This is a genomic window from Paraburkholderia sp. USG1 (assembly GCF_031570135.1).
GTDB lineage: Bacteria > Pseudomonadota > Gammaproteobacteria > Burkholderiales > Burkholderiaceae > Paraburkholderia > Paraburkholderia dioscoreae.
The window spans coordinates 57,672-173,014 of record NZ_JAMWXW010000016.1 but is presented as its reverse complement, the minus strand read 5'-3'; the positions used below and the strand labels follow the sequence as shown (position 1 = coordinate 173,014).

The following is a 115,343-nucleotide window of genomic DNA, read 5'->3' as shown; positions in this document are numbered from 1 at the left end:
GGCGCGATCCATTTAACAGCCCTGAGAAAGAGGCTGAAGCCCTCACTCTGGCAACGGGGTGCGCAGGACTGCATCAATGCGCACTGCTACCGTTTCGCAATGACTTCGCTTTATCGATCGGAGGGATAGATGGCGCCGGACGTTATTGCCCTGCGTGCATCGAGGAGTCTCCCTTTCCTGATGCGTGGGGCCGGGTACTATGGGATATTGCCATAGTCGATGCCTGTCCAGTCCATGCCGTCGAGTTGATGTCCTGCTCGTGTCTCAACCCGACGGTGTACGGCGTTGCAAACGCACCGGATTTATTCGGGGTATGTCCGTGGTGCGGGTCGGTTTCATATGGATGTCACCAACGCCCTGCAAGACGGGCATCCGGAAACAAGGTCATAGTCGCCTCGCAGATGGCCGGGCTCGTCGCGGCGATATCGGGTGGCAAGAAGTTTGATCGTAGCGTCGCTGCCGAGGCCGTCTTGTGTCACCTCGCTGATGACTTCGGCAGCGTACTGGCCGCGTCACGGTTTTTTAGAATGGATGTAAATCAGTTATACCATCTGGGCCGCCGATCAAGGCTCTCCGTCGATTTGCTGATGACGATATGCGTGACAACAGGCGCGAGTCTGGTAGGTCTGCTTGACGGAATAATTGAGCGCGCTTATCAGCCATCTGACCTCGTCCCTCTGGCGCGCCGCAAGGCGACCCGCAATAGTGAGCTCGCTGCCGCCTGTCGACAGGCAGCGAACAAGATGCCCGGAATATCGGTATATGAACTCGCACGGACGTTGCGCGTCACTCCGCGGGAAATAGAGGTAGCAATCCCGGAACTGGCCGCAACGATGCGGGGAAAAAAAGAATTTGAGGAAGCCAGTAGGCGTCGCGCACGTAGGCAGTCGCTCGTGCAAACGCTGCACGAGATCAGGAGAGAAGTTGAGGCAACTGGCGGCGGGTTGACAGAGTGCATTGCGCGCTCAAAGACAGGGCGACACTTCAGGACGGGCACAGAAAGCAGGCGCATACTCGACCTTGTCATACGAGGTAGACTGTAGCCAACGGAGTTAGTACTTGTCCCTACACAACGCGCGTGTTTTTTGGGTACCTCAAAATTTGCTTTCGATAGGAATAAAGCATAAGTTCGCTACTGTTTGCAATAAAGCATAAGGGCCGCTTTGATGATCAACTTATGCCTTATTTGTCAGATTCCTCACGCACCGAAACCCCGCGTACACGTACTGATAATGCGGCTGAAACCAGTTTCGGAAAGCCGGCCGCAACATGCACTGCGCGGTGCGCGCCGAGCCGCCTTTGATCACATAATGCTGGCCGTCGAAAAAGTTGGCGGAATAGCCGGGATAGAATTCAAAGGCCTCGAAGCCGGGCAGCGCGTCGAACACCGTCGAAGTCCACTCCCAGCCATTGCCGAATTGACCTTCCACCCCGAATGCGCTGACGTTCTCCGGATACGCGTCCACCGGTTGCGGGTTCCAGCTCCGAAAATCGAAATTACCCGACGCAGCGTGCGGTGTGCCGTGTGCCGCACGTTGCCATTGCGCCTCGGTGGGTAACGCTTTGCCAGCCCAGCGCGCGTAGGCGCTGGCTTCGGCGTGACTCACGTAGGCGGGCCAGTCGAGCGGCAGCGGGACTTCGTCGAACATGGTGCGCAGCATCCATGCACTGCCTTCGCCGTTTTCGCTGCTTGCGCCGCGCCGCGACCAGCAGGCGGGATGCTCGATATGCTCGGCTTCCTTCCAGGCCCAATCCTTCTCCGACCACCACTTCGGCTCGCGATAGCCGCCTGCCTCGATAAACTCGCGAAACGCGCCGTTCGTCACCATGTAGCGATCCATCTCGAAGGCGGGCACGTCCACCTGTATCTCGCCGAACTCGTTGTCCCAACCGAAGCTGCCGCCGTCGCGCGACATGCCGAGTATAGTCGTGCCGGCCGGCACGCTGACCATCGACGACAACATGTCGCGTTGTCCGGTACGCGTCACGACGGGCTCGCGCAGTTCGGCGACTTTTTCCGCGAGAGGCAACTGATGGAGCATGTACGCCAGCGTCTCGGCATGCATTAACCGATGCTCGATTGCGACGTTCAGCAATTGCCCGGAGGCCTCGGCTTGTGCGCCGTCGCGGCCGAGTTGCGCGGCCTGTGTCAGCGCATCGAGTTCGCGGTCGATCTGCTCGCGGGCGCGCAACGCATAGCTGCGAACGGTGTCGAGCGACGGCCAGTCGCTGGGCTTGTCGGTCGGAAAACCGCCGTCGACAGGGTCGATACCGAACGCAAAAAGCCGATCGAGAGCCGGATCGAACGCTGGCAGGTCGCACATGCGCTGATCGAAAAGATTACGATCGAAAGCTTCCAGGTGACCGATGTAAAACACGATCCGGTGGCGCTCGCGGATCGGCCGTTCATACAGAAACTCGGGTTTGACGATGGAAAACAGCGCGTCGGTCACTTGACGCGCTTCGATCAGGCGCTGGACGAGCGGGTGATGCGGGGAGGGATCGCGATTCATTTCGCCGGGTCTCCTTGCGGGGGACGGGACTAAAGACTGTACCCGCTCGCAGGAGCCGTGCCAAGACGAAAACGCGTTAAAAACGATGGGCGGGCGGCGCCGGCGGCGCTCCCGCGGGCGACCTAGACTTGCCGCAGGCCTTCCAGATCGACGATCCGGATGTGCTTGCCCTGTGTGTCGATCAGGCCGCGCTTTTGAAATCTTGACAGGGTGCGGCTCACGGTCTCGAGCGTCATGCCGAGGTAGCTGCCCATGTCTTCGCGTGTCATGCGCAGATTGAATTCCGCCGATGAATACCCCCGTTGTGCATTGCGTTCCGACACATCGAGCAGGAATGCCGCGACTCGTTCGTCCGCCGAGAGCGAGCCGAGCACCATCATCTGCGCGGCCTCCCGGACGATCTGCTCGCCCAGCAGTTTATGCATGCGCTCCTGCATCGAACTGATTTCGCGGCACAGCGACTTGAGCGCGGTGTAGGGCACGATGCACACGGTGCTGTCTTCGAGAGCGACGGCGCTGCAGGCGTGCAGGTCATTGCTGATGCCGTCCAGGCCGAGCGCTTCGCCGGCGAGCCGCAGACCCGTGACCTGCTCGCGGCCGCCACGGTGCGCCATGACGGTTTTCATCGAACCGGAACGCACCGCGTAAATATTGTCGAAGCGGTCGCCGCTGCGATATAGCGCTTCGCCGCGCGGCACGGAGCGCGCGGAGCAAATGAGCGTTTCGAGCTTGCCCAGTTCGTCCGGCGAGAGGCCGTGAGGCATGCACAGCTGCCGCATGGCGCAACTCGAACAGCGGGCAGCGGTGCGCGTGCTTGCCCGTGACGCCGCCGTACGGCGGCCGCCGCGTGCCGGCAATGCATTTGCAGCGGATGTGGCGGATTCGGGAGTTCCGTCGGTGCGCGTAACAGCAGTAGGAGTGAGCATGTTCTGCAGCCAATGGTCAGGTAATGAGGGATTGTCCCACCGGCCACACCGCGCGCTTAGCGACAAAATGACGCGTCGAGCAGTTAGGTATCTTGATCGATATCGCTGGCGGTGATTCCGGGTGAACTGCTATTCATGGTGGGCAGGCCATGCCTGCTCACGTTTTTTGCAGAATGTCGCGCTTTACAGATCCGGCGCACGGGCAGCGAACACGCGGCGCGCACGGTGCGCCGGCGCGTTCAGTCCGCTTCGCCGGTCTTCGCTGCGGCGGATGGTACGAGGAGCACGGGCAAGCTCGCCTGCCGCACGCAGCGCTCGGCGACACTGCCGAGGATCAGACGCTGTACACCACGCCGTCCGTGCGTGCCCATGACCAGCAAGTCGGCTTTGAAATCGGCGGCGGCCTTGAGCACTACCGCTGAAACGTCGTCGAGCGACGATGCCTCGCCTATCGCGAGTTCGCCCTTCACGCCCTGGTCGAGCATGGCCTTGGCGAATTCAGCGCCGAGTTCCTTGCCTTCTTCGACGAGGCGGTTACGCAATACCGATGGGTCGTAGCCGGGCGCTTCGAAATAAAGCGGCGTGTTCTCGACGACATAGAACGGCTGCAGGACCGCGCCGTTGGATTTGGCGAGCGCAAGCGCCGCTTCGAATGCACGGCGCGAGGTATTGCTGCCGTCGACCGCTACAAGAATGCGTGTGTACATTTCGACTCCGCGTCTGAAGAAACTGGATGCCGCAGCCGTTTCGAATGGCCGGGCACACTTTATTGGCAATGCAAGCGCAAATGGTCGCTGAACAACATTTGCCCAACTTGGATGTAAATCAAGTTCCTGTCAAATTTCGCGGCAGAGCATCTTGCCCGATAAGCGCTGGGGAGCAAGCATGAGCGGCTTTGCTCCAATTCGGCACGCATATGTGTCATCAGACCAGTGCCGGATTTGCCTTGCAAGGAGCCTGCCCAGACAAGCAACTCCAGCCGCGCTGATGAATGAGCGCAAAACGACGGGCTTGCCCGACAAAATCTACGGCGACATCCTTAACTGCATTGTCGAAGGCGAGTACAAGGTAAGCGCCTGCCGACCGGGCATGCGCCGGCCGAACGTTTCGCGACCTCACGGCCGACGGTGCGCGAAGCGCGGACATTGCCGCGATCCAGCATGCGTGGGATCAGCTGGAGCGAATCATCGAAACCCAAGGCGGCGGCGCGCAGGACGATTTCATGTTCCACCTCGCGGCGGCGCGCGCGTCGAAGAACCCGTTTTTCATCACGGCCATGTCGTTTATCGAAGAGCAGATCCTGTTCAGCATGAACTTGTCGCGCAATCTTTCGCTGGTCAAGACGGTGGGGCGGCAGCGGCTCGTGCAACCGCAGAACGGCACGGCGCCGAAACCGCCCGCTCGCGGCAGCGAGCGGGCGGCGAAACAAAACGGCCAGGCGGCGGCTACGCAGCCGCGGCCATCGGTCCGAACAGCGCGGTGCGAGTCTTCGGGCTCACCGCGATATCCAGTGCCACGGCTCGCTCCACGCCGATCTGCAATGGTGACCCGAGCCGGCTGATCTCGATACCGGTCTTGCGTAGCAGCCGCTCGATCGGCGTGGTGGTCACCGTGACATAACGCGTGATGCCCATCTGGTCGGCGAACGTCACCAGTTCGTGAATGGCCTGCATCGTCAGGTCGGCGAAGCCGAACGACTGCTCCTCGCCGCCGGTCTCGATCGCGAACCGGCTCAATTCCCAGATGTGCCGCCCAACCGGCGCCGCCGCGCCGTGCAGCAATTGCGGGAAAGTGTCCTTCAGCATGTTCGGGCCTTCAGTCGGCATCAGGCGCCAACAGCCGCGCACTTGCCCACCGTCGGCCTGGATCAGCATGTAGTGCGGCCCGAGCGCGTCGTAGCCGTCGATCTCCATGCCGGCGATGGTCGGAATATCCCATCCGAGCCGCCCGTGGAAAACCCGGGCCCTCAGCCTGTACATCTCGTTAATGTCCGCGTTGTCGAATTCCTGACGCATTCCAATCCGGATTGCTGTTTGCATGACGTTCTCCTGAACGTGTTGGGGTACCCAATACGCAAGAAAACTTATGCATTTTGAATCGTTCCGCCACCTACCTACCTGGATAGGTGCGCATGCTTATCGGGTAAAGCAGAATTCGAGACAAGCACTGCCCTCAACCGACAGGACACGAAAATGGAACTTCTCGAAAATCATTGGCAACCGCAAACCGGCCTCCAGGGCCGCCCGGCGGAGCCCTCCACGGCAGTGGATCGCGTTCTGATCATTGCATACCGCAAAAAGAAAAAAGAGAGCCAGCGCCGCTTCTGGGCTCGCTTCGGCGTAACGCAGTCGCGTGGGAGCCGTTTCGAATCAGGTGCCGAAATCCCGGCGCCGGTCGCAATTCTGCTTGGCCTGTACTTCACCAAAACTGTTTCCGACGCCGATCTGGGCCGCGCCGAGCGAGTGCTCTACAGCCGCGACGCCGCCTTGCTCAACCCGGGTCAATAAGCCCGAGTTGCGTTGCAATCACGGCTGCCGCACGCCGCGAATTCACACCGAATTTCGTCCTGATGTTCTTCATGTGGAAGTTCACCACGGCTTCCGAACAGTTCAGGATGTGAGAGATTTCCCAGGTGGATTTGCCGCGTGCGGTCCATTTCAGGCATTCGCGCTCACGCGGCGTCAACTTGGGCAGCAAGGTCTGAGCGTGAGTATTCAAATGCCGCTGGCTGGTGTCGATTACCAGATCGCGCAGTAACACCAGATTCGGCAATGCCACGTTGATATGACGCCAGAACTCGTCACTGGGATTGCTGTCATTGACGAAGCACATCATGCCGGCTTCCTGGTTCGGCCCATGAATCGGCAATGTCACGCCGGCGCGCAATCCGTGGGCGCGCGCTTCCTCATACATGGATTGCTGGGATGCAGTGGTGAAAATGTCCGGCGACCAGATTAGCGGTGTGGCGCGCGTCGCGCAGTGCGAGACCGTCGGATCGATGTGAACCAGTCCCTGCTCGTCATAAGTACGGCGCCATATGGGCGAGTACGTGCTGCGCACATATGCGTCTTCGAGGCGGATGGTCGGGCGCGGCAGCATGGCGATCAACAGCTTGTCGAAACCCCATGTCTCGGCGAGGCCCGCGATTGCGCCGAACCATTCCGCTTCGTCGGCGGCGTCCAGCAGCGGTGCCATCTGCTCGATAAAATGTAGCGGCAATTTTTTACTCTCTCAGGCTCGCAAACATCCTGTTGCGGTTAATTGCGGTCGGCATTCCGTCCGGTGGTTTTCTGTCTGCACAATCTATCACTAAAAATTATTTCGCAAAGTCAGAAATGATTCTGACAAAACGGCTACGGCTGTGGCTTTGCGATGAATGGATTGTTCTTTTGCCTGGCTTTTCCGATCGGATTAACATTTGCCGGTCGCTGCTGCGGTAATTTTCTCGTCGCCGCTTTTCGATGCCGATGATTGGCAGAATTTTTGTGAAACCTTTCTAATTACCCGTCCTTGCCAAAATATCAGTCACAATTGCACTAATTGCCGAAATTGTCCGCTCGTGCCGTCAATTTACGGCACGAATGTTACCGGCAGACTCTATTGTCATACAAAAGCGGCACTGGGTAGCTTGTGATTCTTCGATCACGCGTTCCAGGCCACCTGAGCACCATGCGAAGATCGACCGGCGGCGCGGGTGCTGCTCGCGCTGGAGTAAGAATTCGCGCAAGCAAACCCATACTTTGAACCGCCAGCATGAACGAAAACTGCCTCCGTTATCCCGACCCCCGAATCCGTATGTTCGATCCGCGCTTCAAGCCGCTGATCCTGGCCTCCGCTTCCATCGAATGTCTGTATCAGGGCGCGCGCTGGTCCGAGGGGCCGGTCTGGTTCGGCGACGGTCGCTATCTGTTGTGGAGCGACATTCCGAACGACCGCGTGCTGCGGTGGGACGAACCGGGCGGCACGGTGTCGACGTTTCGCCAGTCGTCGAACAATGCGAATGGCCATACACGCGACCGCGAGGGGCGCCTCATCAGTTGCGAGCATCTGACGCGGCGCGTCACGCGTACCGAATACGATGGTTCGATCACCGTGCTGGCGGACCGTTATCGCGGCAAGCGCTTCAATTCGCCGAACGACGTGGTCGTGAAATCGGACGGTTCGATCTGGTTCAGCGACCCGACCTTCGGTATTGACGGCTTCTATGAAGGCGAGCGGCAGGAGTCCGAGCTGCCGGCATGCGTGTATCGGGTCGACGGCCAGAGCGGCGAAGTTACCGTCGTTGCCGACGACGTGCTGGGACCCAACGGCCTGGCGTTTTCGCCGGACGAGTCTGTTCTGTACATCGTCGAATCGCGTGGCGAGCCGCGCAAGATTCGTGCGTTCGATGTGGGCGGCAACGGCAATGGCGTCGCGCTGGCCAGCAACCGGGTGCTGATCGACGCTGGCCCGGGCACGCCTGACGGCTTTCGCGTCGACGTGCACGGCAATTTGTGGTGCGGCTGGGGCATGGGCACCGACGAGCTTGACGGCGTACGCGTCTTTACGGCGGAAGGCGAGCCGCTCGGCCACATCGCGTTGCCTGAACGCTGCGCGAATGTGTGCTTCGGCGGGCGGCATCGTAACCGGCTGTTTATGGCGGCAAGCCACGGGCTCTATTCGCTTTATGTGAACACACAAGGCGTGCGAGGCGGCTAGTTGCCTGACAAGCGGTCGTCTGAGTGCCTGCTCGGCTCCGGGTTTGCCCTTGAATGCAGCGGCATTTCCTGGTGCGCTCGACAAATGCGCTCTGGGTCCGCGCAAGATGCAGGATCTCGCACAAGGGTACGGTCTCGAAGTGGCGTATATGCCGGCCAGTCCGCTGCTCGAATACAACCCCCGCCAAGGGTCAACGACCCGCCGAAGGCACCCGCGCAATTACTGCAAGGGCGCAAGACACATCCGGAGAAGCTGAGCTACGCACGCCTGGCGAATGCCGGCGCGGGCCGCACGTTCCTGATGGGCTTGCCGTATGTGCCTGGTGACAAGGATCCGCAGGATCCGATTCACGAATGGGACAAGACGTGGGCCTTCCTCAAGCCGCTGAACGATTGCATTCCTTACTATCCAGGCGGCACTGCGGCGGTGATGAAAGAGCTCGACGAGGGTACGCATGACATGATCCTGACCGTGACATGCAGGGACATCCAACCCGCGTGAACTTGGTATCGTGCCGGCCGAATTTCGCGTGCAGGCGTTCGACATACAATTGCCGGAGAAGCGCGGCTTCGGCACGGTGTTTCAGAGCTCCGCACAGCTCCCGCCCATGAGCGTGCTCGATAACGTCGGCTTCGAGCTGAAAATGCGCGAGCACGTCCAGTGAAGGGCGCGAAAGATATCGCGGAGCAGATGTTGAGGAAGAGAAGGAAACGCGTGAAATAGCGCAGCCACCGCTGGTACGGCGTGAGCGATCTGCGCTCGTTCGGCCATCGCTCGCGCGCCGCGCCGGCATCGAGTCGACACTCGATCGCTGCGACGACATTTCGCGACACACGCCGGTGCTGGCGAACCTTGGTCCGACCGGCGCAGATCTGATGGAGGACTTTTTCCATGCGGGCGGTTTGCGGACCCTGCTCGCCGAACGGACTGAGTTGATTGACCGTTCGCAGAAAGCCGTCAACGGCCGCACGCTCGTTGAAAATCTCGAAGGCTCGGAGATTTTCAACGGCGAGGTGATTCGCCGGCACGACCAGCCGCTTCTGCCAAATAGCGGCCTCGCGGTGCTACACGGCCATATCGCGATGGTGCCGTGACCAGGCTCGGGCCGCCGAACCGCACCTGCTCGTGCATCCGGAGTCGCGGGTGCGCTGGAGATTCACTGGAGCCTGCCGAGAGCGTGATGCAACCGCCGCATCGCGTGAATCCTCGCCAATCAATAGCCCACGCGATACACCCGGCCAGTTTGCGCGCCTTCCACGCTGCGCAGATAGGCCATTGCCGCACGCTGTGCCGTCACCGGCTCGAAGCCGCGGAAGTAGGGCGCATAGGCGTCCATCGCTTCGGTGAGCACGGTCGGGCTCACCACGTTGATGCGAATGCCGCGCGGCAATTCAATTGCCGCGCCGCGCACGAAACCTTCCAGCGCCAGATTGACGGTGGTCGCGCTCGCGCCTTGCAGAATCGGCTCGTCGCCGATGATGCCGCTCGTCAGCGTGAACGAGCCGCCGTCGTTCACGTATTGCTGGGCGGCGAGCACGACGTTGATTTGTCCCATCAGTTTGTCGCGCAGGCCGACCCAGAACTGTTCGATGCTCATGTCGGGCAGCGGACCGAAATGTACCTTGCCGGTTGCGGTGACGACCCCGTCCACTTTGCCGATCTCGCGAAACAGCCGCTCGACGCTCGCGGGGTCGGTGCTGTCGACGTGATACTGGCCGCGTGTCGCGCCTACTTCGATTACTTCATGACGCGCCTTCAGCCCGGCGCTCACCGCCTGGCCCAGCGTGCCGGTGGCGCCGATCACGACGATTTTTTTCATCTGATGCTCCGTTGAGGGTTGACGTGCGCCCGATTGTGCCGGCACTCGTCAGAGGGAAAAAGTCTCGCCGACGCCCGAGTCTTGCAACCCTGAGTTTCTAATCAAAGTAAAAGCGCGCATCGTGAATCAAACGATACGCGCTTTGTCACGCACGGAATAATCGGGGGTCCGCATCGAAATTCAAACGCGGACCAAAACGCAGATGTGACGTGAATGTTCTATTTCAGCCGGCGTAATTCGATCAGCCGGGTGGGCCGCAGATGATTGAGGGCGTAATGAATTCGGCCGCGGTCCTGACGGCTGCCGACCGGCCGCGGATCGTCGAATTGATGGTCCGCCGAATACGCGCCCTGCGGTGCGATCATGCCTTTGTCGATCACCGTATAGCCCGGCTCGAGCGCGAGCAGCAGATGATTGCCGCCGACCCGGCTATCGAATCCGGCCATGCCGTCAAGCGCCTCGGGCACGCTGTTCGTGAGGGTCGCATTGCTCGTAGTGATCTCGTCCGGCGAGATCGGGCTGTGGCCCGCTATGCGCGCGGCTTCGAGATTCTTGCCGTCGGTGTCGACGGTACTGTCGTGCGTGCGGTCGTTGTGCAACTCCGTCGAACTCGGGCCGTGAGTGTCCGCTGGCTTGTTGATATCGCTGTTCATCATGCGTGCTCCTTTGACGGGGACATGGTGTGACGTGCAGCAAAACCTGTTCCGCCCCGCACAAACCCTGAGTCACTTTACGTCGCACCACGCTTTTGCCGCAGTGGCATGAGAGGGTATTCCGCTGGCGATTGCGTCCGGGATTCTTTTCGTTTTTTTAATGGACGCGTATTTTCTACAGAGTATGATCTTACTCCGACGAGCAAAGCGCGGTTGAATTGACGACACAGGGTACGGCTGTTTCTTCATGGTCGGCAGCCCGTTGCGCGCTACTCAAAACATTTCACGGGGCCGTCAGGGCGGGTGACACATGCACTTCGATGCTGCATTCACACATCGCGGCTATTTGTTAAATTGCGCGCCCGCGCGCGCGGTAGATGGTACCTGGCAACCTTATGTGGTCATCTCCCGTTCGAGCGACGGCGAACTGGTCGCCAACCGTTTCTTCCCCACCGACTTGCGCTTTCCTGAAGAAGCGGACGCCATCGCCCACGCGCGCGATTGGGCGGTGCGCTGGATCGACGCGAGCAGCGTAACCATCTGAGCGCCGTCTGCATGTGTCTGCATGTCATCGCCCGTATGACATGAGCTCGCGCTGCGCGAACCGCCGCAAAACGCGGTAATCTCTCGGCATAATCACTTCGAACCGTGCTCATCGCACGGCGCTGTCCTTTTATGCCTAACGTGCCTTCCCAGAACTGGGGCCTCGAACAGATCGTCGCGGACCTGCGCGCGTCGCGTGAACAGTTGCATCGCACGCGGCATCCGCTCGGGATTCGCGAACTGCCGTCGCGCGAAGCGGTAGTCAACATTGTTGCCGGCCTGCGCGCGGCGCTCTTTCCCACGCACTACGGCGCACCTGATCTGACTGACGAAACGGTCGATTACTACGTCGGCCACACGCTTGAAAGCACGTTGCGGTTGCTCGCCGAACAGATTCGCCGCGCCCTGCGCTTCCTGCCCGAGTTTGGCGAAACGCCGGATGCGGATCTGCAGGCGCGCGCATTCGAAGTCGCGCGTGAATTCGGCAAGCAATTGGCAGGCATTCGCGCGCTGCTGGTCAGCGACATTCAGGCGGCTTTCACCGGCGATCCGGCGGCGCAGCATATTACTGAAATTCTGCTCTGCTATCCGGGCGTGTGGGCGATGACTCACCATCGGCTCGCGCATGCGCTGCACCGGCTGGGCGTGCCGTTGCTGGCGCGTTTCATCAACGAGATCGCGCACTCGGCAACCGGCATTGATATCCACCCGGGTGCGACGATCGGGCCGAGCTTCTTCATCGACCACGGCACGGGTGTGGTGATCGGCGAGACCGCGATCATCGGCGAGCGCGTGCGGGTGTATCAGGCTGTCACGCTCGGCGCGAAGAGTTTCGCCGCGGATCTCGACGGTGCGCTGATCAAGGGCAACGCGCGCCATCCGATCGTCGAGGACGATGTGGTGATCTACGCCGGCGCGACGATTCTCGGGCGCGTGACGATCGGGCGCGGCTCGGTGATCGGCGGCAACGTGTGGCTCACGCATAGCGTGCCGCCGGGCAGCAGCGTGTCGCAAGGCAAGATTCGCGAAGGCGAGCGCACCGACGAAGGGCGGCAGTAATACGCGGCTCGTCGAAGCGCGGATCAACGGCGCGATCATGATCGACCCCGGCGAAGTCCACGGCGTGAAGCCCGCGAACTACGCGGCAGCACTGCTGTGGCGTTTATCCGCTTCTCAAATGCTGCAGCAGGGATACGCCATGCACGCCGTGCAACCAGACGTGCTGCCCGACAAACCATGCCGCCGCCCACGAAGCCGCCACCACGATCAGATCGCAGTGCCCGCTGTTCCAGAGATTCAACGAATGCCGGCCTGCAACCCAAGGCACGCCTAGCGGATTCGGCCAATCGGCGAGCAGATGCATCAGGCCGCCGCAGGCGAATCCGAACGCCGGCGCCGCGTAGACCGAATGCCCCAGCCAGTGATACGACGCCGCCAGCAACGCGAGCCATCCCACGCCCCAGTGCGTGAGCGTGCGATGCGTGATCCACAGCCGCCGCGCCCGCGACCACCACGCCACTTCGAGCCAGTCCGGCGCCGTACTCCCGGCCACGCCGGCGATGAAACTCGACAGCACGCCGAGATGAAACGAACCGCCGCCGCCGATGCGCGCGACAATCGCCGCCGCGATGACGCCCGCCGCAAAACCGGTTGCGTGATGTGCTTTGCTGGATGCCATCGACACTCGCGGCGAGAGCGCCGCATGAAAGACAAAGGGCGGCTATGTTCGCAGATGCGCGGATAAAAAAATAGCCGGCACGCGAGTCAAAAAAATCGCGTATCGGCCCAGCGCTCAAAATGCGCGCGTATGACGAAGCTCAGGTCGCGCAGCGTGCAATATCGAAGCGCATTTCCGGCTCCGGTGGATCGTCCGGTGCGTTCGCCGGGTGCATCACCTTGATGACCGAGCCGGCGTTCAAGGGCGTCAGCGTCACGAAATACGAGTTGTTCGAATCCGAGCCGACAGCGATCTCCGTCGCGCCGCCGACTCGCGACGTGCGCACGCGTGACAAACGGCTTTCGAGGCAATCGGCGATATAGGCAGGGGCGCGTTGCGAAGACACGTACATCATCGGCAGGGACGCATTGCGGGCGGGGCCGCTGGAAGAACCGCAGCCGGAGAGAGCAGCAAGCGCGGCAGCAGCGGGGGCAAGCAGGAGAAGTCTTTTCATGGTCCGGTCGTCGGCGTCCCCGGTCGTATGCGGGAACTTGGGGCGCGGGCGAAGCGCAACGCGATTCAGCGCGACGTCATGCTTCGCGACGAAGCCGCCGTTCAACCGCGACGACATGCTGGCATTGCGGCAAGGAAGGCAGCCGGGGCCAGTATACCCACCGGCTGTGTGCGCCGTCACTATCCGCGGGCGCCTGCATTGTGTCCAAACGTAAGGCCATGAAAAAACCCGCGGCGTGATCGTGTCACGCGCGGGTTGACTGCGGAGCGAATCGATACATTCGCTCCGCACGTGCCACCTGAGACGCTTAGAAGCGGTGACGCAGGCCGACTGCCGCCGCGATCTGATTGCCGGTCGACGAAGGCGCCAGCGTGTTGATCGCCGCGACGTTCGAGCCGAAGTTGCCGAGTTCGCCCGATGCATGCTGGTACACGCCTTCCACGTACACGTCGGTACGCTTGCTCAGCGAGTAGTCGCCTTGCAGCGAGACCGTATGCCACTTCGGATCGCCCGAACCGTTGGAACCTGACATCTTGCCGTCCGTGAAGGTGTACGATGCCGCGAGGCTCAGTGCTGGCGTCAGTGCATAGCGGCCGTTCACTTCGTAGTTGTCGAGATGCAGGTTGGTGCCTGCAACGCCAGGCAAGGTCGTGCCGCCGACGTCCACGCCGCTGATGCCGTCCAGTTGCGTGTGCGTGTAGACGAAGCCGACCGTTGCCGGGCCGTACGTATAGTTGATGCCCGCGCCGAACGTGCGTTGCAGATCGGCTGCGACTGCTGCGGTCCCGTCGCCTTGCGATACCGCGCCGCTCAGGTTCGAGCTGCCCGACTTGTTCAGTTGCAGGTAAGCCGCGGCAACGTTCAACGGACCGTTCTCATATGAAGCACCGACGCTCCATGCGCGATTGTTCGAGAAGTCGCCGGCCGAGTTGCTGAAGCCGTACAGGCCGCCGAACTTGAGGCCCGCGTAATTGGCGCTGGTGTACTTCACTGCGTTCTTGATCGAGAACGAATTGTCCAGATTGTCGTTATCGAGCGGGTGAGCCGCGAGGTTGTTGCCGTAACCCGCGCCTGCTGCGGACAGCGGTGCCAGGTAGTCGACCACGGAGTCGTATTGACGGCCGAGCGTCAGCGCGCCGTACTTGTCGCTCTGCAGACCGACGAAAGCCTGACGATTGAACATCGTGTTGCTTTCCGAGTACTTGCCGTTGTTCAGGTTGAAGCCGCTTTCCAACGTGAAGATGGCGTGCAGACCGCCGCCCAGATCTTCATTGCCGCGCAGACCGAAGTACGTGTCCGAGGCTACGCCGCTGCCTTGCTGCCAGTTGCTGTGGCCGCCCTGGTTGTTCGAGTACACGAGGCCGGCGTCCAGCGTACCGTACAACGTCACGCTGCTCTGCGCGTGGGCGGTGATGGCAACCGCGCCCAGGAGGCCTGCTGCGATGAGGGTTTTTTTCATGATTAGATAACTCCGAAACAGTGCGTAGAGAATCGCATCCCAGTGCTTACCGCCGATTCCGCCGGCTGCCTGACGATCCGGTGCGAAGTGTAGTCCCGTTATTCCTATCTTGAATTGCAAATGGCGCAACAATTAGTTTTCAAATTCGTAATGGCCATTCATTAATTGGATAAGTGCGGGTAAATAAAGAAAAAATCTGTGCGGCGATAAATTCATTCCGGCCTTGTCAATCCTTACGATGTTGCCTGACTGCGACGTCGCGTCGCAACCCGTTAGCAGCAAGGGTTGGCGTTATTTAGAGATACGCTGAGATTCACTCTATTTTTTGCAATGTACTCTTCCAGTTCATGCGGTCTATTCCGGCGAATGACAGTTCTACAATTCGTCTCGCCCCTTGACCAAGGGTGTCTTTTTCATCTTTATACGCGGCCCACGGGCCGCGTTTTTTTATGTTTTTTTAATTGGTCTATAAGTTCCCCGCGAATAGCGGCATTGATGATTTCAATGGTAATTGCGCCGCCGCGGCTTATCCGTTCGTCAGGGCGCCGCGTTCGCCGCGTGCGGGGCGGGTAGAATTGCGTGCTCGAGAGTGTTTCCGCCCCCCGCGAACGTGAGTGAACCTGCAATGACCGATACACCCCTTCCATCGTCCGACCCCGCTGAAGATTTCACGACGGAAGGCTCGTCCGAACCGGACGAAATCGTGCACGAGGCACGGCTGTGGCGCGACGACGGCTGGACCGCGCGCGTCATCAAGAATGAAGACGACGAAGGCTGGGCCGTCGAAATGATCAAGGACGGTGAAGCGGAACCCGCGCTCGTCGGACCGTGGACGATGGGTCGCAACAAGAAAGATCCGAAGCCGCTGGACACGTCCGCGTTCAACACGCTGGTGAAGACGGCGTCTGAAGTGCTGCGCCGTCATGAGCAGCAACTGCGCGCGCAACTGCATAAAGAAGTGCGAGTCGCGAGCGCAGATGGCAGCGACGAACTCGACATCACGCTCGACATCGTTCCCGACGAAGACGAGCCGTATGCCGTGCTGACCGCGCTCGACACATTCGGCGAACAGCTCGCGCAAGTGCAGGTGGCGCCCAATTTCAAGCTCAGCAAGGCGAGCGCTACGGCGTGGGTCGAGAACGAGTTTCGTCGGCCCGGTTAGACATCGCGTCTGCTTGCAGCAGGAGCGGGCCAGCGGGTTGCTAACTGAAGGCTGAGTAAAACATTACCAAAGCCTGTCAATATACTTTCACATTCACTTCATAGAATCCTCGCGTCATAGCGGCGCGAGCGTGAGCCATGTGTTTGGGTCCGAGCGCGTGCCGGCTGTGCGTTCACCCACGCTACCCAAACACTGGATCACGACAACATGGCTGAGCCGTTCGACCTTTCCCGCCGCAAGGCCCTGAAACTACTCGCGGGCGCACCGATGCTGCCGCTCGGCGGACTCGCCACGGCCTCGATGCTGACCGCTTGCGGCGGCAGCGACGATCTGGCGACGCCGGTAAAACCGGCCGCCAACTTCGTTTCCGCGGCGTTCGCCAGCATGGCGGCACCCAGCCTGGCCGATCCGGCAGCAATGGCGAAGACCACGGTCGGCTCGACCTTGACGGTGCAATTGAGCGACGGCAGCAGCCGCGCGTTCAAGCTGGCGTACCAGCCGTTCTTCGTGACTGGCGACAGCGTGCCCAACATCAAAGGCGGAACGATCCTCGCGGGCGGCTACTTCGACATCAACAACCAGCCGATCGTCGACAGGTCGGTGGCGGGCAAGGAGCGGCAGTTCTATTCGGATTGCCCGGACGGCAGCTCGCTGATTCGCCTGGACAATCCCGCGGTGAAGGGTCTCAAAGGCAACGCAGTGTTCGCCGTCGTGCAGTTCGAATACGCAACGCGCGATCAGAGTCTGACGTCGATGTACGGCCAACTGCCTTCGCCGATCGCCGTGCTGACACTCGACCAGGATCCGGCCACCGGCAAGCTCACGCTGGCGGGCTATTCGAATGTCGATACGTCGAAGGCGCATGGTTTGTGGATTACCTGCGGCGCGAGCCTGTCGCCGTGGAACACGCATCTGTCGAGCGAAGAGTACGAGCCGGACGCCACCACGATCGCCGGCAATAGCCAGTTCAAGGGCTTCAGCCGCAGCCTGTACGGCGACGAAACCACCGCGAACCCCTATCACTATGGCCATCTGCCGGAGGTGACGGTCAATCCGGACGGCACCGGAACGATCAGGAAGCACTACTGCCTCGGCCGTATCTCGCACGAGCTGATTCAGGTGATGCCGGACAAGCGCACCGTCCTGATGGGCGACGACGCGACCAACGGCGGCCTGTTCATGTTCATTGCGGATCGCGAAGCCGATCTGTCGTCGGGCACGCTGTACGTGGCGAAGTGGACACAGGTGTCCGCAAGCGGCGCGGGCGCGGCAACACTGTCGTGGATCAACCTGGGCCACGCGACCAGCGACGAAATCGAGACGCTCGCCGACCGGTTGCGCGCGAGCGACATCATGGACGTTTCGACCACGGATCCGCACGATCCGACCTACACGAAGATCAATTACAACGGCACGTTCAACTGGGTACGCGTCAAGTCCGGCATGACGCAGGCCGCGACCTTCCTCGAAACTCATCGCTATGCGGCGCTGGCCGGCGGCAGCATGGGTTTTACGAAGCTCGAAGGCACGACGGTCAATATCAAGGACAAGGTGCTGTATTCGGCCATGTCGCGGATCGAGAAGTCGATGGTGCGCGGCAATGCCGCTTCCACCGACGTGGCCGTCGACAAGACGATCAACGCCGGCGCGGTCTACGCGCTGAACATGAAGGGCGGTCAGCGCGACCGTAGCGGCGGCGCGATCAACAGCGAATGGGTGCCGGTGGACATGGCCGCGCCCGCGGCACTGGTCGGCGAGGACCTGTCGGCACCCGACGCGCTCGGCAACACGGCGAATCCGGAGCGCATTGCGAACCCGGACAACCTCAAGTTCTCGGAGAAGCTGCGCACGCTCTTTATCGGCGAGGACAGCGGCATGCACGTGAACAATTTCCTGTGGGCGTACAACGTCGATACGAAAACGCTCTCGCGGGTGCTCTCGTGCCCGGCGGGCGCCGAGTCGACCGGCCTGCATGCCGTCGACGAAATCAACGGCTGGACTTACGTGATGAGCAACTTCCAGCACGTCGGCGACTGGGAAAGTCCGTTGCACGACAAAATCAAATCGACGCTCGATCCGCTCGTGCGAGCGAACTATAAAGACCGCTTCGGGGCGACGGTGGGGTATCTGACGGCGGATCCGGCGGGGATCAAGCTGTAAGGGGCAGGCAGCGGCCGGGCTCGGCCCTGCATGCACGTGACCTCGTGTTTTGGACGGGGCGCCTCAATTCCGCTTGCAGAAAATCGCGGTAATCAGCGGCGCAACCCGATGCACGATCGCCGTGCTGCCAGAGCCGGCAATGGCTTTCTGCACCTTCGCCTCGCTGCCGACCACCACGACGCCATAGGCCGAACTGGCGACCGGCTCGCCATCGCCGACCCGGAACATCGGGTCGTCTTTTTCGTAACCGACCACCGCGAACACGTGAAAGCCGTATGCCGTCAAATCCGCGCCGGGCATGGGCGAGAAGGCGTTGATCGAGTTGCTCTCCACGCGCGTGGGCTTTGGATCGATCAATTGTTGCTGCGCGAGGTCGGCAATGAACTGATGACCGCTTTCATTGCAGGCGAGCGGCGCGTCGAGCGCGGCGGCGTAACTGGTGATTGGCAGTGCGGCGGCGCCAAGAGCAAGCAGAACAGTTAAAAAAAAGCGTTTCATAAGCGTGGACGGCGGCCCGACTCGTTGTAGTGTGTTCGCAACGGGCGGGCGCGAGATCGAGACCCGGAAAGACCTTGCGCATCGAAATGTTCCCGCGCGGCAGGCGCAACTGGTTGGCACTTTATCGCGATTCGGCAAATCTTGCTGTGCAGCCGACACCTATCGGCAACAAACGAAGCGAAAAGAAACGTGCCGGAAGAAAGCAATCTTTTTCGATCCCGTATATATTTCCGGGTTATGAATTCGCGACCCTCAACTCCAATTAACGTTCCGCCGCCCAGAACATGGGACGCGCGGCTCGCTCGCCGGCTCGTGACTCCGCTCGTGAACACGTGGGTCACGCCGAACCATCTGACCACGCTGCGCCTGCTGATCGGGCTGGCAGGCGCCCTGTGCCTTGCTCACGGCGAATTTGCCTGGGCCAATGCCGGCGCTTTTCTGATCGTGCTGTCGAATTTTGTCGACCATACGGACGGCGAGCTCGCGCGCATCGGCGGAAAGTCGAGCCGGATCGGTCATTTTTACGACCTCGCCTGCGACGCGCTCGTGACCGTGATGCTGTTCGTCGGCATGGGCATCGGTGTGGGCGCCGCGCACGTCGGCGGATTGAAAGTTGCGCCGGGCGTGCTCGGTGCCGTGGCCGGCGTGGCAATCGCGCTGATCTTCTTCCTGCGCATGCGCATCGAGGAAATGGCCGGCAAGGCGGGCACGAAGCAGGCGTCCGTCGGTGGCTTCGAAACCGAAGACGTGCTGTATCTGCTGCCCATCGTCACGCTGACGAGCGTCGTCATGCCCTTCGTCGTGGTCGCGTCGATCGGCGCGCCGCTATTCGCCGTCTGGGTGGTGATCGATCATTGGCGCGTGGCACGCCGCGCCGCCCGGCCTGCGCCCGATGCCGCCAAGGCCTCCGAAACCAGCCAGATTTGGGCCAGCGAATGAGTATGCACGCCGAAGACGACGTGATCGCGCCAGTTTCCGCAGCCGGCTCGCCCGCCGCCCCGCCCGCGCCGAATGCCGACCGCGCGATCGCGAGCCGCACGCGCGGGTTCGACAACCCGCGTCTGCGCAAGGATTTCGCCGAACAGGACGCGTTTCTTTATCTGGAAGACTTCCTCGCGCCCGAAGTCACGGCGCAGCTCGTCCACAGCGCGCGTTCGCTGCTCGAGGAAGTGAACCGCAACTATCTGCCGGGTCATAAGCAGGGCGGCAGCGTCAGCCGCCATACGATCGACCGCCTCGCGCCGTTCATCGCCGAGCTGTACCGCTCGAAGGAACTGATCGGCTGGCTGGAACAACTGAGCGGCGACAAGCTGCAGCTCTCGCCCGCCGACGATCCGCACGCGTACGCGCTGTACTATTACACGCGGCCGGGCGACCACATCGGCTGGCACTACGATACTTCGTACTATGACGGCCGCCGCTACACGCTGCTGCTCGGCGTGATCGACGAATCGTCGTGCCGGCTCGACTACGAACTGCACACGCGCAATCCCGATGTCGCGGATCAACCGGGCTCCGTGCAGATTCCGCCGGGCGGCCTCGTGTTCTTCGACGGCGACAAGCTGCGCCATCGCATCACGCCGGCCGGTGCGAGCGAAATGCGCGTGTCGCTCACTTTCGAGTATGTGACGGACCCCAACATGCGGCCGTGGCGTCGTTTCATCTCGAACATGAAGGACGCGATTGCGTACTTCGGCTTCCGCCAGGTGTTCCGTCAGATGACCCGGCGCGGGAAGGACCACGCATGAACCGCGCGGCCCTGATACTGCTGTCGATCGGGACGGCGCTGTTTGTCGGCCTGCTCGCGTGGCAGGGTTTCGGCTCGGTGGCTTCGACACTGCTTACGGCAGGCTGGGGACTCGCGCTCGTCGCCGCGTTCCACCTCGTGCCGCTCATGGTCGACGCCGGTGCGATCTCAGTACTGTTCCGGCACCGTCGTGACGGTGTGCATCACGATCTGTCGTTGCGCGACGCGCTGTTCTCGCGCTGGATCGGTGAATCCGTGAATAGTCTGTTGCCGGCCGGCCAGATCGGCGGGCCGGTGGTCATGGTGCGGCAATTGTCCCAGCGCGGCATGCGCCTGCGCGACGCCGCCGCCGCGATCACGGTCAGCACGACCGCGCAGGCGCTTGCGCAAATCGTCTTCGCACTGGGCGGCCTGCTGCTGTTCGGCGCTTACGCCGCGCACGGCGGGCTGCACGACCTGCAAACCGCCACGCTGATCGCCACCGGCGTGCTGGGCGCGATGATCGTCGGGTTTTACTATGCGCAGCGGCGCGGTCTGTTCGGCCGGTTGCTCGGCGTGGTCTCGAAGATGTTCGGCAAGCGCGACTGGTCTTCGTTGATGACGCGCGCCGAAGCCGTCGACGCCGCCGTGCAGGCCATGTACCGCGAACGCGGCCGCGTGGCGGCGAGCTTCGTGATGAGTCTTTTGGGCTGGATCATCGGCACGGTGGAGGTGTGGCTCGCGCTGCGCTTTCTCGGGCATCCGGTCGACTGGGTCGACGCACTGTTGCTCGAAAGTCTGGGGCAAGCCATTCGCGGTGCCGCGTTCATGATCCCGGGCTCGCTCGGCGTGCAGGAGGGCGGCTATCTGCTGCTCGCGCCACTGGTCGGTTTGCCGCCGGACGCCGCGTTGGCGTTGTCGCTCGCCAAGCGCGCGCGCGAAATCCTGCTAGGCTTGCCGGGTCTGCTGGTGTTGCACTTCAGCGAACGAAGCTGGCAACGGCGCCGTGCCTTGGGGCGCGTGCCGGCTGTCGATTAAACTCCGTATTTTTTCAAAGGACCGCGCATGCGTGCCATCATCCTCGCAGCGGGCCTCGGCCTGCGTCTCCAGCAACCGCCGCAAGCGCAGTTCCCGAAGTGTCTGTTGCAGTTCGACGGCATGAGCCTGCTCGAACGGCATTTGCAAATGCTTGAAAACGCCGGCGTGACCGACGTCGTGCTGGCGCTCGGCTTTCAGCCGGAATCGGTGCAGGCGGAACTGGAGCGCATCAACTGGCCGCATAAGGTGGAAACGGTGCTGAACACGCGTTACGACCTGGGCAGCGTGCTGACGGTGCACACGGTGGCCGAGGCGCTCACGCGCGGCGGCGACGTGCTGTTGATGGACGCCGACGTGCTCTACGACGAGCGCATTCTGAACGCGCTGGTGGCGGGCGAGACCGTCAACCGCCTGCTGATCGACCGTGATTTCGAAGCCGGCGACGAGCCGGTCAAGCTGTGTCTGAAAGATGATGTGCCGGTCGAACTGCGCAAGCAGCTTGCCGTCAATCTCGAGTACGACACCATTGGCGAATCGGTCGGGTTCTTCCGCTTCCGTCAGGAAACCGCGCAACGCTTCGCGGAGATCGTGGCCGGCTACGTGGATAGCGGCCGGGCCAGCATGCCGCACGAAGAAGCGGTGCGCGACCTGCTGCTGGAGCGCAGCCAGGTGTTTCATACCGCCGACGTGACCGGCGCGCCCTGGATCGAAATCGACTTCCCGAACGACGTGGCTCGCGCGAGCACCGAGATCCTGCCGCAGTTGCAGCCGCTGGTCAGCGCATCGCGCTAAGTCTTGCCGCAGCATCTTCGCTGACGTATCAGAGCCTGGGCCGGCTGAATGCCGGCCCAGGCTTTTTCCGCCTCTCCCCCGCAGCTTCGCGTGCCCTGCTGCTTCGTTGCACGTGCTCAATCAGCACGTACGCACACGTCTGAAATGACCTCGCGCCACAACATCTGTTGCCGATGCGATGCCATAATCGACGCTTTACGCCGACGGCCTTGCAGCCCGTCGTCCTGCCAATGCCTCTTGCTTTAGGCACTTTCATTGTTCCGCTGATCGTCGCGTGCGCCATGTTCATGGAAAACGTGGACGGCACGGTCATCGTGACGTCGCTGCCGGTTCTGGCGCGCGATCTCGGCCAGGATCCCATCACACTCAAGCTCGCTGTGACGGCCTATGTCATCGGCCTCGGCGTCTTCATTCCTATCTGCGGCTGGGTGGCTGACCGCTTCGGTTCGCGCACGGTGTTTCGCACGGCTATCGGCGTTTTCATGGCCGGCTCGCTGATGTGCGCGGCCTCCACGTCGCTCGGCACCTTCGTGGTTGCGCGCTTCGTGCAAGGCATTGGCGGCGCGATGATGGTGCCGGTGGGCCGCATCATCATTTTCCGTTCGGTGCCGAAATCCGACTTCATCCGCGCGGTCAACTATCTGACCGTGCCGGCCTTGCTCGGGCCCGTGGTCGGGCCGCCGCTGGGCGGTTTCATCACCACGTATCTGCATTGGCGTCTGATCTTCTTCGTCAACATTCCGATCGGCCTGCTGGGAATCTGGTTGGCGAACAAGCATATTGCCAATGTGCGCGAGGCGCATCCGGGCCGGCTCGACTGGACCGGCTTCGCGTTGTCTGCGAGTGGGGCGTCGCTATTCATGCTCGGGCTTTCGCTGGTGGGCGGCGAGTTGGTATCGAACACGGTGTCGGTCGGCATGTGCGTGGCCGGCGTGGTGTTACTGACGCTATACGTGCTGTACGCGAATCGTGTCGAATTGCCTGTGCTCGATCTGCGCTTGCTGCGCATTCCGAGTTTTCACGCGAGCGTGGTGGGCGGCTCGCTATTTCGTATCGGTCTCGGAGCCGTGCCGTTTCTGTTGCCGCTCGCGTTGCAGGAAGGCCTCGGCATGACGGCGTTCAAGTCGGGAGCGATCACCTGCGCGTCCGCGTTCGGCTCGATCTTCATGAAGGCGGCGGCGTCGCGTATTCTCGAGCGCTTCGGTTTCCGTACCGTGCTGATGTTCAACGCGGGTTGCGCGGGCCTCGCCATTGCCGTGTACGGTCTGTTCTTTCCCGGCACGCCGCACTGGCTGATCTGGTGTGTCGTGCTGTTCGGCGGCGTCTTTCCGTCGCTTCAGTTCACGTCGTTGAATACGCTCGCGTACGCGGACATTCCGAGTCGCGACGTCGGCCGTGCGACGAGCGTGGCGAGTGTGATCCAGCAGATTTCGCTGGGCCTCGGTGTGACGATCGCGGGCATCGTGCTGCAAATTTCGCATAACGTGCAGGGTCATTCCGCTATCGTGTTCTCGGACTTCTGGCCGGCTTTTCTCGTGGTCGGCCTGTTCTCGTTCATGTCGATTCCCGTCACCGCGCGGCTGCCGCACGGCGCCGGCGACGAGATTGCGCGCGGCAGCCGCGGCCGCGCGTGAAGCGCGCATGCTGCACTTCGCAGCGCGGCATGCGTCTTGCTGAACACGCCTGTCTCGGGTGTTTCGAGCGCGATTTCCGTGCCGCCGAACCGGCGTTTTTTGTGTGCCGCAACATGGACCCTACGACAAGTAGCGGCTTCGCAAGCGAGCGGTTCACGTGCTATAAGCCCATGACAGAGCCTGTAATTATCAGATGAAAGTCGTCCTGGGGGATTGGCAATGAAGTTGTTTCGCAACGCTAAATCGTCGGTCAGCGGATTCGCGCTGGTCGCACTCGTCTCTGTTTCAAGCGCTTTTCTCGAGGCCACGCCCGCACTCGCGAAGCCGCCCGCGAAAGCGCAGCCCGCGGTACTCACCGCTTCCGCGATCGCGGTGGCCGACAAATACAGCGCCGATGCCGCCGAGCAGATTTTCAAGGAAGGCGGCAACGCCGTCGACGCAGCCGTAGCCATTGCCTTCACGCTTGCCGTGACCTATCCGGAAGCGGGCAACATCGGCGGCGGCGGGTTCATGACGCTCTACGTGGACGGCAAACCGTATTTTCTCGACTACCGCGAGCGCGCGCCGCTGGCCGCAACCAGAAACATGTATCTCGACGACAAGGGCGAAGTCATTAAAGGCATGAGCCTGTTCGGCTACCGCGCGGTGGGCGTGCCGGGCACGGTCGACGGCATGTGGCAGGCGCAGCGCCGCTTCGGCAAGCTCAAGTGGAAGCAGGTGCTCGCACCGGCCATCCACTACGCACGCGACGGTTTCGAGGTCAGCCAGCAACTGCAGGAACGCCGCGACGATGCCGCGAAAGACTTCGCCGGCAAGACCAACTTCGATGCCTACTTCGGCAATCTGAAGCAGGGCGTCAATTTCAGGCAACCGGATCTTGCGGTTGTGCTGCAGCGCATTTCCGATCAAGGCGCCAAAGACTTCTATCAGGGCAAGACGGCCGATCTGATCGCCGCGTCCATGCGCGGTCACGGCCTCATCACCAAGGCCGATCTGCAGCAGTACAAAGCAGTCTGGCGTGAGCCGGTCGAGGCGGACTGGAACGGCTATCGCGTCTACACGGCGCCGCCGCCGAGCTCGGGTGGTATCGGTCTCGTGCAACTGCTGAAAATGAAGGCCGACCTTGCGCCCGACTTCAAGGACGTCACGCCGAATTCCGCGCAATACGTGCATTTGATCGCGGAGATAGAAAAGCGCGTGTTCGCCGATCGCGCGCAGTACCTCGGCGACCCCGACTTCTACAAGGTGCCGGTCGCCCAGTTGACCGACGACGCCTATATTGCCAGGCGCGCCGCCGAAGTGAATCCGAATGCGCCTTCGGACACGAAGAGCGTTCAGGCCGGCCTTGGCACGTCGATGCCGGAGAAAGCGGAAACCACGCATTTTTCGGTGATCGACAAGTGGGGCAACGCCGTGTCGAATACGTACACCATCAACGGCTATTTCGGTTCGGGCGTGGTGGCCGACCGTACGGGCATCGTGCTGAATGACGAGATGGACGACTTCTCCGCGAAGCCGGGCGTCGCGAATATGTTCGGCGTGGTGGGCAGCGATGCGAACTCGATCGAACCGAAGAAGCGACCGCTCTCCTCGATGAGCCCGACCATTCTGACGAAGGACGGCAAGGTATCGCTCGTGATCGGCACGCCGGGCGGCTCGCGCATCTTCACGTCGATCTTTCAGGTGATCAACAACGTCTACGACTACAACATGCCGCTGCCGCAGGCTGTCGCCGCGATGCGCTTCCATCATCAACTGTTGCCGCCGAACACGATTTTCTGGGAACCGTACAAGCCGATCGACGGCGAACTCGCCAGGCAGATCGAAGCCAAGGGCTACACGCTGAAGGGGCAGGATTTCAGCGGCGATATTCAGGCGATCAAGGTCAACGGCGACACGCCGGAGGCCGCAGCCGATCCGCGTGGCCGTGGTGTGACACGTGTGATCCAGTAAGCGTGTTTGTCGGGAGTCGGGCGGTGTTTCTCGTGTCGTCCCGGACCGCTGTCAACAGAAAACAGAAAGCCTCGCGTTCAACCGAACGCGAGGCTTTTTTCTGCTCCCGAAGCACGCCCATTGCCGTTACATCAGCTTGCCTGTTCGACCGGCGTCAGCGTCAATTCGAGCCGCTGCGCGCCGCGCAGTACCGTCACGTCGACGGGCTTGTCGATACGCGACGCGTCCAGCGTGCGTTGCAGACCGTCCACGTCCTGCACGGCCTGCGTATCGATCGCGATGATCGTATCGTCGGTACGCAAGCCGCCGAGCGCGGCCGGGCTGCCTTTGACGATCTCCATGACGCGCACGCCGCTTTGCGAGCTCAAGCCGAAATAGCGCTGCACGCGGCGCGACAGCGGCGTAGTGGTCCCCGCCACGCCGATATAGGCCCGCCGCACGCGGCCATGCGCGAAGAGCTGCATGATGACCCACTTGGCCGTGTCGATGGCCGTGGCAAAGCAGATGGCCTGCGCGCCCGGAATGATCGCGGTGTTCACGCCGATCACCTGGCCCGCCGAATTGATCAGCGGACCACCCGAATTGCCGGGATTGAGCGCGGCGTCGGTCTGGATCACGTCGTAGATCATGCGGCCCGAATTCGAACGCAGCGAGCGGCCGAGCGCCGAGACCACGCCTGTCGTCACGGTTTGCGCGAGGCCGAGCGGATTGCCGACCGCAATCGCGATCTGCCCGACGCGCAGCTTCGAGGACTCGCCGAGTTTGACGTGCGGCAACGGCTCGGGAGAGCCGATCCGCAAGACGGCCAGATCGCTGCCGGGATCGTCACCAACCAGATCGGCGTCGAATTTCGCGCCGTCGGCGAGCGTCACTTCGATATGGGTGGCGCCGTGCACGACGTGGCTATTGGTCAGCAGGTAGCCGTCGGGCGTGAACAGAAAGCCCGAGCCGGTGCCGCTGCGCGTGCCGCGTGCGTGGCCGGACGGGGCGCCGGGCAGTCGGCGTTCGACGGAAATGAAGGCGACGGCCTGCTGAACCCGTTCCAGCGCGCCGATCACGGTGCGGGAATAGGCGTCGAGCAAGGCGTCGTCGGCTAAAGGGTTGAGTATTTCGGGCCCGGGGGCGTCGGATGCGGCGCGCGACAGGTCATCGATGAAGCGTGGGCGGCTTCCCATGGCGATGCTCCGGATAAACGGAATCGCAGATGCGGGGCGTCGCTAAAGTTTTCAAGGGCCGTGGGCGGCGCGAGTTGCGGCGGCGCGGCCCGTGAGACACTTTCTGAAGCCCGTGCCCGCCCGGCCCGGCTCGAAGCGCCGCGTTCGACCGCGCGGCCTATACCCTGCTGGACAAGATGCCCGTCATGCCAAGGAGACAGCCGCCATGAACTCACCCGCCACGCCAGCCTCTGCGAACGGGCCCACCGAACCGCGCATCGAATCGATCAGCGCCATCACGCTTGCCACCCATGATATGCCGCGCGCCGTGCTGTTTTATGAAGCGCTCGGCTTCCCGATAAAGTTCGGCGGCCCGCAGGAGGCATTTACATCGTTTGCCTTCGGCGATTCGTATCTGAACCTGATCGTGGACGCGCGAGCGCCGGTCGCCTGGTGGGGCCGCGTGATCCTCTATGTATCCGACGTCGACGCGCTTTACCGCAAGGCGCTGGCGGCGGGGCTGAAGCCGTCGTTCGAGCCGTCCGACGCGCCGTGGGGCGAGCGCTATTTCCACATCACGGATCCGGACGGCCACGAAATCAGTTTCGCGAAACCGTTGCGGTAGTGCCGGGTGGCCGCCGGGTGGCCGCATAAACTCGCTATCATGAATGTCTAAAGGCGCAGACCGTGCCGGTAACACGGCTGACACCTGCCGCTTCGATAATCGAGCGCGTCCGCGTCGCGCTTCACGCCGTGCGCCTAACCATTTCCGTTGCCAGGAGAGTCCCAATGAAAGAGCAGGATCCGAGACCTGAAGCCGAATTGATGGCAGAGCGGCAGCGCCGTTTCGAAGAGGATCTGATCGACGCCTATGACGAAGAGCTCGAGATGGAGGTCGACGACCGCATCATCGACGGCGCGGAGGGTTTCACGCCTGAGCATCGCGAGGCTCGCAAGATGTACTTCCGCGAGCTGTTCCGGCTCCAGGGCGAACTCGTCAAGCTGCAGGACTGGATCGTGCAGACCGGCCACCGCCTCGTGGTCATTTTCGAGGGGCGCGATGCGGCCGGCAAGGGCGGCGCGATCAAACGCATCACGCAACGGCTCAATCCGCGGGTATGCCGCGTGGCGGCGCTGCCCGCGCCGAACAATCGCGAACGCACGCAATGGTATTTCCAGCGTTATGTGTCGCATTTGCCGGCTGGCGGCGAAATGGTGCTGTTCGATCGCAGCTGGTACAACCGCGCGGGCGTGGAGCGTGTGATGAATTTTTGCAGCGACGAAGAGTACGAAGAGTTCTTCCGCTCGGTGCCGGAATTCGAAAAAATGCTGGCGCGAAGCGGCGTGCAGATTCTCAAGTACTGGTTTTCGATTACCGACGAAGAACAGGAAATCCGCTTTCAGAACCGTATTCACGACCCGCTCAAGCAGTGGAAGCTGAGCCCGATGGATCTCGAAAGCCGGCGCCGCTGGGAAGCCTATACGCAGGCCAAGGAAGTGATGTTGCAGCGCTCGCATATTCCGGAAGCGCCGTGGTGGGTCGTGCAGGCGGTCGACAAGAAACGCGCGCGCCTGAACTGCATTCATCACATGCTGAGCCAGGTGCCGTATCACGAGATCGAGCACTCGCAGATCGAACTGCCCGCGCGCGTTTACCACGACGAATACAGCCGCCAGCCGGTGCCATCGTCGATGATCGTGCCAGAGGTGTATTGACTGGCTTGCGTGCGAGTCAGTGAAAAAAAGCGCGGCCGCAAACGAGCCGCGCTTTTTTTACGCCACGGCCGGTTCCGGAACCGGCCGTGGCGCGGATTCAGAACACTGCCCGGAATACCCAGTACAAACCGGCCGCCAGTGCGATGGAAGCCGGCAACGTCAGCACCCACGCGAGAATCAGGCTGCGCACGGTGCCCCATTGCAGGCCGGAGCCGTTGGCCGCCATCGCGCCCGCCACGCCCGACGAAAGCACGTGCGTCGTGGAGACCGGCAGGCCGTACATGTCGGCGGCGCCGATCGTCAGCATCGCCACCACTTCAGCCGATGCGCCCTGTCCGTATGTCAGATGCTGCTTGCCGATCTTTTCGCCGACCGTCACGACAATGCGCTTCCATCCCACCATCGTGCCGAGACCGAGCGCAATGGCCACCGCGACCTTGACCCACGTGGGAATGAACTTGGTGGCGTGATCCGTTTGCGCCTTGAAGTTGGCGATCGCCTTGCCGTCATCCTCCGAGAAAGCCGGTTGTTTGGCTTTCTCCATCAGGCGGATCGCTTCGGAGGCCACGTACATGTTGTTGCGCACGTTGTCGACGAGACCCTGCGGCACGGCAGCCATCGATCCCGACGTGCTCACCTGGCCGGCAATGATCTCGGTCAGTTGCTGCAAGGCCGGCAACGTGGCGGGCGTTAGCTGGTGAGTGCGGACATAGGCCTCGACGTCGGCGCGCGGATTGGCGGACGGTGCGGCGCCCTGGGTGTACTTGGCGAGCGTCGCCGAGGTTTGATGCGCGACCGCGAGGAAGGTCTGCGTTTCCGCCGGCGTCACCGCCTTGTTCAGCGCGTAAGCCGTGGGCACCGTGCCGATCAGGATCAGCATGATGAGGCCCATGCCTTTCTGGCCGTCGTTCGAGCCGTGCGCGAACGAGACGCCCGTGCAGGTCAGAATCAGCAGGCTGCGAATCCAGAAGGGCGGCGGCTCCTTGCCCTTCGGTTCGGCATACAGCGCGGGAATGCGCACCACGGCTTTCAGGATCAACAGCAGCAAGCCTGCCGCGAGAAAGCCCACCAGCGGCGAAAACAGCAACGACTTGCCGACGCCGAGCGCCTGATTCCAGTCCACGCCGCTCGTGCCATTGGCGCCGTGCAGCAGCTGATTCATCAAGCCGACGCCGATAATCGAGCCGATCAGCGTGTGCGAGCTCGACGACGGCAGTCCGAAATACCAGGTGCCGAGGTTCCAGATGATCGCGGCGATCAGCAACGCGAAGACCATCGCGAAACCGGCGCTGCTGCCTACCTGCAAGATCAGTTCGACGGGCAGCAACTGCAGGATGCCGAAGGCGACGGCGCCGCTCGACGTGAGCACGCCGAGAAAATTCCATCCGCCTGACCACACCACGGCCAGGTTCGGCGCAAGCGAATGCGTGTAGATGACGGTCGCGACCGCGTTCGCCGTATCGTGAAAGCCATTGACGAATTCGAAACCCAGCGCGATCAGCAGCGCAACACCGAGCAGCAGATAAGGCAGAGCCGAGCTTTCGCGGACCGGCTGTAAATCATCCAGTAAGTGCACGGCGCAATAAACGGCGCCGACCAGAATCACCGCGAGAAAGATGATGAGGCCGATATTGCGCCCCTTTCCGCTAGCAGTGCCTGATTGTGGATACGAAAGTTCCGGCATGGCGTGAGCCCCAAAGTTTGTCGCGGAGCTTCCGATCCTGCGGGGACTGTGTGTCGTAATGATGACAGGGGCGTGGCGCCGAGGTGCACGGCCATTGGCCGTGCACCGCTTCGGAACACGGTTTGCAAAATTGTCCGATCCGGATGCTCAGATGTCCGAAAAGAACGCCGAAAAGAACGCCGAAGCGCCGACGGTTACGTGGCCGAGATCACTTCGCCGCTCTCGCTGCCGCCCAGGCTGCGCTTGTAGGCTTGTGCGACCAGGGCTGCCGGCACCCCTTGCGCCGGATCGCGGCCCATCGACTCGAGCGTCTCTGCGACCCAGCCCGGGCTGACCACGTTCACGCGGGCTTTGCCGCGCAATTCGAGTGCCGCCGAGCGCGCGAACGCTTCGACGCCCGCGTTCACGATACTGACGGCCGCGCTGCCTTCCATTGGTTGTTGCGCGAGCACGCCGCTCGTCAGCGTGAAGCATGCGCCTTGCGACGCATGGGCCGCGCCGCACCGCACCAGATTGACCTGGCCCATCAACTTGTTGGCGAGACTGAACGAGAAATCTTCGTCGGAGAGCGAAGCGAGTGGGGCGAACTTGGCCGCGCCGGCGGCGCAGATCACCGCGTCGAACGTGCCGGCTTGCTGGTACATCGATTCGATGCTGGGCTTGTTCGACAGATCCACGTGCAGATCGGAACCTTTGCGGCTTGCGGTGACGATATCGTGTTCCGGCGCAAGCAGCTTCACGATTTCGCCGCCGAGCAAGCCCGTTGCGCCGACAATGAGTATTCGCATACAACCTCCTGACAGTAGTTTCGTTTGCTGACGGCGCCGACGTGGATCGCGATGCCGGTTCGCCGCAGGTCATCGTCGCATGTGTCAAAGATAGTCGCTGCACGGCGTGCTGGCCATGAATTGCGGAGCGCATACCCGTTAGGTCCTTTTTTTGCTAGGCTGTCAGGACGGTGTATCCAGGGATCTTCAATGAAACGTGAGAGCCGCAAAGCCGATAAATTGCCCGTCAACAGCGATCCATCCGCTGCTGCGCCTTCTGCGCAAACGGCTTTCGCATCCTATGCGGCGCCTCTCGTCGACGACGCGATCGAATACGCGAATGCGGTGCGCGAAGATGCGTCGCCGGAAGCGCTGCACAAACTGCGCGTCTCGCTGCGGCGTTTGCGTTCCCTGTGGTGGGCGTTCGAGCCGTTGCTGGATAAAGGCCAGAATACGCGTCAACGTGACCTTTATAAGTATCTGGCCACAGCTGCCGGCAAAACGCGCGACTGGGACATCCTGATCGAATTGCTGACGAAAGAAGGCAACGGCGCGCGCGACATGGTGCCGAAACTGCAGGATGCTCGCGTTGGCGCGCTGGCAACGAGCCGCGAAACGCTCTCGAACGCGGACGTCAAACACTTGCTACGCGAAGCCTTGACCAGTGCGTCCAAAGAGCTGAATACCGCCCATGAGCGCATGCCGCTGCGCAAGTTCGCCACTCGGCGTGTGGCGGCTTCGGAGCGTTCATTGAAGAAGCGGATGAAACGCGCGCGTCGTGCGAAGCGATCCAACTACGCGGCCTTTCACAATGTCAGGAAGGCGGGAAAGAAGCTGCGCTATCTGCTCGAGTTTTTCGAACCCGTCCTGAGCGGCGGGCGCAAACGTACCCTCAAACGTTTGAAACAGATCCAGAAACGATTCGGTACGCTGAACGACGTGGTCGCGAGCGAGATGTTGCTGCGGGACAATATTGCCCTGCTCGCTGGCGCTGGCGTCGGCGATACCGACGCGGCGCTCCAGGGGCTCAGGAAAGAGCGCAAACGGCGGATGCGCGCGGCGGCGGGACTGCTGCGCAAACTGTGATGCAGCGCGCGTCTCGTACGCATGCGCGAACCAAACGGCACAACTGGCATCCGAATAACAACATTGGCTGCGCATCCGCATAAGCGGGAGGCATGCGGATCAACTGCGAAGGAGGCGAAGCGCACGTGGTACATCAAACGCTTTCGCTGCGCCGGCGCTTGCACAAGAAATTACGCGGCTATGGCGCCGGCGTGTCGCGATACGTGGGCAACCAGCCGTTTTTTGTCGGCGTGGCCGGCACGCTGGTCGCGGTGTCGATGGCAGGCTTGACGCTGCTCACGCTCAGCAGCGGCCGGGCCGATGCGCTCGATCACGCGCGTGAGACGTCGGGAAACCTCGTCGCGATCATTTCCACGGAGCTCGAACGCAACGTGGAAATCTACGACCTGTCCTTGCAGGCAATGGCCGACGGGGCGAGCAACCCGGCCTCGTGGAAGTTGCCCGCCGACGTGCAGCGCGCGGTGCTGTTCGACCGCGCGACAACCGCGGCGTACCTGGGCGGTGCCTATGTGATCGACCGCGAGGGTCGGGTCGTCGCCTCGCAGAACAGCGACGTCAATACCGCGGTCAGCCTCGCGGACCGCGACTATTTCCTGGTCCATCAACGCAGCCCGGCCGTGGGCCTGTATTTCTCTCACCCGTTCCATTCGCGGCTGCGCGACGGCAAACTCTCCATCGGTCTCACGCGGCGCATCGACGAAATCGACGGTAGCTTCGACGGCGTTGCGCTGCTGGCTATTCGCATCGAATATTTTCAGCACCTGCTGGATCGGATCGATACGGGCCGGCTAGGATCGGTGTTCATCGTGATGGACGACGGCACCCTGCTGGCGCGTAAGCCGTTTTCCCCGCGCGATATCGGCTCGAGCATCGCGAAGTCGCCCACCTTCCAGATCATGGCCGCGCATAACGCGGGCACGTATGTGGCGAATTCGGCCGTGGACGGCGTGCGGCGCATGTACACCTACGCGCGCGTGCCGCGCACGCCGCTGATCGCCGTGGTCGCGCCTTCCGTGGACGAAGTACTGGCGCCGTGGCGGCACCGCAGCCGGATTACCGCCGCGCTGACGCTCACGTTCGGCGCGGTATTCGTGGTGATTTCGTGGCTGTTGTCGCTGGCGTTGCGCGACAAGCTGCGCGCGCAGGCGGCGCTGGTGCGTCTTGCCGCGACCGACCCGCTCACCGGACTCGGCAACCGCCGCGTGCTCGATACCCGGCTCGACGAAGAGTGGCGGCGCGCGCGGCGCAGTGGGCAACCGCTGTCGGCGTTGTTCATTGACATCGATCACTTCAAGCAATTCAACGACGCCCACGGCCATGCGAGCGGCGACGAGGCCCTGGTCGCGGTGGCCGAATGCATTTCGGCGGCGGTGCGCCGTTGGGTCGACGTGGTGGCGCGGTACGGCGGCGAGGAGTTCGCCGTGATCTTGCCGGACACCTCGGCCGAGGGCGCGCTCAAGGTGGCGGACAAGATTCGCCGCAAGGTGCAAGGGCAGGACGTCATCCACAGTGGCGGCGAGTCGGCTACGGTCACGGTGAGCGTGGGTTGCGCGACCTGTGTACCGGCCGGGGGCGCCAATGCGCTCGATTTGCTGGCCGCGGCAGATCGGCAGCTTTACGTCGCGAAGGCGGCCGGACGCAATCGCGTCAGTTCGGACACGTTGGCGGAGCGTCCCATGCCGCAGGACTCGCCGTCGTAGGTGGCGGCTCCGGCTGGAACGCGAATGGTGTGGTTCAGGTGCTTTGGCTGCTGCGCGGGGCGAAGCCGCGCAGCGTGATCGCCCCGCGCGCTTCGCCGCACGGTTGCGGCGCACGTTTGCCGGTGGTCAGTTCGTCGGCCGGTGCAAGCGGTTCGACCGGAAAGCCGCGCCGCTGCCAGGCATCGAGGCCACCCCGCAGCGCGCGAATTCTCGTATAGCCGTTGTGCCGCATGCGTTGCGTGATGTCGACCGCGGTCGCGCTGTCCGGGCAAATGCAATAGATCACCGTGTCGTGCGCCCGCAGGGCGCCGTCGATCTGCTCCGGCGAGTGCGGATCGAGCGCAAGCGCGCCCGGAATGCGGCGCGGTGCTTCGAGCGAAGGCGTTTGCGGGCGGGCGTCGAGCACCTTGGGCGGCGCGATGCGGCGCCGTCCACCGCCGCCGGCCTCGGCTGCTGCAACGGCGGCGGCATCCGCGAAACGGCGGCGCTCGCGGCGCCGTTGCTGCAAACGGAAGGCGAGATAAACCAGAGCGGCCGCCAGCAGAATGTCGATGACCGTGCCGCCCCGCGCTTTGACGAACTCGAGCAGCATATGCAACTGCCGCTCTGCGGCCGCGCCGCCAAGCAGCCAGAAGCTGCCCCATGCGAGGGCGCCGGCCAGATCCCAGACCGCGTAGATGCGGGCATCCACGGCGGTCGTGCCCATCAGCGGCGGGGTGATGAGCGCGAGTCCGGGAACGAACTTCGAGATCGACACGAGCGGCACGCCGAAGCGCTCGAATAGCGAGCGCGCCTTGTCTACTTTGGGATCGATGGCCGGCGAGAGCCGGCTCAACGCGGCGATCAGCTTGCGGCCGTACAGGCGGCCGGCTGTAAACCAGGCGCCGTCGCCGATCAGCGCGCCGAGCACGGCGGCGCCGAGGATCGGCCAGAAGGACAGCGTGCCGGCGGCGATCGCGGAGCCCGCGAAGAGCAGCATGGGCACTGCGGGGATCGGCACGCCGAGGCGCGTCAACAGGACGTTGAGGAACACGACCGCGCCGCCCCAGGTCGATACCGCCGAAGACGGAAATTCTACCAATTGAGGGACTCCTGTTTTTCCGGTTGAGCCGGCGTGCCTTGGGTTTCTACTTGGGGATGCAAAGTGTGTACCCGAGGCACTCCATTTCGGAGTTTTTTAGTCGTCCGCCATTCCGCTAGCTCAGGATACTCGATGGATTTGGCGCCGGGCCAGTGCTGACGGCGTCATCGTGCTTGCCGGCACCTTGCCCGCCGTATTGACCGCTGCCATGCTCGCGCCCGGCGAGCGTGTCTACGTATTGGAGACCGCCACCACGCCCGGATTGCCGACGATCGACAGAAACTCGCGACGCGTGGACGGATCCGTGCGGAACGTGCCGAGCATGCGCGAGGTGACCATCGTCACGCCCGCCTTGTGCACGCCGCGTGTCGACATGCATTGATGCGCGGCTTCGAGAATCACGCCGACGCCTGCGGGTTGCAGCACTTCGTTCAAAGTGTCGGCGATCTGCACCGTCATCTTTTCCTGGATCTGCAGGCGCTTGGCGAACGCATCGACGAGACGCGCCAGCTTGGAGATGCCGACCACGCGATGCTGCGGCAGATACGCAACGTGCGCCCGCCCGATGATCGGCACCATGTGATGTTCGCAATAACTTTCGAAGCGGATGTCTTTCAGCACGATCATCTCGTCGTAGCCGTCCACTTCGGAGAAGGTGCGGGCAAGGATCTCACGCGGGTCGACCTGGTAGCCCGCATAAAACTCCTCATACGAGCGCACCACGCGCGCCGGCGTGTCGATCAGGCCTTCGCGCGCCGGATCGTCGCCGGCCCAGCGCAGCAGCACGCGAACAGCTGCTTCGGCTTCCTCGCGGCTCGGACGTTCCGTTGCGGTTGTGGGTTTGGTTTTCTTTGCCTTGCTGCTGGTCATGCGTCGCTCCTCCGGGATCGCGCGTCGACCCTGTATGGAGCGCGCGGGTTCAATGAGTGCGGCCATTGTTCCATGTTTCGTGCCATGCCGGGTCGATGTCCCCTTTGGCTGTCAGGGCGCGCCGGATTGCGCGACGCTCATTTGGGCCACTCGTCCATTGCGTCGTTGAACAGTTCGGCGACCACGCCGCGCAGCCAACTCGTGCGCGGATCGTTATGAAACTTGCGATGCCAGTGCTGCCGCAGATCGAAATGCGGCAACGGCAGCGGCGGCTCGACCAGCGTGATCGACGCGTGCTCCGATACATACGCGAAGCCGATGGCGTGCGGCACAGTCGCAAGCAGATCGGTGCGCGCGAGGATGAACGGCAGGCTCATGAAGTGAGGCGTTTCGAGCACCGCGCGGCGCTTGATGCGTTTCTTCTCCAGATAGTGTTCGAGGACTTCCTGGCTGCGTCCTTCGGCGCGCACCACGGCATGCCCCGACGCCACATATTGTGCCAGCGTGAGCGGCGCCTTCGACAGCGGATGGCCCGTGCGCATCAGACAGATGAATCGATGCGTGAAAAGCCGTTGCTGGAAGAAGTTATTGCCCGACAGATCGGGGAAATAACCAACGGCGAGGTCGACATCGCCCGATTCGAGCCCACGCTCCACCTGCGAGGGCGAGAGCGTCACCGAGCGCAGATTCGCGAACGGCGCGCGTTCGGCGAAAAGTTGCAGAAGCCGCGGCAGAAACACGATCTCGCCGACGTCGGAAAGCGCAATCGAGAAAGTACGCGTGCTGGTGGCCGGGTTGAATTCCTGCACGTCGAGCATGCCTTTCTCGATGCGCAGCAGCGCGTCGCGCGCGGCGGGCAGGATGGCGAGCGCACGCGGCGTGGGTTCCATGCCTTTCGACGTGCGCACGAACAGCGGATCCTCGAAGTATTCGCGCAATTTTCCCAGCGCGGTGCTCACGCGGGGCTGGCTCACACCGAGTTGCTCGGCCGCGCGGCTGACATTGCGCGTGTCTTCCATCGCGACCAGGTAGGGGATCAGATTCAGATCCAGGTTTGTTTCAGACATGCGTGCATGACCTGTGAGGCGAGCTCAGGGTATCCGGTATGTGGATAGAGGTTAGCCGAATAATCGATCCTTGGCATAGTGCAATGGGCTCTCCACGAGCCTGCGATCCGGCGGCGAACCCGCACGGCGGGCGGCAAAACCTATGCTTAAGGGGAATCCCCTGCCTTGACAAGCGGCCCGGAGGGCAACCATAATCGCCTGAACGTTCGCTAAACGAATCCATGTTCATATAACGAACAAATTCAACGCGAGCCAACCGACGGCGCCAGCCCGCATCTCCACCCGGCGAGCCGCCAGCATTGGCCCGGAGACCGTTCCGCCCAGCGCTCTCCTCAACCCAGCCAGCCTGGCGGCACGCAGCGCCCCAAAAGGAAATTCGACATGATCAACAAGATTTTCGAGTCACTTCAATCGGCCGTCGCCGATGTGCACGACGGCGCGACCGTCATGATCGGCGGGTTCGGCACGGCCGGCATGCCGTCGGAGTTGATCGACGCGCTCATCGGACAGGGCGCGCGCGATCTGACCATCGTCAACAACAATGCCGGTAACGGCGACATCGGCCTCGCGGCGCTGCTCAAGGCCAAGCGCGTGCGCAAGATCATCTGCTCGTTTCCGCGCCAAACCGATTCATACGTATTCGACGCGTTGTATCGCGCCGGAGAGATCGAACTCGAACTGGTGCCGCAGGGCAATCTCGCGGAGCGCATCCGTGCGGCAGGCGCGGGTATCGGCGGCTTCTTCACGCCGACCGGCTATGGCACGAGGCTCGCCGAAGGCAAGGAAACCCGTCTGATCGACGGCAGGCACTATGTGCTGGAGTCGCCGCTGCATGCGGACTTCGCGCTGATCAAGGCGTATAAGGGCGATCGCTGGGGTAATCTCATTTATCGCAAGACGGCTCGCAATTTCGGGCCGATCATGGCAAGCGCGGCGAAAACCGCGATCGTGCAGGTGTCGGAAGTGGTGCCGCTCGGCGCGCTCGATCCCGAAGTGATCATCACGCCCGGCATTTTCGTGCAGCGCGTGATCGAAGTGCCGCAAGCGGCGCACCAAACCGCCGCCACCGCCACCGCAGCCTGAACCGGAGACCGACATGAAAAAACTGACCCGCGATGAAATGGCCCGGCGTGTTGCGCAGGACATTCCCGAAGGCGCCTACGTGAACCTCGGCATCGGCGTGCCGACGCTGGTGGCGAACCACCTTGCCGCCGACAAGGAAATCTTCCTGCACAGCGAAAACGGTTTGCTCGGCATGGGCCCGGCGCCCGCCAAAGGCGAGGAAGACGACGAACTGATCAACGCCGGCAAGCAGCACGTCACGCTCCTCACGGGCGGCGCCTATTTCCACCACGCCGATTCGTTCGCGATGATGCGCGGCGGCCATCTGGATTTTTGCGTGCTCGGCGCTTTCCAGGTATCGGCCGGGGGCGATCTGGCGAACTGGCACACCGGCGCGCCCGACGCGATTCCGGCAGTCGGTGGCGCGATGGATCTGGCCATCGGCGCGAAGCAGGTCTATGTCATGATGGAGCATCTGACCAAGCAGGGCGAGAGCAAGATCGCCGCCGAATGCACTTACCCGGTAACGGGCGTGGGTTGCGTCGACCGCATCTATACGGACCTTGCGATGATCGATGTCACCGATCAGGGCCTCGTGGTGCGCGAGATTTTCTCGGACATCGATTTCGATGCATTGCACAAGCTGACCGGCGTGCCGCTGATCGACGGCACGCAAGCGGCGCGCGCGGCCTGACGCGCGGCAGGCGCTTTCACTTTCGATACCTCAGGCTATCCACGTCATCATGCTCGACTCCAGCGCCCGTCTGACCGGCCTTCTTTGCGGCACGCAGCCAATGAACGACATCTGGGCGCCGCGTGCCACGCTGCAACGCATGCTCGACGTGGAAGCGGCGCTCGCGCGCGCTTCAGCCAGGCATGAAGTGATTCCGCATACGGCGGTGGCGGCGATCGAGGCCGCCTGCCAGGCCGATCAGCTCGATGCCGGCGCGCTCGCACGCGACGCCGCGCTCGGCGGCAATCTCGCGATTCCGCTCGTCAAGCAACTCACCGCGCGCGTCAAGGCGGCCGACGCCGAGGCGTCGAAATACGTGCACTGGGGCGCCACCAGCCAGGACATCATCGACACGGCGACGGTGCTGCAATTGCGCGACACCTTCGATCTGCTCGACAGCGGCCTGCAATCCACCTGTAACGCCGTGGCGAAACTCGCGGCCGTGCATCGCGCCACGCCCATGATCGGCCGCACCTGGCTGCAGCAGGCGCTGCCCATCACGCTCGGCCTCAAATTCGCGCAGTGGCTCGACGCGTTGCTGCGTCATCGCGAGCGGCTCGATGCGCTGCGCGTTCGCGTGCTGGTGCTGCAATTCGGCGGCGCGGCGGGCACGCTGGCGAGCCTGCGCGAGGCCGCGCCGCAAGTCACGCAATCGCTCGCACAGGAACTCGGCCTTGCCGTGCCGACGCTGCCCTGGCACACACAGCGCGATCGCATTGCCGAAACGGCGGCGCTGTTCGGCATGCTGATCGGCACGCTCGGCAAGATCGCGCGCGACATCTCGCTGCAGATGCAAACCGAAATCGACGAACTGGCCGAACCGGCTGCGGCCGGCAAGGGCGGTTCGTCGACCATGCCGCACAAGCGCAACCCGGTCGGCTGCGCGGCGGTGCTGACGGCCGCTACGCGTGCGCCGGGACTGGTCGCCACGGTGTTCGCCGGCATGGTGCAGGAGCACGAACGCGCGCTCGGCGGCTGGCAGGCCGAGTGGGATGCGCTGCCGGATCTCGCGCGCCTCGCGGGCGGCGCGCTCGCCAACATCGAACAGATCGCCGCGGGACTGAACGTGAACGTGGCGCGCCTCGCCGCCAATCTCGACATCACGCACGGCCTGATTCTCGGCGAAGCGGTCATGCTCGCGCTTGGCGACAGCATCGGCCGGCTCGACGCGCATCATCTGGTGGAGCGCGCGTCGAAAGCCGCGATCCGCGACGGCCGGACGCTCTTCGACGTGCTTGCCGAAGACCCGGCTGTGACCGAACATCTTCCGCTCGAGCGTCTGAAGCAACTGCTCGATCCGGCTCAATACGTCGGCCAGGCGCACGCTTATGTGGATGCCGCGCTGGCCCTTCACACCACGCGCTCGCAGCGCGACCATTCCAGGGAGTAACGGGCATGCCTTACGCCGCAGTCAACGGCACCGAGCTTCACTATCGAATCGACGGCAACCGTCACGGCAACGCGCCGTGGATCGTTCTGTCGAATTCGCTCGGCGCCGATCTGTCCATGTGGGCGCCGCAAGTCGCGGCGCTGTCGAAACACTTTCGCGTGCTGCGCTACGACACGCGCGGCCACGGCCACTCGGAAGCGCCGAAAGGCCCGTACACGATCGAGCAACTGACCGGCGACGTGCTCGGCCTGATGGATACGCTGAAGATCGCCCGCGCGCATTTCTGCGGACTGTCGATGGGCGGCCTGACCGGCGTTGCGTTGGCCGCGCGCCACGCGGATCGGATCGAGCGCGTCGTGCTGTGCAATACGGCCGCGCGCATCGGCTCGCCGGAAGTGTGGGTGCCGCGCGCCGTGAAGGCGCGCACCGAAGGCATGCACGCGCTGGCCGACGCCGTTCTGCCGCGCTGGTTCACGGCTGACTATATGGACCGCGAGCCGGTGGTGCTGGCCATGATTCGCGACGTGTTCGTGCACACCGACAAGGAAGGCTACGCCTCCAATTGCGAAGCCATCGACGCCGCCGACCTGCGTCCCGAAGCACCCGGCATCAAGGTGCCGGCGCTGGTGATCGGCGGCACGCACGATCTGGCCGCGACGCCGGCGCAAGGCCGCGAACTGGCGCAGGCGATTGCGGGCGCGCGTTACGTGGAACTGGATGCCTCGCATATTTCCAACATCGAAAGAGCGCCTGCTTTCACGAAGACCGTGGTCGACTTCCTGACGGAGCAGAAATGAACGACGAAGACCGTTACGAAGCCGGACTCGGTGTGCGCCGCGCGGTGCTGGGTAGTGCGCACGTCGACCGGTCGCTCGCGAACCGTACTGAACTGACGGAAGAGTTTCAGAATTTCATCACCCGCTATGCATGGGGTGAAATCTGGACGCGTGATGGTTTGCCGCGTCACACGCGCAGTCTGCTGACCATCGCGATGATGGTCGCGCTCAACCGCGGCGAAGAACTCGCACTGCATCTGCGCGCCGCGAAGAACAACGGCGTGACGCGTGAACAGATCAAGGAAGTGCTGCTGCAAACCGCGATTTATTGCGGTGTGCCGGCGGCCAATTCGGCGTTTCACTTGGCCGACAAGCTGTTTCGTGAAGACGACGCGGCGGCGGTGCAGAAGTAATTGCTGAGATACGGAGAGCGTGTCGGGCAGCGCGCGAATGTGCGCTGCCCTGGAACATCGACGATGTTCGGTTTTGATCCGGCCCGCAACGGGCCGTGATGCGGATAGCTCGTATCCGCTAGCGTTCGACTTGGAGCGCCGCCGCGCTGCGTGGCATGACCGCGGTTCTCAGGAAGCCTTCTTTTCTGTGGAATTTTCCTGCGTTCTGCTTGATTTTTCGTGCGGAAAATTCCGTGTTTTCTTGCGCTAGTCTCCGCGCTTTCGCAGCATCCTGCTGGGCACCCTGGCTGTAACATCGATCTCGGCTCTGGCAAGTTCGTCCGATGCCGCATCATCTATTCCTTTGTCGACCGTTAAACCAGCCAGCGCTGTTCGAGGCGATCTGTCCATATGAGCTTCACCTATAAGCATGACGGCCGCGAGGAATCTCATCCGCGGGCTCATTTTGGCACGCTCTTCCTGCTTCCCTGGCAGCAACGCCAGCTTATCGTCGCACTCACCAAACGTGACGTATTGAGCCGTTATCGCGGGTCGGTAATGGGACTGACGTGGTCCATCGTTCAGCCGTTGATCATGCTCGCAATGTACACAGTTGTTTTCGGCACGCTGTTGAAATCGCGCTGGCCGGGAACCGACAATAGTTTTCAGTTCGCCGTGATCCTGTTCGCGGGGCTCATTCTTTTCAATTTTTTTGCCGAGTGTCTGAATAGGGCGCCGGCCATTATTACGACCAACGTCAACTACGTGACGAAGGTCGTTTTTCCGCTGGAAATCCTGCCGTGGATCGCAGTGGCGTCGGCGGCGTTTCACTTCCTGACGAGCTTTGCCGTCTGGATCGTGTTTGCACTGTGCGTATATGGAAAGCTTCAGTGGACGATCGTCTTTTTGCCGGCGCTCTTTATTCCGCTCGCTTTCGTCGGTGTGGGCGTGGGTTGGCTATTCGCCGCCACCGGTGTCTACGTGCGTGACCTGACGTATATCACGACGCTGCTCTCATCGATGCTGATGTTCCTGTCGCCGGTATTTTATGCTCTCAACACTCTAACCCCTGCTTTCAGGGCGCTGATTCTAGCCAACCCGCTGACGTTCATCATCGAGCAGGCACGGGCGGTCATGATCAATGGCGATTTGCCGGATTTCTTCGGGATCGCAGTTTACCTGTTGTGCAGCGTTGCTTTCGCGTGGCTCTGTCTGGCCTGGTTCCAGAAGACACGCGAAGGATTCGCGGACGTCCTGTAATGCCCGCGCTCATGGAAATGAATCAACCCGACAGGCCTGAAACGACGATTAAGGTGAACCATGCCTCGAAGCGCTTCGATATCTACGAAACGCCGCTCGACCGGCTCAAGCATATCGTTTTCCCGAGACGTACCGGGTACGCCAGGGAATTCTGGGCGCTTCGCGATGTGTCGCTGTCAGTGACCCGGGGCGAGACAGTCGGCATTATCGGGCGCAACGGCTCCGGCAAATCCACTCTTTTGCAAATCATATGCGGAACGCTGCGCCCCACCGCAGGCGACATCGCGATCAACGGTCGCGTGGCCGCACTGCTCGAATTGGGAGCGGGTTTCAACGTCGAGTTTTCCGGCCGGGAAAATGTCTATCTGAACGCGGCAATGCTGGGAATGACGGCTGCGCAGATCGAACGGAAATTCGCCAGCATTGAGAAGTTCGCGGAAATCGGCGATTTCATCGATCAGCCGGTCAAAACCTATTCGAGCGGTATGTACGTGCGGTTAGCATTCGCGGTTGCCATTCACGTCGACCCGGCAGTATTGATTATCGACGAAGCCCTTGCCGTGGGCGACGCGCGCTTCCAGGCCAAATGCTTCAACAAGATCAAGGAACTCAAGGAGTCCGGCGTCACGATTCTTTTCGTGTCGCATGACGTGGGCTCGGTGCGAACCTTGTGCGAGCGCGCTATCTGGCTCGACGGCGGACGGGTGCGGATGGAGGGCAACGCGTTTGCGGTTACTGCGCAATACACGCAGTTCATGTCCGAAGGACTCGGCGAAAGCGAGCCCATCGGCGTGTCCCGCCAATCGGCAGACGGCGCGACCGCGTTGGAAGAAGATGCGAAGGAAAGCGTGAGACCAGTCGCCTCCATCGCCGGTGACGAACCCATCAATCACTGGGGGACGCACGTCGGATCAATCGTATCGGCGCAAGTCCTGGACTCATCCCGCCAGCAACAGAGCGTGTTCGCGGCATTCGAGCCGATGATCGTCCGCTTCGTGATCCATGTCCCGGAAGGCATTGATCGTCGCGCCTTGAGCGTGGCGTTCTCCATCAAGGATACCAAAGGCACGGATCTGATCGTGCGGACCACATACGACGAGAAAAGCATTGACTTCGATTGCGACGGCAGCGAAATCGAAATCGAGTTTTGCCTGAGAAACCAGCTCAACGCAGGCAGATATCTGCTCGTGGCAGCACTCGAAGACCGGTCTGGGGCGGTGCCGCAATACTACGAATATATCGAGGGAGCCTGCTATTTCTCTTCGCATGTGCAAAGCGGTAGATACGGGCTGTTCCTGCCGGACATCACAGAGAAATTATGCATGGAAGAAATGCCTCTTGATAAGCAATGACGGCCTGGGGAAGAACAAACACGGGTAACGGCGACTTTTGAGGTTGGCCATGAATGAGCAAGAAGTGACACTAGACACCACGCAGAAACAAACCTACGGATCATTTGCAAAGTTGAGCCTTCCGACGCCCGACGCGGATACCCTCATCGAGCAACATAATCAGGTTGCAGAGGCGCAGCGTCTCGCGCGCAAAGACCGCTATACGCTCGCGAGGCGGCTGTCGGACGCACTATCGGAGATCCACGCCCTCAAGCGCTCGCTGAATAACATATCGAGCGAACTTGTGCTTGAGGTTCGCGAGCGCGAGCGGACGCAGGGCGCCCTTAGCGAAGTATTCGAAAGCAGTTCGTGGAAACTGACCGCTCCCATGCGGCGCATTGCGAGTGCAGTTTATGCGGTAGCGGCGCGCTACAGAACGCCGTTTGGAACGGGTGCTGCCATCCAGCAGATTGCCACGACCGAGGTCGTGCCTGTTACCAATGGCGACTATGAGGCCCACACGCGCGCCCAGGCAGCCTATTTCAGCAGCTACGCCAAGGATCCCTCGAAACAGAGAAGGCACCAGATCAGTCGCCTGCTCGCGACTCATTCCGGGCGCCGGGGTGTCGTACTGTGCCCGGTTGCCTACGATCTTTCGCTCAAACAGCGTCCCGACCACATCATGGCCGAGTTCGCCAAAGCGGGTTATCTCTGCGTGATGCTGGAATACGGCGGTCCTTATCCGTTCATCCGGCCCGCGTCAACGAACCTTTATGTTTCCAACATGGTCGAGGATTTCCTCGGCTATTTCCAGGACGAGCCGGTCACGCTCTATCTGCACTGGCCCGGTTTCAAATACGTTGCTGATATCTGCCGCTCTGCATTCACGATCTACGACGTACTCGATGATCTGACCATCTTCGCCAACTATTCCGAGGTCATGCGTAGCGACCATGAGCTTTTGCTGTACATAGCGAATGTCTGCCTGTTTTCGTCAAACCGGCTGTACGACGCGAACCGCGCGAAGGTCACGAACGCGCTGCTGCTGGAAAACGGGGTTTATCCCGAGGACTTTCTTCACGGGGAGCGCGAACGATGTGACGTGCCGGAAAAATTGCACGACATGGCGGTAAGCCGGCGGGTTGTCGGCTATCACGGCGCAATTTCCGAACTGCTCGATTTCGATCTGCTAGACGAAATAGTGCGGCTCGACGACGTTGTGTTGCTGTTCGTCGGTCCTGTTGTCGCTTTCGAGCCGCAATACGGTGCCGAGGTTCAGGAGCGCATGGCCCGGCTGAAGGCGTTCGACAATTTCATTCACCTGGGTCCGAAACCGTACTCCGAACTGAAGCATTATCTCGCCTGGATCGATGTCGGTATCGTTCCGTTCATTGTGAGCGAGAAGACCGACCCTGTTTCGCCTCTGAAGCTGTTCGAGTATCTGGCGGCAGGCAAGCCGGTGATTGGAACGCCGACCCGCACCATCAGGGAATACGAACACGCGGTCATCGTCGCGTCTGGCATCGACTTCGTTGATGCCGTTGCCGGCGGGCAGTGGGCGAATGCGTACACTTCGGCGTCCGCAGAGGTCGCGCGCATGCACGCCTGGCCGGTGCTTCACGCGCCTTTGCTCAGACGGGTGAATGCGACGAACGTCGCAAGGCTGATACCCACCTCCGTGCGGCGCGCCATCAAGGTAGACATCGTCAACGTCAACTTCTACGACTGGAAGGGCGAAACCGTCTATAAGGGCGGGGCCGAGCGCTACGTCTACGATCTCGCCGTCGTACTCGGCGGCATGGGGTACGAGGTGCGCCTCTTGCAGAATGCCTGGGAGCCTTTTGAGCGCGATTTCCGCGGCATCAAGGTGATCGGAGTGAGCGCCGTGGACAACCTTGATCTGGAGACCCTGTCGAGCAAATACGCCGAATTCTGTGCAGACGCCGATCTCATTATCGCGTCGCCCACTGAGCTCGCCGCGTCGCTTGGAAAAAACAGGCGCGTCATCGCGATCAACCACGGTATCCATTGGGACGGGGCATCCAATAATCTCGCGACGTTCGATCGAGGCCGCTATGAAACGCTTTTCCGCGCGCTTCGCAACAGTGATCGATGCGTTTGCGTGGATACGAATTTCATCAATTGGGTGCGAACCTATGACTGGGGCCTCGCCAATACGCTGACCTACGTTCCTAACTACGTCGATCTCGATTCATTCGGAAACAATCCGAAGAATTTCGAAGCAGAGGAGTTATGCGTTCTCCTGCCACGCCGGCTTTATGAAGCCAGAGGCCTTTATCTGACTATCACCGCGTTCGATCTTTTGTTCTCGCGGCGCACGGATATCCGTCTTGTGCTGTGCGGACAGGCAATCGATCGCGACGCGGAGGCGGTAAAAGCATTCGTGGCGCGCCATCCGCACAAAGTGAGCTGGATCGAATATGACATGGAGGATATGCACAAAGCCTACGTCGATAGCCATATTGTGCTGGTGCCCACCATGTATTCGGAAGGCACATCCCTGTCGTGTATCGAGGCGCTGGCGACCAATAATGCGGTCATTGCAACCAACGTTGGCGGACTGCCGAATCTGATCGTCGACGGCTATAACGGCAAGCTGATCCGCGCGGACTATTTCGAGCTTGCCGCCGCGATCGAAGAACTGGCGGATGACCGGGCAACACTCGCCAGACTTGCCGCTCATGGGATCGAATCGTCGTCCGCGTTTGCGAAGAAGGCGTGGGAGGGCCGCTGGCGTGAAGTCATCGAAAGCACGCTCACCGTCGACTAGGCCTTTCTGATCGTATCGGGACGCTTGCGCGCGATGGAGCGCTCGTGCATTGAATTCGGTGGTATAGACAGACCAATACGCCTTTTAATGACAGACATTAATTCAAAGCAGTACTGGGACTATCGCTTCACGACCGATTGGGTCTCCGCCGGCGGACATGGGCAAACACGATTCTTCGCGATGCTGGCGGCCAGGCTGATGCCGGGCTGGTTCAAGGATCAGGCGTTGCGGGAGCAATGGGATATCTGCGACTGGGGTTGCGCCGAGGGACAGGGCGTAGACGAACTGAGCAAATGGCTCGGCTTGAACTCCATCACCGGCATCGATATTTCGGAAGTGGCGATCGGGAAGGCCCAGGCATCTTTCCCGAATAGGCGTTTCAAGGCGCAGGCTCTCGACGACCTCGACGACTACGACGTGATTTTTTCGTCGAATACGCTTGAGCATTTCGATCACCCGTTCGACGTCGTGGCGCGCCTCGCGAAGCATACGAAGCGTTTTCTGGTTCTGCTTCTGCCGTTTCAGGAATATGACCGGATTCCCGAGCACTTCTTCACGTTCGATCTCGACAACATTCCCATCTGCCCGGTGCCCGGTTTCGCTGCCGTCGCCTGCCGCGTTGTTGACGCGGCGAAGGTCAATATCAACTATTGGAACGGTAAGCAGATATTGCTCGTTTATGCGAGGCTCTCGTCACTCGGCGACACCCGGCCGGACCTACGCAATTTCTTTATCGGCGACGATACCTATGAGGCGTTCGCGCAAGAGCGCGGCCAGATCATTGCCCAACAGCACGCCTCGGACAGAGAGCAGCTTGCCCGGACACGTGACGAGCAGGCTGCGACGAACGCGCAACTCGAGGCGACTTTAAAGACTCTGCAGGATGTACGGGCAGAATGCGACGCGGAGAAGGACAAGCAGGCGCGCTCGCAAGAGACGCTCGCCGAGCGGGATCAGACAATTGCCGAACTGACACAGGCCTACTCCGAGCGGGGGGAAACCATAACCGAACTGAAGGAGGAATGTGGCGCCCTGTCAGCGGAAATCATGGTGCTTCGCGCCTGCATTGAACGGCTGCGGACCGAACGGGAAGATTGCGCAAGGCTCCTGACCGAAGTCCGGGCAATTGCGGACGGCGTCGCGAGCCAAAGGGACACGATGCTTCGCTCAAAGACATGGCGGCTCAGGTCGGCGATCTGCCGGTTCATCGGTCGGGCATGACCACTTCAAGACACCACCCTTCAAGTTTAATACCGGAAGACTCTGTGAAAAAACGTAAGATCATCGTTACTGTAGGAACCCGTCCTGAAGCAGTGAAAATGGCGCCGCTCGTCAAGCAGTTGCAACGCGAGGAGTGGGCCGACTGCCGCGTGCTGGCAACCGCGCAGCATCGCGGCATGCTCGATCAGGTATTGCGGCTGTTCGAGATTAAGGCCGATATCGATCTCGACATCATGCAGCCCAATCAGTCTTTGCCCATGCTGACTTCGCGGCTCATGGTCCGGCTCGACGAGGTGCTCGCCGCCGAACAGCCCGACGTGCTACTCGCGCAGGGCGACACGACCACTGTGCTGACGGCGGCGCTCGCGTCCTTTTACCGGCGCGTGCCGGTCGGACATGTCGAAGCCGGGCTCAGAACAGGCGATCTTTCGAATCCGTTTCCGGAGGAAATGAATCGCGTGGTGGCGAGTCGACTTGCGCGCTGGCATTTCGCGCCGACGGAAACCGCGAAACGCAATCTGCTTGCGGAAGGTATTGATGCGGCGAGCGTGTTCGTCACCGGGAACACGGTCATCGACGCCTTGTTGGACGTGGCTGAGCGGTGCGACGGCGCGGTGCCTTTCAACGGAGATAGCCGGCTGATTCTGGTGACTTCGCACCGTCGCGAGAATTTCGGCGAGGCTTTTCAAAACATCCTGAGAGCACTCAAAACGATCGCCGATAACAATCAGGATGTTCATGTTCTCTATCCCGTTCATCCGAATCCGAACGTGCGTGAAGCGGCCTACGCGCATCTCGACAAACACCCCCGGATTACCCTCTGCGAGCCGCTTGACTATTTGCCGTTCGTGGCGGCGATGAAGCGGGCCTATCTGATTCTGACCGACTCCGGCGGCGTGCAGGAGGAGGCGCCCGCGCTCGGCAAGCCGGTACTCGTGCTGCGGCACGAGACGGAACGCCCGGAGGCGGTCGCGCAGGAGGTCGTCAAACTCGTGGGTACGGATTATGCGGACATTGTTTCGAACACACAACGGCTACTCGACGACCCGGCCGAATACAGGCGGATGGCGCGAGGCGTGTCACCTTATGGCGACGGCCACGCGTCTGGACGGATTGTCGGCGTACTGAGGGACCACTTTCAGGTATAGCGCTATCTGACGCTGAAGCGCTCTTCAACTGGCGCAGACGACGGGAGCACTACCGCTCTCGTCGCCCAGGATTGCGAGCCGGACACTGTGTCAGCATGGCCCGCGCTACGCTTCGCTGTTTTGGCTCGCCTCGCTCACTGCCACCACAGCATCCCCCGACAAATTCACCCTCACCGCGCGCAGCACCGTGTCCTTGATAACCTCGCGCCAATGCTCGAGCGCCGTCTTTTCCATCAGCGGCTCGCCAAGAAACGCGCCCAACGTATATTGATTGGCGTTATAAAAATACCCAAGCGAAGCGATCATCAAATACACATCGCGCGCTTTGACATCCGCACGAAAAACCTGCTGCGCCTGACCCGCATCCAATAACTTTTGCACCACCGAAATCGCATAGCCCGAAATCTCCTTCAGCTTCAGGGATTTCTTCGCGTGCTTGCCCTGGTGCAGATTCTCGCTGGAAAGCAGCGTGACGAACTCGGGATGATCGAGGTAGTACTGCCAGACGAATTCGACCATCTGTTCGAGCCCGTGCACAGGGTCGGCCAGATCGAGATCGAGTTTGCTTTCCGCCTCATTGAACTGCGTGTAGATCGTTTCCAGAACTTCGACGAACAACTGTTCCTTGCTGCCGAAGTAGTAGTAAATCATGCGGTCGTGCGAGCGCGCCGCCTTTGAAATACTCTCCACGCGGCCGCTCGCATAGCCTTGCTTCGCAAAGACCTTGATGGCCGCTTTCAGAATCTTGGCGCGCGTGTCCTGCGCCTGTTTCGCACGGATGCCGGTAGCGCCCGGCTTGCGGGCGGCGGTGGGACTCATGGCGGTCTCGGATCTCTTGTTGGCGTCAGGTTGAACGGCAGGCGCCGCACCCTGTCAGGCACGGCGCGCCTTCATCATACAACCCGCGTGACCTGCTGCGGCGCTCGCTGCGCGATCATTCACTTCAGCGTAGATTGAAGCGTGATTCGCACGGCGATGTGGCGTTGCACCAATCGTGCGCACGCCGGTAAATACGTTGCACAGACTAAATTGATCGAGTAGATTTCTAACCAGTTTGGTGTAGCGGATACTACACGAACGGTGAGTGACCGCTACATGGAAATCGGCGGATCACGCGAAAATGCCTTTAAACAAGGGCTATTCGTCAGCCGGAGCGGGACCGATTGTAATGTCGTCGTATGGAAACCCCACCATGACAGAACATACGAAGGTCGATTTCGGTGCGGAAAGCGTCGACGGTGAAACCGCCTCGACGCCGGGTCCGACCGTGCTCGAAAAGGCGGCGCCGCGCAGCGAGCGAATGGCGTCGAACAAGATTGAATGCAATGCCTGCCCGGTGCTGTGTCAGATCTCCGAAGGGCGCACCGGCGCGTGCGATCGCTATGCCAATTCAGATGGACGGCTGATTCGTGTCGATCCGGTGGTATTCCTCTCGCGCGACCGTTTGACGTCCGATGCGAACGCCAGCAGCGAGAACGCCACGATAGAATTTGGTGCATCTTCTGAAATACAGGACGCTGCGGCCGAACAGGCATTGTTCGTGACCGGCGTCGGCGCATCCTCCACCTATCCCGACTACAAGCCCGCGCCTTTTATCGTCGCCTCGAAGCTCGACGAAGTCGACATGATCACGGTCGTCACCGAAGGCATTTTCAGCTACTGCAGTTTCAAGGTGAAGATCGATACCGACCGCTTCCTCGGGCCGGAGCAGTCGAACGTGCGCTGCCATGGCGAGATCGTGGGCCATGTGACGACGGCCGAGTACGGCTCGCAGATGCTGAGCCTCGGCGGCGTGCATCATCTGACCGGCGGCAGCAAGAAAGAAGGCCGCGTGACGTGCGACATGATGCTCGCGCTCGGCAACAAGGAGGCGGTGGAGCTGAGCATAGACGGCGGCGCGAGTCTGGTGATTCGCGCGGGCGCGGCGCCGATTGTCGATGGCGTGGAGGAGCAGCGCATGCGTGTGGGCTGCGGATCGGCCACCATCGGCATCTTTGCTAAGCAATGGTTCGGCCACGCCGACGAAGTGGTGGTCGTCGACGATCACATTACCGGCGTGCTCACCGAACATCAGGCCGGGCGCTGCCTCGGCATGGCGCGCTCAGGTCTGAAGATTCGCGGACGCAAGTCGACACCGGGCCGCTATTTTCAGGTGGCCAATCCCGGCACCGGTTGGGGCGGAACCGACATTCAGGATCCGCTCGCGATTGTCGAAGGCTTCGATCCTGCCGTCGCCAGACCGGGTTTGCGCCTGCTGATGGTATCGACCACCGGCGAGCACGCGCAGTGGTACGAACTCGATCAGGATCTCGTGCCGCGCATCGCGGCGATGCCGGAGGCGGTGCGCCGCACGGTCGAACGGATCGGCGAGAACTGCGAGCCCTCGCTTGCCACCGTGCTGTTTCTAGGCGGCGCGGGCGGCAGCCTGCGAGCGGGCGCCACGGAGAACCCGGTGCTGCTCACGCGCGCGATCAAACAGAAGCTGGTCAACGTGACCTGCGGCGGCGCGCCGGCTTACGTATGGCCGGGCGGCGGCATCACGGTGATGGTGGATGTGTCGCGCATGCCGGACCGTTCGTTCGGCACGGTGCCGACGCCCGCGATCGTTGCGCCGATCGAATTCACCATGACGTACGACGCGTATCGCGATCTCGGCGGTCATCTCGACGCAGTGCGTTCGCTGGCGAGCGTGTTGGCGAACGGGCCGGAGCATACGGAAGGCGCGCCGCTCGCGCGCCGCACCCTGGCGCGCAATCCCGACAACCCGTGGCCGCCTGCCATGCCACCGATGCTCGGCTGACGAACACGATGAACCCCACCCGCACCCGACTCGACGCGACCCGCTGGCATTGGCAGCATGGGCCGATCGATCTGATCCTCAGCGCGGACGGCACGGCTTCGGCGCTGCAGGCGGCGTATGAGGCGTGCTGGGCGCGCTTTGTCGATGTGTTGCCGGAACTGGTCGGCGAGTTGAAGCAGCTCCGGCAGCCGGTGCCGGCCGAAGTCGCGTCGAGCGACGACACGCAGTTGCAAGGCCCGGTTGCCCGCCGCATGTGGTCGGCCTGTCATCCTCACCGCACGCGCCATATCACGCCGATGGCCGCGGTGGCGGGCAGCGTCGCCGATGAACTGATCACGGCGTTCGCGCGCGAAGGCATTTCGCGTGCCTTCATCAACAACGGCGGCGACATTGCACTCTATTTGACCGAAGGGCAGCAATACCGCGTTGGCGTGTTCGCCGATCTGGCATCGTTCTCGCCGGTGCGGCTCTCGCGCGATCAGGCGCTCGACGCCAGCCTGACGCTCGACGCCGGCCTCGCCGTTCGCGGCATTGCGACGAGCGGCTGGCGCGGCCGCAGCTTCAGCCTCGGCATTGCCGATAGCGTCACCGTGCTCGCGCGCAACGCCGCCACCGCGGACGCCGCCGCGACGATGATCGCGAACGCGGTCGACCTGGACCACCCGGGCATTTTGCGGCGTCCGGCTTCGTCGTTGAAAGACGATACCGACCTCGGCGACAGGCTCGTCACCGTGGACGTGCCGTCCTTACCTCAGCCGCTGATCGATTTCGCGCTGGCGCGGGGTGTCGAAGCCGCACAGCGTTTGCTTGACCAGGGTTTGATCGAAGGCGCCGCGCTATTCCTGCAAGGGCGGGTGCGCGTCGCCGGCATTCATCACACAGGCGGGTTGCTCACGCAGCGCGCGCAGATAAAAACGGAGGCTCCGTGTTCGAAATACGCCGCGTGCTGACGCACGTCGAAGACATCTTCCACGAGTTCGGTCCTGCGCCTGCGCAGCCACTCAGACGCGGCGCAATTGCCGCGGTGATGACCAACCCGTTCGCCGGGCGCTACGAAGCGAAAATCGAGCACGGAATGGAAGCGCTCAAACCGATCGGCCTCGACATGGCGCAACGGCTGCTGGCCGCGATGGCGGTGCCGCATGCGTCGATCGAAGGTTACGGCAAGGGCGCGATTATCGGCTCGCGCGGCGAACTGGAGCATGGCGCGCTGTGGCACGTGCCGGGCGGCTATGCGATGCGCGAGTTGCTGGAGAAAAACGGTGTGCCCACCAATGCCATCGTGCCGTCCACCAAGAAGGTCGGCGCGCCGTCCACCGCGCTCGACGTGCCGCTCACGCACGTCAACGCGAGCTACGTGCGCAGCCATTTCGACGCGATCGAAGTGCGCGTGCCCGGCGCGCCCGCCGCGGACGAGCTGGTGTATATCCTCGCGATGAGCACAGGGCAGCGCGTGCATGCGCGCGTCGGCGGCCTCGCGAAAGAGGCGATCGTAGGCAAGGACGGTTTGCGCTGAGCGGCGCCCGATTGGCGCACTGAAATAACGCAGAACAGGTATCGAAACTCGGAGAGCGAAATGGCAATCAAGCTTCGCAAGCTGGTCGTGCAAGTGGATGAAACACGCATTGAAATGGGGCAGGCCGTCAATCCGCCGGTGCGCCGCGCGGTCGCGATCGCGGTGATCGAGAATCCTTATGCGGGCCGCTACGAAGCCAAACTCGACGCGCTGATCGAAGCGGGTGAAGAGTTGGGCGCATTGCTCGGCAACAAGTGTGTCGAAGCGCTGAGCATCGCGCCGGGCGAGGCGCAAAGCTATGGCAAGGCCGCGATTGTCGGCGAGGCGGGCGAGCTGGAGCATGCCGCCGCGCTCCTGCATCCCAAGCTCGGTGCGCCGCTGCGGGTGGCGGTCGAGAAGGGCGCGGCGCTGGTGCCGTCGGCGAAGAAGATGGGCACGCTCGGCACCGCGATCGACGTGCCGCTCGGCCACAAGGACGCCGCCTTCGTGCGCAGTCATTTCGACGCGATCGAGGCGCGCGTATCCGACGCGCCGCGCGCGAACGAGATCGTCGTGGCCGTCGCGGTGACGGCGTCAGGCCGGCCGTTGCCGCGCATCGGCGGCCTGCAGGTGAGCGAGATCAAAGGCGAAGACGGTCTGCGCTGAGTTTGCATCCGGTTATTGGGCTGTTACTGTCCTGCCGTTGACGCGTGCGCGCATGGTGCCGCACGCGCTGCAACGTCTGCTGGTCGGGTCGAATGCGCCACTGCTCGCGCTCGCCGTTCAGCAAGCTGCCGAGGGTCGCGATGTTTTCGAATTTGCTGGTACAGCTGGTCAATGGGCTCGCCGACGCGTCGACGCTGTTTCTCGTCGCCGCCGGTCTGTCGCTGATCTTCGGCGTGACACGCATCGTCAACTTTGCGCACGGCTCGTTCTACATGTTCGGCATCTACGTCGCGTACAGCATGGCGAGCCGCTTCGGACACACGGCGGGCGGCTTCTGGCTCTCCGTGCTGGCCGCGGCGCTGGTGGTCGCGGTGCTGGGCGCGCTGGTCGAAATGATCGTTCTGCGGCGCATCTACCAGGCGCCCGAACTGTTTCATCTGCTCGCCACGTTTGCGCTGGTGCTGATCTTTCGCGACGCCGCGCTGTGGCTGTGGGGTCCGGAAGACCTGTTCGGACCGCGTGCGCCGCATCTGGCGGGCGCGGTCGATTTCCTCGGCCATCCGCTGCCTACCTACGACATCGCTCTGATCGTGATCGGTCCCGTCGTGTTGCTGCTGCTCTGGTATGCGTTGACACGCACGCGCTGGGGCACGCTGGTGCGCGCCGCCACGCAGGACCGCGAGATGCTCGGCGCGCTCGGTATCAATCAGGCGTGGCTGTTTACCGGGGTGTTTTTCGTCGGCGCGTTTCTCGCCGGGTTGGGCGGCGCGCTGCAAGGGCCGCGCATGTCGGCGAATCTGTCGCTGGATCTGGAGACGATCGGCAACGCGTTCGTCGTCGTGGTGGTCGGCGGCATGGGGTCGATTCCGGGGGCGTTCATTGCCGCGCTGATCATCGCGGAGATCAAGGCGCTGTGCATCGGCATCGGCCATGTGACGATCTTCGGCGTCGGTCTTTCGTTGAGCCGCTTTACGCTGGTGGCCGAATTCGTCGTGATGGCGGTCGTGCTGGTGGTGCGTCCCTGGGGTTTGCTCGGCCGCGCGAGCGCCGCGGTGCGCGGCATGGCGGCGCCGGAAACGCCTTTGCGTCCGGCGGGCAAACGGCTCAAGTGGCTGGCGGCCATCGCGTTGCTGGTTCTCGTGCTTGCGCCGCTCGCGGCCAATGCATTTCCGTACATGCCCGTGTTGCTGGTAGAGATCCTGATCGCCGTGCTGTTCGCCACGAGCCTGCATTTCATCATGGGACCGGGCGGCATGCATTCGTTCGGCCACGCAGCGTACTTCGGACTGGGCGCATACGGCGCCGCGCTGTTCCTCAAAGTACTAAATCTGCCGATGGAAGCCGCCTTGCTGCTCGGCCCGCTGTTGGCCGTGGCCGGCGCGCTGGTGTTCGGCTGGTTCTGCGTGCGCCTCTCCGGCGTCTATCTCGCGATGCTCACGCTCGCGTTCGCACAGATTGTCTGGTCGGTGGTGTTCCAGTGGGACGACGTGACGGGCGGCAGCAACGGCATTCTCGGTTTGTGGCCGTCGAACTGGCTGTCTTCACCGGTGGCCTTTTACTATCTCACGCTCGCCTGCGCCGTGGTCGGCGTGTGGCTGTTGCGCAAGATGCTGTTCTCGCCGCTGGGTTATGCCATGCGCGCGTCGCGTGACTCCGTGCTGCGCGCCGAGGCGATCGGTATCGACGTGAAGCGCGTGCAATGGGCCGCGTTCGTGATCGCGTCGTTGTTCTGCGGACTCGCCGGCTCGCTCTATGCGTTCTCCAAGGGCACGATTTCGCCGGAGGTGATCAGCGTGAGCCGTTCGGTGGACGGCCTCGTGATGGTGCTGCTCGGCGGCTTGCAGACGCTCACCGGGCCGATTGTGGGCGCGGCCGTGTTCACGTGGCTGCAGGACACCGTCGCACGGCAGACCGACTACTGGCAGGCGCTGCTGGGCTTCGCGATCCTGCTGCTGGTGATCGCGTTTCCGCAGGGGATCGTCGGCTTCATTCGCGAGCGTTTCGGCGACGATACTTTCGACCCGCCGGAAAAGAGTGCCGTCTCGCCTTCCCGGCGCACGGCAATCAAGGAGGGGCTATGAGCTTGCTGCGCGTCAGCGGTCTCTCCAAATCGTTCGGCGGCCTCAAGGCGGTCGACAACGTCTCGTTCGATCTCGAAGCCGGTCAATTGCTGGCTTTGCTCGGGCCGAACGGCGCGGGCAAATCTACCTGTTTCAACATGGTCAACGGTCAATTGCCGCCTTCATCCGGATCGATTCGCCTCGACGGTCACGAACTGGTCGGCATGCGTCCGCGTGAAATCTGGCGGCTTGGCGTGGGCCGCACGTTTCAGATCGCCGCAACCTTCAATTCCATGACCGTGATCGAGAACGTGCAGATGGCCCTGGTCTCGCGCGAACGCAAGACTTTCGGGCTATGGAAGGCCGCCCGCTCGCGCTACGCCGACGAAGCCTTCACGTTGCTCGAACAGGTCGGCATGGCCGCGGACGCGAACCGCGCGTGCGGCGTGCTCGCTTATGGCGACGTCAAGCGCGTGGAACTCGCGATTGCGCTTGCCAACCGCCCCAGGCTGCTATTGATGGATGAACCCACCGCCGGCATGGCGCCGAAGGAGCGTAATGAATTGATGGCGTTGACGAAGCGTCTCGTCACCGAACACAAGATCGGCGTGCTCTTCACCGAGCACAGCATGGACGTGGTATTCGCCTACGCCGATCGCATGATCGTGCTCGCGCGCGGCAAGCTGATCGCCGAGGGCGACGCCGACACGATCCGCAACGACCCGCGCGTCCAGGAAGTCTATTTCGGCACCGGCAAGACCTTCCAGCCGCACGCGCCGCTGCACGAGGCAGCGGGCGGCCATCAGGGCCAGGGAGCGCTGCAATGAGCGAGCCGATGCTGAAAGTCTCCGGCCTCAACGCGTTCTATGGCCGCGCGCATATTCTGTTCGACGTCGGCCTCGAAGTCGGCCGCGGCGAAGTCGTCGCGCTGATGGGCCGCAACGGCGCCGGCAAATCGACCACGATGAAAGCGGTGATGGGTCTGCTGCCGCGCCGCCAGGGCGAAGTGAGTTTTCGCGGGCAGAACATCGCGGCGTTGCCGCCGTACAGGATCGCGCGCATGGGCATGGGCTTCGTGCCCGAGGATCGTCGCGTGTTCGCCGATCTGACCGTGATGGAAAACCTCGACACCGGCCGTCAGCCGCCGCGCGAAGGCGCACCGCAATGGACGCCGGAAAAACTGTTCCGGCTCTTTCCCAATCTCGGCGAAATGCCGCAGCGTCCGGGCGGCCAGATGAGCGGCGGCGAGCAGCAGATGCTCACCGTGTCGCGCACGCTGATGGGCAATCCGTATCTGGTGCTGCTCGACGAACCGTCCGAAGGCGTGGCGCCGGTGATCGTCGAACAGATGGCGAACATGATTCTCGAACTCAAGCGCGAAGGGCTGTCGATTCTGTTGTCCGAACAGAACCTGCACTTCGCCGAGCTGGTCAGCGACCGCGCGTATGTGCTCGAAAAAGGGCAGATCCGCTTTAGCGGCACGATCGGCGAACTCGCACAGAACGAAACAGTGAGGCGCGCTTATCTGAGCGTGTGATTCCATCGGCCGGCGAAATGCAGCTTGCACGCTTGCGTCGCTGGGCAGTCGTTGCGAAAGGAGAAGCAGATGGCAGCAGAGACGTTGACAGGCTTGTCGGGCAAGGTCGCGGTAACGAACATCGGGCTGCTGTTATCCGGCGACATCGACCGGCCGATTCTCGACGCCGACACGCTGGTGATCGACGACGGCGTGATCGTCGCGGTCGGCAAGGAAAAGGACTGCGATCTCGAAGGCGCGCGTACGACGGTGGATTGCAAAGGGACCACGGTCGCGCCCGGCCTGATCGACTCGCATGTGCATCCCGTGTTCGGCGACTGGACGCCGCGCCAGAATCAGATGGGCTGGATCGAATCGAATCTGAACGGCGGCGTCACCACGATGATTTCCGCCGGCGAAGTGCATTTGCCCGGCCGTCCGAAAGACGTGCTCGGCGTGAAGGCGCTCGCGATTACCGCACAACGCTCGTTCGAAGGCATGCGCGGCGCGGGTGTCGGCGGCGGCGTCAAGGTCATGGCGGGCGCGCCGGTGATCGAGAAGGGCATGGTCGAAGAGGACTTCAAGGAGCTCTCGGAAGCAGGCGTCAAACTGCTCGGCGAAGTCGGCCTCGGCAGCGTGAAGGGCGGCGAGGAAGCCGCGCAGATGGTCGCGTGGGCGCGCAAGTACGGCATTCAGAGCACGATTCACACGGGCGGTCCGTCGATTCCCGGCTCGGGCCTGATCGACCGCGACGTGGTGCTCGCCGCCGACGCGGACGTGATCGGCCATATCAACGGGGGCCATACGTCGCTGTCTTACCGGCATGTGTGCGACCTGTGCGAGCAATCGAGCCGCGCGCTGGAAATCGTCCATAACGGCAACGAACGGATCGCATTGCTGACGGCGCGTCATGCGATCGAATTGAAGTGTCCGCACCGGATCATTCTCGGCACGGACAGTCCCGCCGGTTCCGGCGTGCAGCCGCTCGGCATTTTGCGGATGATCGCGCTGATCTCGAGCCTCGCCGACGTGCCCGCAGAAATCGCCTTCTGCTTCGCAACCGGCAACACCGCGCGGCAACGCAATCTGCGGCAAGGGCTGATCGAAGTGGGGCGTCCCGCGGACCTCGTGTTCATGGATCGCGCGCAGCACACGGCGGCCGATACGCTGCTCGAAAGCGTGCAGCTCGGCGACATTCCGGGCGTGGGCATGGTGATGATCGACGGCCTGATCCGCTGCCGGAGGAGCCGCAACACGCCACCGGCCACCGAAGTGCCGGTGGTGCTGTGAGCACGCATCGCACGGTCAGGCCGGCACTGACATGAGCCGCCCCGCGCCTCTTACGCTGAACGTGAACGGCGCGACGCATCTCGTCAGCGCCGCCGCCGACACGCCGCTGCTCTACCTGCTGCGCAACGATCTCGCGCTGAACGGTCCGAAGTTCGGCTGCGGTCTCGGCGAATGCGGCGCATGCACGGTCCTGCTCGACGGCATGCCCACGCGCGCCTGCGTCACCACGGCGAAGGTCGCGGTGGGCCGCGAGATCACCACGCTGGAAGGTCTGGGCACGCGCGCCGCGCTGCATCCGGTGCAGCAGGCGTTTATCGAAGAACAGGCTGCGCAGTGCGGCTATTGTCTGAACGGCATGATCATGACGGCCAAGGCGCTGCTCGATCGCGATCCGCATCCGGGCGTCGAGACGATCCGGCGCGAGTTGTCGCGCAATCTGTGCCGTTGCGGCACGCATGTCGAGATCGTGCGCGCGGTGCAGCGCGCCGCTGAATTGCTTGCCGCGCAAACGGCGGCGCAATCAGCCGTGCATGAAGGAGCGCGTGCATGACCGGGCCGGATTTCAGCGTCGATCGACGCTCCGCGCCGCCGTCGCGGCAGCAACTCTACGACGCGCAGAGCGTGCTGATCGTCGCGCGGCCGCCGCAGGCACCGGCGAAGCCGGCGATCGGTCAGCCGGGGTCGCGTTCGTCGTTCGTGCCGACCGAAGCGGATATGTTCCTCGTGGTGCGCGACGACGGCAGCGTAGTCGCGTTCAACGGCCACGTCGATCTCGGCACGGGTATCGGCACGGCGCTCGCGCAGATCGTCGCGGAGGAACTGGATGTGCCGTTGACGCGCGTGTCGATCGTGCTCGGTCATACGCGTGAAGCGCCGAACCAGGGGCCGACGATTGCTAGCGCGACGATCCAGATTTCGGCCGTGCCGTTGCGGCACGCGGCGGCGCAGGCGCGGCAATTTCTGCTGGCGGAAGCGGCGGCGCGGCTCAACGTTGGCGCCGAACAACTCGACGTGCGTGACGGTATCGTTTTCCCACGCGACGGCAACACTGCTGCGAAGGGCATCGGCTACGGCGATCTGATCAGCGGAAAACGTGTCGAATTGCAGCTCGCCACCGACGCGCCGCTGAAGTCGCCGGACACGTACAGAATAGTGGGCAGAAGCGCGCCGCGCATCGACATTCCGGCGAAGGCCACCGGCGAATTGAGTTTCGTGCATGACGTACGCGTGCCGGGCATGTTGCACGGCCGCGTGGTTCGGCCGCCGTACGCCGGCGTCGCGCAGGGCGACTTCATGAGCAACACTCTGCTGCGCGTGGATGACGATTCGGTCAGCGATCTGCCCGGCATCGTGAAGGTCGTGGTGATTCGCGATTTCGTCGGCATCGTGGCGGAGCGCGAGGAAATCGCGCAGCAGGCCGTGAAGCGGCTTCGCGTGCAATGGAAAGCGGTTGAAGGTTTGCCGTCGCTCGAAACCAGCGAGGAAGTGGAAGCGGCCTTGCGCGCGAATCCCGCCAGCCGCCGCGATCTGGTGATCGAGGGCGATGTCGATGCGGCGCTCGCGCAGGAGTCCGCCCGCACGCTGGAACGCACTTACGTGTGGCCGTTCCAGATGCATGCGTCGATTGGACCGTCGTGCGCGGTGGCCGACTATCGCGAGGGCGCGTTGAAGGTCTGGTCGGGCACGCAGAATCCGCATTCGCTGCGCGCCGATCTCGCGTTGCTGATGAGCATGGACGAAGCGCGCATCGAGATCGTGCGGATGGACGCGGCGGGCTGCTACGGCCGCAATTGCGCGGACGACGTCGCCGCCGACGCCGCGCTGCTCTCGCGAGCCACCGGCAGTCCGGTGCGCGTGCAACTTTCGCGCGAAGACGAGCATGCGTGGGAGCCGAAAGGCGCCGCGCAATTGATGGACGTGCGCGGTGCGCTGACTGCCGAAGGCGAACTGGCCGCTTACGACTTTGCGACGCGCTATCCGTCGAACGATGCGCCTACGTTAGGGCTGCTGCTGACCGGCACGATCCCCGCGCAGCCGCAAGTGTTCGAAATGGGCGACCGTACGGCGGTGCCGCCGTACGACTACCGCACCATGCGCGTCGTCTGCGACGACACGCCGCCGATCGTGCGGGCGTCGTGGCTGCGCGGTGTGTCTGCGTTGCCGAACACGTTCGCGCACGAGTCGTTCATCGACGAACTGGCGGTGGAGGCGGGTGTCGATCCGCTCGAGTTTCGTTTGAAGCATCTGCGCGATCCACGCGCGATCGAACTGGTGAAGGCCGTCGCGGAGAAGGCCGGCTGGCAGCCGCGCAATACCGAACCAAAAGAAGAAGCGGGCGACATCGCGCGCGGACGGGGCATCGCTTACGCTCGCTACGTGCACAGCAAATTTCCCGGCTTCGGCGCGGCGTGGTCCGCGTGGGTGGCCGACGTCGAAGTCAATCGCAGGAGCGGCGAGCTCGCGGTGACGCGCGTGGTGGTCGGCCAGGATACCGGCACGATGGTGAATCCCGACGGCGTGCGTCATCAGATACACGGCAACGTGATCCAGGCGACCAGCCGCGCGCTGAAAGAGCGCGTGACGTTCGGCGAGAACGCGGTGACGAGCCAGGAGTGGGGCGCCTATCCGATCCTGACGTTTCGTGAAGTGCCGGTGATCGACGTGGTGATGATGCCGCGCCACGGCGAGCCGCCGATGGGCGCGGGCGAATCCGCGTCGCTGCCCGGCGCGGCGGCGATTGCCAATGCGCTCTTCGACGCCACGGGCGTGCGTTTTCGCAGACCGCCTTTCACGCCGGAAACGATTCGCGCCGCGCTTGCCGATGCGCAAGCCGAAGACAAGGCGGCGCGTAAGAAGAAGCGCTGGCGATTGGGTTTTCTAGGTACGTTCGCGGCAGGCGCGGTCGGTTGGCTCGGCGCATTGTCGCTCGCGCCGCATGCTATCGCACCGATCACGCCGCCGCTTGCTAGCGCGTTTGCGCCTGACCTGGTTGCGCGCGGCAAACTGCTTGCGTCGCTCGGCAATTGCGCGGTGTGCCATACGGCGCACAACGGCGTGCCGAACGCCGGCGGCAAACCGCTCGATACGCCTTTCGGCACGGTGTACAGCACCAATATCACGCCGGACGGCCAGACCGGCATCGGCAACTGGTCGCTCGAAGCGTTCATGCGGGCGATGCGGCAAGGCATCAGCCGCGATGGACACCGCCTCTATCCAGCGTTCCCGTACACGTCGTTCCAGAACACCTCCGACGACGATCTGAAAGCGCTCTACGCGTATCTGATGGCGCAAACGCCGGTCCGCTCGCGTGCGCCGGAAACGAAGCTGGCGTATCCGTTCAGCGTGCGTCCGCTGATGGCCGCATGGAACGGACTCTTTCTCGGACGCACGACCTTTGCCGCCAGCGCGACGCAAAGCGCGCAATGGAATCGCGGCGCGTATCTGGTGAACGGGCTCGGCCATTGCAGCGCGTGCCACACGCCGCGCAACGCATTCGGCGCCGAGAAAACCGGTGCGGCGTTCATGGGCGGCGGGATCGCGGAAGGCTGGGAAGCGCCCGCGTTGTCGACGCTTTCGACCGCGCCCGTGCCCTGGAGCGAAGACGAACTGTTCAGCTATCTGCGCCACGGTCACGCGCCGCTGCACGGCGTCGCGGCGGGACCGATGGCGCCGGTGGTCGGCGATCTGGCGGCGCTGCCCGACAGCGATATTCGCGCGATGGCCACGTATCTCGCGTCGCTCAACCCGCTCGAACCCAACGCGAATCCGGCAGCAATGGCGCATCAGGTTGAAGAGGCCAGCGCGATCACGGGCATGCCTGCCGGCCTCGGCGCGCGGCTCTTCGACGGCGCGTGCGCCGCCTGTCATCACACGGGCAGCGGACCGCAACTGTTCGGCGCGCATCCATCGCTCGCGCTCAACACGAATCTGCACAGTGCGACGCCCGATAACCTGATTCGCGTGATTCTCGATGGCATCGGCTCGCCTGCCCGGCCCGAACTCGGTACGATGCCGGCTTACCGCGACAGTTTCAACGACGCCCAGGTCGCCGAACTCGTGTCGTACCTGCGTCAACAGTTTGCCGGCGGCAAGCCGGCATGGCAGGACGTCACGGCGAGCGTCGCCCGGATTCGCGCGACGCCGCGGGCCGAATGAGTCGCGAGCCGCTTGAACGCCTGATAACAACAACCCGCATTCCCGCAATTCTTTTGCTAACGGAGAAACGCATGACCACGCGCGCAGGATGGATTTCTCGCCTCATGGTGCCGACGGTACTCTCGCTCGCGGCTTTGAGCGCGAACGCACAGCAGACCATCAAGATCGGCGAGATCAATAGCTACAAGGCGCAGCCCGCCTTTCTCGGGCCTTACAAGAACGGCTGGAATCTCGCGCTCGACCAGGTGAACGCCGCGGGCGGCGTGCTCGGCAAACCGCTCGAAGTGGTATCGCGCGATGACAACGGCAATCCTGGCGACACGATTCGCGTCGCCCAGGAACTGATTGCGCGCGAGCAGGTGCAATTGCTGTTCGGCGGCTTCCTCTCGAACACCGGCCTCGCACTGGCCGACTTCGCGAAGCAGAAGAAGATTTTCTTCCTCGCCGCTGAACCGTTGACCGACAAGATCGTATGGGCCGACGGCAACAAATACACGTACCGTCTGCGTCCTTCCACGTATATGCAGGTGGCGATGCTCGTGCCGGAAGCGGTCAAGCTGAAGAAGAAGCGCTGGGCGCTGGTGTATCCGAACTACGAGTACGGGCAATCGGCGGTGGCGACCTTCAAGAAACTGCTGACGGCGGCGCAGCCCGATGTGCAGTTCGTCGCTGAACAGGCCACGCCGCTCGGCAATGTCGATGCGGGCGCGGTGACGCAGGCGATTGCCGACGCGAAGCCGGATGCGATTTTCAACGTGCTGTTCGGCGCCGACCTCGGCAAGTTCGTGCGTGAGGGCAATACGCGCGGGCTCTTCAAGGATCGCAGCGTGGTGTCCCTGCTGACGGGCGAGCCGGATTATCTCGACCCGTTGGGCGCTGAAGCGCCGACCGGCTGGATCGTCACGGGCTACCCGTGGTATTCGATCGATACGCCGGCCAACAAGAAATTTGTCGATGCCTATCAGGCCAAGTATCACGACTATCCGCGGCTCGGCTCGGTGGTGGGATATTCGGCGTTGATGTCGATTGCCGCCGGGATCAAAAAGGCCGGTTCGGTCGATCCGGATAAGCTCGCCGCCGCGTTCAAGGGTCTCGGCGTGGAGACGCCGTTCGGGCCGATCACCTATCGGGCGCAGGACAATCAGTCGACCATGGGCGCGTATGTGGGCGTGACGGGGGTGAAGGACGGCAAGGGCGTGATGACGTCGTACCGGTATATCGATGGCGCGAGCGTTCAGCCGTCGGATGCCGAAGTCAGGAAGCTGCGGCCTGCCGAGTAAGGTCTCGACGCCTGCGGCGCCCGGCGCCGCAGGCGTGTTTAAAAACGAACACAGTTGCGCCGTCGAAAAGCGGCCCGGCGTATCGCCTTTGGGGCGAAGAAGAACTACTCCTCCGCGTCGTGCTCGATCACGAATCGTTTCAGATAAGCCAGTACGGCGGCCTCCACCGCGCGATGATCCGCGGTGCTTTTGGAGCCCGCGTTCTCCTCGTCGCCGAACAGCGTGGAGGGCGCGTTGTGCACATCCACTTCCTGGCCTTCGCGAAAGACGCGAATTTCATGGACGTCTTCGGCGTATTCGGCAATCCAGTGCACACCTTCAATGTGCGCGCCTGCGCGAACGGTAGGTATCTTCATGGACGTCTCCCGTCGGGCCGGACCACGCGCCAACCCTTACCAGCACCATACGCTGTCCAGATGCCCGGCGCGAGTCCTGGCCGTCGGTTTCTTGAGCTTTCGCGGCGATTCGGCGCATTGCTCGAACTTTTGCCGGCGTTCACGCGTGATTTCGCAATTCCGTGCGCTGGGCGAAACGCCGCGACTATCCCCGCATGATGGCGTTCTCCGGAAGATTCGCCCGCGCAACGCGCCGAGGCACACCCGTTGCTGCATGACATAGGCCACAACCAACTGGAGAACTGTCATGCCCGAACAGAAAACCCTCAAGCGTGCCCACGCCGACAAGCGCGCCGGCAAGTCATCGAGCACCCAGGCCGGCGAATTCGTCAAGGAACAGGTCGACAAGGTGCGTGCCGGCAAGCACGGCGTCAGGTCGGCCAAGCAGGCGATTGCGATTGGCCTTTCGGAAGCACGCCGCGCGGGCGTCGCCGTGAAGTCGCCGAAGAAGGGCGCGGCAAGCGAATCCACACGCAAGAAAGCCGCCACGGATAACGCCGCGGGTCAGCGCAAGAGCACGACGAAGAAGAGCACGGAGTCGACCGCGAAACGCTCGCGCGCCGCGACCAATGCATTGAAGCGTGAGGGAAGCGCAGGCGCATCGCGCACGGCGTTGTCAAAGCAGACGAAGACGGCCGCGGCCAAACGTCCGGCGGCCAGCCGTTCCGCAGCGGCGAGGAAGGCCGCCGCGACGAAGGGTGCTGCAGGCCGTTCGGCGGCGGCCAGGAAGGCGGCTCAAACACGGGCTTCGCGCGCGCATCATTGATCGCGGCACGCGTTTGAAAGAAGCGCATCTGGCAAAAGAAGGCGGCGCATGCAACATGCGCCGCCTTCTTTGTCGCGCTTCGGCTGCGGCTTACTGCACCGTAGCCAGCACGTCGCCCACGGTCTTGAAGATGTGCGCGATCTGCTCTTCGTTGATGATGAGCGGCGGCGAGAACGCGAGGATGTCGCCCGTGAAGCGCACCAGCACGCCCGCTTCGAAGCATTTGACGAACGCTTCGTACGCGCGCGCGCCCGGCGCGCCGTCGCGCGATTCGAGTTCCACGCCGGCGATCAGGCCGATGTTGCGCACGTCCTTCACGTGCTTCGCGCCGCGCAGCGAGTGAGCCGCGGCTTCGAACGTCGGTGCGAGCGTCGCGGCGCGTTCGAACAGACCCTCGCGGCGATACAGGTCGAGGGTGGCAATCGCGGCTGCCGTTGCAGCCGGGTGAGCCGAATACGTGTAGCCGTGGAACAGTTCGATTGCGCCTTGTGCGCCGCTGTTCACGATCGTGTCGTGGATCGTGCGGCTTGCGGCCACCGCGCCCATCGGGATCGCGGCATTGTTGATGGCCTTCGCCATCGTGATCAGATCCGGCGTCACGCCGAAGTATTCGCTCGCCGTGGCCCCGCCGACGCGGCCGAAACCGGTAATCACTTCGTCGAAAATCAGCAGGATGCCGTGCTTCGTGCAAATCTCGCGCAGCTTTTGCAGATAGCCTTGCGGGGGAATGAGCACGCCCGTCGAGCCGGCCACGGGTTCGACGATCACCGCGGCGATGGTCGATGCATCGTGCAGCGTGACAATACGCTCGAGCTCCTCGGCCAGATGCGCACCCCAAGCCGGCTGGCCTTTCGAAAACGCATTCTGTTCGAGGTTATGCGTGTGCGGCAGATGATCGACCGCCGGCAGCAGCGCGCCCGAGAAGGTCTTGCGGTTGGTGGCGATGCCGCCGACCGAGATGCCGCCGAAGCCCACGCCGTGATAGCCGCGCTCGCGGCCGATCAGGCGGGTACGCTGGCCTTCGCCGCGCGAACGGTGATATGCCAGGGCGATTTTCAGGGCGGTGTCGACCGATTCCGAACCCGAGTTCGTGAAGAAGATGCGGTCGAGGCCTTCCGGCATCAGTTCGGCGACTTTCGTGGCGGCTTCGAAGGCGAGCGGGTGGCCCATCTGGAAGGTCGGCGCGAAGTCGAGCGTGGAGAGCTGCTGGGTAATTGCGGCGATGATTTCCTCGCGGCCGTGGCCGGCGTTCACGCACCACAGACCCGCGCAACCGTCGAGCACTTCACGCCCGTCCGTGGTGCGGTAGTACATGCCCTTGGCCGATTCCAGCAGGCGCGGCGCGGCCTTGAACTGGCGGTTGGCGGTAAAGGGCATCCAGAAAGACGACAGATCGTCGATGACGGGGCGCGAAGTCATGTGTATTTCCTCGAAGTGGGTTCCCCAAGGGGACTTCCTTTGGGGCATAGCAAAGGGCATAGCAAAACTGTAGCGTTCGCGGTTTAATGGCGGCATAAACAGTTGACGCAGTGTGGCGCTAACTGTGTTGGTGGATCTGCACTAACTGTGTCGATGCGTGCCGGCCCCCGAGGTTGGACATCGCATTCATACGTTCGGCCGCCCGCCGCGGCCCGCTCTTCATCCTGACCATGATCGAACTAGAACTCGAGCGCGACCGGCGCGCCGCTCCCACGCTCGTCGAGCAGGTGGTGCAAGGCTTCACGCGCGCCATCGAGGCGCAATCGCTGCGCGCGGGCGCGCTCTTGCCGTCGGTGCGGCAACTGGCGCAAAGCCACGACCTGAGCACCTTCACGGTCACGGAGGCGTACAACCGGCTCGTTTCTATGGGACTGGTGGTCGCGCGGCGTGGTTCCGGCTATCGCGTGGCGGCGCGTTCGCAGTCCGCGCGCGTCGCCGCGACCGACTGGCAGCCGCCGAGCCTCACCGCGACCTGGCTGCTGTCCGACGTGTTCGCCGACCATTCGGTGCCGATCAAGGCGGGCGGCGGCTGGCTGCCGAACGAGTGGATCAACGAGACCGGCTTGCAGCACGCGCTGCGGGCGGTGAGCCGGGTGCCGGCGGCGCGCCTCGGCGATTACGGGCATCCGTACGGATTTGCGCCGTTGCGCGAACGGATCGCCGAGCAACTCGACCGGCGCGGCCTGCCGGTGGATGTCTCCAACGTGCTGCTCACGCAAGGCGCGACCCAGGCGCTGGATCTGATCGTGCGTACCCTGCTGCGCGCGGGCGACGCGGTGATCGTCGAAGATCCCGGCTATTGCAATCTGCTGCAGATTCTCAAGCTGGCGGGCCTCGTGGTGCATGGCGTGCCGCGCACGCCGGCGGGCGTCGATACCGACGTGCTCGAAGCGCTGGTCGCCGAGCACAAGCCCAAAGCGATCTTCGTCAACACGACGCTGCAGAATCCGACCGGCGCGACCTTCGGCATGTCGGCGGCGTTCCGCTTGCTGCAGATTGCCGAGCGTCAGCGCATGTGGGTGATCGAAGACGATGTGAGCCGTGAACTCGCGCCGTCCGGCGCGCCGCTTTTCGCGGCAATGGAAGGCTTGCAGCGCGTGCTCTATGTCGGCGGCTTTTCGAAGACGGTGACGCCGGGATTGCGCTGCGGCTACGTGGTCGCCGAGCGCGCCGTGCTGCGCGAACTGGCGCGCACGAAGATGGCGGTGGGTTTGACGTCGTCGGAGGCGATCGAGCGGATCGCCGACAAGGTGTTGCTGGAGGGGCGCTACGCGCGTCACGTGGAAGCCGTCAACGAGCGTCTCAAGCTCGCCCACGCAACCGTTGAAGAGCGGCTCGATTCGCTCGGTCTCGAAGTGTTCCACCGGCCGCGCGCCGGGTTATTCCTGTGGGCGCGTTTGCCAATCGAAGCGGAGCGGGCCGGCGAAGTGGCGACGGCCGCGCTTACCCACGGTATCTGGCTCGCGCCGGGCTCCTACTTTCGTCCCGACGACGCTCCGAGCGCCTGGTTCCGCTTCAACGCGCCATACTCGACCGACGACGCGTTGTGGCGCTTCATCGAGCGAGTCGGGCAGGGCGCGTTATAAAGGAGCCGCGGCAACCGCGCTCAAGCAGGCTCAAGCGGGTTCAAGCGCCCTGGCCGACCAGCTTCAGCGCGATCGGATACAGCGACAGTACCAGCAGCAGCGCCATCGCTACATTGAAGATGCGCAGGCGTTTCGGGTCCGACAACACCTGCCGCATGGCCGTGCCGAAACCTGCCCACAGGCAGATGCACGGAAAGCCGATCACGTAGAAGATCACCGCCATGACGACGGCGTTCACGCTGTAGCTCTCGCTGAGGTGGATCGTGGTGGCGGCGGTCAGCACCATCATCCATGCTTTCGGATTGACCCACTGGAAGGCAATCGCTTCGTAGAACTTCATGGGCCGGCGCTCGCCTTTCTTCACCTTCAACTCACCCGACGTGCCGATCTTCCACGCGAGATAGAGCAGATACGCGACGCTCGCGATCTCGAGCACGGTGTACAGCACGGGAAAATGGACGAAGGCTTCGCCCAGACCGATGCCGACCGACAGCATCAACAGCACGACACCGGCGCTGATGCCGGACAGATGCGGCAGCGTGCGGCGAAATCCGAAGTTGACCCCGGAGGCCAGCAACATTGTGTTGTTCGGACCGGGCGTGATGGTGGTGACGAGCGCGAACAGGATGCCGGCAGGCAGCGCGCTGAGACTGAGATAAGACATGAGAAGCTCCGCTGTCGGTCGAGAGATATTGGAGCATTCTAGCGATCGTGTCCGGTACAGTACCTGTACGGTTTTTAAGATGATGTCCGGTACGGGTGGCGGCCGATTGCGGACGCCGACGCAGGAGTCGCCGGCAATCCCAGGCGAAAGCGCCGGCGTGGAGTCAGGCGATCGCGGCCTTCGCCATCAGCCCCAGCGCAACGCATATCAGGATCGTCGCGAACCCGAGCTGAACCTGGTGTCCCGGGAGACGGTGTGACGCGAGGCGTCCTCCCAGCATTCCGGCGGCAGTGGCGAGGCTGAACCACAGCACCACCTCCAGCGGCAGCGACGCGCCGTGATACATCGTGGCGATCACACCGCCGCCGCCCACCAGCGTGATCACCATCAGCGAGGTGGCCACGACGCCGTGCATGGGCACGTTGGTGAGCTTGCGCATCATCGGCACGATGATGAATCCTCCGCCGACGCCGAGCAGGCCGGTCATCAGGCCGGTCACGGCGCCTGTCGCCGCGAGCGCCGCGCCCGTCGCCCACGACCAGGCGAGCCGGCCGGTCGCTGGGTTGAGACGCGCCACGCACAGCGCCGATTCGGGCGGCGGTGCCGCGCCGGTCCGCAGCGTCTGACGCAGCAGCCGAACCGCGACGAACAGCATCACGCCGGCAAAGAGCGCAAGCAGCAAACGCTGCGGCAACGCGCGTGCGAGGCGGGCACCGAGCGCTGTCGCCGGAATGCCGGCGGCCGCCATGAACAGCGCGGCACGATAACGGACAAGGCGCTTGCGGAACGCTTCGAGCGCGCCGACCGCCGCGCTGCTCGATACGGCGACGAGCGCGACCGGCGTCGCCTGCTGGATCGGCCAGCCCATTCCGAACACCAGCGCCGGCACCGCCAGAATGCCGCCGCCGGCGCCCGTCAGACCGAGCAACGCGCCCACGATGGCGCCGAGAAGAAGTGAGATCAGCATCGATAGCCTTGAAGGGTTGACGACAATCCGCCGTTCATTCGGCAAGCCGGGGATGTGCCAGCCATTCCTTGCCTTTGAGCATGCCGCGCCAATAGAGCGGGGGCAGGATGCGCTCCTTCAGCAGCCAGGCGAGCCTCGACGGACGCTTGCCGTCGATCAGCCAGGCGGGGAACGTCGGTGCGACCTTGCCGCCGTAGAGAAACTCGGCGAGCACGATCTTGCCGCGCTCGACCGTGAGCGGGCACGAACCGTATCCGTCGTACGTTGCAACGCCCGACATGCCGCCGAGCGCCACGAGCACGTTGTGCGCGACGACGGGCGCCTGCTTGCGGGCGGCGGCGGCTGTTTTGGCGTTCGGAGTGTTCGTCACGTCGCCGAGCCCGTAGACGTTGTCAAAGCGCTTGTGCCGCAGGGTCATCTGGTCCACGTCGACCCAGCCCGCCGCGTCGGCAAGCGGACTGGCGCTGATAAAGTCCGGCGCCGTCTGAGGCGGCACGACGTGAATCATGTCGAATTCGGTCTCGAAGCTTTCGGCAGGGCCGCCCGCAACCGTGCGCGTGAAGGTCGCGCGCTTCGCGCGGCCGTCGATCGCGCTCAGGTTGAATCCGAAATTCAGCTTGATGCCGTAGCTCTCCACGTACTTCATCAGTGCCGGCACGTAGTCGGCCACGCCGAACAGCACCGCGCCCGCGTTGTAGAACTCGACGTCGATGCCGTCGAGCCGCCCGCTGCGCTGCCAGTGATCGGAGGACAGGTACATTGCCTTTTGCGGCGCCCCGGCGCATTTGATCGGCATCGGCGGCTGCGTGAAGAGCGCGCGGCCGCCCTTCAGCTCCTGCACCAGACGCCACGTGTACGGGGCGAGGTCGTAGCGGTAGTTCGAGGTCACGCCATTGCGGCCGAGTGTCTGCGGCAATCCTTCGATCGCGTTCCAGTTGAGCTTGAGTCCCGCGCAGACGATCAGCTGGCTATACCTGACGACGCGGCAGCCCTCAAGCACCACCGCGTTGTTTTCCGGCTCGAACGCCGCCACGGCGGCCTTGATCCAGTGGACCTTGCCCGGCAGCACATCGTGCATGGAGCGCGCCGTCGTCTCGGGCCGGAACACGCCCGCGCCGACCATCGTCCAGCCCGGCTGGTAGTAGTGCGTCTCGGCGGGGTCGATCACGGCGATATCCAGACCGGGCGCGCGGGCGAGCAGGCTCGACGCCGTCGCGATACCCGCGGCGCCGGCTCCCACGATCACGATATCGTGCCGCTCCTGTGAGACCACGAGGGGCGACGCGATCCGTCCGGCGAGTCCGGTCAGATCGTAGCCGGCCGCTTTGCCGGCGCCGACGATCTCGGTGAACGCCTTGCCGGAGGAGCAGGAGAGTGCCCACAGCGTCGCCGAGCGCATGCCGCTGCGGCAATACGCGAGCACCGGTCCCGGCAGACTTCGCAGATGTTCGCCGAACAGCGCTGCGTCGCTGTCGCTCACCATCCCCGACTTGACCGGCAGATAGCGTGCCTCGATACCTTCGTCGCGCGCGGCCTCGGCGATTTCGGCGAAGGTCGGCTGATCCGGGCCTTCGCCGTCCGGACGGTTGCATATCACGGTGCGAAAGCCCGCCGCGCGCAACGCGGGCAGGTCGGCGACCCGAATCTGCGGGGATACGCTCAGCGCGTCCGTCAGCTTGTTGATTTCCATTGCCTCTCCTAACTGGTCTGCCGATGGTCAACGCTTGCGTTAAAGCGCATTCACCGGAATCTTGATGTACGAAACGCCGTTGCTTTCGGGCTCGGGCAGATGGCCGGCGCGCATGTTCACCTGCACGGAGGGCAGGATCAGGACCGGCATGTCGAGCGTCGCATCGCGGGCCTTGCGCATTTCCACAAAGGCCTGCTCGGGCGTCCCTGCGCGTACGTGAATGTTGTGCTCGCGTTCGTCCGCCACGGAGCTCTCGTATTGCACCGGACGGCCGCCCGGCTGATAGTCGTGGCACATGTAAAGGCGGGTCTGGGGGGGCAGACTGAGAACGCGGTTGATCGAGCGGTACAGCGTGGCTGCGTCGCCACCCGGAAAATCGCAGCGGGCCGTACCGTAGTCGGGCATGAAGAGCGTGTCGCCGACGAACGCCGCGTGATCGTCGCCGTCGCTCACGACGTAGGTCACGCACGCGGGCGTGTGGCCGGGCGTGTGCATCACACGCACTTGCAGTTGGCCCAGGCTGAAGGTTTCGCCGTCGGCGAACAGATGATCGAACTGCGAGCCGTCGGTGGCGAATCCACAACCGGCGTTGAAGAGCGTGCCGAACACCTGCTGGACGCGTGTCACCTGCTCGCCGATTGCGATTCGCCCGCCTAGCCGCTCCTTGAGATACGGCGCGGCGGACAGATGGTCCGCGTGCACGTGCGTCTCCAGCAACCATTGCACGCTCGCGCCCAGCGCTTCGACGCGTGCGGCGAGCCGGTCGGCCGACGCGGTTCGCGTCCGCCCTGATTTCGGGTCGTAATCGAGCACGCTGTCGATCAGCGCGCATTGCCGTGTGTGCGGATCCAGCAGCAGATAGCTGATGGTCCACGTGGCCGGATCGAAGAACCCTTCGACGATAAATGTGCTGGCGGTCATTGCAGTCGTTCCTCTTTGCCGGACGGACGTCCAGCAGCGTTCGGGAGCGACATGAGTCAAGTTCCGTGCCAGTCGGGTCATCGCGTCGCGCCGCGATTGTAGATCCATGATCTACATCGATTTTTATGCTTTGCACGCGGGCTATGAAACGGCTTGGGCATATAAGGACGTGCGACGTGCGACTGCCACGAACTGTCATATGGCAGTCGTGGCAGAAATGGCAGTCGGCGCGTATAGTGCCTGTTCTCCGACACATATGACCGGTCCGCGACATGACCCTGCCCGAGTCCGCATCCCCTCCAACCGCCGCGCCTGATTCGACGCCTGCGCTGCCCGGCGCGCCCGAGATTGCCGCGCTCGTGTCCTATCTGGAATACGACCCGCAGCCATCGATCGTGCTTGATCCGCACTACCGCATTCTTGCGGCCAACACCGCATACCAGCGGCAGTTCGGCGTGGCGGGGCAGCCGCACGTGGGGCGCCGCTGCTATCAGGTATCGCACCACTACGAGGTTCCGTGCGATCAGGCCGGCGAGCATTGTCCGATGAAGCGCGCGTCCGATACCCGCAGCGCGGATCGCGTGCTGCACATCCATCACACGCCGCGCGGCCCCGAACACGTGGACGTGGAATTGCGGCCGATCTTCGACACCCGGTTCGAGATCGTCGCGTATGTCGAGCGGCTCTCCACCGTGCGAGGCGCCTCCGCGCGGCCAAGCGTGGACGGGCTGGTCGGACGCGCACCCGCATTCAACGAGGCGATCTCGGCATTGCAGCGCGTCGCGCCGTCGATGTTGCCCGTGCTGCTGCTCGGCGAGTCCGGCACCGGCAAGGAACTGTTCGCCCATGCGCTGCACGAGGCAAGCGATCGGGCACAACGGCCGTTCGTCGTGGTCGATTGCTCCGGCATCACGGAGACGCTGTTCGAGAGCGAACTGTTCGGCTACGAGAAAGGCTCGTTCACGGGCGCCTCGACCCGCAAGCCCGGACTCGTCGAAACGGCGCAGGGCGGGACGCTGTTTCTCGACGAAATAGGCGACGTGCCGTTGTCGATGCAGGTCAAGCTGCTGCGTCTCATCGAGACGGGCGCGTTCCGCCGCGTCGGCAGCGTCGAGACGCAGCGCGCGGACTTCCGGCTCGTCGCCGCGACTCACAAGCCACTCGAGCAGATGCTGGCGACCGGACAGTTCCGCTCGGACCTGTATTTCCGGATCAGCGCGTTCCCGATCCGCCTGCCGGCGCTGCGCGACCGTGCCGACGACATTCCGCTACTGGTGGACTCGACCCTGCAGCGCATCGCCTCCGGGCGCAGCGCGGCGTTGCGCAAGACCTCGGTCGCGCCGGATGCGCTCGCCCGGCTGTGCGCCTATAGCTGGCCGGGCAACATCCGCGAGCTACGCAACGTGCTCGAACGCGCGAGCCTGCTGGCGGACGACGGTGTGATCCGCCCGGAACATCTGCCGGATATGGTCAGGGGCGGGGCGTCGTCGGCGAGTCCAGCGGCTGCGCCGCTGCACCATTTCGGTCGCATGAAACTCACGGACGCCGAACTGGCTCATGTGGCCGCGGATTTTGCGGGGCGGCGCAAGGAGCTCGCCGCACAACTCGGCATGAGCGAGCGCACGCTGTACCGGCGGCTAAAGGCTCTTGGCGAAGATGGTTCGCACGGCGAGCGCTAAAAAAGCATGGTCATTGAGCCCGCAGTGACTTGCGCGCATCCCTGCAAGCGAATCTCGCCTCGTCACGGAACCACAACTGCGGCCGGTTGCCTTGCCCCCAAACCTGAAAACTCATTTGCGCCGACGGTACTACCGGCGCGTTTTGCCAGAACGTAAATTCACTTCACGACTTCGCTGCAAACACAGCGGAGCTGGCAAACCTTTGATTTCAGGAGAAACAACATGCTTGATCGCACTGACGCAGCACTTCTGGCAGATGACACGGATGTCACCGAAAGCGCGCAATACTTCGAATACACCAAGGCCGCCAACCCGATTGGCGCGAAGCTGATTCCACGCGTTCCTTTCAAGACGTTCCCCGCCGAGTTGTACGCCGACGGTCCGACTCGCGTGGTCGCGCTGGATCTTTCAGCGGAGCTGGGCTGCGACACGCCGGCAACCGGACCGGGATTGATCGCGAACTTCGTGCGGGTTCTGAAGGGAGAGCGGATCGAACTGGACCCGCTGGCCACCTCGCAGATTTTCTATGTGATTCGCGGGACGGGATCGGCGGTGCAGGGCGGCCACACTATTCCATTTACGCAAGGCGCGTTCTTCTCGTTGCCCGGCGGTATCGAGTCCACGATCTCGGCGCTCGAAGACGTCGCGTTGTACTACGTCAACGATGCGCCATTGTTGACTTACCTTGGCGTCGATTCGGTTTCTCCGCGCTTTGACCCGACCTTGTACCCCGCGGAACGTGCAGAGGCCGAACTGCAAAAAGTCGCGAGAGATACCCATGCCGCTCTTCGCAGCCGCATTTCCGTTCTGCTGGGCAACGCCAATTTTCCGCAGACCCGCACGGTGACGCATGTGCTGTGGGCCATGTTCGGTTTGCTTCCCGGTAAATCGGTTCAGAAGCCGCACCGTCATCAATCGATTGCGCTGGACTTCATTGTCGACTGTCCGCAGGGATGCTATAGCCTCGTCGGCACGGAGCTGGACGAGCAAGGCAATATTGCGGACGCAACGCGGGTTGATTGGGCGCCGGGCCTTGCGTTCGTGACGCCGCCGGGATACTGGCACGCCCACTTCAATGAATCGGACAAAGACGCCCGCCTGATTCCGATTCAGGACGCAGGTTTGCAAACCTATCTGCGGGCGCTGGACATTCGCTTTGCCAAATAGGCAAGTTGTCGTCTAGCAATAGAGAAGTCTCTCCCTGCTGTTGTTCAGCGAGCCCGTTCCGCACTTTCAATGCGTGACGGGCTCATCGTTTGAGTGAATCGAATGCAAAGGACACGGCACGTTGTGCATGCTGTCCGATCAGACGGGATTGGCTAGGCGCTGCTTGTCGGCCATCTTCTCCGGCATGCGCATTCGAATCACGCACGCTGCCGGTATTGCAACTGATATCGTAAGCTACCCGGCATTGACAGCGAGCGCCGGCCGACGCGCCCAGGCGCAGCCCACCTTGGATTCCGACATGGATTACTTCGCAGCAGTCCGGACGTTCGTGCGTGCAGCCGAACTGGGTAGTCTCACTCGTGCAGCCCAGGAGCTGTCCATCAAGACGTCGACCGCGTCGCGACACTTGAATGAACTCGAGGCCGATCTGCGCATCGCGCTTTTTAACCGGTCGACGCGCGGCCTCTCGCTCACGGAAGGCGGCAAGGTTTTCTACGCCCGCGTTTCGGAAGTGCTGACTCAGTTGAAGGATGCGAGAGATGCGACGTCGTCGCTCAATCAGAGCCCTTCGGGCGTCTTGCGTGTCACGCTGCCTGTCTCGTTCGGCCGGAAACACGTTGTACCGCACATCGGCGAATTCATGGACCGGTATCGCGATATCGACGTGGAGGCCATCTTCACCGACGACATTCTCAATCTCATCGAGTCACAGATCGATCTCGGCATTCGCATAGGCGCGTTGCAGGATTCTTCGCTGATGGCCCGGCGACTTGCGCCGCACCGCGAGGTGGCGTGCGCGGCGCCTGCGTATGCCAAGGCATGCGGCGTACCGGTCACGCCCGGCGCGCTGAAGGATCACGCCTGCCTGATGTTCTCGCGAACAGTGGGAAATGTCTGGTACGTCAGGCCCCGCAACGATACGGCGGCGGAGTGGCAGAAGGCGACGGTGAATGGCCGCCTCACCCTCGACGATACCGACGCGCTGCTTGCAGTCGCGCTGGCCGGAAGAGGGATCGCGTTGCTGCCCAACTGGCTGGCGTACGAGCCGCTCGGCGACGGCCGTCTCACGAACATCCTGCCGGACTGGGAGATCCGTTCGTCGCGCGAAGAGGCATCGATCTGGGCGGTTTATCCGCGGAAGAAAACGGTATCGTCCAAGGTCCGGTCGTTCATCGACTTTCTCGCCGACAAATTCGAGGGGGCGCCTTACTGACACTGACAGGCCGAACGGCCCGGCAAAAAGAATCGCTACCGGTCAGCGCGGCGAGCGCGTGACTACTGCTCCTTGCACTGCACGTCGCGCTTTTGCACGACGATAATCACGGGGTATGTTCCCCGGTCGAGTTCGACACGCGCGACCACGGCCATCGTCGTGCTGTCGATGTCGTCGTACACGCTGACCTCTTCATGCCGAAGGCTCGTGATGCCGGTACAGCCCGACGCGCGGCCCTCGTCGGAGACCTTGCACTGGATCGGGTTGTCCGCGAGGTAGCGAAATTTGTCTCTGTCCGGCGTGGCAAGGTACTCGCGAAAACTCTGTGCCGCACCACCAATACCGGTGACATACCCAATGGCGCATTCCTGTTTGGGCGTATCGCCGCCCACGGATGTGTCGGCGTTCGCCGTTACGCTCGCGGCTGCGATGACTACCGCGAGTGTCGATGCAAGAAGGTATTTCATGGCGCGTATCACGGTTGTCGGATCGAAGTGCGGATTGTAAAGGCATCTCGCCCAACGCGCCGCCGTCCTCGCCGTGGGTAGGACTAGCGGATTTCTCTGGCCACGCTTTGCAACTTCAGGAAGGCGCGATACCGTGCCTCGTGTAGTCCCGCGATCTCGCCGGAGCCCGGCTTATAGGTCTTGCTGATCTGCGACATTCTGGCCATTGCCGAGCGCACGTCGCCGAACTGGCCGCCCGCTACGCCTCCCAGCATCGCGGCACCCAGCAGCACGGGCTCTTCCGCCTGGGTGGCGAGCACGGGCTTGCCCGTCGCATCCGCGAGCAGTTGCCGAACGAGATCGAGCCGTCCCGCGCCGCCGCTGATCACCACCCGCGCGATCGGCGCACCGGCGTTCGCCTGCGCCTCGATGATCTGGCGAAGCCCGTAGCCGATGCTGCAAATGCCGGCAATGTAGAGCGCGACCAGACTGTCCAGGTCGTCTTCCATGCCGAGACCCGCAATCACGGCTCGGGCGTGCGGGTCGGCCAGCGGAGCACGGTTGCCCAGAAACTCCGGGACCACATGCAGACCGTCGGCGAGCACTGCCGCTTGCGACAGACTGTCTGCCGCCTGCACGGCGAGGGCGGCGAGCATTGCCGGCAACGACTGGCCTTCGTGTTCCGCGCGGCGCCTTGCCTCGGCGGCCGCGGGATGCATCGCGAGCAGCCGTTCGATCGCCGCGCCCGCTACCGATTGACCACCCTCGTTGAGCCATGCATCCGGCACCATCGCCGAAAAGTACGGTCCCCACACCCCGGGCACGAAGACCGGACTGCGCGTCGTGGTCATCGTGCACGACGAGGTGCCGAACACGTAGGCGAGGCAGGCCTCGGGATCGCCATCCGCGCCGACCGTGCCGATGCCGCCGGCATGGGCGTCGATCACGCCGGTGGCGACCGGCGTGCCGGTGCGCAGGCCGAGCTGCGCGGCGGCGTCCGCGGTCAGCCCACTTCCGAGCGGCGTACCCGGATCGACGACCGTTTGGCCTATGCGCGCGAAGGCTTCGTCGGCCAGCACGCCAAGGCCGACGCTGCGAAAGTAGCTCTCGTCCCAGCGCCGCTCGTGCGCGAGATAGGTCCACTTGCAGGTGACCGTGCAGGTCGATCGGGACAGGTCGCCGGTTGCGCGCCAGGTCAGGAAGTCGGGCAGATCGAAGAACTGCCATGCCGCCGCGAAGACGGCCGGCCTGTTCTCGAGAAGCCATAGCAGCTTCGGCGTCTCCATTTCCGGCGAGATCCTGCCGCCGACATAGTTCAGCACCTCGTGACCCGTCGCGTTGATGCGCTCCGCCTGCGCCACGGCGCGGTGATCCATCCAGACGATAATGTCGCGCTCCGCCTGCTCCGACGGACCCACCGGCAACGGCTGGCCGCCCGCGCCCAGCACGACGAGCGAACAGGTGGCGTCGAAGCCGATGCCGGCGACCTGATCGGGCGAGACCGCGGCCTGCGACAGGGCGTCTTTCACGGAATCGCAGACAGCCTTCCAGATTTCGCCGCTCGACTGCTCGACGATGGAACCGCTCGCATGGAACAGCGTGATGTCGCGCTTTGCCGACGCCACCATGCGGCCGGCAAGATCGAATAGGCCGGCCCGGGCGCTGCCGGTGCCAACGTCCACGCCGATCACATAGCGCTCGTCGCGCGCGCTGTCTGCCGCGCCGGAGGTCGGGTGTTCTGAAGTCATAGCTTGCTGCCTGTTCGCTGTCTGGTTAGGGATGGTGCTGCGCATCGACTGCGGGCCGCACCGGACCCGCGCACGTCGAGCGTTTCACAGATCGACGTTGTTGGGAAGGATAACGAGATCGCGAATAGTCACGTTGCGCGGCCGCGTCAGCATGAAGAGCACTGCATCGGCGACCTCGCTGGGCTGCATCAGGCTGCCCGACGCGAGTGCTTCATCCATCTTCGCTTTCGGCCAGTCGTCGAGCAGGGCCGTCACCACGGGACCGGGAGCGACCGCGCCGACTCGCACGCCGTGTTTGGCGAGTTGGCGCCGCGTCGTGTGGACGAAGGCCTGCACCGCGAACTTGGACGCCGTATAGATCGGCTCCCACACCACCGGCACGATTCCGGCGATGGAGCTGGTAAAGATAATGTCGCCCGATTTCTGCGCGACCATGTGCGGCAGCACGGCGTGGACCGATCGGAACGCGGCATTCACGTTCAGGTTCAGCACGCGATCCCACTCGTCCGGATTGCCGTCCAGCACGTCGCCGCCGACGTACGCGCCGGCATTCGCATGGAAGATGTCGAGGCCGCCGGCGAGTGCGAGGATTGGCGGCAGCAGCGCGGCAACCTCCTGCGGCTGCAGCAGATCCACCACCAGCGGCAGCGCGTTCGGTCCCAGTTCCGCGCAGAGTTGCTCGAGCTTGTCCTTTGCACGGTCGATCAGCACGACCTTCGCGCCTTCCGCGATCAGTGTGCGCGCGCATTCGAGGCCGATGCCCGATGCCGCGCCCGTGATGGCGGCAACCTTTCCCTTGATGGATTCAGTCATTCACTGTTCTCCTGGAGTGCTGTAATTACGCGCGGCCGTGCGAGACGCGCGACTGCCGGGCGAGCGAGTCGACGATCACCGCGATCGCCAGCACCGCGCCGGTGATCATGAAGCGCAGGGACGACGACAGGTTCAGTAGCGTCAGCCCGCTGGCGATCGACTGGATCACGATGATGCCCAGCACCGCCGAATACGCGCTGCCGCGTCCGCCGAACAGGCTCGTGCCGCCGATCACCGCCGCCGCGATGGCGTTCAGGTTCACGTCGCCACTGCCGGCCTGCTGGCTGGCCGAGGCGAGCCGCGCCGCGGTCAGCACGCCGCCGAGCGCGGCCAGACTGGCGCACAGCACGAACGCACTGGTATAGATCGCGCCGACCTTGATGCCCGCCCGCCGCGCGGCCTCGTGATTGCCGCCGACCGCGTGCATCGAGCGGCCCCAACGGGTTCTCTTGAGCGCATAGTCCATTGCGACCGAGAGTCCGAGGAAGACGCCGAACATCAGCGGGACGCCTCGTCCCTGGTTGAGGTAGGCCACCACGGCTTCCAGAAGGACCGTGATGGCGAGGGCGCGTGCGAGCAGGCTGCCTACCGAGGGCGCGGAGAGATGGAACGCGCGGCGCCGCTCGCGCGTGCGCAGCCCGAGCGCCAGCATGACCGCGCCTGGCGCCAGCGCAAGGAGATACGAAACCACGGGGGGGATGATGATGAGTTGCCCGAGGTTCACGATCGCCGAGCCGTAGGGCAGATTGATCGATCCGGTGGCGCCGAGCACATACAGTTGCATGCCGAGGATCGCGAGCAGCCCGGCCAGTGTCGCGACGAAGCTCGGCATGCCGAGCCGGTTGAGCAGCAGCGCATACACCGCGCCGACCAGCGCGCCGACGGCAATCGCCGCGACGATGGCCAGCAGCACAGGCCAGCCGTGATTGACCCACAGCATGCCGACGAGCGCCGAAGCGAAGCCGCTCATCGAACCCACCGAGAGATCGATCTGTCCCACCATCAGCACACAGACGATGCCGAGCGAGATCACGCCGACCGTCGAGCAGTCGAACAGCAGATTCACCAGGTTGTCGGCCGAGAGGAACACCGGGTTCAGGCTGGTGAACACGGTCCAGATGATGATCAGGCCCGCCACGACCGGCAACGATCCCAGATCGCCCGAACGCACCCGTTCGACGAATTCGGCAATGGTGCCGCCGATCCCGGTGGCGTGCTTCACGCGGATATCGCTGCGATCGAGCAGCGCGGACGGCTGGGGCTCGCGTTGCGGTTCAGGCTGCGCAACGCCTTGCATTTCCTTGCTCATGATCATTCCTTTGTCCACGCGCCCTGTTCGGCCTGGCGCCGGCCGGCGCGGCGCGACACGGCGTTTTCGGTCGCGCCGGTGATCGCGGCCACCAGTTCTTCATTCGACGAGTCGGGATAGAACACGCCGTTGTTGCGGCCAAGCCGCAGCACCACGATCCGGTCCGCCACGGCGCGCACGTCCTCCATGTTGTGGCTGATCATGATGACGGCGTGACCACGGTCGCGCACACGCTCGATCAGGTTCAGCACCTCGGCGGTCTGGGCCACGCCCAGCGCCGCCGTCGGTTCGTCGAGCATGATCAGCTTCGGATCCAGCAGCAGCGAGCGCGCGATCGCCACGGTCTGGCGCTGCCCGCCCGACAGCGAGGCGACCACGTCGCGCACGCTGGGAATGCGCGCCGACAGTTCGTTCAGAAGCGTCCAGGCCTTCACCTCCATCGCGACCTCGTCGAGGCGCAGCGGATTCAGTTCGCGGCCGAGATAGATGTTGGCGACGACGTCCAGGTTTTCGCATAGGGCGAGATCCTGGAACACCGTGGCGATGCCCAGATCGAGCGCCGCGCCCGGATCGGGCAGCGTGACCTCCTTGCCGCCGAAGGTGATGGTGCCGGCGCTGGGCTGGTGGACTCCGGCGAGCACCTTCACCAGTGTCGATTTTCCGGCGCCGTTGTCGCCCACCAGGGCGACCACTTCGCCGGCATGTACGTCGAGCTCGATGTCCGTCAGGGCCGAGACCGCTCCGAAGTGCTTCGAGACGCCGCGCAGGCTCAGCACCAGTTCGCCGCGCGTGGACCGGGTTGTGGCGTTGTCAGTCATGGGACGGATACCTAGTCAGGAGTTGAGCGACCCGGCTCGCGCCGGGTCCGTCCGGGGAATGCCTCGCGTTTCTTTCGCGAGCTGGCGTTGGATGCGTGCGGATCAGTACGCGATGCCCAGCTTCTTGCATCCTTCGGCATAGCGGTCGGTGCACAGATCCTTGCCGCTCGCGAAGCCCTTGTCCACGACCTCGGCCTTGAGGTTCTTCGCCGTGATGACCGCGGGCTTGAAGAGCTGCGACGGCGTATTGAAGAGCGTCGTTTCGCCCTTCGGCGTCTGGCCGGACAGGAAGCCGACCGCCACCTTCGCCGCCGCCGCCGCGACGATCTCGCTCGGCTTCAGGATAGTGTTGTATTCGTCGCCCGCGATGATCAGCTGCAGTCCCGCGAGCGTCGCATCGTTGCCGGTCACGGGCGGCACCGGATTGACGCCGGCTGCCTTGAACGCCGCGACGGCGCCGCCGCCCGTGCCGTCGTTGGCGGCCACCACGCCGACGATCTGCGAGCCGAAGCGGGTGATCTGTCCGCTCACCCACTGCTGGGCCTTCGGCGGCGCCCACTCGGGCGTGTCGTACTCGGCCAGCGTTTTGTAGCCGCTGCCCTGCAAGCCGGCGTGGATGCCCTTTTTGATCAGGCCGGCGGCCGCGTCGGTCGGCGAACCGTTGACTTCGAGCACGCCGCCTTTGGTGGTCGGCACGCCTGTCTCCTTCAGATGCTGGACGAGCGACTGCGCGATAGCCTTGCCGATGCCTTCGTTGTCGAACGACACGTAGTAGTTGGCGGGCGTCGAAGGCACCGGCCGGTCGTAGGCGATGACCTTGATCCCCTGGCTTTGCGCCATATGGACCAGCGAGGCCGCGGCCGTCGAGTCGACCGGGTCGAGGACGATCACCTTGGCGCCCTGCGCGATCACCGAGTTGAACTGCTGCTGTTGTGTCGCGACGTCGGCATTGGCGTTCTGGTAGAGCACCTTGCAGTCGGGGCAGAGTTTGCCCATCTCGGTCTTGAAGCCGGGGAAGTCATGCTGTTCGTAGCGCGTCGAGGCCTGGTCGGGCATCAGGAAAGCGACCGTGCCGCTGGGCGCGGCCAACGCGGCCGTGCCGCCCAGCAAGCTCAGGCTCAGGGCGCTGGCGCCGATGAGTTGGTTCGAAAGTCTGGTCATCGCATGTCTCCATTTTTTAGAAAAATTCCGGCGTAGCTGCTGCCGTGTTTGGGCTTCGGGTGAGCCTTCTCGTGAAGTGGATTGTTTCGCCGGTGGTGTCCGGATAAGTGCCGGTCATGCGCCTGCGTTGCATGAGCGCGGCTATGAATCACTCGATGCCGGCCGAGCCGCGTGCTAGCCGAACGCCCGCGAGGCGGGCGCGGCGGCGTCCGGGGATTCAGTTGCGCTCGCCGCATTGAGCTGCTGGAAGGCACGCCATCGCGAGGGCGGCATGTTCTTCAGCAACAGGAACTGGCGGTTGAAATTGGACAGGTTATTGAATCCGACCTGGTAGCAGATATCGGTGATAGTCAGCTCGTCCGACATCAGCAACTGGCACGCGAGATTGATGCGCAGCCGGTTCACGTACTGTACGAACGGCACGCCGGTATGGCGGCGGAAGAATCGCGAGAAGGCGCTGACGCTCTGTCTCGCGAGTTCGGCCAATTCCGTTTCGCGCAGCTCTTGCGACAGATTTTTGCCAATGTACGAAAGCACGTGATTGATGCGCGTCTCGGCATAGCGCGCGGGATCGGCACGGTAAGCGGCGCTCGCCAGCTTGAGGGGCGCTGAGCTTTGCACGAGCAGATCGAATAACGCGAGAAACAGCGTGATGCGCCGCATGCCTTGCGCACCCAGCATCTCGCGCATGATCGGCTCGGCGGCGGCGCCCGTTTCGGGCGAGAACAGCAAACCCCAGCGGGAAGCGTCGAGCAAGGGCTCCACGCGCTTGAGTTCAGGCAGCGCCTGGATGGCGCGCGCGATGAACTCGACATCGAACTGCAGGATCAGACAGCGTTCGTCCACCCGATCGCCGCGCGGTACATTGCTGACCCAATTGTGCGGCAGGTTCGATCCCACCATCACGAGATTGCCCGGCGCGAAGTTGCCGATGTAATCGCCGACGAAGTATTTGCCCGTGGTCGATGTAATCAGCTGGATTTCGTATTCGGGATGGAAGTGCCAGCGCACCGTGCGATAGGGATAACCGTGCGACCAGACCTTGAACGACTCGTCGCGCGGCACGGCGACCAGTTCCAGATCCGGCGGGACGATTTTGGCGCAGCGGGCATCCGCATGCGCGGCGGTACCCAGAGTGGTGTGCATCTGTCTTCCTCCTGAGCCGGTCTATTTTTTTGGGCGCGGTTCGCGCACAACGCATTGCACCTGGCTATGGGAGAAAGTTAGCCTTGCTGGGAAGATGTCGCCACTGAAAATCGAGCCGCAAACTGATACTTAATTGCATTCGGGTAAGTCCGTACGGCGACGCTTCCAGCAGGAATGGCAGGAGGCGCGCGGCGAGCCGCTGCCCGACGCGCGGGTGGCGTCGGCAAACATACGGAAAGGGAATCAGAAGCTGACGAACGCGTGCACGAGCCGGTTGAAAGCGCCGGCATTCGAGACGTTCATTCCATGCGACGCGCCGGCGATGGTTTGCCTTTCCGCATAGCCGATCCATTCGGCGAGCTTGTCGACGTTGTTGCGGAACATGCGGGGACTGCGCTGCCCGTCGATCAGCAAGGTCCGGCATTTCACGCCGCGTGCCACCTCGTGGGAATAGGCGGGCAGGGGATCGCGGAACTGCTTGGGCAGCGTGTCCGCGTTGTCGATTGCCATCGTGCGGAAGGCCGCCGGACTTTTGCGCCACGATCCGGGTGCGCTCACCGAGTCGACGAACAGCTCCAGTCCCGCGTCGATTTCCCGGCTCTCGATAAGGTCGGCGACGCGTGCGCGCAGCACATTGGTCGCGCCCGGCAGCGACGCGTCCGGCATGCCTTCGAGCTGCAGCGGCCCGCCCGGGTCCGCGAGCGTCAGCGATTTCACGAGCCGCGGATATTCGCGCGCGACATGAAACGCCACGCAGCCGCCGCGCGAATGACCGATCAGATGCACGGGCCCGAGGTCGATCGCCTCGATGAATTCGGCGAGTTCGGCGACATGCGTCTGCCAGCCGAACTCGCCCTGGATGCAAGCCTCGTTGGCCGGCCAGTAGTGGCTCAAGCTCACCGAGATGCAGCGGAAATGCTGCGACAGCGCCGCGGTCTGCGCGCTCCAGTAGCGATAGTCGCAAAGCGAGCCGTGCACGAACACCAGCGGTTCGCCTTCTCCGCACTCGACATACGGCACGCAGATGCCCGATGCGATGGTCGCAAACGACAGTTCCGCTACGGCAAGCACTGAGAAATCGGTACGGGCATTCATTGACTGGCTCCTTGGCGGCCACTATGCCCGATGTCGCTGCCTTAGAAAATCGCGTAATATTGATTGAATCTATCTACTTTTCTGATACCAGACCCCATTGAAAGCGCTCGACCTGGACGTCATGACCATGATTGTCGCCGTTGCCGACACTGGCAACATCAGCCGGGCGGCGGAAGTCGTGCATCGCTCGCAATCGGCGGTGAGCATGCAGATCAAGACGCTCGAAACCGCGCTCGGCAAGCCGCTGTTCGTGCGCAAGCCGAGAAGCGTGATCCCGACGCAGGACGGCGAAGTGCTGCTGACTTACGCTCGCCGCATGCTCGCATTGCGCGACGAGGCGTGGGCGGCGGTGGTTCGGCCGGACGTGACCGGGCGCGTGAGTATCGGCGTGCCGGACGACTACGCTTCGTCGCTATTGCCGCCCATTCTGAAGAAGTTTTCCGCCAGCTATCCGAAGGTGGAGATTCAGGTCGTCGGTTTGCCGAGCGTTGCATTGGCGCCGATGGTGAAAGACGGTTCGGTCGATCTGGTGTGCGCGACGCGAGTCAAGGGTTTGTCGGGCGAGTTCATCCGGCTCGAGCCGATGGAATGGGCGGCGGCGCCGAGCGCCGATGAAATCTGGCGCGAGCGGCCGCTGCCGATCGCCGTGTTTCTGCCGGGCAGCGTCGCGCGGGAGAACGCGATCCGCAGTCTCGAACGCGCGAAGATTCCGTATCGGACCTCGTACGAAAGTCCGAGTCTGCTCGGGCTGCTGTCGATGGCCGAAGCCGGGCTTGCCATTGTGCCGCTCGCGCGCTGCGCAGTCCCGGCGCACTTCACGCTGCTTGGGCGTGCGCAGGGATTGCCCGAGATCCCCGCGCTCGAAATGGTGCTGGCGCGCAGCACCGCTTCGAAGCGTCCGCCGTGTGATTTTCTGGCGGAGAAGATCGTCTCCGAATTGCGGCGCTAGCTTTCCCGGCGTTTCACTTCGTCGCGCGGCGTCATGGGCGGATTGCGCGGCTTTGAGCGCTGCTTTCGCATGCGCCCGCCGGACTCATTTTGCCGGCTTGAGCGCGCGCAGGCGCCAGATCAGGCTCGAGGTGTCGAAGCGGTTGCCGCCGAGCGACTGCACGTCCGCATAGAACTGATCGACGAGGGCCGTCATGGGCAGCGACGCGCCATTGCGCTTTGCTTCGTCGAGACAGAAGCCGAGATCCTTGCGCATCCAGTCGACGGCAAAGCCGTAATCGAACTTGCCGTCGATCATGGTCTTGCCGCGATTGTCCATCTGCCAGCTGGCCGCCGCGCCCTTGCCGATCACCTGCAGCACGAGCGGCATGTCGAGGCCCGCGAGCTGGCCGAAGTTGATCGCCTCGGAGAGTCCCTGGACGATGCCGGCGATACAGATCTGGTTGACCATCTTCGCCAGTTGCCCGGCGCCGACGGCACCCACCAGCGTGACGGCCGCCGCGTAGTGCGCGAGCACCGGCGACGCCTGCTCGAAGACGGCCGGCTCGCCGCCGCACATGATCGTCAGCTTGCCGTTCTGCGCGCCGGACTGGCCGCCCGACACGGGCGCGTCGATGAAGTGCAGACCCTTCCGGCTCGCGACTTCGGCCAGTTCGCGCGCCACGTTCGCGGACGCTGTCGTGTGATCGACAAACGCGGTATCCGGCGCCATGCCGGCGAACGCGCCGTTCTCGCCGAGCGTGACGCTGCGCAGATCGTCGTCGTTGCCGACGCAGGCGAGTACCAGATCGGCCCCGTCTGCGGCTTCCCGAGGCGTGCCGGCGGCGCGGCCGCCGTATTCGGACACCCATTGCTGCGCTTTCGACGCGGTCCTGTTGTACACGGTCACGTCGAGGCCCGCTTTCGCGAGATGGCCGGCCATCGGATAACCCATCACGCCGAGACCGAGAAACGCGACACGGCGAACGGTGGACGGGGTGGGCTGTGCTGTCGGATGATTCATTGGGGTTCCATAGACTGGGCGGGGTTTGGGGTGGGGTAATTATCAGGGCGCGGGCGGTCCGGGCGGCACCGAAGATGACAAAAATCTCATATTTCCACCATGTTGGCACTGCGGCAGCGCCGTAGCATCGGTTGCACCTGGTCAACATCTCACACACCCATGCTTACCCGCAACCTTGCTGCCGTTCTTGCGCTTGCTGCGATGAGCACGGCGTACGGACAAACGGCTGCGCGCCTTGCGCAGAGCCCTCCACCTGTGCCGCCGACGGCGCAGGCCTTGCCACAGGAGGGCGCCGCCTTGCCGCTCGACGAGGCGCTGGGCATTGCCGCCGGGAACAACCCTTTGCTGCGCGGCGCGCGTGCCGACGTGGACGCATCGGGCGGGGCGTTCATGCAGGCGGGGGCCCGGCCCAATCCGCAGATATCGCTGCTGCAGGAGGGGTTCGGCGGCGCCGAGCGTACCTCCACGGCGCTGCTCAACCAGACCGTGGAGTTCGGCGGCAAGCGTCAGGCGCGGCTGGACGTCGCTTCCTATGGGCGTGAAGTGGCGCTCGCGTCGCTCGACGCGCGCGGGGCCGCGCTGCGCTCGGACGTCATCGCCGCGTTTTACGGATTGCTTGCGGCGCAACGCCAGTTGCGGGTCGCCCAGGAGTCCGCCGATATCGCGGCGAGGTCGGCGGAACTGGCGGAAAAGCGCGCGCGGGCCGGCAAGGTGTCGCCGGTCGAGGCAACGAAGGCGCGGGTCGCCGCGACCGGCGTTCAGATCGAACAGGCCAACGCCGCCGCGCGGTTGACGATTGCCGCGGAGAAGCTCGCGAACGTGACGGGCAGTCCGCTCGTGCGGGGACGCCCCGTTAGCGGCGACATCGAGAGCGTGCCGGTGGTCGGGCCGCTTGCCCAACTCCTGCCGCAACTGTCCGACGCGCCGCTTGCGCGCGCGGCGAAGGCCGAGACGCTTCGGGCCAACGCCGCCATTTCCGTGGAGCGCGCGAGGCGCATTCCCGATGTCACCTTCAGCGTCGGCATGAAGCGGGTCGTGACGGGCGGGGTTCCCGGCAACCAGGCGGTGGTCGGCGTGTCCATTCCGCTTCCGCTGTTCGATACCAACAAGGGCGCGCTGCTCGAATCGATTCACAAAGCCGGGAAGGCGAGCGCCGAGTTCGACAGCGAAACGGCACGACTGCAGCTGGAATTAACGCAGGCATACGCCAACTACGAGAGATCGAGCCTGGAAGCACGACGCCTGAAAGCCGACGTGTTGCCGGCCGCGCGTGAGGCGCTCGACGCCATGTCGCGCGGCTACGAACTCGGCAAGTTCGGCTTTCTGGATGTGCTGGACGCGCAGCGCACGTTGTTCCAGGGCCAGTCGCAATACGTGCAGGCATTGACGGATGCGCACCTTGCCTACGCCGATATTGGACGGCTTGTCGGCGTTCCCTTGAACGACATTGGTGACTCAACGCCCCGCCTACCTTGAAAGGATTCGTCATGCCGCGCAGAAAACTCATCGTCGCCGCTGTGGCGACCCTTGGCAGCGTGAGCATCGCGCTCGCCGCATTCGCGTTGACGCGCGAGTCGTCGAATGGCGGCGGCGCTGCGGCTGCCGCCGATACCTCGGCGACTGCGCAGGGTTCGCCCGGCCGGTACGGCGGCGCCGTGTTCAGGGAAGGCGCCCTGTCCGTCGAAATCGTCCTGTCCGAGAAGCCGGGGGATGCACGCCTCGTCGTCTATCCTCTTGTCGACGGCAAGCCCGCGGATAAAGACGTGGCCGTTTCAGGTTCCATCACCCGCTACGACGGTTCGAAGCGGCCCCTCCAGTTCGTGCCGACAGGCCAGAAGTGGACGTCCGCCGAACCGATCGGCATGCCTCACGTATTCGATGCAGCCATTCAACTCAAGTGGCGCGCGCAGTCCGCGTCGTTCGTTTTTTCGCGGGCCGATGGAGCGATCGCGCTCAGTGCGGCGCAAATCGAGGCGGCCAGGATTCGCCTCGGCGAGGCCGGTCCTGCCCAGGTTCTCACGACCTTCCAGCTTCCCGGCGAAATCAGGTTCAACGAGGACCGCACGGCCCACGTGGTACCGCGGGTGGCGGGCATCGTGGAGCGGGTCAGCGTTTCGACCGGCGAGAAAGTCGAGCTGGGGCAAGTGCTGGCAGTGATTGCCAGCACCGATCTTGCCGACCGCAGGAGCGAATTGCTGACCGCGGAGCGCCGCCTCGCCGCGGCGAGAACGTCGTACGCGCGCGAGAAGACGTTGTGGCAGGAACGCATCTCGGCCGAGCAGGACTATCTGCAGGCGCAGGTTCAATTGCGCGAAGCCGAAATCGCCGCGCAGAACGCCCGCGCGAAGCTCGCTGCGCTGAATGCACCGGCGGCTGCCGGCGCATTGAACCGCTACGAATTGCGCGCGCCGTTTGCCGGCACGCTGGTCGAGAAGCATGCCACGCCCGGTGAGGCGGTCGCGGCCGATGCCAGACTCTTCGTTCTCTCCGACCTTTCGTCCGTGTGGGCCGAGATGGCGGTGCCGGCGCAGCGCCTGAACGATGTGCGGGTCGGCCGGGACGCCACCGTCAGCGCCACTGCATTCGAATCGAAGTCCAGCGGGCCGATTGCCTATGTCGGCGCGCTGCTCGGCGAGCAGACGCGCACTGCGCCGGCGCGCGTGGTATTGCCCAATCCCGACGGAGCGTGGCGGCCCGGCATGTTCGTCAATGTGTCGGTGGACGCCGGCAGACAAAGCGTGCCGCTCGCCGTGGCGGCCGACGCGCTGCAGGACATCGACGGCTCGCCCGCCGTCTTCGTGCAGTCGCGCGGAGGTTTTGTGGCGCAGGCCGTTCAGACCGGACGCCGTGACGACAAGGTCGTCGAAGTCGTGACAGGACTTCGGCCGGGGCAAAAATATGCCGCCTCGAACAGCTTCGTCCTCAAGGCCGAACTCGGGAAGGGCAGTGTCGAGGAAGACTAGCCGCCCGGCGCCATGAAGCGCGCGGCACCTGCCGCGGGCGGGCCGCGCTCCCGTGCTTCCCTGTTTCCCTTTAGCCGGTTTCCAAGGACCATCTCAATGTTCGAGAGACTGATACGCTTCGCCATCGCGCACCGCTGGCTAGTCATGCTGGCCATTGCCGCGGTTGCGGCCGTGGGCGTGACCAGCTATCAGAAGCTGCCCATCGACGCCGTGCCTGACATCACCAATGTCCAGGTTCAGATCAATACGTCCGCGCCGGGCTATTCGCCGCTCGAAGCCGAGCAGCGCATCACATACCCGGTGGAGACGGCGATGGCCGGTCTTCCCGATCTGGCGCAGACGCGTTCCATCTCCCGCTATGGCCTGTCTCAGGTCACGGTGATCTTCAAGGACGGCACCGACATCTACTTCGCACGCCAGCTCGTCAACGAAAGGATTCAGGAGGCCAAGGACAAGCTGCCGCCCGGCACCACGCCGGCAATGGGCCCGACTTCTACGGGTCTTGGCGAGATTTACCTGTGGACGGTGGAAGCCGACGCGTCGGCCGTCAAGCCGGACGGAACACGTTACACGCCGATGGATCTGCGCGAACTTCAGGACTGGGTCGTCAAGCCCCAGCTTCGCAATGTGCCGGGTGTCACCGAGGTGAATTCCATCGGCGGTTTCGTGAAGGAGTTCCGGGTTGCGCCGAATCCCGCCAAGCTCATGTCTTACGGCTTGACGCTGGCGGACGCAGTGCGCGCGCTCGAGCGCAACAATGACAATGTCGGCGCCGGCTACATCGAAAAACGCGGCGAACAGTATCTCGTGAGGGTGCCCGGCCAGGCTCGCTCGGCCGACGACATTGCCAATGTCGTGCTGACCAACGTGGGCGGCGTGCCGGTTCGCATCAAGGATATCGGGCAGGTGGATATCGGCCGTGAATTGCGTACGGGCGCCGCGACCTCGAACGGCGAAGAGGTCGTGCTCGGCACCGTGTTCATGCTGATGGGTGAAAACAGCCGCACGGTCGCCAAGGCTGTCTCCGTCAGGATGGACGAGGTGAATCGCACACTGCCTCCCGGGGTGCGCGCGATTCCCGTGTACGACCGCACGGTTCTGGTTGAAAAGGCCGTGCAGACGGTGAAGAAGAATCTGCTCGAAGGCGCGGTACTGGTGGTCGTGGTGCTGTTTCTTTTTCTCGGCAACATGCGCGCGGCGCTGATCACGGCGCTCGTGATTCCGCTGTCCATGCTGATGACGTTCACCGGCATGGTCAACGCGAAGGTGAGTGCCAACCTCATGAGTCTGGGCGCGCTTGACTTCGGCATCATCGTCGACGGCGCGGTGGTGATCGTCGAAAATTGCGTCAGGCGGCTCGCTCATGCGCAGGCGCTCGCCGGCCGGCCGCTGCGCCGGGAGGAGCGTTTCGCCGAAGTGTTCGGCGCCTCGCGGGAAGCGAGGCGCGCGCTGATATTCGGTCAACTGATCATCATGGTGGTCTACCTGCCGATCTTCGCCCTCACGGGCGTCGAAGCGAAAATGTTTCACCCGATGGCGATCACCGTCGTGATGGCGCTTGCCGCCGCGATGGTGTTGACAGTCACCTTCATTCCTGCGGCTATTGCGCTGTTTATCGGCAAGCGCGTCGAAGAAAAGGAAAATCGCTTGATGAGCTGGGCAAGACGGCTTTATGAGCCGCTGCTCGCCGCCTTCATGACGCGCCCGAAACGCGTGTTTCTCGGCGCGGCGGTGATTGTCACGTTGACCACGGGACTGGCGGCGCGCCTTGGCAGCGAGTTCGTGCCGAGTCTGAACGAGGGAGATCTGGCCGTCGCCGCGCTGCGCATTCCGGGCACGAGCCTCTCCCAGTCGGTCGACATGCAAAAGTCCATTGAGACAACGTTGAAGCAACGCTTTCCTGAAATCGACCGCGTGTTCGCGCGTACGGGCACGGCGGAAATCGCGGCGGATCCTATGCCGCCCAACCTGTCCGACGGCTACATCATGCTCAAGCCGACGGACCAGTGGCCGGAGCCGAACAAACCGCGCGAGAAACTCGTGGAGGAAATGGAAGCGGTGCTGGCTGAGTTGCCGGGCAATACATACGAATTCTCGCAACCTATTCAACTTCGGTTCAACGAATTGATCTCCGGCGTGCGCAGCGACGTGGCGGTGAAACTCTTTGGCGACGACATGGCCGTGCTCGACGGCACGGGCGAGAAGATCGCAGCGGCATTGCGGAAGGTGCCGGGCGCTGTCGAAGTGAAGATGGAGCAAACCACCGGCTTGCCGGTTCTCACCATCAACGTGGACCGCGACAAACTGGCGCGCTATGGCGTGACGGTGGGCGACATTCAGGACACGGTCGCGGCCGCGGTGGGCGGGCAGAAAGCCGGCACGCTGTTCCAGGGCGACCGGCGCTTCGATATCGTCGTGCGGTTGCCGGATGAACTTCGCTCTGACATCGAAGCGATCAAGCGGCTGCCGATCGCATTGCCGCTTGCTTCGCCGCTGGCTGGGGCGGGCAGCGGCGGCGTGCCCGTCGCTCAGGCGCCGTATGTGCCGCTCGCCGAGCTGGCCACGGTCGAAGTCGCGCCGGGGCCTAACCAGATCAGCCGCGAAGACGGCAAACGGCGCGTCGTCGTGAGCGCGAATGTCCGCGGGCGTGACGTCGGATCGTTCGTGGCGGACGCGCGCGAGCAGTTACGTCAGGACGTGCAGGTGCCGCCGGGTTACTGGCTGTCGTGGGGCGGACAGTTCGAGCAGTTGCAAAGCGCGAGCGAGCGCCTCAAGCTGGTGGTGCCGTTGTCGCTCTTCATGGTGTTTGTCCTGCTCTTCATCATGTTTAATAATGCTAAAGATGGCTTGCTGGTATTCACCGGTATTCCATTCGCATTGAGCGGCGGCGTGCTGTCGCTCTGGTTGAGAGACATTCCGCTTTCCATTACCGCAGCCGTCGGTTTCATTGCACTCTCGGGCGTCGCGGTGCTGAACGGGCTTGTCATGATTTCCTTCATCAGAAATCTGCGGGAAGAGGGCACGGAGCTGGACGCGGCCGTTCGCGAGGGCGCCGTGACGCGGCTGCGGCCGGTGCTCATGACGGCGCTCGTGGCGTCGCTCGGGTTTCTGCCAATGGCATTCGCAACCGGTACCGGTTCGGAGGTGCAGCGCCCGCTGGCAACGGTGGTGATCGGCGGGATCCTGTCGTCCACGGCGCTGACATTGCTGGTTTTACCTGTGCTTTACCGGGCCGCTCACGCGTCGTCGTGGCGCGCGGTTGCCGTGAGCCGGCTGGCGAACGCGTCGCCGGGTCGGATACTGCGCCGGCTTGGCTTTTTTTAGAGGTCGTTTTGCATGCGGATTCTGTTAGTGGAAGACGAGCCGAAGACCGGCGCCTATCTTCGCAAAGGCCTGTCGGAGGCGGGGTACGTCGTCGATTGGGCGGAAGACGGCGTCACGGGTCAGCACCAGGCGGAAACGGAAGACTACGACCTGCTGATCCTCGACGTGATGCTGCCGGGACAGGACGGCTGGACGCTACTGCAAAATCTCCGCCGCACACGCTCCACGCCCGTGCTGTTTCTCACCGCGCGCGACGACGTGGGCGACCGCGTCAGAGGGCTGGAGCTCGGCGCCGACGACTATCTCGCGAAGCCGTTCGACTTTGTCGAACTGGTCGCACGCGTCAGGTCGATCCTCCGGCGCGGCAAGCCACGTGAATCCATGTCGCTGAAGGTCGCCGATCTCGAACTGGATCTGACGCGGCGCAAAGCGACCCGCCAGGGCGATGTGATCCTGCTGACCGCGAAGGAGTTCACGCTACTATGGCTGCTCATGCGCAAGGAAGGGGAAATCCTGCCGCGCGCGACGATCGCCTCGCAGGTGTGGGATATGAACTTCAATAGCGATACGAATGTCGTGGATTCGGCAATCAGAAGACTGCGCTCCAAGGTCGACGACGCCTACGAACCCAAGCTGATTCACACGGTGAGAGGCATGGGATATGTGCTGGAAGTCCGGGGTGGCGGCAATTGATGAAAGGCGCGGTCCCACGAACGCTGCAGGCGAGGCTGACCGTCCTGATCATTCTGTCGACGTCGGCTATCCTCGCGCTGAGCGGCCTCGCGCTGCACGAGGCGCTGCGAAGCCGCCTCGAGTCCACCTCGGCCGATCTCATGTCCGGTACGCTGGCCGCGCTGCAGACGCATCTGGCCGGGAGCCGGAACACCGAAGAGATTGTCCGCGACGTGCAGACGTGGATCGACCTGCTGCATGGACACCAGAATATGGCGCTCGCCGTCTACGATGCGGCGGGTCAACGCCTGTTGAGTACACCCGGGTTCCAGTCCTACGGGCCGATTCTCGCCGGCCGCATGAGCCGGGTGCCGGCGAGTCTCACGCGCGTCGGCTCGAATCTTCGATACCTCGTCGCCCAGGTGCCGCTCGACGAAGCAACCGGGCGCTCGGTGCGGGCCGCCGTTCAATACGATGGAACCAACGACCGGGCTCTGCTGCGGGCGCAAGCCTATACCGCAGTGATCATCGAAGTGTTCGGCGTGCTTCTCGCCGCCGCGTTTGCGTATGGCATCGCCACGCTGGGCTTGCTCCCGCTGCGCCGGCTGGCGGCCCAGGCGGAGGCGATGTCGACCAGCCGCCTTGCGCAGCCGTTGCCCGAACTCGATGCGACAGGTGAACTGAAGGAACTGGAGCATGCCTTTAACGGCATGCTGGCGCGGCTCGATGAATCATTTACCCGGCTGAGCCAGTTCTCCTCCAATCTTGCACACGACATGCGCACGCCGCTGACCAATCTGCTCGCCGCCGCGCAGGTTGCGCTGTCACAGCCGCGAACGGCGGAGGACTACCGCGACGTGATCGAATCGAGCGTGGACGAATATCAACGCCTCTCGCGAATGATCGAGGACATGCTGTTCCTGGCGCGCTCGGAGCAGGCCGACGCGGCCTTGTCCTTGCGTTCGCTCGACGCGGTCGCGGAGGCCGAACGCGTTGCCGGCTATTACGAGCCGATGGCCGAAGACGCGCAGGTCAGGATCGAGGTGACGGGACATGGTACGGTGCAGGCCGATCTGCTTCTCTTTCAGCGCGCGCTGAGCAATCTGCTTTCGAACGCGCTCGTGCAGGCGCCAAAGGGCAGCACCATTACTATCGACTGCAAGGAAGAACCGAATTCAACCACGCTGACCGTATCGGATTCGGGGCCCGGCATCGAGGCTCACCATCTCAAGCGCATATTCGAGCGGTTTTATCGTGTCGATCCCTCGCGGCAGGCCTCGGCGTCGGGTACGGGACTTGGCCTCGCCATCGTGAAGTCGATCATGAACATTCACGCGGGGCATTGCGGATGCGAAAGCAGACCTCATGTCTGCACCCGCTTCTGGCTGCGTTTTCCCCGGCGCGATTGTTCGGCTAACGGCGTAAGCACGCCCATGACTCGCGGCGCCGTACGTAAGGATTGAGGCGCCGCGTTCACCAGCAACAGACGCAAACACATAGGCCGCCGGGGATCTTGCGCCCGGCGGCGTGTGCCGTTATCGGGCCGCGAGGCTGTCATGATGATCCATCGACGGAGCCGTTTCGCCGGCATGCCACGCAATGGCGTGCAACTCCTTGTTGCGGGCGACCCTGTCGGCACTGGGCGGGTATTGCGTCTTGCTGTTTGGAATCACGCCGTCATGCTGGGCCTGAACGAGTTCCTGGTTCACCTGCGCGCGGGACTTTGCTTGTGCCTGGGCAACTTGTGAGGCCGAAGCGACCATCGTCAGCGCGGCGATGGACAGTGTGATGAGTTTGGCAGCATTCATGTTGAGAACTCCTTCGTAATGACCGCCGGTCGGCGATTCATGAGCCCAGTATGGATCGCAGGCGGTGTGCAATCGTGACCGCGAGATGAGAAAAATGTCAGGTTCGGCGGCCTTGGCGAAGCGGCGATCTGCATGAGATTTTTGTCATTTCGGCGTGAGGTTGGCAGCGGCCTGCGTGGAGCAGGATGACATCTCCATCCACGAGTTGCCGGGCGGCGAACATGCGCGCATTCATGCTGAAGTCTTCTCTCGCGGCTGCCATTGTTACGGCTCTCGCCGGATGTGCCGGCGTGAGCGGCAAACCGCCGGCTTCCGCCAATGCGTCGAGCCCGACACGAGCGACGGCGCCTCTAACGGACCTTGCTCCGGGCGAGCAGATCGACTACGCGGGCCATCGTTGCGGCAATCCGAATTTGTATGTGAAGACGCATCTGTGTGTTTTTCCGCGTCGGTAGCGCTGCATACCGCGCTGCAGGCGGCCTGTCAGCGGTTTACCCACATTCGGCAACAATCCTCCCCACGTGCGGTACTTATTCTCAAGTGCCTACCTTTCTAGACTGTCATTACCGAGTTACGAACAGGGTTGCTCGTAGCAGGACAAAGCAAAATCTGGAGGTAGAGTCATCATGAAGTCCCTTATTCAAGCCGTTGTGGTTGCCGCTGCTCTTGCAGCGCCGGTTGCCGTGTTCGCTCAGGCGAACCAGCCTGTCACGCGTGCGCAAGTGCGTGCCGAACTGATCGAACTGGAACAGGCGGGTTATAACCCGGCCCGCGGCGAAGATCCGACTTATCCGGCCGCCATTCAGGCTGCTGAAGCCAAGGTGGCAGCGCGTCACGCCGCGTCGGGTTTCGGCGGTACGCCGAGCGGTTCGTCGGATGCGGGTCATCCGTCGGTGTCCAAAGCGGACTGGAATGCGATGTACGACCATCCGTGATGCGTGATGCGTGATGCGTGATGCGTGATGCGTGATGCGTGATGCGTGATGCGTGATGCGTGATGCGTGGATCTGCGAGCCCGCGCTGCGTAAGCCGGGATCGCAGTCATCCCGAACAGCACGCCGTTCTCAGCGGCGTGCGTGACTAACGGCCTCATCGACCAGTTCGGCGATGTCGTGAACATCCACCGTACAGCCGGCCTTGTTCTTCACGCCGCGCCCCCACGCCTGCACGTGTACGCCCGGCGTCAGATACTCGACGAGTTCGGCGGCGGCATACGCAGCGAGGTGCCGTCTTCCAGCAGTGCGCCGCGTAGTTCTCCCTTCGGTCCGTAGAGCGGCATGACGACTTTGACTGGCGAACGATAAGCGTCGGGGAACGGAGGTCATGAGTGCGCCGGGAAGGATTTGAGCTGGAAGGCAGCAAGAATCCATCCCGTGCCCCGCCCTTTGCGGCAGGTGGATCGACGATCGCTGGAAGCAAAGGGGGCTGTCCGGCTGTTGCGCGGTTGGACACTGTCTGTCGACGAAACGGACAGGTGACCGGGTCGCCGCGGGCGGTTCCGCTTAGTCGCGACGGCACGCGCGCCAATGGCATATGAATTGCGTGAGGCGGGCAGCCATCCCGGCACTTCTTGCCAGTGGAGTCGTCCGCATGATCCGGTCGCTACGCCCGATCCGTTCGCAACATGCCGCACGTGGGCCGTTCGACGCACGGGGTGCATCGTGAAAGCCATGCGCGCGCTCGAGGCGCTCAATTTCTTCGTGGCCGATGTGCAAGCCGGTATCGGACCGTTTCTCGGCGTGTTCCTGCAGGCGCGCGGCTGGGGCGCCGATCAGATCGGCACGGTCATGACCATCGGCGGCATCGCCGGCATGCTTGCCACTTCGCCGGCCGGCGCGTTGGTGGATGCGACGCGGCATAAGCGCAGCCTGATCGTGGTCGCGGGTCTGATGACCATGCTCGCCTCCGGCCTGCTCTGGATGTCGCACGGCTACTGGATGGTGGCTGCGTCCCAGGTGGCGACCGCGATCACCGGCGCGGCGATCGGCCCGGCGCTGGCCGGCATCACCCTCGGCATGGTCAGGCAACGCGGGTTCGACCGGCAATTCGGCCGCAACCAGGTGGCCAATCATGGCGGCAATGTCGTTGCGGCGGCGCTGTCCGGTTGGCTGGGCTGGCGTTACGGGTTCGGCGCGGTGTTTGTTCTGAGCGCGCTGTTCGGCTTGTTGTCGATCGTGGCCGTGTGGGCGATTCCGGGCGATGCGATCGACCACGACGCCGCGCGGGGCGCCGACGCGCGCTCGGACACTAACGATGCCCCTGCCGCCGCCAACCCGCCCGCGAGCGACCTGCGCGTGCTATTGCAATCCCGTCCGTTGCTGCTGCTCGCGGCCGCGCTCGGCCTGTTTCACCTTGGCAACGCGGCCATGTTGCCACTCTACGGCCTGGCGATCGTCGCGGCCCATCAAGGAGATCCGAGCGCGTTCACCGCGCAGACCATCGTGATCGCACAACTCGTGATGGTCGTGGCCGCGATGCTGGCAAGCCGGCTGATCCGCTGGCGCGGCTACTGGTGGGTGATCCTGCTGACCTTCCTCGCACTGCCGACGCGCGGGCTGATCGCCGCGTGGGTGATCCATGCGTGGGGTGTGTGGCCGGTGCAAGCGCTCGACGGCATCGGCGCGGGATTGCAGAGCGTTGCGGTGCCTGCGCTGGTGGTCCGGTTGCTGAAGGCAGCGGACGCGTGAACGTGGGGCAGGGCATCGTGATGACCGTGCAAGGCGCCGGCGCCGCGTTGAGTCCGGCTTTGGGCGGAATTCTTGCGCACCGCTTCGGCTATCCCGCCGCCTTCATCGCGCTCGGCGCGGTGTCGACCGGTTCGCTGGTGCTGTGGCTGGGTTTCGGGGCGTCGCTCAGGCACGCCTGCGCGGCCGATGGCGGCGCGGCGCGGGAGGTGGCCGACGCAGCATCCGCGGCATCCTGACGCTTCGCATCGACCCTCAAGGAGACCTTTGATGGTACGGGGCTTGCTGAGCCCTGGTGTTCTTATCGCAAGCTGCTACATATGTCCCGAACTCCGACTACTTGCCAACGGTGGAGCGCCCGCGAAATCCGGGTATTGCACGAAGTACCGCGCGTCCTGGTCGTGGACGACAACGTCGGCGCCGCCGAAGCGCTCGCCACCTATCTCTCCTACGAAGGCGTGGAGGCCCGCGCCGCCAATGGCTGCGAGCAGGCGCTGCGCTGCGTGCGCGACTGGGTGCCGGATGTGGTGGTGCTCGACATCATGATGCCCGAGCGCGACGGCTATGAAACCGCAAGCGCCCTGCGCAGCTATCTGCCGACGCACAGTCTGGGCATTGTCGCGTTCACGTCCCTCGATGAGGATCACGTCAGGGAAACCGGCAAAGCACGTCACAATTTCGACGGCTATTGTCAAAAAGGCACGCCCCCAACCGCGCTGCTCGCGCTGATGCGCAAGTTCTGGCGCGAATAGCGGCGCCACATGGAAGACGCGCGGGTTGCCTGCCGGGAGTTTCGGCGGGGCCGGGCAGAGGCGCCGGCTGGCTCACCGGCTGGCGCGACTCGCGCCGCGCCGGAAACCCGCTTCAATGACAACGGGTCAAGCGAAAGGCGTCAAGCCGGCTCGTTCAACGCCGGTTCCGCGACGATCTGCTTCAGAATCGCCTCCATCAAGCCCGGAAACCGGGCGTCCAGTTCCGAGCGCCGCAGTGAATTCTGATGCACGGTGCCGGCCACGCGCGTGCGCACGAGGCCAGCCTCGCGCAGGATCCGGAAGTGATGCGATACGCTCGACTTCGGGCGGCCGCCGTCGAGTTCGCCGCAGGTGGCCTCATCGACCGACGACAGCCGGCGGACAATCTCCAGACGGACCGGGTCGCTCAAGGCATGGAAGAGCCGTCCGAGCGTGAAGTCCTCAGCGGCGGGGTGGTTATAAGTACGCATGCTGCAAATGATAAAGGTTTCTGCGATACTTCGTTATTCGATGTTTATCGAACTACCGTACAAGCCAGTCTAAAAGGAGTTTAGCCAGATGTCCGCATTGTTCCAGCCCTACAAGCTCAAAGACGTTTCCTTGCGCAACCGGATCGCCGTTCCGCCCATGTGCCAGTACTCCGCCGAAGAAGGCCTGATCAACGACTGGCACCGCGTGCACCTGGCCGGTCTGGCGCGCGGCGGCGCCGGGCTGGTGATCGTCGAGGCGACGGCCGTGTCGCCCGAAGGCCGTATCACGCCGGGCTGCACCGGCATCTGGACCGACGAGCAGGCGCAGGCTTTCGCGCCGGTCGTCGCGTCGATCAAGGCTGCCGGCTCGGTGCCGGGCATCCAGATCGGCCACGCGGGCCGCAAGGCAAGCGCCAACCGTCCGTGGGAAGGCGACGACCATATCGCCGACGACGACAGCCGCGGCTGGCAAACCATCGCACCGTCGGCAATCGCGTTCGGCGCCAATCTGCCCAAAGTGCCGAAAGCCATGACGCTCGACGACATTGCGCGCGTTCGCGAAGACTTCGTCGCTGCCGCGAAGCGTGCGCGTGACGCCGGCTTCGAATGGCTCGAACTGCACTTTGCGCATGGCTATCTCGGCCAAAGCTTCTTCTCGACGCACTCGAACCAGCGTGACGACGCCTACGGCGGCAGTCTCGAAAACCGCAGCCGCTTCCTGCTCGAAACGCTGGCGGCGGTGCGCAAGGTGTGGCCGGAGCATCTGCCGTTGACGGCGCGTTTCGGCGTGATCGAGTACGACGGCCGCGACGAGGAAACCCTCGTTGAATCGATCGAACTGGCGAAGAATTTCAAGCGTGAAGGGCTGGATATGCTGAGCGTCAGCGTGGGTTTCTCCACGCCGAAGGCGGCGATTCCGTGGGCGCCGGCGTTTCTCGCGCCGATCGCCCAGCGCGTGCGCCGCGAAGCCGGCATCCCGGTTTCGTCGGCGTGGGGCATCGACACGCCGGAACTGGCGGACGGGGCAGTGAAGAGCGAGCAACTGGATCTGGTGATGGTCGGCCGCGCGCATCTGGCCAATCCGCACTGGCCGTACCATGCGGCGAAAAAGCTCGGTATCGAGCGTCCGTCGTGGACGTTGCCGGCGCCTTACGCGCATTGGCTCGAACGCTACGCCGTCGCTTAAGTTTCCGCCTCACGTCTGTTGCAGTGTGTTGCCGATGTGCCGTTTGTCCCGCCGATTCATGTGCGGGGCAGGCGGCATATCTCGTCCTCCGTTTTCGCGCGAGCGCCCCGGTGCCGCGTATTCCACGCGCGCCGGCTCGCGCATGGCGCCCGCGGCGTTCCGTGAGCGTACGGCCTGCCGCTCAGCCACGCTTTTTCCACTCGCCGGCCGCTCGGCCAGTCACCGCTCAGATTCAGCGCTGTAGGCAGCGTGTCACACGGGCCTTTGCGTGGTCCGACGGTTGATGAGATGACGCGGTATCGATGATTGGCGCGTTGGCGGAACGCGATTTGCTGCACAGTCTTCTCACTGACCCGCACATGGAGGCTTGACGCATGAAACCCTATATCGTCGCGCATATGATGTCCTCGCTCGACGGCCGCAGTCTGACTGACGGCTGGCACCTCGACTATGCGTCGGACCTGTACGAAAACACCGCCGCTACCTTCGAAGCCGACGGCTGGATCTGCGGACGGGTGACCATGCAGGAGATTTCGCACGGCAAGGACTATCCGGCAGGGCTCGCCAGGGGTGCGGTGCCTCGCACCGATCATTTCGTCGAGCGCAACGCGGAGCAATACGCCATTTCGATCGATCCGCAAGGTCGCGTGGCATGGAAGAGCAACACGGCGCTCAAATCGCACGTAATCGAAGTACTGACCGAGCAGGTGGCCGACGATTACCTCGCCTATCTGCAATCGATCGGTGTGTCGTACGTGTTCGGCGGCAAGACCGGCATCGATCTCGACAAGGTGGTGCAAACGCTGGCGCGCGAACTCGGCGTGAAGAAGCTGATCGTGGAGGGCGGTTCGCACGTGAGCGGCGCGTTCGTGAACGCCGGTCTGGTGGACGAAGTGAGCGTGTTGATCCTGCCGCTGGTGGATGGCCGCAGCGCGCACCCTTCTTCGTTCGAAGTGGCGATGGAGAAGTGGCAGGCGCCCGCGTATCTGAAGCTCACGTCCGTTGAAAAAACAGAGCACGATGCGGTGTGGCTGCGCTATACGAAGGCTTGAAAAAGCCGCGCGGCAAGCGACTCTGGAGTCCACTTTGCCGCGCGCCGTTTACGCTTTTTTTAGTCCACACCAGTGACTTGCCATCAACCGTGGGTGTGTTGCGTCGAGAGCCAGCCGCCGCTTACGCCGATCTCGCCGATCTGCCTCGCTACCGCGTCGGCGAGACGCTTCGCGTCCGCTGAAACACCGGCGTGTTGAGTTTCGGATACGGCATGCAAGCCGCCACCCGCCGCCGCCGAAGTCGCGATACTGCCGGCCGCGGCGCCTACCCCCGCGGTCTCGATCATCCCGGGGGCCTTGCCGCTGTCCGCGCTGGCGTTGAACGTTTGCACCAGTCGCGGTGCGCCGCCCGCGGGCTTGTACAGAATCCGCACCGAGCCGCGCACCTCGCTCTTGCCCGCACCGAGGCCGATCAGTATGCGGCGGCGGCGACTGCCCGAGTCGATCGTATCGAAGCTGCCTTGCACGAGCAGCACATTCTGATCGGCGGGCGCGGGAATGTCCGAGCGGATGGCGCGCAGACCCATTGATTGCAATTGATGCACGATTTCATCGGCGACCTGCTCGCGGACTGCTGCGGCATCGGCGGCTTGCTTCTGCGCCGCGGACGAACCTTCGAGTTGCGTCTTCACTTTCTGCATCATGCCGCCGTCCAGTTTGACCTCGTCCGGGCTGGCGCTGAAAGTGTAGACATAAATATTGTCCGGCCGCACCTGGACCGGCGCGCTCGTCGCGCTTGCATTCTCGATGCTGCCGCCGGCGCAGCCGGTCAGCAGCGCGCTGGCGCAGACCAGCGCCATGCAGGCAAAACGGCCGGCGTTCTGTTTGAGGAATTTCACTGAAGTCAACATGTTCATCCTGTCGTCGGCACACGGTGCCGGTATGGCCGAACGGTTCTGCCGATGATCGGGCAACCGTAGGATCGTTGATCATCGGCGAAACGTCTCGCACGTGAAGCACGCTTGATCTCATGCGTTCTGTTCGTACGCACCGGCAGCGAAACGAAGTATGGGCAAGTCGCTTGCCGAACTCCATTCAACAATTATTTCGTCCTGTGTCACGGCGGAAAGAGACGTCGCGCGGGTCTTTCGCCCGTTACGCAAGCGATCGGGACGTGTCAGGAAAAATGAGGCTGTGCGGGTGAGGATCGACCGCGCCGGCAGGCGGGGTGAAGTCGTACAGTGACGTGTGCGGCTCCCTGTGTATCGGGCATCAGCTCAGGGCGAGCTTGATGATGCAACCAAGGACGAAAATCAGCAGGACGGCGGCGACTGCCATGTTCAGCGGATAGCGCATTCTTCTCGAGGACACCAGTGTTGCAGTGCTCATATCCTAATCACCTGACGGAAGATGAACAGTGGTCAGTGAAGCGTCAATGTGGGACAGCCAACGCAGCATGCCGAATGGTCGCGCGACGTGCTGGCGGGAGCGCTTCCAGTCGCAGATGCGAGCGGGAGTTGCCGCGCGGCCCCCGCGCGCCGCAAGCGCCGTTTATGACGTGCGGCACGAGCCAGGGTGTGTACGCTGGCGCATTGTTTCCGGATGGCGCATGATTGAAGCGATGTGCCGTCCGACCCCAGAACCCGTAGCCTCTGCGGAACGCGCGGCGCACGCGAAGCCGCCGGTGCATGCGTCACGGAAACACAACGCGGCAATGCACCGCCGGCGGGTACTCAACCGTTAAGGAGGATTTCGCATGGACCGACCTGACGCCGCCAATCCGTTTGGCGATTTCACCAAAATGCTGGAGCAGTTCAAGCTCCCCGGCTTCGACGTACCCGCCATCATGGAAGCGCGACGCAAGGACATGGAAGCACTGGTTCAGGCGAATCAGACGGCTTTCCAGGGGATGCAGTCGCTCGCGCAGAAACAGGCTGATATGTTGCGCTCGACCCTGAGCGAATTGCAGTCGCTGACAGGCCAGCTATCGGCCGGTGGCGCCGCGCCTTCGGGCAAAGCCGCCGAGTTGATCCAGCAGAGCTTGCACAAGTCGCTTGCCGATATGCAGCAGTTGGCGCAAGCGGCCTATCAGACGCAAGCCGAGTCGTATGCGGTGATCGCAAAACGCGTAGAAGAGAATGTTCAGGAGCTGAAGTCGCTCTTGCAGCAGAAAAAGTAGCGGACACGACGCGTCTGGCTCGAAACCTTTGAATCGAGCCAGACAGCGTTGCCGTTCGAACAACCGATGCCGCGGCTGACCTTCGAGTCATCCGCGGCATTTTTTTGTGCTGCGAATAGTCACTGCGCCGCCGTTTTCTGTTCAGACAAAAAAGCCTTTGGGCGCCCGTATCGTCAGAGGAAAACGGTCGTGCGACGCGATCTTTTCAGCGTTCGCTTACATCGATCCAGCAATGCCGCGCGTGTGAATTTTTTTATGCGCGACGCAACGGCAATGTGCATCGTCGTTCGCTTTAAACGAGTAGCGAGGCGAAAAGATGCCCTCAAGCGGCGCCCATCGGTGATCTGGTCCCGAAAAATCAAACGCGCTCAAACGTCCCCGCGTGGCGCAAAGGTTTAAATCGTTTCGCAAACGATTACAGCGCGTCGCCGCGATCCCTAAAGTTTCGCGCCATCACTCCGTAGACGCATTCACGCAGCTTGACCCGTGTGAATGCCGCACGGCACCACCGGCGAGGCGCGCCCCTAGTTTTCCGTTCGTGACCGGCTCGCCGCGTGGCCATGAGCGTTTCACCTCGAAGGAATTCTCTTGAAACCGATGCTCTATTCCCGCATTGCTCGCGCAATGCTCGGGGCCAGCTGCGCGCTGTCGTTTGCCGCGCACGCGACGCTCGGCCAGAACGTCAGTACTGTCGAGAGCGATCAGTCCCAGTTGCGCGCGCTGGCGCATACGGCCACTACGCAAAGCGCGTATTCAGTCCACCTGATGACGCTGCCGTCCGGCACGCAGGTGCGCGAGTACGTCGCGCATAACGGCATTGTGTTCGGCGTCGCATGGGAAGGTCCGACGCTGCCCGATCTGAAATCCATGCTGGGGATGTCGTTCGACACCTACGTCGCCGCCACCGCGACGCGCCGCGGTACGCCGCTCGCGGTTTCCAGCAGCGATCTGGTGGTCTACTCGGGCGGGCATCTGCGTGCGTTCGCCGGCCATGCGTATCTGCCGCAAGCGGTGCCGGTGGGCGTCGATGTCGGCGTCATTCAATAACGGAGCGGATCATGCGTGATACGTCTTCGTTCAAGACCCTGCTGTGCGCGGCGCTGCTCGCGTTGCTCGTCAGTGCCTGCGGCGGCGGGGGAGGCGGCTCTGGCGGTTCCGGCAGCACGGCCAACTCCGGCAGTCCGAACCCGGCCGGTCCCAACGTGATCAACACCTCGCCGTCATCGCAAGTGCTCGCCGCGAACGCCGTGCGCGTGACGGTCGACTCCGGCGTGAGCGACGTGCCGAACATGCCGTTCGTCAGCATCACGATTTGCGCGCCGGGCACGAGCCAATGCCAGACCATCGACCACGTACTGGTCGATACCGGATCGTGGGGCGTGCGCCTGTTTGCCTCCCAGTTGCCCGCCTTGATGACGCTGCCGCAACAGAAGGACGCCTCGGGCAATCCGGTCGCCGAATGCATGCAGTTCTTCGACGGCTACACGTGGGGCGCGGTAAAGCTCGCCGATCTGCAGATCGCCGGCGAAAAAGCCGCTGCGCTGCCGATCCAGGTGATCGATCCGAACTACGCCGCGCTGCCGGCCGATTGCGCAAGCTTCGGCGCGTCGCGCAACACGCCGGCCACGCTGCAGGCCAACGGCATTCTCGGTATCGGCGTGTTCAAGCACGACTGCGGCGCGAACTGCGTGCAGCAGGCGCTGGCCGGCACGTACTACGGCTGCAACGGCGCGACGTGCACGTCGATTCCGCTCGCCGAGGAACTTCAGGTCGCCAATCCGATTCCCTACTTCGCGACGGACAACAACGGCTCGATGCTGAGCCTGCCGACGGTGTCCGGCGCCGCGCAGTCGGTCAGCGGACAACTGGTGTTCGGCATCGGCACGCAGACCAACAATACGCTGGGCGGCGCGCAGGTGATCGGCGTGAGTCCCTCGAACGGAACCTTCACGACGGTGCAGAACGGCATCACGTATTCGCGCAGTATTCTGGACAGCGGCTCGACCGGCCTGTTCTTCCAGACCAGCGCGTTGCCGGTATGCGCGAGCCCGAACAATTCGTACTACTGCCCGGTGTCGACCGAGCAACTGAGCGCGATGATCAAAGGCGTGAACGGGACCACGAGCGCGGTGAATTTCAGCGTCGGCAACGCCACGGCGATCGCGCAGACGTATATCGGCAACTCGGCGCTGCCGCTGCTGGCTGGACCGGCGTTCGTCAGGTCGACGATCTTCGATTGGGGGCTGCCGTTCTTTTACGGCCGCAATGTGTACGCCGCCGTCGAGCAGCAGCCGACGCCCGGCGGCACCGGGCCTTACGTTGCGTATTGAATTCGCGTATTGAATTCGGCCTGCCGGATGTGAAACGGGCCGCGACGGAAAGTGTTCCGTCGCGGCCCGTCAGTCGAGGCAGGTTAGCTTCCTAGTTGTCGTCGAGACCGTTCAGCAACGCCAACACGGCTTCACCGAACGCTTCGGGGCGTCCCGTGAAAATGCGCTCGACGGTTTTTGAGTCGATCAGGCGCCGGCGCAGCGCTTCGCGCTCATCGTGCTGTTCGGCTAACCGCGCGGCGGCACGCACGTACTCGCCGGTCGAGTGAGTGGTCAGCCATGACGGCAGTCCGGCGCGTTCGAAGAGGCCGCTGTCGATATGCTCGAAAACTTCCCGTCCGCACAGGTTGACGCCGGGCAGGCCCATCGTGAACGAATCGACGATACCGTTGGTGTTGCCGAACGGGAACGGGCTCACGAACATGTCCATTGTGTTGAGCACTTTCAGATAGGTCGGGTAGTCGAGCGAGCCGTACACGTCCACGCTCGGTTCCGGCAACGTCGCGTGAATCGACTTTCTGACGTACGCCAGATCGATGCTTTCGCTCCAGCATGTCATGAAGTGGAATTTGACCGGCACGCGAGCGGTATCAACGATCGTCTTGCAGGTTTCGAGAAAGTGCGGATTGATCTTCATCGCACTCGCGGTCACACCGATATTGACGACGTCGCCGCGCGCAGGAACGGACGGCACGATCCCGGTGAGCAGTTTCGACGGCACGTACGGTTGCCCGTCCTTCGGCAGACGCAGCATTTTTTCACTGAAGCACGCCGGGTCGCCGACGAAATCTTCTTCCACGCTCACATAGTCCATATGCGCCGCGTGCATCGTAGCCGGATGGCCGAGACCCGCGATCTGCAGCGGCGCGACGCGCAGGTTCGACAGAAAGATCGTATGCGAGAACATGCCGACGCTCGGCATATAGAGCACCTCGGGCTGCTCGCGTGTGGCGAATTGCTGGATCTGGCGAATGCAGTCGCCGATGTATTCCGGATGCTCGAATTCGACGAAGCGGTCGAAAATCTCGCGCCCGGTTTCGTCCACATGCTGCGCCTCGCCGAACGCGACGACTTCGAAACGGCGGCGCGCGGCGAGCATGGTGCGTGAGTGGGTGCGATAGATCGAGTGGCCGCCCGTGAACCATTCGAGGACCACCAGCATCACCGGCTTGCGGCCCGGCTCGCGTTGTATAGCCGGCGTACGTGGGATGCTCGCCTCATGGTCGAGCAGTCCGAGCGTATCCAGCTTCCTGCGAACCAGCTTGTTGATGCTGCGCTTGATCGCGTGCCGCTCGGGCGAGAGCGAATAACTGCAATGCATGTAGGCGCCGCACACGGCGGCGGTCGGCAGGTCGTCGAGGTCTTCGATGGTGTCCAGTGCGCCCGGCAGCCAGTCGAGCAGCCGTTCGCGTTTCGCGTGCGCGGCGGGCGAGATATGCACGGCCGCGCTCACGATCGAAATACCGAGGCTTGTCGCAAGCACCGGGTCGCACCGGTGGAGGTCGGCGAAGTCGATGTCGTATTGCGAGCCCGACGTGTAGAGCACGAGTTGCTTGCGGGTGAGTGCGTCGCGCGTGGCGGCGGAGTCGCTGTGCCGCGCGGTGTCGAGCAACGTGCGTACGATGTGATCGGTCGATCCATACGACGTCACGGCGAAGATCATGTTGATCCACGGCCGCCCCCAGAACATGATGTTCATCTTTTCCGCGGCGAGCGTGTACTCGGGCGCCGAAAACAGCGCCGTGAAGCCGTCGGCGATGCGCTGCAAGGTGCGCAGCGATGCTTCGTCGCCGGGCGAGTTCGGACTGCTGCGGGCAAAGCGCTCGCTGCCGAGCGTGCCGCGCTGTTCGGACAGCGTTTTGAGCAGCGCGCAGAACTCCTCGTGCGCGGCGTCGTAGTCACGGGACTGGATCTGGGATTCGAATCGATCGAGGGAGAAATCTGTGCTCATCGCTAGGGTCGAGGGTGAACGGCGTGCATTGTTCCGCACGCGCGTTGTGTTCAATGACAGGAAGGCGGGCGGCGGGCACGCGTGATACCCAGGTCGGAGTGCGACGCGTGAGTCAAAACGCGTTGAGCCGAGCGGGGGGCGATTTCCGCATGCTGTGTGTGCCGCCAACGGAATCCGATTGTCAGAGAATTCGACCGGGCTGCATCTAGGAAGACTCTTATTTTGAGAAAGACTTTTAAGAGCGACCTTGATGCGAGGCAGCGGTCAGCGCCGCCGCGTGGCCCGCTTGGGCTGGGCTGTCTGGACGGCGGCGGGCGCCGGCTGCAGTGGTGGTTCGGATGCCACCGGTTGCGGCGCTGGTGGCGGAGCTTGGGCGGCTATAGCCGGGGCGGTTGGCTGCCCCGAGGGCTGCACGGGTGACGCGTCCACAGGCGGTGGCGGAGCCTGTGATGTCACCACTTTGGCGGCTGGCTGCGCCACAGGCTGCAGCGGCGGCGCGTCCACCGGTTGTGGTGTAGCCGTTGAAACCTCAACCGCCGCCGGCTGCTTCCCACCTTGCGCCGCAGCGGCCTGCCCCGGCGGCGTCGCCGCTTCGCGCGGCACGGATTTGTCGCAAGCCGCCTCGATCACGCGATGCACGAAGCGCAACTTCTCCACCACCGGCGCGGCGAGCGTGAACGGATAGCCGTCCGGCATGCCGAGACTCCGGTTCAGGCTGTTCAATGCATAGGTGAGCGGAAACCAGCGCTTCATCAGATTCTCGAAGCTGGCGTCTTCCACCGGCGTGCGATCGGTCAGCGTGGGCTCGCTGGGGTCGTCGGGTAGCAGCGCAACGCCGTATGAGGTCGATGTATCCAGCACGTCGACGATCAGCATGTAGTGCGCCCACGTCTCGGCCCAATCTTCCCAAGGATGCATCGTGGCATACGCGCTGATAAACGACGCCTGCCAATCCGCCGGCGCACCGTCCCGATAGTAGGCCTTCAGCGCCTCGCCGTAGTCGGCGCTTTCGTCGCCGAACAGTTTGCGGAACGGCTCCAGCCAGCGCGGGTTGTTCTCCACCAGCTGGCTGAAGTAGTAGTGCCCGGTCTCATGCCGGAAGTGGCCGAGCAAGGTGCGGTAGGGCTCGCCCATCGCGGTACGCACTTTCTCACGGTACGCATCGTCCGCCTCGGCGATATTAAGCGTGATGAGGCCATTATCATGGCCCGTCATGACGCGCGAACCGTCGCCGCCGTCTTCCAGGAATTCGAAGGCAAGGCCATGCTCCGGATCGGCCTGGCGCGACTTCACGTCGAGGCCGAGTTCGGCGAGGGTGTACAGCAGGCGCCGTTTGGCCATCTCCAGCCGATACCAGTAGAGCCGGTTGTCCGGCGCGCTCAGATTCGGAATCGTCAGGGTCAGCTGGCAGGCGCGGCACAGCACGTCAGGGGACTCGGCAGGGATCATCCAGTTGCAGACGTTCTCGACGGCGTAGTTATGGCATTGGCGGAACAGCGCGCCTTCGGCGCCCGGATGCAGACTGCGCCAGCGTCCTTCGCCGGCGTCTTCGAACGCGCTGATTTCCGCCAGTTCAGGCACATAGCCGAGCAATGACTCGCAACGTTCGCAACGAACGTTTTCGTAGAACACAAGGTGCGAGCAATGATTGCAGTGGAAGGTTTTCATCGGTCGAGCCTGGGAGGTGGGATGGCAATCATGGGCGAACAGTGTCGCAATCTTCATGCCGCATTTGCCAGACGTCACTGGTTTAACGCACATTACGTGCATGATCGTGCATGAGCGTTGCGCCGCTTTGGTGCGCGGCCACGGAAATGGCCGGGGAAGGGCGCTCTGTTCGATCGACCGGACCGCAAGCCAGGTGCGGCAAACTTCACGGCACGCGATGATCCGGGCGGTACGGGCCGTTCACACGGTTTTTCGCAGTTGTTCAATAAACGGCATGAAGCTTGCTTTTTGGCGGGCTGCCATCCTTCGTCCAGGAGTCCGGTGTGTCCATACGCGTCGCGTTGCATCATGTCACACATTACCGTTACGACAGGCTGGTTTCACTGTCGCCCCAGGTCGTGCGTCTCAGGCCTGCGCCGCATTGCCGGACCCCGATCCTCGCGTATTCGATGCGGGTCGAGCCGGCTGAACACTTTATCAACTGGCAGCAGGACGCGTTCGCCAACTATCAGGCGCGGCTCGTTTTCCCCGAGAAGACGCGCGAATTCAAGGTGACGGTGGATCTGATCGCCGAGATGGCCGTCTACAACCCGTTCGACTTCTTTCTCGAGCCCTCGGCCGAGCAATTCCCGTTCGACTATTCGCCCGGCCTCGCGCTGGAACTCGCGCCGTACCTCGTCAAGCGGCCCATGACGCCGCGCTTCGCCGAGTTCGTCGCGAGTATCGACCGCACGCCGGCCGCCACCGCCGACTTTCTCGTCGCGCTGAATCAGAGGCTGCAACGCGAGATCCGTTACCTGATCCGCATGGAGCCGGGCGTGCAGACGCCCGAGGAAACGCTCGTGAGCGCGGCGGGCTCGTGCCGCGATTCGGGCTGGCTGCTGGTCGAGACCTTGCGGCAACTGGGGCTGGCGGCGCGCTTCGTGTCCGGGTATCTGCTGCAACTCGCGCCCGACGTCAAATCCATCGACGGCCCCAGCGGCACCGAGGTCGACTTCACCGACCTGCACGCGTGGTGCGAGGTCTATCTGCCGGGCGCCGGATGGATCGGCCTCGATCCGACGTCCGGGCTGCTGGCGGGCGAAGGGCATATCCCCGTCGCCTGCACGCCCGAGCCGGGCAGCGCGGCGCCGATCTCCGGCGCCGTCGACGAGTCCGAGGTCGAGTTCGAACACACTATGTCGATCGAGCGGGTGCTGGAGACGCCGCGCGTCACCAGGCCGTACAGCGAAGCGGTGTGGGCCGACGTGCTGAAAATGGGCGCTCAGGTCGATCAGAAACTCGCTGACATGGACGTGCGTCTGACGATGGGCGGCGAGCCGACCTTCGTGTCGGTGCGCGATCGCGACGCCGCCGAATGGAATACGGACGCACTCGGCCCGACCAAGCGCGCCTACGCGGTCGCGCTGATGGAGAAGCTGCGCGCGCGTTACGGCGCGACAGGTTTCCTGCATATCGGCCAGGGCAAGTGGTATCCGGGCGAGCAATTGCCGCGCTGGGCGATGTCGCTGTACTGGCGCGCCGACGGCGAGCCGTGCTGGCACAATCCGGCGCTGTTCGCGGACGAGCGCGAGCCCGGCACCTACACGGCGGCCGACGCGCGACGCTTCCTCGCGCATCTCGCGGCCAGACTGGCGCTCGACACGGACTGCATCCAGCCCGGCTTCGAGGACGTCTGGTACTACCTGTGGCGCGAGCGCCGTCTGCCGGTCAACGTCGATCCGCTCGACGCGCGCCTCGACGACGAACTGGAGCGCGTGCGTCTGCGCCGCGTGTTCGACGCGGGGCTAGGCGGCGCGACCGGTTACGTGCTGCCGCTGGCGCGCGAGCGCGACGAGCCGCACGAGTCGCCCAAATGGGTCAGCGGCCGCTGGTTTTTCCGCGACGAGCGCATGTTCCTGATTCCCGGCGATTCGCCGATGGGCTATCGCCTGCCGCTCGATTCGCTGCCGTGGGTGTCGAAGACCGACTATCCGTATCAGCACGCGCACGATCCGTTTGCGCCGCCCGTGCCGCTGCGTTCGGCCGCGCAGTTGCGTATGCAATACGACGGCCAGCAGCGCAGCCTGAGCCCCGCCGATGCGCGGCGCGCGGCGGCGCTGTCGTCTTCGGCGGCGGAATTGCTGAGCGGTATGCCCGGTGCCGGCGTAGTGGGCTACGCAGGTCAGCCCGGCGATCAGGAGGTGCCGGCGCGCGGGCAGTCGTCGAAGGAAACCATTCGTACGGCGATTTGCGTCGAAGCGCGCGACCCGAAGCGCGCGGCCGGTCCGAAGGCCGAAACGGACGCGTTCGGCAGCGGCCGCACGCTGCTGCATGTGTTCATGCCGCCGCTCACCGAACTCGACGACTATCTCGATCTGCTCGCCGCCGTCGAAGCGACGGCCGCCGAGTTGCGCATGCAGGTAGTGCTCGAAGGGTATCCGCCGCCGCGCGACGCGCGCCTGAAAATGCTGCAGGTCACGCCGGACCCCGGCGTGATCGAGGTGAACGTCCATCCCGCGGCAAACTGGGATCAACTGGTCGACCACACGGAGTATCTGTACCAGTCGGCGGCGGAAAGCTATCTCAGCAGCGAGAAGTTCATGACCGATGGCCGCCACACCGGAACCGGCGGCGGCAATCACTTCGTGCTCGGCGGCGCGACGCCCGCCGACAGTCCGTTCCTGCGCCGTCCCGATCTGCTGGCTAGCCTGATCGCATACTGGCACAACCATCCGTCGCTGTCGTATCTGTTTTCCGGGCTGTTCATCGGGCCGACCAGCCAGGCGCCACGGGTCGACGAAGCGCGCAACGATCAGGTCTATGAGCTCGAAGTGGCGTTGCGCGAATTGCAGCGGCAGATCGACATGCTCGGCGGCCGCGAAAGTGCGAGCCTGCCGGCGTGGATGATCGACCGGTCGCTGCGCAACATCCTGATCGACGTGACGGGCAACACGCACCGCGCCGAGTTCTGCATCGACAAGCTCTATTCGCCGGACGGCCCGACCGGCCGTCTCGGCCTGCTCGAATTGCGCGGCTTCGAAATGCCGCCGCACGCGCGCATGAGTCTCGCGCAGCAACTGCTGCTGCGCGCGCTGGTGGCGCGTTTCTGGCATACGCCGTACACGCAGCGGCTCACGCGCTGGGGTACGGAGCTGCACGATCGCTTCCTGCTCGGCACCTTCGTGAAGATGGATTTCGACGACGTGCTCGGCGAACTGAACCGCGCGGGCTTCGCCTTCGACAGCAGCTGGTTCGCGCCGCACTTCGAATTCCGCTTTCCGCTGGTCGGCGAGACCACGGTGAACGGCGTCTCGCTGACGATCCGCAACGCGCTCGAACCGTGGCACGTGATGGGCGAGGAGGGCTCGGCGGGCGGCACGGTGCGTTACGTGGATTCGTCGGTGGAGCGGCTCGAAGTGCGCGCGCTGGGCCTGAACGACAACCGCCATGTCCTGACCGTCAACGGCGTGCCCGTGCCGTTGCAGCCGACCGGCCGCGTCAGCGAGTATGTGGCCGGCGTGCGGTTTCGCGCGTGGTCGCAACCGTCGGCGCTGCATCCGACCATCGGCGTGGATGCGCCGCTCACTTTCGATCTGGTCGATACATGGAGTGGCCGCTCGGTGGGCGGATGCCAGTATCATGTCGCTCATCCGGGCGGGCGCAATTACCAGACCTTCCCGATCAACGCCTATGAGGCGGAAAGCCGGCGGCGCGCGCGCTTCTTCGCGTCGGGACATACGCCGGGGCCGCTCAAGGTCGATGCGCCGCAGCGCAGTCTGGAGTTTCCTTTCACACTGGATCTGCGCTACTGGTAAAACCAGCACACTCTTAAAACGACACGACCTTGGCCTTTCAATCGACTTTTCCCTTCGAAACGTCCGCGGCGCGCGCGGACGCTTCGTCCCTGTTGCGCCTGCTGCCGGCCCACGAGGGACATTGGGACGAGTTACGCGACGCCTCGGGCGCATTGCGCGAACCGTGGCGGCAATTCTTCGAACGGCTGGGCGAAGTCGGGATCGCGCGGCTCGACGATCATCTCGCCTCGGTCGCGCAGCAGATCCGCGACAACGACATCAGCTACAACGTCTACGCGGACAACGGCGAGCCGAGGCCGTGGGCGCTCGACCTGCTGCCGTTCCTGATCAGCGAGGACGAGTGGGCGCATATCGAGCGCGGCGTGACGCAGCGCGCGCATCTGCTGAACGCGATCGTCGCGGATATTTACGGCCCGCAGACCTTGCTCGAGCGCGGGCAACTGCCGCCCGCGCTGGTGTTCGGCCATCCGGGCTATCTGCGCTCGGTGAAGGGCTTCACGCCGCCGGGCGGCCAATATCTGCAGGTGGTCGCGGTAGATCTGGCGCGCACGCCCAACGGCGACTGGACCGTGATGGCGCATCGCACCGAGGCGCCGTCCGGGCTCGGTTACGCGCTGGAAAACCGCCTGATCGTGTCGACGCTGTTCGCCGATCCGTTTCGGGCCATGCGCGTGAGCCGGCTCGCGCCGACCTATTCGCAACTGATCGCAACCCTCGTGCAGGCGGCGCAGGCCACGATGCGGGACGACGGCGAAGGCGTCGACCGTTCGCCGCATATCGCCTTCCTCACGCCGGGGCCGTTTAGCGAAACCTATTTCGAGCACGTGTTTCTGGCGCGCTATCTCGGCGTGACGCTGGTCGAGGGCAAGGATCTGACCGTGCGCGACGACAAGCTCTATCTGAAGACCCTCGCCGGCCTCGAACGCGTGCACGTGGTGCTGCGGCGTCTGGACGACGCGTTCTGCGATCCGGTCGAACTGCGCGCCGATTCGAGCATCGGCGTGCCCGGCTTGCTGCAGGTGATGCGCGCGGGCAATGTGATCGTCTCGAATGTGCCGGGCTCCGGCTTTGTCGAATCGCCGGCCTTGCATGGCTTCCTGCCGGGCATCGCCGAGGTGCTGCTCGACGAGGATCTCGTATTGCCGAGCGTGCCGACGTGGTGGTGCGGCGAGAAAGCGGCGCGCAATCATGTCTTCGCGCGTCTCGACGAAGCGCTCATCGTGCCCACGTGGCCGGTCGCCGCGCGCGATGCGCCGCCCGGCATCGAGCAGGGTCGGCAGCGGTTGTCCACGTGGCGCGAGCGTATCGAAGCCATGC

Annotated in this window: 96 protein-coding genes and 7 pseudogenes (2 of these 103 cut by a window edge); 64 read left to right on the top strand and 39 right to left on the bottom strand. The window is 63.4% G+C overall.

The features are described from left to right. Positions 1-1,043 carry the 3' portion of a TniQ family protein gene (locus NE850_RS22060; RefSeq protein WP_310699399.1) on the top strand. Its footprint begins 184 nt before the window's first position, so 1,043 of the gene's 1,227 nt are visible here — the last part of the coding sequence; the start codon falls outside the window, past its left edge; its stop codon occupies positions 1,041-1,043. 132 nt (positions 1,044-1,175) lie between these two features. On the opposite strand, the gene NE850_RS22055 is transcribed toward NE850_RS22060, so the two are convergent. From NE850_RS22055 to NE850_RS22045, 3 genes are all read right to left on the bottom strand, one after another. Further along, positions 1,176-2,513 (bottom strand): SUMF1/EgtB/PvdO family nonheme iron enzyme, encoded by a 1,338-nt coding sequence (locus NE850_RS22055; protein WP_310699398.1) that lies wholly within the window; start codon positions 2,511-2,513, stop codon positions 1,176-1,178. Between the two features lie 122 nt (positions 2,514-2,635). Next, the gene (locus NE850_RS22050; protein WP_232064379.1) at positions 2,636-3,439 is read right to left on the bottom strand and encodes a helix-turn-helix domain-containing protein; all 804 of its coding nucleotides are present in this window, start codon (positions 3,437-3,439) and stop codon (positions 2,636-2,638) included. A 239-nt stretch (positions 3,440-3,678) separates the two neighbouring features. After that, positions 3,679-4,146 (bottom strand): universal stress protein, encoded by a 468-nt coding sequence (locus NE850_RS22045; RefSeq protein ID WP_007178100.1) that lies wholly within the window; start codon positions 4,144-4,146, stop codon positions 3,679-3,681. Between the two features lie 280 nt (positions 4,147-4,426). On the opposite strand from NE850_RS22045, the pseudogene NE850_RS22040 reads away from it, so the two are divergent. Then, positions 4,427-4,817: pseudogene (locus NE850_RS22040) on the top strand (FCD domain-containing protein); the annotation flags it as partial. A gap of 67 nt (positions 4,818-4,884) precedes the next feature. Here the strand turns inward: NE850_RS22040 and NE850_RS22035 are convergent. Further along, on the bottom strand, positions 4,885-5,478 hold the full coding sequence (locus NE850_RS22035) for an acyl-homoserine-lactone synthase (protein WP_007178098.1): 594 nt from the start codon (positions 5,476-5,478) through the stop codon (positions 4,885-4,887). A 153-nt stretch (positions 5,479-5,631) separates the two neighbouring features. Here NE850_RS22035 and NE850_RS22030 point away from each other — a divergent pair, with 153 nt between their 5' ends. Beyond that, entirely contained in the window at positions 5,632-5,946 is a 315-nt protein-coding gene (locus NE850_RS22030) for a hypothetical protein (protein ID WP_007178097.1), read from the top strand. Here NE850_RS22030 and NE850_RS22025 read toward each other — a convergent pair. Beyond that, on the bottom strand, positions 5,930-6,634 hold the full coding sequence (locus NE850_RS22025) for a LuxR family transcriptional regulator (protein ID WP_007178096.1): 705 nt from the start codon (positions 6,632-6,634) through the stop codon (positions 5,930-5,932). The genes NE850_RS22030 and NE850_RS22025 overlap by 17 nt on opposite strands. A gap of 558 nt (positions 6,635-7,192) precedes the next feature. Here NE850_RS22025 and NE850_RS22020 point away from each other — a divergent pair. The 4 genes and pseudogenes from NE850_RS22020 to NE850_RS22010 all read left to right on the top strand — a co-directional run. Further along, positions 7,193-8,137 carry an SMP-30/gluconolactonase/LRE family protein gene (locus NE850_RS22020; protein ID WP_007178095.1) on the top strand — a complete coding sequence of 315 codons (945 nt, stop codon included), beginning with the start codon at positions 7,193-7,195 and terminating at the stop codon, positions 8,135-8,137. A gap of 43 nt (positions 8,138-8,180) precedes the next feature. Further along, positions 8,181-8,681: pseudogene (locus NE850_RS22015) on the top strand (ABC transporter substrate-binding protein); the annotation flags it as partial. Next, positions 8,679-8,786: pseudogene (locus NE850_RS39525) on the top strand (spermidine/putrescine ABC transporter ATP-binding protein); the annotation flags it as partial. The pseudogenes NE850_RS22015 and NE850_RS39525, both read left to right, overlap by 3 nt. Positions 8,787-8,907: 121 nt before the next feature. Further along, positions 8,908-9,269, top strand: a pseudogene (locus NE850_RS22010) (dihydroxy-acid dehydratase); the annotation flags it as partial. Positions 9,270-9,350: 81 nt separating this feature from the next. Here NE850_RS22010 and NE850_RS22005 read toward each other — a convergent pair. Further along, positions 9,351-9,956: a short chain dehydrogenase gene (locus NE850_RS22005; RefSeq protein ID WP_007178094.1), complete on the bottom strand. Its 606-nt coding sequence runs from the start codon at positions 9,954-9,956 to the stop codon at positions 9,351-9,353. Between the two features lie 218 nt (positions 9,957-10,174). After that, the gene (locus NE850_RS22000; RefSeq protein ID WP_035517362.1) at positions 10,175-10,609 is read right to left on the bottom strand and encodes a DUF3005 domain-containing protein; all 435 of its coding nucleotides are present in this window, start codon (positions 10,607-10,609) and stop codon (positions 10,175-10,177) included. A 310-nt stretch (positions 10,610-10,919) separates the two neighbouring features. Here NE850_RS22000 and NE850_RS21995 point away from each other — a divergent pair, with 310 nt between their 5' ends. Then, positions 10,920-11,153, top strand: a complete 234-nt coding sequence (locus tag NE850_RS21995) for a hypothetical protein (RefSeq protein WP_007178092.1) — start codon at positions 10,920-10,922, stop codon at positions 11,151-11,153. Between the two features lie 131 nt (positions 11,154-11,284). Next, the gene (gene epsC, locus NE850_RS21990) at positions 11,285-12,211 is read left to right on the top strand and encodes a serine O-acetyltransferase EpsC (protein ID WP_007178091.1); all 927 of its coding nucleotides are present in this window, start codon (positions 11,285-11,287) and stop codon (positions 12,209-12,211) included. A 103-nt stretch (positions 12,212-12,314) separates the two neighbouring features. Here epsC and NE850_RS21985 read toward each other — a convergent pair whose 3' ends face one another. From NE850_RS21985 to NE850_RS21975, 3 genes are all read right to left on the bottom strand, one after another. Next, complete coding sequence (locus NE850_RS21985; protein WP_007178090.1) at positions 12,315-12,830, bottom strand: metal-dependent hydrolase; 516 nt, start codon at positions 12,828-12,830, stop codon at positions 12,315-12,317. 139 nt (positions 12,831-12,969) lie between these two features. Continuing rightward, a complete protein-coding gene (locus tag NE850_RS21980; protein ID WP_007178089.1) occupies positions 12,970-13,440 on the bottom strand; it encodes a hypothetical protein in 471 nt (156 codons plus the stop codon). A 190-nt stretch (positions 13,441-13,630) separates the two neighbouring features. Beyond that, positions 13,631-14,782 carry a porin gene (locus NE850_RS21975; RefSeq protein ID WP_007178088.1) on the bottom strand — a complete coding sequence of 384 codons (1,152 nt, stop codon included), beginning with the start codon at positions 14,780-14,782 and terminating at the stop codon, positions 13,631-13,633. 625 nt (positions 14,783-15,407) lie between these two features. On the opposite strand from NE850_RS21975, the gene NE850_RS21970 reads away from it, so the two are divergent. Beyond that, a complete protein-coding gene (locus tag NE850_RS21970) occupies positions 15,408-15,944 on the top strand; it encodes a hypothetical protein (protein WP_007178087.1) in 537 nt (178 codons plus the stop codon). 207 nt (positions 15,945-16,151) lie between these two features. Next, positions 16,152-18,104, top strand: a complete 1,953-nt coding sequence (locus NE850_RS21965) for a PhoX family phosphatase (RefSeq protein WP_007178086.1) — start codon at positions 16,152-16,154, stop codon at positions 18,102-18,104. Positions 18,105-18,167: 63 nt separating this feature from the next. Here the strand turns inward: NE850_RS21965 and NE850_RS21960 are convergent, their stop codons facing one another. Further along, entirely contained in the window at positions 18,168-18,602 is a 435-nt protein-coding gene (locus NE850_RS21960; protein ID WP_007178085.1) for a hypothetical protein, read from the bottom strand. Positions 18,603-18,676: 74 nt separating this feature from the next. Here NE850_RS21960 and NE850_RS21955 point away from each other — a divergent pair, with 74 nt between their 5' ends. The 7 genes from NE850_RS21955 (at position 18,677) to ggt (ending at position 25,745) form a co-directional block, all read left to right on the top strand. Beyond that, a complete protein-coding gene (locus tag NE850_RS21955) occupies positions 18,677-18,868 on the top strand; it encodes a hypothetical protein (RefSeq protein WP_165189126.1) in 192 nt (63 codons plus the stop codon). Next, positions 18,840-19,541, top strand: a complete 702-nt coding sequence (locus tag NE850_RS21950) for a CDP-alcohol phosphatidyltransferase family protein (protein ID WP_007178084.1) — start codon at positions 18,840-18,842, stop codon at positions 19,539-19,541. The genes NE850_RS21955 and NE850_RS21950 overlap by 29 nt, the downstream gene beginning before the upstream one ends. Beyond that, the gene (locus NE850_RS21945; RefSeq protein ID WP_007178083.1) at positions 19,538-20,350 is read left to right on the top strand and encodes a hypothetical protein; all 813 of its coding nucleotides are present in this window, start codon (positions 19,538-19,540) and stop codon (positions 20,348-20,350) included. The genes NE850_RS21950 and NE850_RS21945 overlap by 4 nt, the downstream gene beginning before the upstream one ends. Further along, positions 20,347-21,366, top strand: coding sequence for a lysylphosphatidylglycerol synthase domain-containing protein (locus NE850_RS21940; RefSeq protein ID WP_007178082.1), 1,020 nt, complete (start codon positions 20,347-20,349; stop codon positions 21,364-21,366). Before NE850_RS21945 ends, NE850_RS21940 begins: the two co-directional genes overlap by 4 nt. A 27-nt stretch (positions 21,367-21,393) precedes the next feature. Further along, on the top strand, positions 21,394-22,158 hold the full coding sequence (locus tag NE850_RS21935; protein WP_310699397.1) for a phosphocholine cytidylyltransferase family protein: 765 nt from the start codon (positions 21,394-21,396) through the stop codon (positions 22,156-22,158). 230 nt (positions 22,159-22,388) lie between these two features. After that, positions 22,389-23,792 (top strand): MFS transporter, encoded by a 1,404-nt coding sequence (locus NE850_RS21930; protein ID WP_165189121.1) that lies wholly within the window; start codon positions 22,389-22,391, stop codon positions 23,790-23,792. Between the two features lie 219 nt (positions 23,793-24,011). Continuing rightward, complete coding sequence (gene ggt / locus NE850_RS21925) at positions 24,012-25,745, top strand: gamma-glutamyltransferase (protein WP_007178079.1); 1,734 nt, start codon at positions 24,012-24,014, stop codon at positions 25,743-25,745. A 131-nt stretch (positions 25,746-25,876) separates the two neighbouring features. Here ggt and NE850_RS21920 read toward each other — a convergent pair whose 3' ends face one another. Next, entirely contained in the window at positions 25,877-26,920 is a 1,044-nt protein-coding gene (locus NE850_RS21920) for a S1C family serine protease (RefSeq protein ID WP_007178078.1), read from the bottom strand. 205 nt (positions 26,921-27,125) lie between these two features. Between NE850_RS21920 and NE850_RS21915 the strand changes: the two genes are divergently transcribed. Both NE850_RS21915 and ppk2 read left to right on the top strand, forming a co-directional pair. Further along, a complete protein-coding gene (locus NE850_RS21915; RefSeq protein WP_007178077.1) occupies positions 27,126-27,524 on the top strand; it encodes a VOC family protein in 399 nt (132 codons plus the stop codon). A gap of 164 nt (positions 27,525-27,688) precedes the next feature. Beyond that, a complete protein-coding gene (gene ppk2 / locus NE850_RS21910; protein WP_007178076.1) occupies positions 27,689-28,615 on the top strand; it encodes a polyphosphate kinase 2 in 927 nt (308 codons plus the stop codon). Between the two features lie 97 nt (positions 28,616-28,712). Here the strand turns inward: ppk2 and NE850_RS21905 are convergent, their stop codons facing one another. Both NE850_RS21905 and NE850_RS21900 read right to left on the bottom strand, forming a co-directional pair. After that, positions 28,713-30,299, bottom strand: coding sequence for an inorganic phosphate transporter (locus NE850_RS21905; protein ID WP_007178075.1), 1,587 nt, complete (start codon positions 30,297-30,299; stop codon positions 28,713-28,715). A 194-nt stretch (positions 30,300-30,493) separates the two neighbouring features. After that, positions 30,494-31,087: a short chain dehydrogenase gene (locus tag NE850_RS21900; RefSeq protein WP_007178074.1), complete on the bottom strand. Its 594-nt coding sequence runs from the start codon at positions 31,085-31,087 to the stop codon at positions 30,494-30,496. A 189-nt stretch (positions 31,088-31,276) separates the two neighbouring features. Here NE850_RS21900 and NE850_RS21895 point away from each other — a divergent pair, with 189 nt between their 5' ends. Both NE850_RS21895 and NE850_RS21890 read left to right on the top strand, forming a co-directional pair. Beyond that, positions 31,277-32,152: a CHAD domain-containing protein gene (locus tag NE850_RS21895; RefSeq protein WP_007178073.1), complete on the top strand. Its 876-nt coding sequence runs from the start codon at positions 31,277-31,279 to the stop codon at positions 32,150-32,152. 125 nt (positions 32,153-32,277) lie between these two features. Next, positions 32,278-33,852 (top strand): diguanylate cyclase, encoded by a 1,575-nt coding sequence (locus tag NE850_RS21890; RefSeq protein ID WP_310699396.1) that lies wholly within the window; start codon positions 32,278-32,280, stop codon positions 33,850-33,852. 34 nt (positions 33,853-33,886) lie between these two features. Here NE850_RS21890 and NE850_RS21885 read toward each other — a convergent pair whose 3' ends face one another. From NE850_RS21885 to NE850_RS21875, 3 genes are all read right to left on the bottom strand, one after another. Next, on the bottom strand, positions 33,887-34,933 hold the full coding sequence (locus NE850_RS21885) for a VTT domain-containing protein (protein WP_007178071.1): 1,047 nt from the start codon (positions 34,931-34,933) through the stop codon (positions 33,887-33,889). Positions 34,934-35,164: 231 nt separating this feature from the next. Further along, positions 35,165-35,803, bottom strand: a complete 639-nt coding sequence (folE, locus tag NE850_RS21880; RefSeq protein ID WP_007178070.1) for a GTP cyclohydrolase I FolE — start codon at positions 35,801-35,803, stop codon at positions 35,165-35,167. Positions 35,804-35,940: 137 nt separating this feature from the next. After that, on the bottom strand, positions 35,941-36,870 hold the full coding sequence (locus NE850_RS21875) for a LysR family transcriptional regulator (RefSeq protein ID WP_007178069.1): 930 nt from the start codon (positions 36,868-36,870) through the stop codon (positions 35,941-35,943). Positions 36,871-37,251: 381 nt separating this feature from the next. Between NE850_RS21875 and NE850_RS21870 the strand changes: the two genes are divergently transcribed. From NE850_RS21870 to wecB, 10 genes are all read left to right on the top strand, one after another. Then, positions 37,252-37,953 (top strand): 3-oxoacid CoA-transferase subunit A, encoded by a 702-nt coding sequence (locus NE850_RS21870; RefSeq protein ID WP_007178068.1) that lies wholly within the window; start codon positions 37,252-37,254, stop codon positions 37,951-37,953. 13 nt (positions 37,954-37,966) lie between these two features. Next, complete coding sequence (locus NE850_RS21865) at positions 37,967-38,626, top strand: 3-oxoacid CoA-transferase subunit B (protein ID WP_011492601.1); 660 nt, start codon at positions 37,967-37,969, stop codon at positions 38,624-38,626. 49 nt (positions 38,627-38,675) lie between these two features. Further along, positions 38,676-40,055 (top strand): 3-carboxy-cis,cis-muconate cycloisomerase, encoded by a 1,380-nt coding sequence (locus tag NE850_RS21860; RefSeq protein WP_007178066.1) that lies wholly within the window; start codon positions 38,676-38,678, stop codon positions 40,053-40,055. A gap of 5 nt (positions 40,056-40,060) precedes the next feature. Continuing rightward, the gene (gene pcaD, locus NE850_RS21855; protein ID WP_310699395.1) at positions 40,061-40,852 is read left to right on the top strand and encodes a 3-oxoadipate enol-lactonase; all 792 of its coding nucleotides are present in this window, start codon (positions 40,061-40,063) and stop codon (positions 40,850-40,852) included. Next, positions 40,849-41,244 (top strand): 4-carboxymuconolactone decarboxylase, encoded by a 396-nt coding sequence (gene pcaC / locus NE850_RS21850; protein ID WP_007178064.1) that lies wholly within the window; start codon positions 40,849-40,851, stop codon positions 41,242-41,244. Before pcaD ends, pcaC begins: the two co-directional genes overlap by 4 nt. A 390-nt stretch (positions 41,245-41,634) precedes the next feature. Beyond that, positions 41,635-42,483: an ABC transporter permease gene (locus NE850_RS21845; protein WP_007178063.1), complete on the top strand. Its 849-nt coding sequence runs from the start codon at positions 41,635-41,637 to the stop codon at positions 42,481-42,483. Positions 42,484-42,500: 17 nt separating this feature from the next. After that, the gene (locus NE850_RS21840) at positions 42,501-43,835 is read left to right on the top strand and encodes an ABC transporter ATP-binding protein (RefSeq protein ID WP_035517358.1); all 1,335 of its coding nucleotides are present in this window, start codon (positions 42,501-42,503) and stop codon (positions 43,833-43,835) included. Between the two features lie 49 nt (positions 43,836-43,884). Next, a complete protein-coding gene (locus NE850_RS21835) occupies positions 43,885-46,605 on the top strand; it encodes a glycosyltransferase (protein WP_310699394.1) in 2,721 nt (906 codons plus the stop codon). Positions 46,606-46,692: 87 nt separating this feature from the next. Next, on the top strand, positions 46,693-47,826 hold the full coding sequence (locus tag NE850_RS21830) for a bifunctional 2-polyprenyl-6-hydroxyphenol methylase/3-demethylubiquinol 3-O-methyltransferase UbiG (RefSeq protein ID WP_007178060.1): 1,134 nt from the start codon (positions 46,693-46,695) through the stop codon (positions 47,824-47,826). Positions 47,827-47,870: 44 nt separating this feature from the next. After that, positions 47,871-48,974, top strand: a complete 1,104-nt coding sequence (wecB, locus tag NE850_RS21825; protein ID WP_007178059.1) for a non-hydrolyzing UDP-N-acetylglucosamine 2-epimerase — start codon at positions 47,871-47,873, stop codon at positions 48,972-48,974. A 105-nt stretch (positions 48,975-49,079) separates the two neighbouring features. Here wecB and NE850_RS21820 read toward each other — a convergent pair whose 3' ends face one another. After that, positions 49,080-49,793: a TetR/AcrR family transcriptional regulator gene (locus NE850_RS21820; RefSeq protein WP_007178058.1), complete on the bottom strand. Its 714-nt coding sequence runs from the start codon at positions 49,791-49,793 to the stop codon at positions 49,080-49,082. A gap of 373 nt (positions 49,794-50,166) precedes the next feature. Here NE850_RS21820 and NE850_RS21815 point away from each other — a divergent pair, with 373 nt between their 5' ends. From NE850_RS21815 to NE850_RS21765, 11 genes are all read left to right on the top strand, one after another. Beyond that, positions 50,167-51,774, top strand: coding sequence for a 6-hydroxynicotinate reductase (locus tag NE850_RS21815; protein ID WP_310699393.1), 1,608 nt, complete (start codon positions 50,167-50,169; stop codon positions 51,772-51,774). Positions 51,775-51,782: 8 nt separating this feature from the next. Then, entirely contained in the window at positions 51,783-52,724 is a 942-nt protein-coding gene (locus NE850_RS21810) for a UPF0280 family protein (RefSeq protein WP_007178056.1), read from the top strand. After that, positions 52,700-53,290: an amino acid synthesis family protein gene (locus tag NE850_RS21805; protein WP_007178055.1), complete on the top strand. Its 591-nt coding sequence runs from the start codon at positions 52,700-52,702 to the stop codon at positions 53,288-53,290. The genes NE850_RS21810 and NE850_RS21805 overlap by 25 nt, the downstream gene beginning before the upstream one ends. Positions 53,291-53,350: 60 nt before the next feature. After that, positions 53,351-53,935, top strand: coding sequence for an amino acid synthesis family protein (locus NE850_RS21800; RefSeq protein ID WP_007178054.1), 585 nt, complete (start codon positions 53,351-53,353; stop codon positions 53,933-53,935). 140 nt (positions 53,936-54,075) lie between these two features. After that, the gene (locus tag NE850_RS21795; protein ID WP_007178053.1) at positions 54,076-56,016 is read left to right on the top strand and encodes an ABC transporter permease subunit; all 1,941 of its coding nucleotides are present in this window, start codon (positions 54,076-54,078) and stop codon (positions 56,014-56,016) included. Then, positions 56,013-56,822 carry an ABC transporter ATP-binding protein gene (locus NE850_RS21790; protein ID WP_007178052.1) on the top strand — a complete coding sequence of 270 codons (810 nt, stop codon included), beginning with the start codon at positions 56,013-56,015 and terminating at the stop codon, positions 56,820-56,822. The genes NE850_RS21795 and NE850_RS21790 overlap by 4 nt, the downstream gene beginning before the upstream one ends. Next, on the top strand, positions 56,819-57,532 hold the full coding sequence (locus tag NE850_RS21785) for an ABC transporter ATP-binding protein (RefSeq protein WP_007178051.1): 714 nt from the start codon (positions 56,819-56,821) through the stop codon (positions 57,530-57,532). The genes NE850_RS21790 and NE850_RS21785 overlap by 4 nt, the downstream gene beginning before the upstream one ends. 69 nt (positions 57,533-57,601) lie before the next feature. After that, positions 57,602-58,801, top strand: a complete 1,200-nt coding sequence (locus tag NE850_RS21780; protein ID WP_007178050.1) for an amidohydrolase family protein — start codon at positions 57,602-57,604, stop codon at positions 58,799-58,801. Positions 58,802-58,832: 31 nt separating this feature from the next. Further along, the gene (locus tag NE850_RS21775; RefSeq protein ID WP_007178049.1) at positions 58,833-59,351 is read left to right on the top strand and encodes a (2Fe-2S)-binding protein; all 519 of its coding nucleotides are present in this window, start codon (positions 58,833-58,835) and stop codon (positions 59,349-59,351) included. Further along, on the top strand, positions 59,348-62,956 hold the full coding sequence (locus NE850_RS21770; RefSeq protein WP_007178048.1) for a molybdopterin cofactor-binding domain-containing protein: 3,609 nt from the start codon (positions 59,348-59,350) through the stop codon (positions 62,954-62,956). Before NE850_RS21775 ends, NE850_RS21770 begins: the two co-directional genes overlap by 4 nt. Positions 62,957-63,027: 71 nt before the next feature. Beyond that, positions 63,028-64,236: an ABC transporter substrate-binding protein gene (locus NE850_RS21765; RefSeq protein WP_007178047.1), complete on the top strand. Its 1,209-nt coding sequence runs from the start codon at positions 63,028-63,030 to the stop codon at positions 64,234-64,236. A gap of 104 nt (positions 64,237-64,340) precedes the next feature. Here NE850_RS21765 and NE850_RS21760 read toward each other — a convergent pair whose 3' ends face one another. Next, complete coding sequence (locus NE850_RS21760) at positions 64,341-64,592, bottom strand: hypothetical protein (protein ID WP_007178046.1); 252 nt, start codon at positions 64,590-64,592, stop codon at positions 64,341-64,343. Positions 64,593-64,878: 286 nt separating this feature from the next. On the opposite strand from NE850_RS21760, the gene NE850_RS21755 reads away from it, so the two are divergent. Continuing rightward, a complete protein-coding gene (locus NE850_RS21755; protein WP_310699392.1) occupies positions 64,879-65,397 on the top strand; it encodes a DUF6496 domain-containing protein in 519 nt (172 codons plus the stop codon). A 90-nt stretch (positions 65,398-65,487) separates the two neighbouring features. Here the strand turns inward: NE850_RS21755 and NE850_RS21750 are convergent, their stop codons facing one another. After that, on the bottom strand, positions 65,488-66,816 hold the full coding sequence (locus tag NE850_RS21750) for an aspartate aminotransferase family protein (protein ID WP_165189106.1): 1,329 nt from the start codon (positions 66,814-66,816) through the stop codon (positions 65,488-65,490). A gap of 230 nt (positions 66,817-67,046) precedes the next feature. Here NE850_RS21750 and NE850_RS21745 point away from each other — a divergent pair, with 230 nt between their 5' ends. Continuing rightward, positions 67,047-68,462: a PLP-dependent aminotransferase family protein gene (locus tag NE850_RS21745; protein ID WP_007178043.1), complete on the top strand. Its 1,416-nt coding sequence runs from the start codon at positions 67,047-67,049 to the stop codon at positions 68,460-68,462. Positions 68,463-68,502: 40 nt separating this feature from the next. On the opposite strand, the gene NE850_RS21740 is transcribed toward NE850_RS21745, so the two are convergent. From NE850_RS21740 to NE850_RS21725, 4 genes are all read right to left on the bottom strand, one after another. After that, the gene (locus NE850_RS21740; protein ID WP_007178042.1) at positions 68,503-69,126 is read right to left on the bottom strand and encodes a LysE family translocator; all 624 of its coding nucleotides are present in this window, start codon (positions 69,124-69,126) and stop codon (positions 68,503-68,505) included. A 163-nt stretch (positions 69,127-69,289) separates the two neighbouring features. After that, positions 69,290-70,093, bottom strand: a complete 804-nt coding sequence (locus NE850_RS21735) for a sulfite exporter TauE/SafE family protein (RefSeq protein ID WP_007178041.1) — start codon at positions 70,091-70,093, stop codon at positions 69,290-69,292. 34 nt (positions 70,094-70,127) lie between these two features. Continuing rightward, a complete protein-coding gene (locus tag NE850_RS21730) occupies positions 70,128-71,783 on the bottom strand; it encodes a bifunctional protein tyrosine phosphatase family protein/NAD(P)/FAD-dependent oxidoreductase (RefSeq protein ID WP_007178040.1) in 1,656 nt (551 codons plus the stop codon). Between the two features lie 39 nt (positions 71,784-71,822). Continuing rightward, entirely contained in the window at positions 71,823-72,704 is an 882-nt protein-coding gene (locus tag NE850_RS21725) for an MBL fold metallo-hydrolase (protein WP_007178039.1), read from the bottom strand. A gap of 272 nt (positions 72,705-72,976) precedes the next feature. Here NE850_RS21725 and NE850_RS21720 point away from each other — a divergent pair, with 272 nt between their 5' ends. The 3 genes from NE850_RS21720 (at position 72,977) to NE850_RS21710 (ending at position 76,763) form a co-directional block, all read left to right on the top strand. Beyond that, positions 72,977-74,383, top strand: coding sequence for a sigma-54-dependent Fis family transcriptional regulator (locus NE850_RS21720; RefSeq protein ID WP_007178038.1), 1,407 nt, complete (start codon positions 72,977-72,979; stop codon positions 74,381-74,383). Positions 74,384-74,605: 222 nt separating this feature from the next. Continuing rightward, the gene (locus NE850_RS21715; RefSeq protein WP_007178037.1) at positions 74,606-75,550 is read left to right on the top strand and encodes a hypothetical protein; all 945 of its coding nucleotides are present in this window, start codon (positions 74,606-74,608) and stop codon (positions 75,548-75,550) included. 298 nt (positions 75,551-75,848) lie between these two features. Beyond that, on the top strand, positions 75,849-76,763 hold the full coding sequence (locus NE850_RS21710; protein WP_035517353.1) for a LysR family transcriptional regulator: 915 nt from the start codon (positions 75,849-75,851) through the stop codon (positions 76,761-76,763). Between the two features lie 62 nt (positions 76,764-76,825). Here the strand turns inward: NE850_RS21710 and NE850_RS21705 are convergent, their stop codons facing one another. The 8 genes from NE850_RS21705 to NE850_RS21670 all read right to left on the bottom strand — a co-directional run bounded on the left by NE850_RS21705 (position 76,826) and on the right by NE850_RS21670 (position 85,299). Beyond that, a complete protein-coding gene (locus NE850_RS21705) occupies positions 76,826-77,230 on the bottom strand; it encodes a hypothetical protein (protein ID WP_007178035.1) in 405 nt (134 codons plus the stop codon). An 83-nt stretch (positions 77,231-77,313) separates the two neighbouring features. Continuing rightward, the gene (locus tag NE850_RS21700; RefSeq protein ID WP_007178034.1) at positions 77,314-78,957 is read right to left on the bottom strand and encodes an FGGY-family carbohydrate kinase; all 1,644 of its coding nucleotides are present in this window, start codon (positions 78,955-78,957) and stop codon (positions 77,314-77,316) included. A gap of 84 nt (positions 78,958-79,041) precedes the next feature. Then, entirely contained in the window at positions 79,042-79,770 is a 729-nt protein-coding gene (locus NE850_RS21695; protein ID WP_007178033.1) for an SDR family oxidoreductase, read from the bottom strand. A 25-nt stretch (positions 79,771-79,795) separates the two neighbouring features. Continuing rightward, entirely contained in the window at positions 79,796-81,079 is a 1,284-nt protein-coding gene (locus tag NE850_RS21690) for an ABC transporter permease subunit (protein WP_310699391.1), read from the bottom strand. A gap of 2 nt (positions 81,080-81,081) precedes the next feature. After that, positions 81,082-81,897, bottom strand: a complete 816-nt coding sequence (locus NE850_RS21685; protein ID WP_007178031.1) for an ATP-binding cassette domain-containing protein — start codon at positions 81,895-81,897, stop codon at positions 81,082-81,084. 102 nt (positions 81,898-81,999) lie between these two features. After that, complete coding sequence (locus NE850_RS21680; protein WP_007178030.1) at positions 82,000-83,058, bottom strand: sugar ABC transporter substrate-binding protein; 1,059 nt, start codon at positions 83,056-83,058, stop codon at positions 82,000-82,002. Positions 83,059-83,232: 174 nt separating this feature from the next. Beyond that, the gene (locus tag NE850_RS21675; RefSeq protein ID WP_310699390.1) at positions 83,233-84,204 is read right to left on the bottom strand and encodes an AraC family transcriptional regulator; all 972 of its coding nucleotides are present in this window, start codon (positions 84,202-84,204) and stop codon (positions 83,233-83,235) included. 243 nt (positions 84,205-84,447) lie between these two features. Then, the gene (locus tag NE850_RS21670) at positions 84,448-85,299 is read right to left on the bottom strand and encodes an alpha/beta fold hydrolase (protein ID WP_007178028.1); all 852 of its coding nucleotides are present in this window, start codon (positions 85,297-85,299) and stop codon (positions 84,448-84,450) included. 127 nt (positions 85,300-85,426) lie between these two features. Between NE850_RS21670 and NE850_RS21665 the strand changes: the two genes are divergently transcribed. Continuing rightward, positions 85,427-86,248 carry a LysR substrate-binding domain-containing protein gene (locus NE850_RS21665; protein WP_007178027.1) on the top strand — a complete coding sequence of 274 codons (822 nt, stop codon included), beginning with the start codon at positions 85,427-85,429 and terminating at the stop codon, positions 86,246-86,248. An 84-nt stretch (positions 86,249-86,332) separates the two neighbouring features. On the opposite strand, the gene NE850_RS21660 is transcribed toward NE850_RS21665, so the two are convergent. Further along, positions 86,333-87,250 carry an NAD(P)-dependent oxidoreductase gene (locus tag NE850_RS21660; RefSeq protein WP_007178026.1) on the bottom strand — a complete coding sequence of 306 codons (918 nt, stop codon included), beginning with the start codon at positions 87,248-87,250 and terminating at the stop codon, positions 86,333-86,335. Positions 87,251-87,409: 159 nt separating this feature from the next. Between NE850_RS21660 and NE850_RS21655 the strand changes: the two genes are divergently transcribed. The 5 genes from NE850_RS21655 to NE850_RS21635 all read left to right on the top strand — a co-directional run bounded on the left by NE850_RS21655 (position 87,410) and on the right by NE850_RS21635 (position 95,672). Then, the gene (locus NE850_RS21655) at positions 87,410-88,726 is read left to right on the top strand and encodes a TolC family protein (RefSeq protein ID WP_007178025.1); all 1,317 of its coding nucleotides are present in this window, start codon (positions 87,410-87,412) and stop codon (positions 88,724-88,726) included. Between the two features lie 11 nt (positions 88,727-88,737). After that, complete coding sequence (locus tag NE850_RS21650; RefSeq protein ID WP_007178024.1) at positions 88,738-90,213, top strand: efflux RND transporter periplasmic adaptor subunit; 1,476 nt, start codon at positions 88,738-88,740, stop codon at positions 90,211-90,213. A 96-nt stretch (positions 90,214-90,309) separates the two neighbouring features. Further along, positions 90,310-93,537: an efflux RND transporter permease subunit gene (locus NE850_RS21645; protein ID WP_007178023.1), complete on the top strand. Its 3,228-nt coding sequence runs from the start codon at positions 90,310-90,312 to the stop codon at positions 93,535-93,537. 12 nt (positions 93,538-93,549) lie between these two features. Further along, the gene (gene irlR / locus NE850_RS21640) at positions 93,550-94,230 is read left to right on the top strand and encodes a heavy metal response regulator transcription factor IrlR (protein ID WP_007178022.1); all 681 of its coding nucleotides are present in this window, start codon (positions 93,550-93,552) and stop codon (positions 94,228-94,230) included. Then, positions 94,230-95,672 (top strand): heavy metal sensor histidine kinase, encoded by a 1,443-nt coding sequence (locus NE850_RS21635; protein ID WP_007178021.1) that lies wholly within the window; start codon positions 94,230-94,232, stop codon positions 95,670-95,672. The genes irlR and NE850_RS21635 overlap by 1 nt, the downstream gene beginning before the upstream one ends. Before the next feature lie 72 nt (positions 95,673-95,744). Here NE850_RS21635 and NE850_RS21630 read toward each other — a convergent pair whose 3' ends face one another. Then, positions 95,745-96,017: a DUF4148 domain-containing protein gene (locus NE850_RS21630; RefSeq protein ID WP_007178020.1), complete on the bottom strand. Its 273-nt coding sequence runs from the start codon at positions 96,015-96,017 to the stop codon at positions 95,745-95,747. Between the two features lie 626 nt (positions 96,018-96,643). On the opposite strand from NE850_RS21630, the gene NE850_RS21625 reads away from it, so the two are divergent. Beyond that, positions 96,644-96,952, top strand: coding sequence for a DUF4148 domain-containing protein (locus NE850_RS21625; protein ID WP_310699389.1), 309 nt, complete (start codon positions 96,644-96,646; stop codon positions 96,950-96,952). A gap of 129 nt (positions 96,953-97,081) precedes the next feature. Here NE850_RS21625 and NE850_RS21620 read toward each other — a convergent pair. Next, positions 97,082-97,305 (bottom strand): annotated as a pseudogene (locus NE850_RS21620) (hypothetical protein); the annotation flags it as partial. A gap of 382 nt (positions 97,306-97,687) precedes the next feature. Here NE850_RS21620 and NE850_RS21615 point away from each other — a divergent pair. After that, positions 97,688-98,940 (top strand): annotated as a pseudogene (locus tag NE850_RS21615) (MFS transporter). An 81-nt stretch (positions 98,941-99,021) separates the two neighbouring features. Beyond that, positions 99,022-99,453, top strand: coding sequence for a response regulator (locus NE850_RS21610; protein ID WP_007178016.1), 432 nt, complete (start codon positions 99,022-99,024; stop codon positions 99,451-99,453). 140 nt (positions 99,454-99,593) lie between these two features. Here NE850_RS21610 and NE850_RS21605 read toward each other — a convergent pair whose 3' ends face one another. Then, complete coding sequence (locus tag NE850_RS21605; protein WP_007178015.1) at positions 99,594-99,923, bottom strand: helix-turn-helix transcriptional regulator; 330 nt, start codon at positions 99,921-99,923, stop codon at positions 99,594-99,596. A gap of 88 nt (positions 99,924-100,011) precedes the next feature. Between NE850_RS21605 and NE850_RS21600 the strand changes: the two genes are divergently transcribed. Together NE850_RS21600 and NE850_RS21595 are read left to right on the top strand one after the other, a co-directional pair. After that, positions 100,012-101,109, top strand: coding sequence for an NADH:flavin oxidoreductase/NADH oxidase (locus NE850_RS21600; protein ID WP_007178014.1), 1,098 nt, complete (start codon positions 100,012-100,014; stop codon positions 101,107-101,109). 374 nt (positions 101,110-101,483) lie between these two features. After that, on the top strand, positions 101,484-102,161 hold the full coding sequence (locus NE850_RS21595) for a dihydrofolate reductase family protein (RefSeq protein WP_007178013.1): 678 nt from the start codon (positions 101,484-101,486) through the stop codon (positions 102,159-102,161). An 83-nt stretch (positions 102,162-102,244) separates the two neighbouring features. On the opposite strand, the gene NE850_RS21590 is transcribed toward NE850_RS21595, so the two are convergent. Next, complete coding sequence (locus NE850_RS21590) at positions 102,245-103,012, bottom strand: DUF4410 domain-containing protein (RefSeq protein ID WP_007178012.1); 768 nt, start codon at positions 103,010-103,012, stop codon at positions 102,245-102,247. An 845-nt stretch (positions 103,013-103,857) separates the two neighbouring features. Here NE850_RS21590 and NE850_RS21585 point away from each other — a divergent pair. The 3 genes from NE850_RS21585 (at position 103,858) to NE850_RS21575 (ending at position 106,610) form a co-directional block, all read left to right on the top strand. Then, positions 103,858-104,280: a phasin family protein gene (locus tag NE850_RS21585; protein WP_007178010.1), complete on the top strand. Its 423-nt coding sequence runs from the start codon at positions 103,858-103,860 to the stop codon at positions 104,278-104,280. A gap of 597 nt (positions 104,281-104,877) precedes the next feature. After that, positions 104,878-105,327 (top strand): DUF2844 domain-containing protein, encoded by a 450-nt coding sequence (locus tag NE850_RS21580; RefSeq protein WP_084747688.1) that lies wholly within the window; start codon positions 104,878-104,880, stop codon positions 105,325-105,327. 11 nt (positions 105,328-105,338) lie between these two features. Beyond that, the gene (locus tag NE850_RS21575; RefSeq protein WP_310699388.1) at positions 105,339-106,610 is read left to right on the top strand and encodes a DUF3443 domain-containing protein; all 1,272 of its coding nucleotides are present in this window, start codon (positions 105,339-105,341) and stop codon (positions 106,608-106,610) included. A 91-nt stretch (positions 106,611-106,701) separates the two neighbouring features. On the opposite strand, the gene NE850_RS21570 is transcribed toward NE850_RS21575, so the two are convergent. Together NE850_RS21570 and NE850_RS21565 are read right to left on the bottom strand one after the other, a co-directional pair. After that, positions 106,702-108,561, bottom strand: coding sequence for an adhesin (locus NE850_RS21570; RefSeq protein ID WP_165189097.1), 1,860 nt, complete (start codon positions 108,559-108,561; stop codon positions 106,702-106,704). Between the two features lie 603 nt (positions 108,562-109,164). Next, positions 109,165-110,229: pseudogene (locus NE850_RS21565) on the bottom strand (putative zinc-binding metallopeptidase); the annotation flags it as partial. Between the two features lie 323 nt (positions 110,230-110,552). Here NE850_RS21565 and NE850_RS21560 point away from each other — a divergent pair. Beyond that, positions 110,553-114,026, top strand: a complete 3,474-nt coding sequence (locus NE850_RS21560; RefSeq protein ID WP_310699387.1) for a transglutaminase family protein — start codon at positions 110,553-110,555, stop codon at positions 114,024-114,026. Between the two features lie 29 nt (positions 114,027-114,055). After that, a protein-coding gene (locus NE850_RS21555; RefSeq protein WP_007178004.1) for a circularly permuted type 2 ATP-grasp protein crosses the window boundary here: on the top strand, positions 114,056-115,343 show its 5' portion. 1,352 nt of this gene lie beyond the right edge of the window; only the first 1,288 of its 2,640 coding nucleotides appear in the window; it begins with the start codon at positions 114,056-114,058; its stop codon lies off the right edge, out of view.

Excerpts from the sequence above, each read along its gene's own strand:
- NE850_RS21985 (WP_007178090.1), bottom strand. The coding sequence starts at position 12,830 with ATGGCATCCAGCAAAGCACATCACGCAACCGGTTTTGCGGCGGGCGTC.
- NE850_RS21725 (WP_007178039.1), bottom strand. The coding sequence starts at position 72,704 with ATGACCGCCAGCACATTTATCGTCGAAGGGTTCTTCGATCCGGCCACG.
- NE850_RS21655 (WP_007178025.1), top strand. The coding sequence starts at position 87,410 with ATGCTTACCCGCAACCTTGCTGCCGTTCTTGCGCTTGCTGCGATGAGC.
- NE850_RS21870 (WP_007178068.1), top strand. The coding sequence starts at position 37,252 with ATGATCAACAAGATTTTCGAGTCACTTCAATCGGCCGTCGCCGATGTG.
- NE850_RS21795 (WP_007178053.1), top strand. The coding sequence starts at position 54,076 with ATGTTTTCGAATTTGCTGGTACAGCTGGTCAATGGGCTCGCCGACGCG.
- NE850_RS21670 (WP_007178028.1), bottom strand. The coding sequence starts at position 85,299 with ATGAATGCCCGTACCGATTTCTCAGTGCTTGCCGTAGCGGAACTGTCG.
- NE850_RS22030 (WP_007178097.1), top strand. The coding sequence starts at position 5,632 with ATGGAACTTCTCGAAAATCATTGGCAACCGCAAACCGGCCTCCAGGGC.
- NE850_RS21625 (WP_310699389.1), top strand. The coding sequence starts at position 96,644 with ATGAAGTCCCTTATTCAAGCCGTTGTGGTTGCCGCTGCTCTTGCAGCG.
- NE850_RS22005 (WP_007178094.1), bottom strand. The coding sequence starts at position 9,956 with ATGAAAAAAATCGTCGTGATCGGCGCCACCGGCACGCTGGGCCAGGCG.
- NE850_RS21785 (WP_007178051.1), top strand. The coding sequence starts at position 56,819 with ATGAGCGAGCCGATGCTGAAAGTCTCCGGCCTCAACGCGTTCTATGGC.
- ggt (WP_007178079.1), top strand. The coding sequence starts at position 24,012 with ATGAAGTTGTTTCGCAACGCTAAATCGTCGGTCAGCGGATTCGCGCTG.
- NE850_RS21635 (WP_007178021.1), top strand. The coding sequence starts at position 94,230 with ATGAAAGGCGCGGTCCCACGAACGCTGCAGGCGAGGCTGACCGTCCTG.
- NE850_RS21905 (WP_007178075.1), bottom strand. The coding sequence starts at position 30,299 with ATGCCGGAACTTTCGTATCCACAATCAGGCACTGCTAGCGGAAAGGGG.
- NE850_RS21605 (WP_007178015.1), bottom strand. The coding sequence starts at position 99,923 with ATGCGTACTTATAACCACCCCGCCGCTGAGGACTTCACGCTCGGACGG.
- NE850_RS21705 (WP_007178035.1), bottom strand. The coding sequence starts at position 77,230 with ATGAAATACCTTCTTGCATCGACACTCGCGGTAGTCATCGCAGCCGCG.
- irlR (WP_007178022.1), top strand. The coding sequence starts at position 93,550 with ATGCGGATTCTGTTAGTGGAAGACGAGCCGAAGACCGGCGCCTATCTT.
- folE (WP_007178070.1), bottom strand. The coding sequence starts at position 35,803 with ATGACCAGCAGCAAGGCAAAGAAAACCAAACCCACAACCGCAACGGAA.
- NE850_RS22055 (WP_310699398.1), bottom strand. The coding sequence starts at position 2,513 with ATGAATCGCGATCCCTCCCCGCATCACCCGCTCGTCCAGCGCCTGATC.
- NE850_RS21690 (WP_310699391.1), bottom strand. The coding sequence starts at position 81,079 with ATGAGCAAGGAAATGCAAGGCGTTGCGCAGCCTGAACCGCAACGCGAG.
- NE850_RS21730 (WP_007178040.1), bottom strand. The coding sequence starts at position 71,783 with ATGGAAATCAACAAGCTGACGGACGCGCTGAGCGTATCCCCGCAGATT.
- pcaD (WP_310699395.1), top strand. The coding sequence starts at position 40,061 with ATGCCTTACGCCGCAGTCAACGGCACCGAGCTTCACTATCGAATCGAC.
- NE850_RS21760 (WP_007178046.1), bottom strand. The coding sequence starts at position 64,592 with ATGAAGATACCTACCGTTCGCGCAGGCGCGCACATTGAAGGTGTGCAC.
- NE850_RS21685 (WP_007178031.1), bottom strand. The coding sequence starts at position 81,897 with ATGACTGACAACGCCACAACCCGGTCCACGCGCGGCGAACTGGTGCTG.
- NE850_RS21950 (WP_007178084.1), top strand. The coding sequence starts at position 18,840 with ATGAATTCGCGACCCTCAACTCCAATTAACGTTCCGCCGCCCAGAACA.
- NE850_RS21780 (WP_007178050.1), top strand. The coding sequence starts at position 57,602 with ATGGCAGCAGAGACGTTGACAGGCTTGTCGGGCAAGGTCGCGGTAACG.
- NE850_RS21860 (WP_007178066.1), top strand. The coding sequence starts at position 38,676 with ATGCTCGACTCCAGCGCCCGTCTGACCGGCCTTCTTTGCGGCACGCAG.
- NE850_RS21720 (WP_007178038.1), top strand. The coding sequence starts at position 72,977 with ATGACCCTGCCCGAGTCCGCATCCCCTCCAACCGCCGCGCCTGATTCG.
- NE850_RS21665 (WP_007178027.1), top strand. The coding sequence starts at position 85,427 with ATGATTGTCGCCGTTGCCGACACTGGCAACATCAGCCGGGCGGCGGAA.
- NE850_RS22050 (WP_232064379.1), bottom strand. The coding sequence starts at position 3,439 with ATGCTCACTCCTACTGCTGTTACGCGCACCGACGGAACTCCCGAATCC.
- NE850_RS21945 (WP_007178083.1), top strand. The coding sequence starts at position 19,538 with ATGAGTATGCACGCCGAAGACGACGTGATCGCGCCAGTTTCCGCAGCC.
- NE850_RS21865 (WP_011492601.1), top strand. The coding sequence starts at position 37,967 with ATGAAAAAACTGACCCGCGATGAAATGGCCCGGCGTGTTGCGCAGGAC.
- NE850_RS21750 (WP_165189106.1), bottom strand. The coding sequence starts at position 66,816 with ATGACTTCGCGCCCCGTCATCGACGATCTGTCGTCTTTCTGGATGCCC.
- NE850_RS21775 (WP_007178049.1), top strand. The coding sequence starts at position 58,833 with ATGAGCCGCCCCGCGCCTCTTACGCTGAACGTGAACGGCGCGACGCAT.
- epsC (WP_007178091.1), top strand. The coding sequence starts at position 11,285 with ATGCCTAACGTGCCTTCCCAGAACTGGGGCCTCGAACAGATCGTCGCG.
- NE850_RS21735 (WP_007178041.1), bottom strand. The coding sequence starts at position 70,093 with ATGCTGATCTCACTTCTTCTCGGCGCCATCGTGGGCGCGTTGCTCGGT.
- NE850_RS21585 (WP_007178010.1), top strand. The coding sequence starts at position 103,858 with ATGGACCGACCTGACGCCGCCAATCCGTTTGGCGATTTCACCAAAATG.
- NE850_RS21740 (WP_007178042.1), bottom strand. The coding sequence starts at position 69,126 with ATGTCTTATCTCAGTCTCAGCGCGCTGCCTGCCGGCATCCTGTTCGCG.
- NE850_RS21745 (WP_007178043.1), top strand. The coding sequence starts at position 67,047 with ATGATCGAACTAGAACTCGAGCGCGACCGGCGCGCCGCTCCCACGCTC.
- NE850_RS21935 (WP_310699397.1), top strand. The coding sequence starts at position 21,394 with ATGCGTGCCATCATCCTCGCAGCGGGCCTCGGCCTGCGTCTCCAGCAA.
- NE850_RS21770 (WP_007178048.1), top strand. The coding sequence starts at position 59,348 with ATGACCGGGCCGGATTTCAGCGTCGATCGACGCTCCGCGCCGCCGTCG.
- NE850_RS21610 (WP_007178016.1), top strand. The coding sequence starts at position 99,022 with ATGTCCCGAACTCCGACTACTTGCCAACGGTGGAGCGCCCGCGAAATC.
- NE850_RS21900 (WP_007178074.1), bottom strand. The coding sequence starts at position 31,087 with ATGCGAATACTCATTGTCGGCGCAACGGGCTTGCTCGGCGGCGAAATC.
- NE850_RS21840 (WP_035517358.1), top strand. The coding sequence starts at position 42,501 with ATGAATCAACCCGACAGGCCTGAAACGACGATTAAGGTGAACCATGCC.
- NE850_RS21675 (WP_310699390.1), bottom strand. The coding sequence starts at position 84,204 with ATGCACACCACTCTGGGTACCGCCGCGCATGCGGATGCCCGCTGCGCC.
- NE850_RS21650 (WP_007178024.1), top strand. The coding sequence starts at position 88,738 with ATGCCGCGCAGAAAACTCATCGTCGCCGCTGTGGCGACCCTTGGCAGC.
- NE850_RS21995 (WP_007178092.1), top strand. The coding sequence starts at position 10,920 with ATGCACTTCGATGCTGCATTCACACATCGCGGCTATTTGTTAAATTGC.
- NE850_RS21595 (WP_007178013.1), top strand. The coding sequence starts at position 101,484 with ATGAAACCCTATATCGTCGCGCATATGATGTCCTCGCTCGACGGCCGC.
- NE850_RS21980 (WP_007178089.1), bottom strand. The coding sequence starts at position 13,440 with ATGTCGTCGCGGTTGAACGGCGGCTTCGTCGCGAAGCATGACGTCGCG.
- NE850_RS21575 (WP_310699388.1), top strand. The coding sequence starts at position 105,339 with ATGCGTGATACGTCTTCGTTCAAGACCCTGCTGTGCGCGGCGCTGCTC.
- NE850_RS21940 (WP_007178082.1), top strand. The coding sequence starts at position 20,347 with ATGAACCGCGCGGCCCTGATACTGCTGTCGATCGGGACGGCGCTGTTT.
- NE850_RS21835 (WP_310699394.1), top strand. The coding sequence starts at position 43,885 with ATGAATGAGCAAGAAGTGACACTAGACACCACGCAGAAACAAACCTAC.
- NE850_RS21915 (WP_007178077.1), top strand. The coding sequence starts at position 27,126 with ATGAACTCACCCGCCACGCCAGCCTCTGCGAACGGGCCCACCGAACCG.
- NE850_RS21930 (WP_165189121.1), top strand. The coding sequence starts at position 22,389 with ATGCCTCTTGCTTTAGGCACTTTCATTGTTCCGCTGATCGTCGCGTGC.
- NE850_RS21820 (WP_007178058.1), bottom strand. The coding sequence starts at position 49,793 with ATGAGTCCCACCGCCGCCCGCAAGCCGGGCGCTACCGGCATCCGTGCG.
- NE850_RS21645 (WP_007178023.1), top strand. The coding sequence starts at position 90,310 with ATGTTCGAGAGACTGATACGCTTCGCCATCGCGCACCGCTGGCTAGTC.
- NE850_RS22020 (WP_007178095.1), top strand. The coding sequence starts at position 7,193 with ATGAACGAAAACTGCCTCCGTTATCCCGACCCCCGAATCCGTATGTTC.
- NE850_RS22045 (WP_007178100.1), bottom strand. The coding sequence starts at position 4,146 with ATGTACACACGCATTCTTGTAGCGGTCGACGGCAGCAATACCTCGCGC.
- NE850_RS21715 (WP_007178037.1), top strand. The coding sequence starts at position 74,606 with ATGCTTGATCGCACTGACGCAGCACTTCTGGCAGATGACACGGATGTC.
- NE850_RS22000 (WP_035517362.1), bottom strand. The coding sequence starts at position 10,609 with ATGAACAGCGATATCAACAAGCCAGCGGACACTCACGGCCCGAGTTCG.
- NE850_RS21680 (WP_007178030.1), bottom strand. The coding sequence starts at position 83,058 with ATGACCAGACTTTCGAACCAACTCATCGGCGCCAGCGCCCTGAGCCTG.
- NE850_RS21845 (WP_007178063.1), top strand. The coding sequence starts at position 41,635 with ATGAGCTTCACCTATAAGCATGACGGCCGCGAGGAATCTCATCCGCGG.
- NE850_RS21755 (WP_310699392.1), top strand. The coding sequence starts at position 64,879 with ATGCCCGAACAGAAAACCCTCAAGCGTGCCCACGCCGACAAGCGCGCC.
- NE850_RS22025 (WP_007178096.1), bottom strand. The coding sequence starts at position 6,634 with ATGGCACCGCTGCTGGACGCCGCCGACGAAGCGGAATGGTTCGGCGCA.
- NE850_RS21895 (WP_007178073.1), top strand. The coding sequence starts at position 31,277 with ATGAAACGTGAGAGCCGCAAAGCCGATAAATTGCCCGTCAACAGCGAT.
- NE850_RS22035 (WP_007178098.1), bottom strand. The coding sequence starts at position 5,478 with ATGCAAACAGCAATCCGGATTGGAATGCGTCAGGAATTCGACAACGCG.
- NE850_RS21800 (WP_007178054.1), top strand. The coding sequence starts at position 53,351 with ATGGCAATCAAGCTTCGCAAGCTGGTCGTGCAAGTGGATGAAACACGC.
- NE850_RS21970 (WP_007178087.1), top strand. The coding sequence starts at position 15,408 with ATGACCGATACACCCCTTCCATCGTCCGACCCCGCTGAAGATTTCACG.
- NE850_RS21975 (WP_007178088.1), bottom strand. The coding sequence starts at position 14,782 with ATGAAAAAAACCCTCATCGCAGCAGGCCTCCTGGGCGCGGTTGCCATC.
- NE850_RS21965 (WP_007178086.1), top strand. The coding sequence starts at position 16,152 with ATGGCTGAGCCGTTCGACCTTTCCCGCCGCAAGGCCCTGAAACTACTC.
- NE850_RS21600 (WP_007178014.1), top strand. The coding sequence starts at position 100,012 with ATGTCCGCATTGTTCCAGCCCTACAAGCTCAAAGACGTTTCCTTGCGC.
- NE850_RS21815 (WP_310699393.1), top strand. The coding sequence starts at position 50,167 with ATGACAGAACATACGAAGGTCGATTTCGGTGCGGAAAGCGTCGACGGT.
- NE850_RS21660 (WP_007178026.1), bottom strand. The coding sequence starts at position 87,250 with ATGAATCATCCGACAGCACAGCCCACCCCGTCCACCGTTCGCCGTGTC.
- NE850_RS21810 (WP_007178056.1), top strand. The coding sequence starts at position 51,783 with ATGAACCCCACCCGCACCCGACTCGACGCGACCCGCTGGCATTGGCAG.
- NE850_RS21695 (WP_007178033.1), bottom strand. The coding sequence starts at position 79,770 with ATGACTGAATCCATCAAGGGAAAGGTTGCCGCCATCACGGGCGCGGCA.
- NE850_RS21710 (WP_035517353.1), top strand. The coding sequence starts at position 75,849 with ATGGATTACTTCGCAGCAGTCCGGACGTTCGTGCGTGCAGCCGAACTG.
- NE850_RS21630 (WP_007178020.1), bottom strand. The coding sequence starts at position 96,017 with ATGAATGCTGCCAAACTCATCACACTGTCCATCGCCGCGCTGACGATG.
- NE850_RS21960 (WP_007178085.1), bottom strand. The coding sequence starts at position 18,602 with ATGAAACGCTTTTTTTTAACTGTTCTGCTTGCTCTTGGCGCCGCCGCA.
- NE850_RS21700 (WP_007178034.1), bottom strand. The coding sequence starts at position 78,957 with ATGACTTCAGAACACCCGACCTCCGGCGCGGCAGACAGCGCGCGCGAC.
- ppk2 (WP_007178076.1), top strand. The coding sequence starts at position 27,689 with ATGAAAGAGCAGGATCCGAGACCTGAAGCCGAATTGATGGCAGAGCGG.
- NE850_RS21580 (WP_084747688.1), top strand. The coding sequence starts at position 104,878 with ATGCTCTATTCCCGCATTGCTCGCGCAATGCTCGGGGCCAGCTGCGCG.
- NE850_RS21570 (WP_165189097.1), bottom strand. The coding sequence starts at position 108,561 with ATGAGCACAGATTTCTCCCTCGATCGATTCGAATCCCAGATCCAGTCC.
- pcaC (WP_007178064.1), top strand. The coding sequence starts at position 40,849 with ATGAACGACGAAGACCGTTACGAAGCCGGACTCGGTGTGCGCCGCGCG.
- NE850_RS21765 (WP_007178047.1), top strand. The coding sequence starts at position 63,028 with ATGACCACGCGCGCAGGATGGATTTCTCGCCTCATGGTGCCGACGGTA.
- NE850_RS21830 (WP_007178060.1), top strand. The coding sequence starts at position 46,693 with ATGACAGACATTAATTCAAAGCAGTACTGGGACTATCGCTTCACGACC.
- NE850_RS21920 (WP_007178078.1), bottom strand. The coding sequence starts at position 26,920 with ATGGGAAGCCGCCCACGCTTCATCGATGACCTGTCGCGCGCCGCATCC.
- NE850_RS21590 (WP_007178012.1), bottom strand. The coding sequence starts at position 103,012 with ATGTTGACTTCAGTGAAATTCCTCAAACAGAACGCCGGCCGTTTTGCC.
- NE850_RS21875 (WP_007178069.1), bottom strand. The coding sequence starts at position 36,870 with ATGTCTGAAACAAACCTGGATCTGAATCTGATCCCCTACCTGGTCGCG.
- NE850_RS21790 (WP_007178052.1), top strand. The coding sequence starts at position 56,013 with ATGAGCTTGCTGCGCGTCAGCGGTCTCTCCAAATCGTTCGGCGGCCTC.